This window comes from Enterobacter cloacae complex sp. P14RS, assembly GCF_014895895.1.
Taxonomy (GTDB): Bacteria; Pseudomonadota; Gammaproteobacteria; order Enterobacterales; family Enterobacteriaceae; genus Enterobacter; species Enterobacter bugandensis.
Genome location: NZ_JADBQM010000026.1, coordinates 1 through 111,004 on the forward strand (window position 1 = coordinate 1; position 111,004 = coordinate 111,004).

The 111,004-nt window shown below is 54.9% G+C and carries 116 protein-coding genes and 2 pseudogenes; 33 read left to right on the plus strand and 85 right to left on the minus strand.

All coding sequences use genetic code 11. From position 1 onward, the window contains the following. A partial coding sequence (locus IM295_RS23140; RefSeq protein WP_226859531.1) for a hypothetical protein occupies window positions 1-331 on the plus strand: 331 nt, incomplete at its 5' end. A gap of 87 nt (window positions 332-418) precedes the next feature. Here IM295_RS23140 and IM295_RS20455 read toward each other — a convergent pair. The 6 genes from IM295_RS20455 to IM295_RS20480 all read right to left on the minus strand — a co-directional run bounded on the left by IM295_RS20455 (window position 419) and on the right by IM295_RS20480 (window position 4,068). Further along, entirely contained in the window at window positions 419-1,090 is a 672-nt protein-coding gene (locus tag IM295_RS20455) for a bacteriophage antitermination protein Q (RefSeq protein WP_193067260.1), read from the minus strand. Next, window positions 1,087-1,386, minus strand: a complete 300-nt coding sequence (locus tag IM295_RS20460; protein WP_193067261.1) for a DUF1364 domain-containing protein — start codon at window positions 1,384-1,386, stop codon at window positions 1,087-1,089. The genes IM295_RS20455 and IM295_RS20460 overlap by 4 nt, the downstream gene beginning before the upstream one ends. Further along, on the minus strand, window positions 1,383-1,979 hold the full coding sequence (locus IM295_RS20465) for a DUF1367 family protein (RefSeq protein WP_193067262.1): 597 nt from the start codon (window positions 1,977-1,979) through the stop codon (window positions 1,383-1,385). Before IM295_RS20465 ends, IM295_RS20460 begins: the two co-directional genes overlap by 4 nt. Before the next feature lie 71 nt (window positions 1,980-2,050). Next, window positions 2,051-2,242: a hypothetical protein gene (locus tag IM295_RS20470; RefSeq protein ID WP_041909743.1), complete on the minus strand. Its 192-nt coding sequence runs from the start codon at window positions 2,240-2,242 to the stop codon at window positions 2,051-2,053. A gap of 555 nt (window positions 2,243-2,797) precedes the next feature. Next, window positions 2,798-3,130: a hypothetical protein gene (locus IM295_RS20475; protein ID WP_131637079.1), complete on the minus strand. Its 333-nt coding sequence runs from the start codon at window positions 3,128-3,130 to the stop codon at window positions 2,798-2,800. A 218-nt stretch (window positions 3,131-3,348) separates the two neighbouring features. Next, complete coding sequence (locus IM295_RS20480; RefSeq protein WP_193067263.1) at window positions 3,349-4,068, minus strand: ATP-binding protein; 720 nt, start codon at window positions 4,066-4,068, stop codon at window positions 3,349-3,351. A gap of 98 nt (window positions 4,069-4,166) precedes the next feature. Here IM295_RS20480 and IM295_RS20485 point away from each other — a divergent pair. Next, window positions 4,167-4,643, plus strand: a pseudogene (locus IM295_RS20485) (tyrosine-type recombinase/integrase); the annotation flags it as partial. A 331-nt stretch (window positions 4,644-4,974) separates the two neighbouring features. Here IM295_RS20485 and IM295_RS20490 read toward each other — a convergent pair. Genes IM295_RS20490 through yobA form a run of 3 tightly spaced genes read right to left on the minus strand, consistent with a single transcriptional unit; the run spans window position 4,975 to window position 6,572 of the window. Next, window positions 4,975-5,313: a YebY family protein gene (locus tag IM295_RS20490; protein ID WP_028013604.1), complete on the minus strand. Its 339-nt coding sequence runs from the start codon at window positions 5,311-5,313 to the stop codon at window positions 4,975-4,977. A 16-nt stretch (window positions 5,314-5,329) separates the two neighbouring features. Beyond that, the gene (gene copD / locus IM295_RS20495) at window positions 5,330-6,199 is read right to left on the minus strand and encodes a copper homeostasis membrane protein CopD (RefSeq protein WP_059358183.1); all 870 of its coding nucleotides are present in this window, start codon (window positions 6,197-6,199) and stop codon (window positions 5,330-5,332) included. A 1-nt stretch (window position 6,200) separates the two neighbouring features. Further along, on the minus strand, window positions 6,201-6,572 hold the full coding sequence (yobA, locus tag IM295_RS20500) for a CopC domain-containing protein YobA (protein WP_069733025.1): 372 nt from the start codon (window positions 6,570-6,572) through the stop codon (window positions 6,201-6,203). A gap of 136 nt (window positions 6,573-6,708) precedes the next feature. Between yobA and IM295_RS20505 the strand changes: the two genes are divergently transcribed. The 3 genes from IM295_RS20505 to exoX all read left to right on the plus strand — a co-directional run bounded on the left by IM295_RS20505 (window position 6,709) and on the right by exoX (window position 8,387). Continuing rightward, complete coding sequence (locus tag IM295_RS20505) at window positions 6,709-6,939, plus strand: DNA polymerase III subunit theta (RefSeq protein ID WP_008500465.1); 231 nt, start codon at window positions 6,709-6,711, stop codon at window positions 6,937-6,939. Window positions 6,940-7,049: 110 nt separating this feature from the next. Beyond that, entirely contained in the window at window positions 7,050-7,700 is a 651-nt protein-coding gene (locus IM295_RS20510) for a nitrilase-related carbon-nitrogen hydrolase (RefSeq protein WP_045260312.1), read from the plus strand. 24 nt (window positions 7,701-7,724) lie between these two features. Further along, window positions 7,725-8,387: an exodeoxyribonuclease X gene (exoX, locus tag IM295_RS20515; RefSeq protein ID WP_025756911.1), complete on the plus strand. Its 663-nt coding sequence runs from the start codon at window positions 7,725-7,727 to the stop codon at window positions 8,385-8,387. On the opposite strand, the gene ptrB is transcribed toward exoX, so the two are convergent. Both ptrB and IM295_RS20525 read right to left on the minus strand, forming a co-directional pair. Continuing rightward, entirely contained in the window at window positions 8,384-10,444 is a 2,061-nt protein-coding gene (gene ptrB, locus IM295_RS20520; RefSeq protein WP_045260313.1) for an oligopeptidase B, read from the minus strand. The two genes, exoX and ptrB, sit on opposite strands and share 4 nt — an antisense overlap. Window positions 10,445-10,529: 85 nt before the next feature. Next, on the minus strand, window positions 10,530-11,180 hold the full coding sequence (locus IM295_RS20525; RefSeq protein WP_045260314.1) for a tellurite resistance TerB family protein: 651 nt from the start codon (window positions 11,178-11,180) through the stop codon (window positions 10,530-10,532). Window positions 11,181-11,350: 170 nt separating this feature from the next. On the opposite strand from IM295_RS20525, the gene purT reads away from it, so the two are divergent. Further along, window positions 11,351-12,529 (plus strand): formate-dependent phosphoribosylglycinamide formyltransferase, encoded by a 1,179-nt coding sequence (gene purT / locus IM295_RS20530; RefSeq protein ID WP_193067265.1) that lies wholly within the window; start codon window positions 11,351-11,353, stop codon window positions 12,527-12,529. A gap of 42 nt (window positions 12,530-12,571) precedes the next feature. Here purT and kdgA read toward each other — a convergent pair whose 3' ends face one another. The 3 genes from kdgA to zwf form a co-directional block, all read right to left on the minus strand. Beyond that, complete coding sequence (gene kdgA / locus IM295_RS20535) at window positions 12,572-13,213, minus strand: bifunctional 4-hydroxy-2-oxoglutarate aldolase/2-dehydro-3-deoxy-phosphogluconate aldolase (protein ID WP_193067266.1); 642 nt, start codon at window positions 13,211-13,213, stop codon at window positions 12,572-12,574. 39 nt (window positions 13,214-13,252) lie between these two features. Further along, window positions 13,253-15,064, minus strand: coding sequence for a phosphogluconate dehydratase (edd, locus tag IM295_RS20540; protein WP_041909456.1), 1,812 nt, complete (start codon window positions 15,062-15,064; stop codon window positions 13,253-13,255). Between the two features lie 234 nt (window positions 15,065-15,298). After that, window positions 15,299-16,774, minus strand: a complete 1,476-nt coding sequence (gene zwf / locus IM295_RS20545) for a glucose-6-phosphate dehydrogenase (protein WP_028013613.1) — start codon at window positions 16,772-16,774, stop codon at window positions 15,299-15,301. A gap of 358 nt (window positions 16,775-17,132) precedes the next feature. On the opposite strand from zwf, the gene IM295_RS20550 reads away from it, so the two are divergent. Then, on the plus strand, window positions 17,133-18,002 hold the full coding sequence (locus IM295_RS20550) for a MurR/RpiR family transcriptional regulator (RefSeq protein ID WP_028013615.1): 870 nt from the start codon (window positions 17,133-17,135) through the stop codon (window positions 18,000-18,002). A gap of 139 nt (window positions 18,003-18,141) precedes the next feature. Beyond that, window positions 18,142-19,584: a pyruvate kinase gene (gene pyk, locus IM295_RS20555; protein WP_028013616.1), complete on the plus strand. Its 1,443-nt coding sequence runs from the start codon at window positions 18,142-18,144 to the stop codon at window positions 19,582-19,584. Window positions 19,585-19,632: 48 nt separating this feature from the next. Here the strand turns inward: pyk and lpxM are convergent, their stop codons facing one another. The 3 genes from lpxM to znuA form a co-directional block, all read right to left on the minus strand. Then, window positions 19,633-20,604: a lauroyl-Kdo(2)-lipid IV(A) myristoyltransferase gene (lpxM, locus tag IM295_RS20560; protein ID WP_193067267.1), complete on the minus strand. Its 972-nt coding sequence runs from the start codon at window positions 20,602-20,604 to the stop codon at window positions 19,633-19,635. A 120-nt stretch (window positions 20,605-20,724) separates the two neighbouring features. Beyond that, window positions 20,725-22,044, minus strand: coding sequence for a murein DD-endopeptidase MepM (gene mepM / locus IM295_RS20565; RefSeq protein WP_028013619.1), 1,320 nt, complete (start codon window positions 22,042-22,044; stop codon window positions 20,725-20,727). Between the two features lie 15 nt (window positions 22,045-22,059). Next, complete coding sequence (gene znuA, locus IM295_RS20570) at window positions 22,060-23,004, minus strand: zinc ABC transporter substrate-binding protein ZnuA (RefSeq protein ID WP_059358255.1); 945 nt, start codon at window positions 23,002-23,004, stop codon at window positions 22,060-22,062. Window positions 23,005-23,081: 77 nt separating this feature from the next. Between znuA and znuC the strand changes: the two genes are divergently transcribed. Both znuC and znuB read left to right on the plus strand, forming a co-directional pair. After that, a complete protein-coding gene (gene znuC, locus IM295_RS20575) occupies window positions 23,082-23,837 on the plus strand; it encodes a zinc ABC transporter ATP-binding protein ZnuC (protein ID WP_193067268.1) in 756 nt (251 codons plus the stop codon). Beyond that, window positions 23,834-24,619: a zinc ABC transporter permease subunit ZnuB gene (gene znuB / locus IM295_RS20580; RefSeq protein WP_193067269.1), complete on the plus strand. Its 786-nt coding sequence runs from the start codon at window positions 23,834-23,836 to the stop codon at window positions 24,617-24,619. Before znuC ends, znuB begins: the two co-directional genes overlap by 4 nt. Window positions 24,620-24,671: 52 nt before the next feature. On the opposite strand, the gene ruvB is transcribed toward znuB, so the two are convergent. The 6 genes from ruvB to aspS form a co-directional block, all read right to left on the minus strand. After that, on the minus strand, window positions 24,672-25,682 hold the full coding sequence (gene ruvB / locus IM295_RS20585; RefSeq protein ID WP_028013623.1) for a Holliday junction branch migration DNA helicase RuvB: 1,011 nt from the start codon (window positions 25,680-25,682) through the stop codon (window positions 24,672-24,674). Between the two features lie 8 nt (window positions 25,683-25,690). Next, complete coding sequence (gene ruvA, locus IM295_RS20590; protein ID WP_028013624.1) at window positions 25,691-26,305, minus strand: Holliday junction branch migration protein RuvA; 615 nt, start codon at window positions 26,303-26,305, stop codon at window positions 25,691-25,693. An 80-nt stretch (window positions 26,306-26,385) separates the two neighbouring features. Then, entirely contained in the window at window positions 26,386-26,907 is a 522-nt protein-coding gene (gene ruvC, locus IM295_RS20595) for a crossover junction endodeoxyribonuclease RuvC (RefSeq protein ID WP_003859749.1), read from the minus strand. 34 nt (window positions 26,908-26,941) lie between these two features. Beyond that, window positions 26,942-27,682, minus strand: a complete 741-nt coding sequence (locus IM295_RS20600) for a YebC/PmpR family DNA-binding transcriptional regulator (RefSeq protein ID WP_003859747.1) — start codon at window positions 27,680-27,682, stop codon at window positions 26,942-26,944. A 27-nt stretch (window positions 27,683-27,709) separates the two neighbouring features. Further along, complete coding sequence (nudB, locus tag IM295_RS20605) at window positions 27,710-28,153, minus strand: dihydroneopterin triphosphate diphosphatase (protein ID WP_059353978.1); 444 nt, start codon at window positions 28,151-28,153, stop codon at window positions 27,710-27,712. A gap of 1 nt (window position 28,154) precedes the next feature. Next, window positions 28,155-29,927 carry an aspartate--tRNA ligase gene (aspS, locus tag IM295_RS20610; protein WP_028013627.1) on the minus strand — a complete coding sequence of 591 codons (1,773 nt, stop codon included), beginning with the start codon at window positions 29,925-29,927 and terminating at the stop codon, window positions 28,155-28,157. Between the two features lie 264 nt (window positions 29,928-30,191). On the opposite strand from aspS, the gene IM295_RS20615 reads away from it, so the two are divergent. Genes IM295_RS20615 through cmoB form a run of 5 tightly spaced genes read left to right on the plus strand, consistent with a single transcriptional unit; the run spans window position 30,192 to window position 33,773 of the window. Further along, window positions 30,192-30,758 carry a hydrolase gene (locus tag IM295_RS20615; RefSeq protein WP_047367817.1) on the plus strand — a complete coding sequence of 189 codons (567 nt, stop codon included), beginning with the start codon at window positions 30,192-30,194 and terminating at the stop codon, window positions 30,756-30,758. Beyond that, window positions 30,755-31,573: a DUF72 domain-containing protein gene (locus tag IM295_RS20620; RefSeq protein ID WP_045260317.1), complete on the plus strand. Its 819-nt coding sequence runs from the start codon at window positions 30,755-30,757 to the stop codon at window positions 31,571-31,573. The genes IM295_RS20615 and IM295_RS20620 overlap by 4 nt, the downstream gene beginning before the upstream one ends. A gap of 52 nt (window positions 31,574-31,625) precedes the next feature. Beyond that, window positions 31,626-32,021: an MAPEG family protein gene (locus IM295_RS20625; RefSeq protein WP_028013630.1), complete on the plus strand. Its 396-nt coding sequence runs from the start codon at window positions 31,626-31,628 to the stop codon at window positions 32,019-32,021. 40 nt (window positions 32,022-32,061) lie between these two features. Further along, complete coding sequence (gene cmoA / locus IM295_RS20630; RefSeq protein ID WP_045260318.1) at window positions 32,062-32,805, plus strand: carboxy-S-adenosyl-L-methionine synthase CmoA; 744 nt, start codon at window positions 32,062-32,064, stop codon at window positions 32,803-32,805. Then, window positions 32,802-33,773, plus strand: a complete 972-nt coding sequence (gene cmoB / locus IM295_RS20635) for a tRNA 5-methoxyuridine(34)/uridine 5-oxyacetic acid(34) synthase CmoB (RefSeq protein WP_028013632.1) — start codon at window positions 32,802-32,804, stop codon at window positions 33,771-33,773. The genes cmoA and cmoB overlap by 4 nt, the downstream gene beginning before the upstream one ends. Before the next feature lie 120 nt (window positions 33,774-33,893). Here the strand turns inward: cmoB and cutC are convergent, their stop codons facing one another. Both cutC and IM295_RS20645 read right to left on the minus strand, forming a co-directional pair. Further along, window positions 33,894-34,637, minus strand: coding sequence for a copper homeostasis protein CutC (gene cutC, locus IM295_RS20640; protein WP_048960032.1), 744 nt, complete (start codon window positions 34,635-34,637; stop codon window positions 33,894-33,896). Between the two features lie 78 nt (window positions 34,638-34,715). After that, window positions 34,716-35,276: a VOC family protein gene (locus IM295_RS20645; protein WP_045631220.1), complete on the minus strand. Its 561-nt coding sequence runs from the start codon at window positions 35,274-35,276 to the stop codon at window positions 34,716-34,718. A 239-nt stretch (window positions 35,277-35,515) separates the two neighbouring features. Between IM295_RS20645 and argS the strand changes: the two genes are divergently transcribed. After that, window positions 35,516-37,249, plus strand: a complete 1,734-nt coding sequence (gene argS, locus IM295_RS20650; RefSeq protein WP_028013635.1) for an arginine--tRNA ligase — start codon at window positions 35,516-35,518, stop codon at window positions 37,247-37,249. 34 nt (window positions 37,250-37,283) lie between these two features. On the opposite strand, the gene IM295_RS20655 is transcribed toward argS, so the two are convergent. The 16 genes from IM295_RS20655 to IM295_RS20730 all read right to left on the minus strand — a co-directional run bounded on the left by IM295_RS20655 (window position 37,284) and on the right by IM295_RS20730 (window position 55,651). Further along, window positions 37,284-38,423 carry a glycoside hydrolase family 105 protein gene (locus IM295_RS20655; RefSeq protein ID WP_193067282.1) on the minus strand — a complete coding sequence of 380 codons (1,140 nt, stop codon included), beginning with the start codon at window positions 38,421-38,423 and terminating at the stop codon, window positions 37,284-37,286. 4 nt (window positions 38,424-38,427) lie between these two features. Then, window positions 38,428-40,011 (minus strand): MFS transporter, encoded by a 1,584-nt coding sequence (locus IM295_RS20660; protein WP_193067270.1) that lies wholly within the window; start codon window positions 40,009-40,011, stop codon window positions 38,428-38,430. Between the two features lie 263 nt (window positions 40,012-40,274). Further along, the gene (locus IM295_RS20665; protein ID WP_028013640.1) at window positions 40,275-40,667 is read right to left on the minus strand and encodes a flagellar protein FlhE; all 393 of its coding nucleotides are present in this window, start codon (window positions 40,665-40,667) and stop codon (window positions 40,275-40,277) included. Then, window positions 40,664-42,742 (minus strand): flagellar biosynthesis protein FlhA, encoded by a 2,079-nt coding sequence (gene flhA / locus IM295_RS20670; RefSeq protein ID WP_028013641.1) that lies wholly within the window; start codon window positions 42,740-42,742, stop codon window positions 40,664-40,666. The genes IM295_RS20665 and flhA overlap by 4 nt, the downstream gene beginning before the upstream one ends. After that, a complete protein-coding gene (flhB, locus tag IM295_RS20675) occupies window positions 42,735-43,883 on the minus strand; it encodes a flagellar biosynthesis protein FlhB (RefSeq protein ID WP_041909432.1) in 1,149 nt (382 codons plus the stop codon). The genes flhA and flhB overlap by 8 nt, the downstream gene beginning before the upstream one ends. Before the next feature lie 148 nt (window positions 43,884-44,031). Beyond that, window positions 44,032-44,676 (minus strand): protein phosphatase CheZ, encoded by a 645-nt coding sequence (cheZ, locus tag IM295_RS20680; RefSeq protein ID WP_028013643.1) that lies wholly within the window; start codon window positions 44,674-44,676, stop codon window positions 44,032-44,034. 10 nt (window positions 44,677-44,686) lie between these two features. Further along, window positions 44,687-45,076 (minus strand): chemotaxis response regulator CheY, encoded by a 390-nt coding sequence (cheY, locus tag IM295_RS20685; RefSeq protein ID WP_008500431.1) that lies wholly within the window; start codon window positions 45,074-45,076, stop codon window positions 44,687-44,689. Window positions 45,077-45,093: 17 nt separating this feature from the next. Then, the gene (locus IM295_RS20690) at window positions 45,094-46,143 is read right to left on the minus strand and encodes a chemotaxis response regulator protein-glutamate methylesterase (protein WP_014884341.1); all 1,050 of its coding nucleotides are present in this window, start codon (window positions 46,141-46,143) and stop codon (window positions 45,094-45,096) included. Continuing rightward, entirely contained in the window at window positions 46,140-47,006 is an 867-nt protein-coding gene (cheR, locus tag IM295_RS20695; protein WP_193067271.1) for a protein-glutamate O-methyltransferase CheR, read from the minus strand. The genes IM295_RS20690 and cheR overlap by 4 nt, the downstream gene beginning before the upstream one ends. A 19-nt stretch (window positions 47,007-47,025) precedes the next feature. Further along, window positions 47,026-48,627 (minus strand): methyl-accepting chemotaxis protein IV, encoded by a 1,602-nt coding sequence (gene tap / locus IM295_RS20700; RefSeq protein WP_193067272.1) that lies wholly within the window; start codon window positions 48,625-48,627, stop codon window positions 47,026-47,028. Window positions 48,628-48,671: 44 nt separating this feature from the next. Further along, entirely contained in the window at window positions 48,672-50,339 is a 1,668-nt protein-coding gene (gene tar, locus IM295_RS20705; RefSeq protein ID WP_193067273.1) for a methyl-accepting chemotaxis protein II, read from the minus strand. 84 nt (window positions 50,340-50,423) lie between these two features. Then, window positions 50,424-51,386 carry a spore coat U domain-containing protein gene (locus tag IM295_RS20710; RefSeq protein ID WP_045631224.1) on the minus strand — a complete coding sequence of 321 codons (963 nt, stop codon included), beginning with the start codon at window positions 51,384-51,386 and terminating at the stop codon, window positions 50,424-50,426. Then, window positions 51,383-53,767, minus strand: coding sequence for a fimbria/pilus outer membrane usher protein (locus IM295_RS20715; protein ID WP_193067274.1), 2,385 nt, complete (start codon window positions 53,765-53,767; stop codon window positions 51,383-51,385). The genes IM295_RS20710 and IM295_RS20715 overlap by 4 nt, the downstream gene beginning before the upstream one ends. Further along, window positions 53,743-54,504, minus strand: coding sequence for a molecular chaperone (locus IM295_RS20720; protein WP_045260435.1), 762 nt, complete (start codon window positions 54,502-54,504; stop codon window positions 53,743-53,745). Before IM295_RS20720 ends, IM295_RS20715 begins: the two co-directional genes overlap by 25 nt. 17 nt (window positions 54,505-54,521) lie before the next feature. Further along, entirely contained in the window at window positions 54,522-55,070 is a 549-nt protein-coding gene (locus IM295_RS20725) for a spore coat U domain-containing protein (RefSeq protein ID WP_028013649.1), read from the minus strand. 8 nt (window positions 55,071-55,078) lie between these two features. Beyond that, the gene (locus IM295_RS20730) at window positions 55,079-55,651 is read right to left on the minus strand and encodes a spore coat protein U domain-containing protein (RefSeq protein ID WP_028013650.1); all 573 of its coding nucleotides are present in this window, start codon (window positions 55,649-55,651) and stop codon (window positions 55,079-55,081) included. 431 nt (window positions 55,652-56,082) lie between these two features. Between IM295_RS20730 and IM295_RS20735 the strand changes: the two genes are divergently transcribed. Next, complete coding sequence (locus IM295_RS20735; protein ID WP_126327016.1) at window positions 56,083-57,342, plus strand: dicarboxylate/amino acid:cation symporter; 1,260 nt, start codon at window positions 56,083-56,085, stop codon at window positions 57,340-57,342. Window positions 57,343-57,386: 44 nt separating this feature from the next. On the opposite strand, the gene cheW is transcribed toward IM295_RS20735, so the two are convergent. The 6 genes from cheW to flhD all read right to left on the minus strand — a co-directional run bounded on the left by cheW (window position 57,387) and on the right by flhD (window position 62,819). Continuing rightward, window positions 57,387-57,890 (minus strand): chemotaxis protein CheW, encoded by a 504-nt coding sequence (gene cheW / locus IM295_RS20740; RefSeq protein ID WP_014884351.1) that lies wholly within the window; start codon window positions 57,888-57,890, stop codon window positions 57,387-57,389. Window positions 57,891-57,909: 19 nt separating this feature from the next. After that, window positions 57,910-59,946, minus strand: coding sequence for a chemotaxis protein CheA (cheA, locus tag IM295_RS20745; protein WP_193067275.1), 2,037 nt, complete (start codon window positions 59,944-59,946; stop codon window positions 57,910-57,912). Between the two features lie 4 nt (window positions 59,947-59,950). Then, complete coding sequence (gene motB, locus IM295_RS20750; protein ID WP_028013653.1) at window positions 59,951-60,880, minus strand: flagellar motor protein MotB; 930 nt, start codon at window positions 60,878-60,880, stop codon at window positions 59,951-59,953. Then, a complete protein-coding gene (gene motA / locus IM295_RS20755; RefSeq protein ID WP_008500417.1) occupies window positions 60,877-61,764 on the minus strand; it encodes a flagellar motor stator protein MotA in 888 nt (295 codons plus the stop codon). Before motA ends, motB begins: the two co-directional genes overlap by 4 nt. 123 nt (window positions 61,765-61,887) lie before the next feature. Next, window positions 61,888-62,466 (minus strand): flagellar transcriptional regulator FlhC, encoded by a 579-nt coding sequence (gene flhC, locus IM295_RS20760; protein WP_013096051.1) that lies wholly within the window; start codon window positions 62,464-62,466, stop codon window positions 61,888-61,890. Between the two features lie 2 nt (window positions 62,467-62,468). Beyond that, a complete protein-coding gene (gene flhD, locus IM295_RS20765) occupies window positions 62,469-62,819 on the minus strand; it encodes a flagellar transcriptional regulator FlhD (RefSeq protein WP_028013654.1) in 351 nt (116 codons plus the stop codon). A 795-nt stretch (window positions 62,820-63,614) separates the two neighbouring features. On the opposite strand from flhD, the gene uspC reads away from it, so the two are divergent. Next, on the plus strand, window positions 63,615-64,043 hold the full coding sequence (gene uspC / locus IM295_RS20770) for a universal stress protein UspC (protein ID WP_047362802.1): 429 nt from the start codon (window positions 63,615-63,617) through the stop codon (window positions 64,041-64,043). Window positions 64,044-64,059: 16 nt separating this feature from the next. On the opposite strand, the gene otsA is transcribed toward uspC, so the two are convergent. The 5 genes from otsA to araF form a co-directional block, all read right to left on the minus strand. After that, window positions 64,060-65,484 (minus strand): alpha,alpha-trehalose-phosphate synthase, encoded by a 1,425-nt coding sequence (gene otsA / locus IM295_RS20775; protein ID WP_028013656.1) that lies wholly within the window; start codon window positions 65,482-65,484, stop codon window positions 64,060-64,062. Next, window positions 65,459-66,262, minus strand: a complete 804-nt coding sequence (otsB, locus tag IM295_RS20780; protein WP_028013657.1) for a trehalose-phosphatase — start codon at window positions 66,260-66,262, stop codon at window positions 65,459-65,461. Before otsB ends, otsA begins: the two co-directional genes overlap by 26 nt. A gap of 176 nt (window positions 66,263-66,438) precedes the next feature. Beyond that, window positions 66,439-67,419 carry an arabinose ABC transporter permease AraH gene (araH, locus tag IM295_RS20785; protein WP_032644894.1) on the minus strand — a complete coding sequence of 327 codons (981 nt, stop codon included), beginning with the start codon at window positions 67,417-67,419 and terminating at the stop codon, window positions 66,439-66,441. Between the two features lie 14 nt (window positions 67,420-67,433). Beyond that, on the minus strand, window positions 67,434-68,948 hold the full coding sequence (araG, locus tag IM295_RS20790; RefSeq protein ID WP_028013659.1) for an L-arabinose ABC transporter ATP-binding protein AraG: 1,515 nt from the start codon (window positions 68,946-68,948) through the stop codon (window positions 67,434-67,436). 71 nt (window positions 68,949-69,019) lie between these two features. Further along, window positions 69,020-70,009 (minus strand): arabinose ABC transporter substrate-binding protein AraF, encoded by a 990-nt coding sequence (gene araF / locus IM295_RS20795; protein WP_008500409.1) that lies wholly within the window; start codon window positions 70,007-70,009, stop codon window positions 69,020-69,022. A 787-nt stretch (window positions 70,010-70,796) separates the two neighbouring features. Here araF and IM295_RS20800 point away from each other — a divergent pair. Then, window positions 70,797-71,300, plus strand: a complete 504-nt coding sequence (locus tag IM295_RS20800; RefSeq protein ID WP_028013660.1) for a non-heme ferritin-like protein — start codon at window positions 70,797-70,799, stop codon at window positions 71,298-71,300. A gap of 163 nt (window positions 71,301-71,463) precedes the next feature. Continuing rightward, the gene (locus tag IM295_RS20805) at window positions 71,464-72,807 is read left to right on the plus strand and encodes an anaerobic C4-dicarboxylate transporter (protein WP_193067276.1); all 1,344 of its coding nucleotides are present in this window, start codon (window positions 71,464-71,466) and stop codon (window positions 72,805-72,807) included. 40 nt (window positions 72,808-72,847) lie between these two features. Here IM295_RS20805 and IM295_RS20810 read toward each other — a convergent pair whose 3' ends face one another. The 3 genes from IM295_RS20810 to IM295_RS20820 all read right to left on the minus strand — a co-directional run bounded on the left by IM295_RS20810 (window position 72,848) and on the right by IM295_RS20820 (window position 74,049). Continuing rightward, entirely contained in the window at window positions 72,848-73,099 is a 252-nt protein-coding gene (locus tag IM295_RS20810) for a DUF2766 family protein (RefSeq protein ID WP_008500405.1), read from the minus strand. Between the two features lie 109 nt (window positions 73,100-73,208). Continuing rightward, window positions 73,209-73,292 carry a stress response protein AzuC gene (gene azuC, locus IM295_RS20815; RefSeq protein ID WP_014884364.1) on the minus strand — a complete coding sequence of 28 codons (84 nt, stop codon included), beginning with the start codon at window positions 73,290-73,292 and terminating at the stop codon, window positions 73,209-73,211. 118 nt (window positions 73,293-73,410) lie between these two features. Continuing rightward, on the minus strand, window positions 73,411-74,049 hold the full coding sequence (locus IM295_RS20820) for an RpiB/LacA/LacB family sugar-phosphate isomerase (RefSeq protein ID WP_028013662.1): 639 nt from the start codon (window positions 74,047-74,049) through the stop codon (window positions 73,411-73,413). A 254-nt stretch (window positions 74,050-74,303) separates the two neighbouring features. Between IM295_RS20820 and yecR the strand changes: the two genes are divergently transcribed. The 3 genes from yecR to tyrP all read left to right on the plus strand — a co-directional run bounded on the left by yecR (window position 74,304) and on the right by tyrP (window position 76,799). Next, window positions 74,304-74,642 (plus strand): YecR family lipoprotein, encoded by a 339-nt coding sequence (gene yecR / locus IM295_RS20825; protein ID WP_041909409.1) that lies wholly within the window; start codon window positions 74,304-74,306, stop codon window positions 74,640-74,642. A gap of 202 nt (window positions 74,643-74,844) precedes the next feature. After that, window positions 74,845-75,342, plus strand: coding sequence for a non-heme ferritin (ftnA, locus tag IM295_RS20830; RefSeq protein WP_028013664.1), 498 nt, complete (start codon window positions 74,845-74,847; stop codon window positions 75,340-75,342). 245 nt (window positions 75,343-75,587) lie between these two features. After that, the gene (tyrP, locus tag IM295_RS20835) at window positions 75,588-76,799 is read left to right on the plus strand and encodes a tyrosine transporter TyrP (RefSeq protein WP_193067277.1); all 1,212 of its coding nucleotides are present in this window, start codon (window positions 75,588-75,590) and stop codon (window positions 76,797-76,799) included. A 34-nt stretch (window positions 76,800-76,833) separates the two neighbouring features. On the opposite strand, the gene IM295_RS20840 is transcribed toward tyrP, so the two are convergent. Next, the gene (locus IM295_RS20840; RefSeq protein ID WP_049001195.1) at window positions 76,834-77,502 is read right to left on the minus strand and encodes a YecA family protein; all 669 of its coding nucleotides are present in this window, start codon (window positions 77,500-77,502) and stop codon (window positions 76,834-76,836) included. Between the two features lie 415 nt (window positions 77,503-77,917). Here IM295_RS20840 and IM295_RS20845 point away from each other — a divergent pair, with 415 nt between their 5' ends. From IM295_RS20845 to IM295_RS20880, 8 genes are all read left to right on the plus strand, one after another. Further along, window positions 77,918-79,039 (plus strand): branched-chain amino acid ABC transporter substrate-binding protein, encoded by a 1,122-nt coding sequence (locus IM295_RS20845; RefSeq protein WP_028013667.1) that lies wholly within the window; start codon window positions 77,918-77,920, stop codon window positions 79,037-79,039. Window positions 79,040-79,139: 100 nt separating this feature from the next. Continuing rightward, a complete protein-coding gene (locus IM295_RS20850; protein WP_193067278.1) occupies window positions 79,140-80,054 on the plus strand; it encodes a branched-chain amino acid ABC transporter permease LivH in 915 nt (304 codons plus the stop codon). Between the two features lie 11 nt (window positions 80,055-80,065). Next, window positions 80,066-81,340 (plus strand): high-affinity branched-chain amino acid ABC transporter permease LivM, encoded by a 1,275-nt coding sequence (gene livM / locus IM295_RS20855; protein ID WP_048959821.1) that lies wholly within the window; start codon window positions 80,066-80,068, stop codon window positions 81,338-81,340. Beyond that, window positions 81,337-82,212 carry an ATP-binding cassette domain-containing protein gene (locus tag IM295_RS20860; protein ID WP_193067279.1) on the plus strand — a complete coding sequence of 292 codons (876 nt, stop codon included), beginning with the start codon at window positions 81,337-81,339 and terminating at the stop codon, window positions 82,210-82,212. The genes livM and IM295_RS20860 overlap by 4 nt, the downstream gene beginning before the upstream one ends. Further along, the gene (locus tag IM295_RS20865; RefSeq protein ID WP_048956505.1) at window positions 82,209-82,925 is read left to right on the plus strand and encodes an ABC transporter ATP-binding protein; all 717 of its coding nucleotides are present in this window, start codon (window positions 82,209-82,211) and stop codon (window positions 82,923-82,925) included. Before IM295_RS20860 ends, IM295_RS20865 begins: the two co-directional genes overlap by 4 nt. A 161-nt stretch (window positions 82,926-83,086) precedes the next feature. Further along, entirely contained in the window at window positions 83,087-83,446 is a 360-nt protein-coding gene (locus tag IM295_RS20870; RefSeq protein ID WP_100170076.1) for a CHAP domain-containing protein, read from the plus strand. Window position 83,447: 1 nt separating this feature from the next. Continuing rightward, on the plus strand, window positions 83,448-83,900 hold the full coding sequence (locus tag IM295_RS20875) for a DUF3828 domain-containing protein (RefSeq protein WP_028013673.1): 453 nt from the start codon (window positions 83,448-83,450) through the stop codon (window positions 83,898-83,900). Window positions 83,901-84,396: 496 nt separating this feature from the next. Beyond that, the gene (locus IM295_RS20880) at window positions 84,397-85,092 is read left to right on the plus strand and encodes a DUF4145 domain-containing protein (RefSeq protein ID WP_226849380.1); all 696 of its coding nucleotides are present in this window, start codon (window positions 84,397-84,399) and stop codon (window positions 85,090-85,092) included. Between the two features lie 148 nt (window positions 85,093-85,240). Here IM295_RS20880 and IM295_RS20885 read toward each other — a convergent pair whose 3' ends face one another. Together IM295_RS20885 and IM295_RS23145 are read right to left on the minus strand one after the other, a co-directional pair. Beyond that, the gene (locus IM295_RS20885) at window positions 85,241-85,561 is read right to left on the minus strand and encodes a hypothetical protein (RefSeq protein WP_193034360.1); all 321 of its coding nucleotides are present in this window, start codon (window positions 85,559-85,561) and stop codon (window positions 85,241-85,243) included. Beyond that, window positions 85,561-85,800 carry a hypothetical protein gene (locus IM295_RS23145; protein ID WP_047362811.1) on the minus strand — a complete coding sequence of 80 codons (240 nt, stop codon included), beginning with the start codon at window positions 85,798-85,800 and terminating at the stop codon, window positions 85,561-85,563. The genes IM295_RS20885 and IM295_RS23145 overlap by 1 nt, the downstream gene beginning before the upstream one ends. 86 nt (window positions 85,801-85,886) lie before the next feature. Here IM295_RS23145 and IM295_RS20890 point away from each other — a divergent pair, with 86 nt between their 5' ends. Then, the gene (locus IM295_RS20890) at window positions 85,887-86,153 is read left to right on the plus strand and encodes a DinI family protein (protein WP_100170073.1); all 267 of its coding nucleotides are present in this window, start codon (window positions 85,887-85,889) and stop codon (window positions 86,151-86,153) included. Between the two features lie 118 nt (window positions 86,154-86,271). On the opposite strand, the gene IM295_RS20895 is transcribed toward IM295_RS20890, so the two are convergent. The 25 genes and pseudogenes from IM295_RS20895 to IM295_RS21010 form a co-directional block, all read right to left on the minus strand. Then, window positions 86,272-87,591 carry a tail fiber domain-containing protein gene (locus tag IM295_RS20895; RefSeq protein ID WP_193034359.1) on the minus strand — a complete coding sequence of 440 codons (1,320 nt, stop codon included), beginning with the start codon at window positions 87,589-87,591 and terminating at the stop codon, window positions 86,272-86,274. A gap of 58 nt (window positions 87,592-87,649) precedes the next feature. Continuing rightward, a pseudogene (locus IM295_RS23150) lies at window positions 87,650-87,882 on the minus strand (cor protein). 111 nt (window positions 87,883-87,993) lie between these two features. Further along, on the minus strand, window positions 87,994-88,671 hold the full coding sequence (locus tag IM295_RS20900; RefSeq protein ID WP_193034358.1) for a hypothetical protein: 678 nt from the start codon (window positions 88,669-88,671) through the stop codon (window positions 87,994-87,996). Continuing rightward, window positions 88,671-88,973 (minus strand): hypothetical protein, encoded by a 303-nt coding sequence (locus IM295_RS20905; protein WP_193034357.1) that lies wholly within the window; start codon window positions 88,971-88,973, stop codon window positions 88,671-88,673. The genes IM295_RS20900 and IM295_RS20905 overlap by 1 nt, the downstream gene beginning before the upstream one ends. After that, entirely contained in the window at window positions 88,973-92,422 is a 3,450-nt protein-coding gene (locus IM295_RS20910; protein ID WP_193034356.1) for a host specificity protein J, read from the minus strand. The genes IM295_RS20905 and IM295_RS20910 overlap by 1 nt, the downstream gene beginning before the upstream one ends. Before the next feature lie 54 nt (window positions 92,423-92,476). Beyond that, the gene (locus IM295_RS20915) at window positions 92,477-92,743 is read right to left on the minus strand and encodes a hypothetical protein (RefSeq protein WP_193034355.1); all 267 of its coding nucleotides are present in this window, start codon (window positions 92,741-92,743) and stop codon (window positions 92,477-92,479) included. Next, window positions 92,740-93,330, minus strand: a complete 591-nt coding sequence (locus IM295_RS20920; protein WP_047174733.1) for a tail assembly protein — start codon at window positions 93,328-93,330, stop codon at window positions 92,740-92,742. Before IM295_RS20920 ends, IM295_RS20915 begins: the two co-directional genes overlap by 4 nt. Before the next feature lie 58 nt (window positions 93,331-93,388). Continuing rightward, window positions 93,389-93,802, minus strand: coding sequence for a hypothetical protein (locus tag IM295_RS20925; RefSeq protein ID WP_193034354.1), 414 nt, complete (start codon window positions 93,800-93,802; stop codon window positions 93,389-93,391). 29 nt (window positions 93,803-93,831) lie between these two features. Further along, a complete protein-coding gene (locus tag IM295_RS20930) occupies window positions 93,832-94,542 on the minus strand; it encodes a C40 family peptidase (RefSeq protein ID WP_193034353.1) in 711 nt (236 codons plus the stop codon). Window position 94,543: 1 nt separating this feature from the next. Next, the gene (locus IM295_RS20935) at window positions 94,544-95,302 is read right to left on the minus strand and encodes a phage minor tail protein L (protein WP_047345256.1); all 759 of its coding nucleotides are present in this window, start codon (window positions 95,300-95,302) and stop codon (window positions 94,544-94,546) included. Then, complete coding sequence (locus tag IM295_RS20940; protein ID WP_000963855.1) at window positions 95,299-95,637, minus strand: phage tail protein; 339 nt, start codon at window positions 95,635-95,637, stop codon at window positions 95,299-95,301. The genes IM295_RS20935 and IM295_RS20940 overlap by 4 nt, the downstream gene beginning before the upstream one ends. 2 nt (window positions 95,638-95,639) lie before the next feature. Then, window positions 95,640-98,921 carry a phage tail tape measure protein gene (locus IM295_RS20945; protein ID WP_193034352.1) on the minus strand — a complete coding sequence of 1,094 codons (3,282 nt, stop codon included), beginning with the start codon at window positions 98,919-98,921 and terminating at the stop codon, window positions 95,640-95,642. 34 nt (window positions 98,922-98,955) lie between these two features. After that, window positions 98,956-99,219 (minus strand): DUF4035 domain-containing protein, encoded by a 264-nt coding sequence (locus IM295_RS20950; protein WP_000050396.1) that lies wholly within the window; start codon window positions 99,217-99,219, stop codon window positions 98,956-98,958. Between the two features lie 23 nt (window positions 99,220-99,242). Next, window positions 99,243-99,644 carry a phage tail assembly chaperone gene (locus tag IM295_RS20955; RefSeq protein WP_059290925.1) on the minus strand — a complete coding sequence of 134 codons (402 nt, stop codon included), beginning with the start codon at window positions 99,642-99,644 and terminating at the stop codon, window positions 99,243-99,245. Window positions 99,645-99,698: 54 nt separating this feature from the next. Continuing rightward, entirely contained in the window at window positions 99,699-100,169 is a 471-nt protein-coding gene (locus IM295_RS20960) for a phage tail tube protein (protein ID WP_193034351.1), read from the minus strand. Window positions 100,170-100,222: 53 nt separating this feature from the next. Further along, window positions 100,223-100,570 carry a DUF3168 domain-containing protein gene (locus IM295_RS20965; protein ID WP_046887301.1) on the minus strand — a complete coding sequence of 116 codons (348 nt, stop codon included), beginning with the start codon at window positions 100,568-100,570 and terminating at the stop codon, window positions 100,223-100,225. Beyond that, window positions 100,567-101,016: an HK97-gp10 family putative phage morphogenesis protein gene (locus IM295_RS20970; protein WP_016063565.1), complete on the minus strand. Its 450-nt coding sequence runs from the start codon at window positions 101,014-101,016 to the stop codon at window positions 100,567-100,569. Before IM295_RS20970 ends, IM295_RS20965 begins: the two co-directional genes overlap by 4 nt. Then, entirely contained in the window at window positions 101,013-101,351 is a 339-nt protein-coding gene (locus tag IM295_RS20975; protein ID WP_100170059.1) for a phage head closure protein, read from the minus strand. Before IM295_RS20975 ends, IM295_RS20970 begins: the two co-directional genes overlap by 4 nt. Before the next feature lie 9 nt (window positions 101,352-101,360). After that, window positions 101,361-101,687 carry a head-tail connector protein gene (locus IM295_RS20980; protein WP_046091696.1) on the minus strand — a complete coding sequence of 109 codons (327 nt, stop codon included), beginning with the start codon at window positions 101,685-101,687 and terminating at the stop codon, window positions 101,361-101,363. Between the two features lie 42 nt (window positions 101,688-101,729). After that, on the minus strand, window positions 101,730-102,941 hold the full coding sequence (locus tag IM295_RS20985; RefSeq protein ID WP_045326826.1) for a phage major capsid protein: 1,212 nt from the start codon (window positions 102,939-102,941) through the stop codon (window positions 101,730-101,732). A gap of 9 nt (window positions 102,942-102,950) precedes the next feature. Then, window positions 102,951-103,799, minus strand: a complete 849-nt coding sequence (locus IM295_RS20990) for a head maturation protease, ClpP-related (protein WP_193034350.1) — start codon at window positions 103,797-103,799, stop codon at window positions 102,951-102,953. Between the two features lie 13 nt (window positions 103,800-103,812). Continuing rightward, window positions 103,813-105,117 (minus strand): phage portal protein, encoded by a 1,305-nt coding sequence (locus IM295_RS20995; RefSeq protein ID WP_193034349.1) that lies wholly within the window; start codon window positions 105,115-105,117, stop codon window positions 103,813-103,815. Continuing rightward, window positions 105,117-106,853 (minus strand): terminase large subunit, encoded by a 1,737-nt coding sequence (locus tag IM295_RS21000; RefSeq protein ID WP_193034348.1) that lies wholly within the window; start codon window positions 106,851-106,853, stop codon window positions 105,117-105,119. Before IM295_RS21000 ends, IM295_RS20995 begins: the two co-directional genes overlap by 1 nt. Then, on the minus strand, window positions 106,853-107,350 hold the full coding sequence (locus IM295_RS21005; RefSeq protein WP_080327451.1) for a phage terminase small subunit P27 family: 498 nt from the start codon (window positions 107,348-107,350) through the stop codon (window positions 106,853-106,855). Before IM295_RS21005 ends, IM295_RS21000 begins: the two co-directional genes overlap by 1 nt. Before the next feature lie 157 nt (window positions 107,351-107,507). Further along, the gene (locus IM295_RS21010) at window positions 107,508-107,858 is read right to left on the minus strand and encodes an HNH endonuclease (RefSeq protein WP_126349045.1); all 351 of its coding nucleotides are present in this window, start codon (window positions 107,856-107,858) and stop codon (window positions 107,508-107,510) included. Between the two features lie 101 nt (window positions 107,859-107,959). Here IM295_RS21010 and IM295_RS23155 point away from each other — a divergent pair, with 101 nt between their 5' ends. Further along, complete coding sequence (locus IM295_RS23155) at window positions 107,960-108,139, plus strand: hypothetical protein (RefSeq protein ID WP_072031907.1); 180 nt, start codon at window positions 107,960-107,962, stop codon at window positions 108,137-108,139. A gap of 31 nt (window positions 108,140-108,170) precedes the next feature. Here IM295_RS23155 and IM295_RS21015 read toward each other — a convergent pair whose 3' ends face one another. Together IM295_RS21015 and IM295_RS21020 are read right to left on the minus strand one after the other, a co-directional pair. Beyond that, the gene (locus IM295_RS21015; RefSeq protein WP_126349046.1) at window positions 108,171-108,761 is read right to left on the minus strand and encodes a hypothetical protein; all 591 of its coding nucleotides are present in this window, start codon (window positions 108,759-108,761) and stop codon (window positions 108,171-108,173) included. Next, window positions 108,743-110,200, minus strand: coding sequence for a glycosyltransferase family 2 protein (locus IM295_RS21020; protein WP_126349047.1), 1,458 nt, complete (start codon window positions 110,198-110,200; stop codon window positions 108,743-108,745). Before IM295_RS21020 ends, IM295_RS21015 begins: the two co-directional genes overlap by 19 nt. Between the last annotated feature and the right edge of the window lie 804 nt (window positions 110,201-111,004).

Sequence of the window (111,004 nt, forward strand, 5' to 3'; positions counted from 1 at the left end):
GCCATATATAATGTTATACAGTGAGACAACAGATATTGCTCCTTCTTGCAAGACTATTCTAGAGTCGACAACAAGAACGTTTTCTATTGAAACTAACGATGATGATTACTTAAACCTGAAGGATTGGACAACCATAACTGAAACCATCGAAACAACAGATGATAGCTTTATTACCAACAACTCATGTCAGATTAGCTCTGCATTTGCAGAATACACAAGCACTATAATCACACGCTCGTTGGAAAACGATGACACTGATTATTTATACTTATCAACAATAAGAACAAACACAATAGAGTCAAGTGACGATGACTACATTGTTTTGAATTAACCCCGCAATATTCGCCCCAAATACGGGGCGAATATTGCTTTATTAACCTTTATAGCGCGCCGATAGGTTTCTTCATCGTTGTAAATCTCAAGACATTAGTAAACAATATTGTTGGATACTGCTCAAGCAATTAGAATCCAATAAGGTGCATAAGCGTTTAAATTCACTCCACGGTTCCGCATAAGTTTCATACCAGGTATCACGATGCATTGACAAAAAACCAGCTAATGTTGTCGCTGCATAGTCTCTGTAAGTTTCATTTGTATTGCGGACAGCAATTTCCTGAACGGCCAGCCACACAAGCTGAATCAAACGTTTTTCCACACGTTTCTGTAATTTAAGCCCCCCCTGTTGCTTCATATAATTTATCCAGACAAAGCGACAAATCTCCCGTTGATACCTGAAGTTAAGATCAAACCCATAGCAGTATTTGATCCAGGCCTGTTGGCTAACATCGAGTTTTAGAACGGCTCTACGCCACGCACACGAAGAGAAAGCCTTATCTTTTATCGGAGGCATAGGACGGCGGCGACTGCGCGTCTCCAGGACGTAGAGAGCACTATTTTCAGCTTTAACGCGACGAACACCGCCGCGCCCGTTATCAAGTTCCACAACGTGTAGTTGCTGGCGCGGGTTCCTGTTTTTATCAGCTGGTGGATGCTCTGCGAACGCCTCCAGTTGGCCTTTGGTGCCGCCTGAGTCATCGACCAGCGCAGCGCGTAGTTGAATGCGTACATATTCCAGTTGCTGCGCGTTCATCTTAACCCCTCATCTCGCCAGATTTTTTGTGTGCGAAGAATACCTTCAGCGTGCATAAGCCGAAGTTCTTCATAGGTGTATTCTTTGGTTTTAACGCGACCGTCAATCACGTCATGACAGGCGTTGCAGGAAATAGCGCCTTGTTCATCATCAGGTTTGCATCCGGTGCCACACGTACCCGCAAGTCGGTAATGTGCAAGGCATGAGGTTTCTGGATCGTGGTTGCAGATGCCAGGAATGCGAATTGTGCATTCGCGCCCACGTGCAGCTTTGCGTAGGTCGGGTTTTTTCTTCATGCTGCGAACTCCAGCAGCTGCATGGCTACGTTGTCGGCTTCCTGATAGTTGCGGAATTTTTTAAAGAGAATGGTGTTCCACAGGACGTTAAAAACTGCTTTGTAGACCTGGAAAAATTTGGCCTCCGTCATGTTGGAAAACGAGATCGATTTTGCCTCTCGGCGAATGGTGTTATCAGGGAGGATGAAGGTATCGAAGAAACCAGCCTCAACAACGGCCCACTTTCTGAAGGCTTCGAACGATTTGGTGATTGCCGCTTCTTTCGTTCGCCACTGCCCGTGGGTTTCGTTGTAAACCTTCTCAGTTTCTAAAAGGAGATCGTCATTGCCTGCCATCGAGATCAGGTAACGCACGTAACCGTGAAGGTATTCTTTTTCCGCAGGGGTAATCGCCCCTCCGGTGGGTGTCCAGTATTCGAACCCAAGATTGAGCAGAGCGAAGAAGCGCTTATGGAAGAGGTAGTTTCGGGCTTGCTTAACGTCGCAGTTAAGCCACACGCCGATTTTGATACGTTGCAAAAAATCGCTGGCCTCGGGCGTAGCCGTGGTCAGGGTGGTGGGTGAAGATTTAAAGAGTTGTATAATCTGTGCCATCGTTCTCTCCGGTGGCACAGTGTTTCAGCAGGGTTGTTCAGACCCGATAACTATTATAAATCATAAGTGTATCAGTCGTCATCTCCTTGACGCTCTTCGGGGGCTACAAGTTTTCGTGCCTCATCGATCAGCGCCAGGCTGGCAACAAATTCGTCAGGACGCATTACAAACCCATCTTTGAAGGAACCATCTCGATTTCTGCGAATAACCAGCGACCTGTCGCTGTCGTGTATACCCAATATAAGATGATCTGGAATGTACACCCGCTTCTCCTGTTCTCTCAGAGGTAGTCTCTTTGTCTTCCTCGCGCGTCCTGACTTGTGATTTTCTGTAAGCACTGACTAATAAGCCGGTTCTCTATACGGCTCTTAACTCACGAGATAAAAAATACTGTATACGCATACAGTAGTCATTTCCACCCATTTACACAGACTTTTGACCGGTGATAACTAATTCATTTAATTGATTAATTTACGACCACCATAATTGGAAAGTAACTAACATCTTTCAGAAATCTATATTATTCATAGCGTTACCATAACTTTGGGAGTCCCTACTTTTTTGGGTAGGTGATAAATAATCCAAACAATATTAATAGGCTGCTATGTATCTAAAGCGCGTGCAGTATGATTGATGCTCAGAGAGGCAAATCAAGCTTCAACGGCATGATGGCAGGGTCTTAAGGTCATTAGTTGCTAAGGTGTATATTTATATACATTTGGTGGAAGTGCCCACAAAGCTTATCGCGATCTCATGAGGACGGCCTGGTGGGCGCTGATTTGTCACATCAACTGGACATTACTGGTATCAACGAAAATTCATTTGGGTTGATTTTTGGGTTCCCAATATTCGTCTTGTACATTAGCCCAGCAATCACCACCGCGATCTCTGTCTCGATAGGCATATGCTTTTGCTACACGTTTAGCTGAAGACGCAACGTAGGTCTTATTGCTCTTAGTAGCTAATTTAATCCTTGCTTCCGCTTTGCTTACAAGTTCTGGGCTAGGAGCTTCTTCATCGAAGTAACCACATAATAACCCTGCATAGACGTTTTCAAGTTTTGGTAATGGTTTTGAACTGGCGGGTTCCTTTGCAATCGCTGGTACTGAACAGATTGCTGCTAAAAAAATAGCTAATGCTTTAATTCTCACTTTGATCTCCATTCAAATCGAAATTTTTTACGAGTCCAACAATATAAATACATACTCAAATGCAACTTCAAGCTCATGAACATACTCAAGGTTCTAAGATAGTTTAGACTCTTACTAGCCTTTTCTTAAAGAATTTATTGACTAAAATATCGTTTTTGCCGAGGGGTAAAAAATTACATCATTACGTTCGTTATATGATTTTACTTTGGGAAAAATTATCAGCGACAGCCACGATAGCTTGGCCAATCGAAATTCACCCACATCCCACCACCCATTCGAAGACGATCAAGCGCCCTCTCCCCTATAGTCTGCGTTAACTCTACCTCCTTAAGATTGGTCAGCACCCCAACGGGTTTAAGCATTGCCGTTCGTCGATCAATGACCTGATGCAAAATGACCTTTTCGTATTGTGAGTACATCTGAACGCCAACTTCATCTAGAACAAGCAAATCGACGCGCGACATCTGCTCCATCAGCTCGGCCTCTGATTTTCCACTACTGAACCCCGCTTTGAACTCGATCATGAGGTCAGCAACGGTAATAATCAGAACGCTTTTGTGCTGAGCCAGGAGAGCATTTCCTATCGCTGCTGCAAGATGGTTTTTACCCGTCCCAGGGCTGCCACTGAAAACGAAACATGCGCAGCCAGATCCGAAATTATTCAGCCAGGATTTTGCCAAAGACAACGCTTTGCGCTGGCCATCATTCACTACCGAATAATTTTTCAACGTGCAATTTTGATAACGTTCACGAATGCCCGAGCGACCGAATGTCTTTTCTAACCTGGTACGGCTGTTCTCCTGGTTCAGCTTTTCTGAGTGCTTGCGCGCCTCTTCCTGTTGCCATGCCATAAGCTCCTCAGCACTGGAGAACTTGGGCTGTACTCCGGCAGGGACAATTTTCTGAAGCCGTTTTATCACGTCAGCCATATCGCGCATGTTCACCCCGTAAAGCCGTCAGGAATTGAGCTATCTGGTTTTGAAACGCTGGTAATGTCAGGTCGGCTCGTCTGAGCCATGTTGAAATTGCTTGGCGGGTACCACTGGCAATGGATCTTGCGTTGGTAACCGCGCAACGCCGCGAGGATATAGCGAACATGCGGTTCACTAATGTTTATGATGACCGTTTACACGTAACCCAGATAAAAACGGGGGCAATGATTGCCATACCGTTATCCCTGTCACTGAACGGAATACGTCTGAGCGCAATCATTGATCGCTGTCGTTTGCTGAGTACAACTGATTTTCTGATAAGTGCCGGCAAGCGTAAAAACAGTCCTGACGGAGCTATTCATCTGGACAGTTTGACGAAAGGTTTTGTGAAGGCGAGGAAATTGTCGGGGCTGGAGTTTTCTGAACATCCCCCCTCTTTCCATGAGATCAGAAGCTTGTCTGGTCGCACGTATGAAGCTAGTCGGGGAAAAGATTTTGTGCAGAAACTGTTCGGTCATACATCCAAAAAAATGACCGAAAAATACTTGGATGTGAGGGAGAAAGTGTTTACATTGTTGTAACAGGCACAAAAGACCGGATATGTGATTTCGTGCATTTTTCGTGTAATTTCGTGTCGCGCCTTGTAACACCCTGATTTATAAGGCAGATAAAAAGAGACCGAATACGATTCCTGTATTCGGTCCAGGGAAATGGCTCTTGGGAGAGAGCCGTGCGCTAAAAGTTGGCATTAATGCAGGCTAAGTCGCCTTGCCTTTTAAGAATAGATGACGACGCCAGGTTTTCCAGTCCACAGCAAAAGTGGCCTGAAAAAAAGCGTCAGAGCATCATTAAAAGTGAAAAACCGCAGTGCTTTGGCGAGCATCTGCGGTTTTTTTATTGGAAACCTGAACGTCAGCAGAGCTTGTCAGCGCGCTCGATAAACGGTGCCAGGCTCATCTTCTGCCCCGGGTTGGCCGGGTCATCAATCTGAATCACGCTGACTGGCTGACCGCTGCTCTTGCCGCTGGCGACCTGCTGCTCAGCGGTATCGTTGAGCGGGTACTGGACCAACGTGCTCGGGTTGATCGCATACAGCGCATGGCCCGGACGGCAGGTCAGCATCACCTCTTCGCGATTAAAGGCCCATTTGTCTTTGCCCACTTCAAAGCGGCTTACGGTGATTACCTGCGGTGCCGCCAGAGCGCTTCCCGCGCAGGCCAGCAGTAAGAGAGAAAGTACTGTCTTTTTCATTTAATAGTTAACCTTGTCAGAAGGGTTCCCAGGTAGCAAACAGACTGACCGTTGCCAGAACCAGCGCGCCCAGCACCACCTCTGCCTGTGTCATCCTGATAAACATCTGTTGTGCGCGCCCGGAATCCGGACGGAACCGTGGCACCAGAAAATACCGATTTGCCAGCGCAATTGCCACCATCAACGCCACGAGAGCACATTTGAACAACAAAAACTGCACGTAGCCAGCCTGCCAGGGAATATGAATGCCCAGAATCAACAGCGCATTCACTACGCCGGTGAGCAGCACGCCTGCGACGGCATAATGCCCCACGCGCGAGAAACGCATCATGGTATAGATGGCCGCGTTCTGCCAGCGTCCTTTCGCCAGACGCATGCAAAACAGCAGCGGCAGCAATCCACCCACCCAGGTTGCGGCACACAGCAGGTGAACAGCATGATTGAGTCGCTGTATCGCCCCCATCGGGCCGTCGCTCATCGCCGCGTGCCCTACCCCTGCCAGCAGGATAAGCTGGCCCATGGCGAGCAGCAGCAGGCGCGAGCCTTTCAGCGGCGCGAGCCACGCGACGACAACGGTGATGGCAGCGAGGATAATTTGCCACAACCAGACGCCACCAAACTGCGTTCCCAGCACGCTGTTCCAGATTTGCGGGTTAAACACATCGCCCCAGCCGTTGCCCATTAAGCCGCCCTGAAGCATAAACATCAGGATCGCAGCGGTCAGGCTGACGATGGACGCCACTCTCTGCTGGAGCTGGAAACGTCGGGCCATCAGGCGGTGCAGCCCGGAAGGCGCAAACCAGACGCTGTAAAGCGCGTTGCCAAAAACGAGCATTAGCGCCGCAAAATGGATAAAGCGCAATCCTACGTATAACAGTCCCAGCATGCTATTTCACGCTGAAGCGATAGCTGCCTTTGGTTTTATGGCCGTCGACGGAAACCACGTGCCAGTCCACCCGGTAAGCCCCCGGCGCCAGCGTCTGTTCCAGCGGAACGGTCAGCTGTGCTTTGTTCTTTTCGTCTCGCGTGGCGGTACCGGTTTTGATCACCTGCTTTTGCGCATCCGTCACCACGACGCCGCTAAATCCGGGCTCGATACCTTCGGAGAAATTCAGCGTCAGCACCTGCGGTGACGCCACCTGGCTGTCCGCTGCCGGGCTCTGCTGCTTAAGATGCGCATGCGCCAGCACGGAGGGTGAGATTACCGTTGAGGCCAAAAAAACCAGTGCGCATACCGCGCGGGAAGCGGATAAACCCATCACAATCATTCCTTTTTGTTATGTCTGTATGCTAAAGAATAACGCTGTATAATAAACGAGTCGAGGATCATCCCGCTCTGCTTGTCATCGTCGCGCAATCGCGGTAACGTTGCCGTCGCAAAATAAGGAGAAGGTAATGAAGATCAATCTGGCCGCCCTTCCTCAGGACGAGATGGATAAAGTGAATGTCGATCTCGCTGCCGCTGGCGTCGCCTTTAAAGAGCGTTACAACATGCCCGTCGTGGCTGAAGTGGTGGAGCGAGAACAGCCCGCCCATCTGCGTGACTGGTTTCGCGAAAGGTTAATTGCCCACCGTCTCGCCTCGGTCAACCTCTCCCGCTTGCCGTACGAGCCGAAAGTTAAATAAGCTTAACGACTCGTTACACTTCCTTACGCGGAATCTGGCAGGATAAGAAAACCCTGATTAAATTAGGTGTACTCTTTAATACCTGCGACTCTGTGTATAAGGAAGTCACGATGTCACATTGGAATATTGCGGCAGCCCAGTATGGCGGGCAGCATCACAGCGTAGATGACCATATTGCGCACCATCTCCACTTTATTGCCGAAGCAGCACAGCATCAGTGCGATTTGCTGGTTTTCCCGGAACTCTCATTAACCGGCCCGGGCGCGACGGCATTACCGCTTCCGCCCGAAGACGATCGACTACAGCCGTTGCTTGATGCCGCGCATTTTTACCGCATTACCCTCATTGCAGGGCTTCCCGTTGAACGAAACGGTCAGCGCCAGAAAGGCCTTGCGCTGTTTATCCCCTCCCGCGATCGTATTCTGCGTTACCCTCAGGGGAGCGGCGCCAGCCTGGTGCCGGGTGATAAACAACTCACGATTATCGATGGGCAAAGCGATTCACCGAATCTTGATCCGCAGGCAACACTCTTCACCAGCTGCCAGTCGGTGAGGGATTACCGCTGGCGACAGTCCATCAATACCCTGCAGCGCTTTGCACACAGGTATGCCATCGCGGTGTTAATGGCAAATGCCGGCGCGGGCAGCGCGTTATGGGATGAAAAAGGCCAGCTGATCGTTCGGGCAGATAAGGGTGAGCTCCTGTTGACCGGCACGCGCAACGGACAGGGTTGGCAAGGCGATATCATTCCTTTAGGCTAAGCGTTTTAAGCTCAGGAGATTTTCATGCTGCGCGTCATTGATACCGAAACTTGCGATCTTCAGGGCGGAATTGTGGAAGTGGCCTCGGTCGACGTGGTTGATGGAAAAATCGTCAACCCGATGAGCCATCTGGTGCGTCCCGATCGTCCTATTAGCCCACAGGCCATGGCTATCCATCGCATTACAGAATCAATGGTGGCGGATAAACCCTGGATAGAAGACGTTATCCCGCACTACTACGGCAGCCCATGGTACGTTGCCCACAACGCCAGCTTTGACCGTAGGGTACTCCCCGAAATGCCCGGGGAGTGGATTTGTACCATGAAGCTGGCGCGTCGCCTCTGGCCAGGGATCAAGTACAGCAATATGGCGCTGTATAAATCCCGCAAGCTCAGCGTCAGAACCCCTGAAGGGCTGCACCATCACCGCGCCCTGTATGACTGCTATATCACCGCTGCGCTGCTCATAGATATTATGAACACATCGGGCTGGACGCCGGATGATATGGCAACGATCACCGGACGCCCTGCGCTGCTGACGACGTTCACCTTCGGCAAATACCGCGGGAGAGCGGTATCGGATATTGCGGATAAAGATCCGGGCTATCTGCGCTGGCTGTATAACAACCTCGACAAAATGAGCCCGGAGCTGCGCTTAACCCTGAAACACTATCTGGGCGAAGCTTAACGCTGCACACGGCCTGGCAACGTATCCTGGGCCAGGCCTATCAAAAAGGCATACTCAAGGGCCACCCCTTCGTAGGATTTGAATCGACCCGATTTCCCCCCGTGCCCGGAGTCCATATCGGTACAGAGCAGCAGCAGGTTGTCATCGGTTTTCAGCTCCCGCAGCTTTGCTACCCATTTTGCCGGTTCCCAGTATTGCACCTGTGAATCGTGCAAACCGGTCGTCACCAGCATGTGCGGGTACGCTTTCGCTTCCACGTTGTCATACGGGCTGTACTCTTTCATATAGCGATAATAGGTTTCATCCTGCGGGTTGCCCCACTCCTCAAACTCCCCGGTCGTCAAAGGGATGGACTCATCGAGCATAGTGGTAACCACATCGACAAACGGGACCTGCGCAACAATGCCCTTAAAGCGATCGGGGCGCTGATTTATGACCGCCCCCATCAGCATCCCCCCCGCGCTGCCGCCCATGCCGAAGCAAAGCTGAGGATCGCCATAGCCTTGCTCAATCAGCGCATCGCAGACGTCGAGATAGTCGTTGAAGGTGTTTTTCTTTTTCAGGAATTTCCCGTCTTCATACCAGTGCTGCCCCAGCTCGCCGCCGCCGCGAATATGGGCAATGGCGAAAACAAAGCCGCGGTCGAGCAGGCTTAATCTGCTGCTGCTGAAGTCGGCATCCATGCTGGAGCCATAGGAGCCGTAGCCGTAGACCAGGATCGGATTTTTACCCTTCTGGAAATGCGCCTTGTGATAAACGAGCGAAACCGGCACCTCCACGCCATCGCGCGCGGTGACCCACAGGTGTTCGCTGCGGTAATTGTCGGAATCAAAGCCCTTCACTTCGGTTTGCTTAAGTACCTGGCGCTGTCCGGTATCCATATCCAGCTCAAAGAGCGTATCCGGCGTAGTCATCGACGAGTAGCCGTAGCGCAGCCGGGACGATTCAGGTTCCGGGTTAAAGCCGATCCACGTGACGTAGGCCGGATCGTCGAACGCAATCCCTATCACCTCGCGCGTTTTACGGTTGATCTGCCGGATACTGGTCAGCCCCCGCTGGCGCTCCTCCACCACCAGCCAGTCGGTAAACAGCGTGAACCCTTCCAGCATCACCTGATCCCGCGCGGGAATGAGCACCTCCCACTTGCGCTCGTCGCGCACCTTGGTTTTGTACAGACCAAAGTTCTTGCCTTCACGATTCGAACGCAGATAAAAGCTGTGCTGGAAGTGATCCAGGCTGTACTCGTGATCCTTGCGGCGCGGCAGGAAACAGAGCGGCTGGGCATCAGGCAGTTCGGCATCCAGGAGCAGCACTTCCGAGGTGGTGGCGCTCGCGAGGAAGATAATCACATAGTGGCGCGAGGAGGTTTTATGCAGGCTGACATAAAACGTTTCGTCTTTCTCTTCATAGACCAGCTCGTCATCGGCTGAGTCCGTGCCTACGGTATGGCGCCACACCTGATAAGGCAGCAGCGTGGAGGCGTGCTTTTTAACGTAGTAGACCGTCTCGGAATCGTTCGCCCAGACAAAATCCGGGGAGACGTTTTCCAGCATTTCCGGATACCAGTTGCCGGTTTCCAGATTGCGAAAACGCAGGCCGTACTGGCGCCGGGAGAGATAATCCTCCGCAAGCGCCATGATGGTGTTGTCCGGGGAGATGGACATACCACCCAGGGTATAAAACTCGCTGTGGGCGGCGCGCTGGTTCGCATCCAGTAAAATGTCCCATTCATCCCACTCGGCGCTTAATACCGACTGTCGTTGATAGATGGGATACTCGTTGCCCGGCTCATAGATATGGCGATAGCGATAGCCGTTTTTGGTCCAGGGCGCGGAGATGTCGCGCTGGGGAATACGCTGCACCATTTCGTTCAGCAGCTGGTCCTGCAGCGCCTGCTGGCTGGCCATGACCCTGCGGCCATAGTCGTTTTCCTCGTGCAGGTAGTCGAGCACCTCTGGCCGGGAACGCGAATCGTCCCGCAGCCAGTAGTAGTTGTCTATGCGCGTATCGCCATGCGTGACGATCGCATAAGGAGTACGTCGGGCTTTCGGTGGCATGTCATCATTCTTTTAAGTTTTACACCCTATAAGGTTGGCAAAACCCGCGCATGATGCAAGCGAAACATGACCCCGGGGACGCGAGTTAGCCCTGTAGCGCCTGTTTTTGTTCCCCGATATCTTTTTCTATCCCCTCGCGCACGTCCTGAGGGATCTTCAGCGCGTCGCCGAGGGCGTTAAGGTAGCTACGCTCCATAAAGTGATCGATATCTATGGCGGCACAGCTGAGAAAATAGAGTTCCAGCGCCTCTTCCTCATTTTTCACGCTCAGTGCCAGACGCTGCGGATCGAGCGGCTGTTCAATGGCCTGCGCCACAAGCGTTCTGCCCTGTTCTTCAACACCCGCCTCGCGCAGCTGCTGTTCGATAGCCGCTCTTTCATTATCATCAATATGCCCGTCGCTTTTGGCGGCAAACACCAGCGCCAGGATGAGCCGCTCCGTGCGCAGATCCAGCGGAGAAGTATGCTCCCCATAGTGAGGTTCATCGCGGTGCGCCGCTCGCACCCTGTCCTTATATTTGTTCCACAGCACGGTGCCGGCGATAGCGCCGCCCCCGGCCAGCAGCGCGCCGGTACCGTACTTCGCCAGTAGCTTGCGTGAGGATTTATTGGCAACCAGCAGCCCTGCCAGCCCACCGAGCGCCCCCGGTACCAGCAGTTTGCTAAGCCCCTGTTCGCCGGAACCAGACGTTTTCTGCCCTAACATGGATTGCAGTTGATTTAACCAGCCTGACATGGTTTCCCTCGCTTAACGGTTAACATGTTCTCCAGCGTAAGCGAGCAGGCGTCAGGAAATGTCCATCAAGCCTAAAGAAGCGCAAATTTCTGGTCTGCCCTTTTGCCGTGCGCAAGACAGACGCAAACGTTTTCGTTTATACTGCGCGCATCTTTTTCAGGGGGAATGTTATGACTCGTTTAGGAACCGCGCTGCGACCTGCGGCGACGCGCGTAATGCTGTTGGGATCGGGCGAACTGGGTAAAGAAGTCGCCATTGAGTGTCAGCGTTTAGGGGTGGAGGTGATTGCCGTAGACCGCTACGCCGACGCGCCCGCCATGCACGTCGCCCATCGTTCTTATGTGATTAACATGCTGGACGGTGATGCTCTGCGTACGCTCATTGCACGGGAGAAACCGGATTTTGTCGTGCCGGAAATTGAAGCTATCGCAACCGATACGCTGATCGCCCTTGAGCAGGAAGGCCAGCGCGTGGTGCCCTGCGCCAAAGCGGCAAAGCTGACCATGAACCGTGAAGGCATTCGCCGCCTGGCGGCGGAGGAGCTGGGGCTACCTACTTCAAGCTACCGTTTTGCGGGTGACAAAGCCGCATTCCTGCAGGCCGTTGAAGAGATTGGCTACCCGTCCATCATTAAGCCGGTGATGAGCTCTTCCGGGAAAGGTCAGAGCTTTATTCGCGACAGCAGCGCGCTGGACAGCGCGTGGGATTATGCGCAACAGGGTGGCCGTGCCGGTGCCGGTCGCGTGATCGTCGAAGGCGTGGTGAAGTTTGATTTCGAAATCACTCTGCTCACCGTCAGTGCCGTGGACGGCGTCCATTTCTGCGACCCGATTGGCCACCGCCAGGAAGATGGCGATTATCGTGAATCCTGGCAGCCGCAGCAGATGAGCGACCTGGCGCTGGAGCGTGCCCGGGAGATTGCCCGTAAGACCGTTCTGGCCCTGGGCGGTTATGGCCTGTTCGGCGTGGAGCTGTTCGTCTGCGGTGACGAAGTGATCTTCAGCGAAGTCTCCCCTCGCCCGCACGACACCGGTATGGTCACGCTCATTTCGCAGGATCTCTCGGAGTTCGCCCTGCACGTGCGCGCATTCCTCGGCCTGCCGGTTGGCGGCATCCGCCAGTACGGCCCGGCGGCGTCGGCGGTGATCCTTCCGCAGCTGACCAGCCAGAATGTGACGTTTGATAACGTCGAAGGCGCGGTGGGCGCAGGCCTGCAGGTCCGTCTGTTCGGCAAGCCGGAGATCGACGGTACGCGTCGTCTGGGCGTGGCGTTAGCCACCGGGGGTAACGTTGACGAGGCCGTAGCAAGAGCAAAAGCGGCGGCTGCGAACGTTCAGGTAGCAGGATAAAAAAAACGGGCCGAAAGGCCCGTTTTTCATGCTGCATATGGCTTACTGCTTCGCGCCTTCAACCGCTTCACAAGCCAGTTTCGTGATGCGATCCCAGTCGCCCGCTTCCAGCGCATCCGCCGGAACCAGCCATGAGCCGCCGATGCACAGCACGCTTTTCAGCGCCAGGTAGTCGCGGTAGTTAGCCGGGGAGATACCGCCCGTCGGGCAGAAACGTACCTGAGAGAAGGGACCCGCAATCGCCTGCAGCGCTTTGGTGCCGCCGTTCGCTTCCGCCGGGAAGAATTTGAACTCTTTCAGACCGTAGTCCATGCCCAGCATCAGTTCAGAAACGGTGCTGATGCCCGGGATCAAGGGAATGGTGCCTTCGGTCGCGGCCTTCAGCAGCGGCTCGGTCAGGCCCGGGCTGATGGCAAACTGTGCGCCGGCTTCGGTCACTTCCGCCAGCTGCTGCGCGTTGAGAACGGTACCCGCACCGATGATGGCGTCCGGCACTTCTTTAGCGATGGCGCGGATGGCATCCATCGCGCAGGCGGTACGTAGGGTCACTTCCAGAACGCGAACGCCGCCCGCAACCAGCGCTTTCGCCATTGGCACAGCGTGCTCCAGCTTGTTTACCACGATAACCGGCACGACAGGGCCAGTGGTCAGGATTGCTTCTGCACTTGTTTTCCAGTTTTTCATCAGAGTTCTCTCTCGCCAGATCGTTAAAATCAAGTCGTCTTAAAACGTAATACAGGTTGCGCCCTGCTCCGCACCGGAGAGCTTCTCACGCAGCGCGCTGAACATTTCGCGTCCGGTCCCCACGCGCGATGCGCTCAGGTCAGGAATATGAGGCTGACGTGCCGCCAGCTCCGCGTCATCCACCAGCAGGGTTAACTCGCCAGTCTGGCCGTTCACGCGGATCATGTCGCCGTCGCGCACTTTCGCCAGCAAGCCGCCGTCGTAGGCTTCAGGCGTGACGTGGATGGCGGAAGGCACTTTGCCGGATGCGCCTGACAGGCGGCCATCGGTCACTAACGCAATTTTGAAACGGCGGTCCAATAATACACCAAGTGGTGGCATAAGTTTATGTAATTCTGGCATGCCGTTCGCTTTTGGCCCCTGATGACGCACGACCACCACGCAGTCTTTATCCAGCAGACCGGCGTCGAAGGCAGGCAACACGTCGTGCTGGCTTTCAAACACTACCGCCGGGGCCTCGATAACCTGGTTCTCTTCCGGCACGGCAGAGGTTTTCATCACCGCGCGGCCAAGGTTGCCGCTCAGCACTTTGGTACCGCCGTGGTGGGAGAACGGTTTGTCGATAGTGGCAATCACCTGCGGATCAAGAGACGCGGTTGCCCCGTCGCGCCAGTCCAGCTCGCCGTTGTTCAGCCACGGCTCCTGGGTGTAGCGCTGCAGACCAAATCCGGCTACGGTGTTCACGTCTTCATGCAGCAGACCGCCTTTCAGCAGCTCGCGCATCAGCAGCGGCACGCCGCCCGCAGCCTGGAAGTGGTTGATGTCCGCCGGCCCGTTCGGGTACAGACGCGCCATCAGCGGTACCACGGAGGAGATGTCGGAGAAGTCATCCCAGTTAATCAGGATACCCGCCGCGCGCGCCATGGCCACCAGGTGCATGGTGTGGTTAGTTGACCCGCCGGTCGCCAGCAGGGCGACGATACCGTTGACGATCACTTTTTCGTCGACCATTTTGCCCATCGGCATCCATTCATTGCCGTTTCCTGTCAGGCGCGTCACCTGACGGGCCGCGGCCTCGGTCAGCGCCTGGCGCAGCGGCGCGTCCGGCTGGATGAAGGACGAGCCCGGAAGCTGCATCCCCATAAACTCCACCACCATCTGGTTGGTGTTGGCCGTGCCGTAGAACGTACAGGTGCCCGGCGCATGGTAGGAGGCGGCTTCGGCTTCCAGCAGCGCCTGACGATCGGCTTTGCCTTCCGCATACAGCTGGCGGATACGCACTTTTTCTTTATTCGGCAGACCGCTGGCCATCGGGCCGGACGGCACGAAAATCGCAGGCAGATGACCAAACGACAGCGCTGCCATCACCAGTCCCGGGACGATTTTGTCGCACACGCCGAGATACAGCGCGCCATCAAACATGTTGTGTGACAGGCCCACAGCCGCAGACATCGCAATCACTTCGCGGCTCAGCAGCGACAGCTCCATACCATCCTGCCCCTGCGTCACGCCGTCGCACATGGCCGGGACGCCCCCAGCCACCTGCCCGACCGCGTTCACGCTGTGCAGCGCTTTACGAATGATGTTGGGATAGACCTCATACGGCTGATGCGCGGAGAGCATATCGTTATAGGACGTGATAATAGCGATATTGTTACGCAACATGCTTTTCAGGGAGGCTTTGTCATCGGGCTGGCAGGCGGCGAAGCCGTGGGCCAGGTTACCGCAGGCCAGCTGGGAGCGGTGAACGGTGTTGCTTTTCGCCTGTTCAATGCGGGCGAGGTAGGCCGAACGGGTCTCTTTCGAGCGCTCGATAATGCGTTGTGTTACGCGTAACAATACAGGATTCATAAAAGCTCCTTTAATTTATCTGTCCGGGCTCGGGAGTTTACAAAGTCGCTGGCGGTTGTTAACAACGCTGAAACGCTTGCTGTCCGGAGCTCAGGGGCAAAATCACTTCCGGCAGTGTAATAAAAAAAGCCCCGCGGGTGAATCCACGCGGAGCTTAAAAGTATAAAAATTGTGCCACTAGCTGTGTTAGATCATGTTACCGGTAAAATAACACTTTCGGGCTAGCGGAATATCCTACTCAAACTCGTTCCAGGAGCGGCCATCGCGGGTGATCATCGCCACCGACGCCACAGGCCCCCAGGTACCCGCCTGATACGGTTTTGGCGCATCCTGATCGGCAGCCCAGGCTTCAGTGATGGAATCGACCCATTTCCACGCCTCTTCCACTTCGTCGCGACGCACGAACAGCGCCTGGATACCGCGCATGGTTTCCAGCAGCAGACGCTCGTAAGCATCCGCAAGGTGCGTCTGGTTGAAGGTTTCGGAGTAGCTCAGATCCAGCTTGGTGGTCTGCAGGTTGTGCTTATGATCCAGGCCCGGCACTTTGTTGAGGATCTGGATATCCACCCCTTCGTCCGGCTGCAGACGGATGGTCAGCTTGTTCTGCGGCAGCTCCTGCCAGGACTCTTTGAACAGGTTCAGTTCCGGGTTCTTAAAGTAGACAACCACTTCGGAACACTTCGTCGGCAGACGCTTACCGGTACGCAGGTAGAACGGCACGCCCGCCCAGCGCCAGTCGTCGATATCCACGCGGATGGCCACAAACGTCTCGGTGTTGCTGGACTTGTTCGCGCCCTCTTCTTCCAGGTAGCCTGGCACTTTTTTACCTTGCGCAAACCCGGCAGTGTACTGGCCGCGAACGGTTTTCTCGCGCACGTTGGAGCGGTCGATGCGGCGCAGCGACTTCAGCACTTTCACTTTGGCATCGCGGATGCTGTCAGCCGTCAGGTCAGACGGCGGAGACATGGCAATCATGCACAGAATTTGCAGCAGGTGGTTCTGGATCATGTCGCGCATCTGGCCGGCCTGGTCAAAATAACCCCAGCGACCTTCAATCCCCACCTCTTCCGCCACGGTAATTTCCACGTGGTCAATGGTACGGTTGTCCCAGTTATTCACAAACAGGGAGTTAGCGAAACGCAGCGCCAGCAGGTTCAGTACCGTCTCTTTACCGAGATAGTGGTCGATACGGTAGACCTGGCACTCTTCAAAGAACTCGCCCACCTGGTCGTTAATTTCACGCGAGGTAGCCAGCGACGTTCCCAGCGGCTTTTCCATCACCACGCGCGCCGGCTTGGCGTTCAGTTTGGCTTCGCCCAAACCTTTGCAGATGGCACCAAAGGTGCTTGGCGGCATGGCGAAATAGTTAATGGTGACACGGTTTTTCTGATCCAGCATGGCACCCAGACGGGAAAACGCGCTAACGTCATTAACGTCCAGGTTGCAGAAATCGAGACGACCGCTGAGGGTATCCCACAAACTTTCATCAATTTTTTCCTTCATGAAAGTTTCGAGCGCCTCGCGGACGACTTTGGTATAAGCGTCCTTGTCCCAGTCGGCGCGCCCAACCCCCAGGATACGCGTATCCGGATGAATTTGGCCCGCTTTCTCCAGTTGATACAGGGAAGGCAGCAATTTCCGGCGTGCAAGATCGCCTTTCGCGCCGAAAATGACCAGGTCACATGCCTGGGCTGTTTGCGTTACCGCCATGTCATTCTCCTCAGTTGGATCACCTGGTGCTTCTGCCAGGTATCGTTGTAATTTTATTACAATGCACTGTACTGCTTTTACGTCATTCCCGAAACCATTAGCGCTTATCGTCTCGTGCGATACGGCGATTTTTCGCCATTCAGCCGATTATGGCGACGTAATGACGCAACAGCCGTCGATAATTTGCGCAACAGGGTCATAGCAAAACCCGACATCGATCAAGTAATGAAAAAAAACAACAACATTATCTTGTCGACTGTTACCCTTTAGGGAAGCCACAGGGGTAATATCGGCTAATCGAATCAAGATTTCATCAATGAGTGAAATCGTTTCCACCCCCATGAGCGCCTTGTTAACAATGAACATGCTTGAAAAAATCCAGTATCAACTGGAACACCTTAGCAAATCCGAGCGAAAAGTGGCTGAAGTCATTCTGGCCGCGCCCGCTCAGGCGATTCATTCAAGCATCGCCGCTCTGGCTCAGGAAGCGGGCGTCAGTGAACCGACGGTCAACCGCTTCTGCCGCAGCCTGGAAACGCGCGGCTTTCCTGATTTTAAACTGCATCTGGCACAAAGTCTGGCAAACGGCACCCCCTATGTTAATCGTAATGTGGATGAAGACGACAGCGTAGATGCCTATACGGCAAAAATATTTGAGTCGGCCATGGCCACGCTCGATCACGTTCGTCAAAGTCTGGATATGAGTTCAGTAAACCGCGCGGTGGATTTACTCACCCAGGCCAAACGCATTGCGTTCTTCGGTCTTGGCTCGTCAGCCGCCGTGGCGCACGACGCCATGAATAAATTCTTCCGCTTTAACGTGCCGGTTATTTATTCCGATGACATTGTGCTGCAACGCATGAGCTGTATGAATTGCAGTGAGGATGACGTCGTGGTACTGATTTCGCACACTGGCCGCACCAAAAGCCAGGTTGAGCTGGCGCAGCTGGCCCGTGAAAACGATGCCATGGTAATCGCCCTCACCACCGCCGGCACGCCATTGGCGCGGGAGGCGACTCTCGCCATTACCCTGGACGTGCCTGAGGATACCGACATGTATATGCCAATGGTGTCCCGTCTGGCGCAACTCACGGTAATCGACGTGCTGGCGACCGGATTTACCTTACGCCGGGGCGCAAAATTCCGAGATAACTTGAAGCGAGTCAAGGAAGCGCTGAAGGAATCGCGTTTTGATAAAGAATTGCTTATAAAGAGCGATGTTCCCTGAAAGTAGATAACGAAGACGTAACCCATAATTAGATGTAACGATTTTCGGCATTCGGCCCCCTCTTTGCTGCCTTGCGGTAGATGAAGGTCGATTCAATGTTCACGCAACACCAAAGTTGTTTCAGTCAACGGAGTATTACATGTCCAGAAGGCTTCGCAGAACCAAGATCGTCACCACCTTAGGCCCGGCCACCGATCGCGATAATAACCTCGAAAAGATTATCGCCGCTGGCGCCAACGTGGTGCGTATGAACTTCTCTCACGGTACGCCAGAAGACCATAAATTGCGTGCCGATAAAGTGCGTGAGATCGCCGCTAAGCTGGGCCGCCACGTCGCTATCCTCGGCGACCTGCAGGGTCCAAAAATTCGTGTATCAACCTTCAAAGAAGGTAAAGTTTTCCTCAATATCGGCGACAAATTCCTGCTGGATGCCAACCTCGGCAAAGGCGAAGGCGATAAAGAGAAAGTCGGGATCGACTATAAAGGCCTGCCGGCTGATGTGGTACCTGGCGATATCCTGCTGCTCGACGACGGTCGCGTCCAGCTGAAGGTGCTGGAAGTTCAGGGGATGAAGGTGTTCACTGAAGTCACCGTCGGCGGTCCGCTCTCCAACAATAAAGGCATCAACAAACTGGGCGGCGGCCTCTCTGCGGAAGCCCTGACCGACAAAGACAAAGCGGATATCGTAACGGCGGCCCAGATCGGCGTTGACTACCTGGCGGTCTCCTTCCCACGCTGTGGCGAAGATCTGAACTATGCGCGCCGTCTGGCCCGTGACGCAGGCTGTGATGCCAAAATCGTCGCTAAGGTTGAACGCGCGGAAGCCGTGTGCGATCAGGATGCGATGGACGATGTGATCCTCGCCTCTGACGTGGTGATGGTTGCCCGTGGCGATCTGGGCGTGGAAATCGGCGATCCTGAACTGGTCGGTATCCAGAAAGCGCTGATTCGTCGCGCACGTCAGCTGAACCGCGCGGTGATCACCGCCACCCAGATGATGGAATCCATGATCACCAACCCAATGCCAACCCGTGCGGAAGTCATGGACGTCGCTAACGCCGTGCTGGACGGTACCGATGCGGTGATGCTGTCAGCGGAAACCGCGGCAGGCCAGTATCCGGCAGAAACCGTGGCCGCAATGGCGCGCGTCTGCCTGGGCGCGGAGAAGATCCCAAGCATTAACGTCTCCAAGCACCGCCTGGATATCCAGTTCGACAATGTGGAAGAAGCGATTGCGATGTCCGCCATGTATGCGGCCAACCATCTGAAAGGCGTTACGGCGATCATCACCATGACCGAATCTGGCCGCACCGCGCTGATGACCTCTCGCATCAGCTCCGGCCTGCCGATTTTCGCCATGTCACGCCACGAGCGTACGCTGAACCTGACGGCGCTGTACCGCGGTGTTACCCCGGTACACTTCGACAGCACCAATGACGGCGTAGCCGCGGCGCACGATGCCGTAAACCTGCTGCGCGATAAAGGTTACCTGGTGTCTGGTGATATCGTCATCGTGACGCAGGGTGACGTGATGAGCACCATCGGCTCAACCAATACCACGCGCGTACTGACTGTAGAGTAAGATCCGATCCCCTCTCCCCTAAGGGGAGAGGGGCAAGGTAAAGGTTTTCTATTTCCTCGGGTAAAGCTCTTTACGCTTATAGGGCTCCGTCTCTCCCGGCTTCCGCGTTTTCAGCAGCTTCAGTATCCACGTGTACTGTTCGGTATGCGGCCCCACCAGCAGCTCCACCTCTTCGTTCATGCGGCGCGCGATGGTGCGATCGTCCGCGGTCAGCAGGTCGTCCATCGGCGGACGGACTTCAATGCTCAGACGATGCGTTTTACCGTCGTAAACCGGAAAGAGCGGGATCACGCGGGCGCGGCAAACCTTCATCAGGCGCCCAATCGCGGGGAGCGTGGCTTTGTAGGTCGCAAAGAAGTCGACAAACTCGCTGTGCTCAGGTCCGTGGTCCTGGTCCGGCAGATAGTAGCCCCAGTACCCCTGACGTACCGACTGAATAAACGGCTTGATGCCGTCGTTTCGCGCATGCAAACGTCCGCCAAAACGACGACGTACCGTATTCCAGACAAAATCGTAGATTTTATTGCCCTGGTTATGGAACATCGCCGCCATTTTCTGCCCCTGGGAAGCCATCAGCATTGCCGGGATATCCACGCCCCAGCCGTGCGGCACGAGGAAAATGACCTTCTCATCATTGCGCCGCATTTCGTCGATGATTTCCAGCCCTTTCCAGTCAACGCGGTCGATGATTTTTTCCGGTCCTTTCAGCGCCAGCTCCGCCATCATCGCCATGGCCTGCGGTGCGGTGGTATACATCGCGTCGATGATGGCCTCGCGCTCGGCATCGCTTTTTTCAGGAAAACAGTAATAGAGGTTGATCTGCGCACGACGACGCGCGCTTTTACCTAAGCGTCCGGCCAGACGGCCAATTTTTCCCAGTACGGGATCGCGCAGCGTGGCAGGCAGCATAGCGATGCCCGCAAAGGTGTAAACTCCCAGCCAGGCGCCCCAGTTGCGCGGGTGTCGAAAGGATTTTTCAAACTCAGGAATGTATTCAATATTATTTTTTTTTGTTTCCATGCTGGTTCCAGGGTCTGGTGACGCGAAAAATTATTCAGATAGTGTAGCGAGGCAGTCGCCCACGCACAAAAGAAAAAGCCGGCGCATGCTGACACCGGCTTTTTTCACAAAACAGAGAGCTTAGTTTAAGCTCAGCTGCGGTATCACCTCTCTCGCCTGCGCCAGGTAATCGGAACGATCTTTACCTGTCAGGCCTTCGGTGCGCGGCAGTTTGGCCGTCAGTGGGTTCACGGCCTGCTGGTTGATCCACACTTCATAGTGCAGATGCGGGCCAGTAGAGCGTCCGGTGTTGCCGGAGAGCGCGATACGGTCGCCGCGTTTCACTTTCTGCCCCGGTTTGACCAGCAGCTTACGCAGGTGCATATAGCGGGTGGTATAGGTACGACCGTGACGGATAGCCACGTAATAGCCTGCTGCACCGCTGCGTTTTGCCATCACCACTTCGCCATCGCCAACGGACAGCACCGGCGTGCCCTGCGGCATCGCGAAGTCTACCCCGCGGTGAGGCGCAACGCGCCCGGTAACCGGGTTCAGACGACGCGGGTTAAAGTTAGAGGAGACGCGGAACTGTTTCGCCGTCGGGAAACGCAGGAAGCCTTTCGCAAGGCCCGTACCGCTGCGGTCATAGAACTTGCCGTCTTCAGCGCGAATGGCGTAGTAATCTTTTCCCTCGGAGCGCAGACGCACCCCCAGCAGCTGGCTCTGCTCGCGCTTGCCGTCCAGCATTTCGCGGGACATCAGGACGGAAAACTCATCGCCTTTCTTCAGCTTACGGAAATCCATCTGCCACTGCATGGCTTTGATCACCGCGCTGATTTCACCGCTGGTCAGGCCCGCATCACGGGCGCTGGAAACAAAGCTTCCGCCCACGGTACCTTTCATCACGCTGTTAACCCAGTCGCCTTTCTGCATTTCACTGGTCATTTTGAAACCGTTTGCAGTGCGGTCATAGGTGCGGGTTTCGCGGCGGGACATTTCCCAGGTCAAACGCTGAAGATCGCCATCCGCCGTTAATGTCCAGGAGAGCTGTTGCCCGATTTTCAGGTTACGCAGGTCTTTATCCGCAGCGGCCAGCTGGCTGATATTGCCCATGTCGATACCGTACTGGTTGAGCACGCTGCTCAGCGTGTCACCGGTAGAGACAACGTATTCGTGGATCCCCGCTTCGTTCTCGGTTTTATCGTCCAGTTCATCCTGAGGGATAGCTTCATCTTCCTGAGCGGCCTGGTCGATAGGCTCGCTGGCTTCAGGCAGCAAAGAGCGGATCTCGCTCTTTTCAAGCTCGATGGTTTTAATGATAGGGGCAGAACTCGGGTGGTAAACATAGGGCCGCCAGACGGCGACCGCTAAGGTGAGAACTGTAAGCGACCCCAGCATAACGCGGTGGGGTCGAGGCAGATTGTTAAATGCCAGGGCGACAGAGCGGGCTATCTGTTGCACGTATTCACTTCCTCGTTAATCTCCTTTCAGGCAGCTCGCATACTGGTTCGCCAGTTGGCTGAGGAACTGCGAATAGCTCGCTTTGCTCAACTGGATATTCGTACCTAGCGGGTCAAGGGTTCCCATGCGCACGGATGTTCCCCTGGCCACGGCTTCTACGACCGCTGGCCTGAACTGTGGCTCAGCAAAAACGCATGTCGCTTTCTGCTCAACCAACTGTGTTCTGATTTCATGTAAACGCTGCGCACCAGGTTGAATTTCAGGGTTGACGGTAAAGTGCCCAAGCGGGGTCAGGCCGTAGTGTTTTTCGTAGTAGCCGTAGGCGTCATGAAAAACGAAATACCCTTTTCCTTTCAACGGTGCGAGCTCATTACCTACCTGCTTATCGGTTGCGGCTAATTGTGCCTCAAAATCCTTCAGGTTGGCGTCTAGTTTGGCTCGACTTTGCGGCATAAGTTCCACTAATTTGTCATGGATTGCAACCGCTGAAAGCCGCGCTATCTCCGGGGATAGCCAGAGATGCATGTTGTACTCGCCGTGATGGTGATCTCCATCACCTTTTTCACCCTCTGCAGCGTGATGGTCATGTTCGTCACCGTCATCATCCGCCCCTTTCATGAGCAACGGTTTCACGCCGGAAAGCCCGGCAATCGCGACCTGTTTTTTATCAGCAATCTGTTTGGCTGATTTCTGCATGAATGCTTCCATCTCCGGACCAATCCAGACAACTAAGTCTGCGTTTTGTAAGCGTTTTACATCAGACGGACGCAGAGAATAGTCATGCTCTGAAGCCCCGTCAGGGAGCAGAACCTGGGTTTCCGTTACCCCATCGGTAATGGCCGACGCGATGAATCCAAGCGGTTTAAGCGAAGCAACAACGGCAGCGTTAACATCTTGTGCGGTTGTTCCCCAAAGGGCAGCGGATAATGCTGCGAAAAGAAGCGTATTTTTATGTAACATAATGCGACTAATCATCGTAGTGAATGCGTGGAATGTGATATTATAACATTCGTTGACTTCTTCAAGCTTAAATTGACATGACGACTCTGGTTTCTCTCGACAATATTTCGGTCTCCTTTGGCCAGCGCCGCGTCCTCTCTGACGTGTCGCTCGTTCTGAAGCCCGGCAAAATTTTGACGCTGCTCGGCCCCAATGGCGCAGGTAAATCCACTCTGGTGCGCGTGGTGCTGGGTCTGGTTACACCGGATGAAGGTGTAATCACGCGCGAGGAAAAATTGCGGATCGGCTATGTGCCGCAAAAATTACATCTGGACGCCACCCTGCCGCTGACGGTAAATCGTTTTCTGCGTCTGCGTCCCGGCACGCGAAAAGCCGATATTCTCCCGGCGCTGAAGCGCGTGCAGGCGGGCCACCTTATCGATGCGCCGTTGCAGAAGCTGTCCGGCGGTGAGACGCAGCGCGTTTTGCTGGCCCGTGCGCTGCTGAGCAGCCCGCAGCTGCTGGTGCTGGATGAGCCAACCCAGGGCGTGGACGTCAATGGTCAGGTCGCGCTTTATGATTTGATCGACCAGCTGCGCCGCGAACTGAACTGCGCCGTGCTGATGGTCTCCCATGACCTGCATCTGGTGATGGCGAAAACCGACGAAGTGCTGTGTCTCAACCATCACATTTGCTGTTCCGGCACGCCTGAAGTGGTCTCAATGCACCCGGAATTTATCTCCATGTTCGGCCCTCGCGGCGCTGAACAGCTTGGCATTTATCGCCATCATCATAATCACCGCCATGATTTGCAGGGACGAATCGTTCTGCGTCGGGGAAATGGACACTCATGATTGAACTGTTACTGCCCGGCTGGCTGGCCGGGGTTATGCTTGCCTGCGCCGCAGGCCCACTCGGCTCGTTTGTGGTGTGGCGCAGAATGTCTTACTTCGGTGATACCCTGGCGCATGCGTCGCTGCTGGGCGTTGCCTTTGGTTTGCTGCTGGATGTGAATCCCTTTTACGCGGTGATTGTGGTCACGCTGCTGCTGGCGGCCGGTCTGGTCTGGCTGGAGAAGCGCCCTCACCTCGCGGTTGATACGCTGCTTGGCATCATGGCGCACAGCGCGCTGTCGCTGGGTCTGGTCGTTGTTAGCCTGATGTCAAATATCCGCGTTGACCTGATGGCCTACCTGTTTGGCGATCTGCTGGCCGTGACGCCTGACGATCTCATCGCGATCGCCATTGGCGTGGTGGTGGTACTGGGTATTCTGCTGTGGCAGTGGCGGAATTTACTGGCAATGACCGTCAGCCCGGATCTGGCGTTTGTCGACGGCGTGAAGCTGCAGCGCGTGAAGCTGCTGCTGATGCTGGTGACGGCGTTAACGATTGGTGTCGCAATGAAGTTTGTCGGGGCACTGATCATCACATCGCTGCTGATCATCCCTGCCGCCACGGCGCGCCGTTTTGCACGTACGCCAGAGCAAATGGCCGGTATCGCGGTGGTTATCGGGATGATCGCCGTCACGGGCGGGTTAACCTTTTCGGCGTTTTATGACACGCCGGCCGGACCGTCGGTGGTCTTGAGCGCGGCGGTGTTGTTTGTTTTCAGTATGATGAAAAAGACCGCGCAGTAGTGAGCATGTCCCCGGTGGCGCTTCGCTTACCGGGGCTACCATTTATCGCTACTTACGGCATCGCGGGCGGCGTTATCCCGAAATGATTCCACGCTCGCACCGTCGCCATACGACCACGTGGGGTACGCTGTAAGAAGCCCTGCTGGATCAGATACGGCTCCAGCACATCTTCAATCGTCTCACGCTCTTCGCCAATTGCCGCCGCCAGGTTATCCAGCCCGACCGGCCCGCCAAAGAACTTGTCCAGCACCGCCAGCAGCAGTTTGCGGTCCATATAGTCAAAGCCTTCAGCATCGACGTTCAGCATATCCAGCGCCTGGGCGGCGATCTCGGCGGAAATCGAACCATCGTGCTTCACTTCAGCAAAGTCACGCACGCGGCGCAGCAGGCGGTTGGCAATACGCGGCGTACCGCGGGAACGCTTCGCCACTTCATATGCCCCCTCTTCGCTCATATCCAGCCCCATGTAGCGCGCGCTGCGCCCCACGATATGCTGAAGATCGGGCACCTGATAAAACTCCAGACGCTGAACGATGCCAAAGCGGTCGCGCAGCGGAGAGGTCAACGACCCGGCGCGCGTCGTGGCGCCAATCAGGGTAAACGGCGGCAGATCGATTTTGATGGAGCGCGCGGCCGGGCCTTCGCCGATCATGATATCCAGCTGGTAATCTTCCATCGCCGGATAGAGCACTTCCTCCACCACCGGTGACAGGCGGTGGATCTCATCGATAAACAGCACGTCATGCGGTTCAAGGTTGGTCAGCATCGCCGCCAGATCGCCCGCTTTCTCCAGCACCGGGCCGGAGGTGGTGCGCAGGTTGACGCCCATTTCATTGGCGACGATATTCGCCAGCGTGGTTTTACCTAACCCCGGCGGGCCAAAAATCAGCAGGTGATCGAGCGCATCGCCGCGCAGCTTTGCCGCCTGGATGAAAATCTCCATCTGGGAACGTACCTGCGGCTGGCCGATGTACTCATCAAGCAGCTTCGGGCGGATCGCACGATCCACCACGTCTTCTGCCTGAAGGGTGCCTGCCGATACCAGGCGGTCTGCTTCAATCATCCTTTACCTCACAATGCAGCGCGCAGCGCTTCACGAATCAGAGTTTCACTGCTGGCGTCCGGTTTGGCAATTTTGCTCACCATCCGGCTGGCCTCCTGAGGTTTATAGCCCAGCGCCACCAGCGCGGCAACCGCTTCCTGCTCGGCGTCATCATCAGAGGCAGGCGCGCCCGGAGCAGTCAGAACCAAATCGGCAGCCGGAGTGAACAGATCGCCGTGCAGACCTTTAAAGCGGTCTTTCATCTCAACAATCAGACGCTCTGCGGTTTTCTTACCAATGCCCGGAAGCTTAACCAGCGCCGCGGGATCTTCGCGCTCAACGGCATTCACAAACTGCGGAGCGGACATGCCGGACAAAATCGCCAGCGCCAGCTTAGGCCCCACACCGTTGGTTTTAATCAGCTCGCGGAACAGGGTACGTTCCTGCTTGTTGTTAAAGCCGTACAGCAGCTGGGCATCTTCACGCACCACAAACTGGGTAAAGACAATCGCCTCTTTGCCCGCGTCCGGCAGCTCGTAGAAGCAGGTCATCGGCATATGGACTTCATAGCCCACGCCACCCACTTCCAGCAGCACTAACGGGGGTTGTTTTTCAATGATGATGCCTCTGAGTCTGCCTATCACGTGACGCTCCTGCGTTCTGGGAGAAATTAACTGCCGACATAATAAAAAAAGGCTGGATGTTTATCCAGCCTGATTTCTGATTATCGTAACCTGCCTCGCGCCAGATTGAGCCGCGACTCGCTCATTTGCATCGCGTTCTGGCTGACGTGGCAGTGGGTAATTGCAATCGCCAGCGCATCGGCGGCGTCGGCCTGCGGGTTCGCGGGAAGCTTCAGCAGGGTGCGCACCATGTGCTGCACCTGGCTCTTCTCCGCGCTACCGATGCCCACCACCGTCTGCTTAACCTGCCTTGCCGCGTATTCGAATACCGGCAAATCCTGGTTCACCGCAGCCACGATGGCCACCCCACGCGCCTGACCGAGCTTCAGCGCCGAATCCGCGTTCTTCGCCATAAAGACCTGCTCAATGGCGAAATAGTCTGGCTGAAACTGGGTGATGATCTCCGATACGCCCGCATAAATAAGCTTGAGGCGCGACGGCAGATCGTCCACTTTGGTGCGAATGCATCCACTGCCGAGGTAGGTTAGCTGGCGTCCCACCTGACGGATAACGCCATACCCGGTGACGCGTGAGCCGGGGTCAATCCCGAGGATAATCGACATCACGCGTCTCCCGTAAACGGTTTACAGGCTCTCATCAGAGAGTCGCTGCAACCTCATCAGAGATTTCACCGTTGTGGTACACTTCCTGCACGTCGTCGCAGTCTTCGAGCATGTCGATCAGACGCAGCAGTTTCGGTGCGGTTTCTGCATCCATATCCGCTTTGGTGGACGGAATCATGGAGACTTCAGCGTTGTCCGCTTTCAGGCCCGCAGCTTCCAGCGCATCGCGCACGGCACCCATCTCTTCCCACGCGGTGTAGACGTCAATGGCACCATCATCGTAGGTCACCACGTCTTCCGCACCCGCTTCCAGCGCCGCTTCCATGATCGCATCTTCGTCGCCTTTCTCGAAAGAGATGACGCCTTTTTTGCTGAACAGGTAAGCTACGGAGCCGTCAGTGCCCAGGTTGCCGCCGGTTTTGGTGAACGCGTGGCGCACTTCCGCAACGGTACGGTTACGGTTGTCAGACAGGCATTCAACCATCACCGCAGTACCGCCAGGGCCGTAACCTTCATAAATGATGGTTTCCATGTTCGCGTCTTCATCACCGCCCACGCCGCGTGCGATAGCACGGTTCAGGGTGTCACGCGTCATGTTGTTAGACAGCGCTTTATCTACCGCCGCGCGCAGGCGTGGGTTAGAAGCCGGGTCGCCGCCGCCCAGACGCGCTGCTGTCACCAGCTCGCGAATGATTTTGGTAAAGATCTTACCGCGCTTGGCATCCTGTGCCGCTTTACGGTGTTTGGTGTTGGCCCACTTACTATGACCTGCCATAAAAAGTTCTCCAAAAATCGCGCCTTCTCAGGCCGCGTTAATTACAAATTCTTCAATCGCCTGCCGGTTGCTCCACGACTTGGTCAGTGCGGCGGCATCCGCCGCGTTCACCCAGCGGTAGTTCAGGTGTTCGGTAAACACGATCTCCCGCTCATGGGGGAGCGCGAGACAGAACCACGACTCTGTGTTGCGCTCAATGCCCGGCGCATAGCGATGACGTAAATGGCTAAAAATTTCAAACTCCACCGTGCGCTGACAGTCCTTCAGGGTCAGTTGCTCATGAGCAACGTCAATGGTGACCTCTTCCTTTACTTCACGCGCGGCGGCCTGCGGCGCGGTCTCCCCCTCTTCCAGACTGCCGGTAACCGACTGCCAGAAATCAGGATCGTCGCGCCGCTGCAACATCAGCACCCGCTTCGTGTCTTCTGCATAAATGACCACCAGGACAGAAACGGGAAGCTTATATGCCATATCAGTTTTTCTCTTCCTTCTTCACCACTTCAATGCCCAGCTCGGCCAGCGCTGCCGGGTTGGCAAAGCTTGGCGCTTCGGTCATCAGACACGCTGCGGCAGTGGTTTTCGGGAAGGCGATAACGTCACGAATGTTATCGGTGCCGGTCAGCAGCATGGTCAGACGGTCGAGACCGAAGGCCAGACCCGCGTGCGGAGGCGTGCCGTACTTCAGGGCGTCCAGCAGGAAGCCAAACTTCTCGCGCTGTTCCTGCTCGTTAATACCCAGAATGCCGAACACGGTCTGCTGCATTTCACCGCTGTGAATACGTACGGAGCCGCCGCCCACTTCATAGCCGTTGATAACCATGTCATAAGCGTTTGCCACTGCCTCTTCCGGCGCCGCTTTCAGCTCTGCCGCCGTCATCTCTTTTGGCGAGGTGAACGGGTGGTGCATCGCGGTCAGGCCGCCTTCACCGTCGTCTTCAAACATCGGGAAGTCGATAACCCACAGCGGCGCCCATTTGCTTTCGTCGGTCAGGTTCAGGTCTTTGCCGAGCTTCAGACGCAGCGCGCCCATTGCATCAGCAACAACTTTCTTGTTGTCTGCGCCGAAGAAGATCATGTCGCCGTCCTGCGCACCGGTGCGCTCAAGGATCGCTTCCACGATGTCCGCGTTCAGGAACTTCGCCACCGGGCTGGTGATCCCTTCCAGACCTTTCGCACGCTCGGTCACTTTAATATAGGCCAGACCTTTCGCGCCGTAGATCTTAATAAAGTTGCCGTAGTCATCAATCTGCTTACGGCTCAGCGCCGCGCCGCCCGGTACGCGCAGGGCAGCCACGCGGCCTTTCGGATCGTTAGCCGGTCCCGCGAATACCGCGAACTCAACGGATTTCACCAGGTCTGCTACGTCCACCAGCTCCATCGGGTTACGCAGGTCTGGTTTGTCGGAGCCGTAGCGACGTTCCGCTTCGGCGAAGGTCATGATCGGGAAATCGCCCAGCTCAACGCCCTTCACGTCGTTCCACAGGCTACGCACCAGCGCTTCCATCACTTCACGCACCTGTTCGGCGGTCATGAAGGAAGTTTCCACATCGATCTGGGTAAATTCTGGCTGACGATCAGCGCGCAGGTCTTCGTCGCGGAAGCACTTAACGATTTGATAATAGCGGTCGAAGCCGGACATCATCAGCAGCTGTTTGAACAGCTGCGGTGACTGCGGCAGCGCGTAGAATTTGCCTTTATGAACGCGGGATGGCACCAGGTAATCGCGCGCGCCTTCCGGCGTCGCTTTGGTCAGCATCGGGGTTTCAATATCGAGGAAACCGTGGTCATCCATAAAGCGACGCACCAGGCTGGTGATTTTCGCACGGGTTTTCAGGCGCTGAGCCATTTCCGGACGACGCAGATCCAGGTAGCGGTATTTCAGACGCGCTTCTTCAGTGTTGACGTGGTTGGAGTCCAGCGGCAGCGCTTCGGCACGGTTGATGATAACCAGATCGGACGCCAGCACTTCGATAGCGCCCGTCGCCATGTCTGCGTTAACGTTTTTCTCGTCACGCGCACGCACGGTGCCGGTGACCTGAATGCAGAACTCATTACGCAGCTCAGAGGCCAGCTTCAGCGCATCTGCGCGATCCGGGTCGAAGAACACCTGAACGATACCTTCACGGTCGCGCATATCGATGAAGATAAGGCTACCAAGATCACGACGACGGTTGACCCAACCACACAGGGTGACCTGCTGTCCGACGTGGGACTGACGCAGCTGCCCGCAATATTCTGTACGCATGAGATATCCCTTAATTAGCCGCAGGCTAAATGTCGCCTGGTATGCAGGCTACTATGTCGCAGCTTTCTGTATGTCACAACTGGATGAAAAAAGGCGGCTATTATACTGGAAATTCCGCCGGACGATAAGAGCGAACCACCGCCAGACGGTCGTTTGCTGCACTCTTATTGCGCATTCTCACAAAAATTAACAAAATTATCCGACCGATAACAGGTCATCACGTCGTAAGGTGTTACGGAAGTGATTAATTTACCTGGAGTGACGATGTTAACACTTGATGCCCGCAAAACCGCGCTTGTTGTGATTGATTTACAGGAAGGGATCCTGCCCTTCGCCGGTGGCCCACACGCAGCGGATGAAGTCGTCAGCCGCGCCGCTCGCCTGGCCGAGAAGTGCCGCGCCAGCGGTGCCCCTGTGGTCATGGTGCGCGTCGGCTGGTCCGCTGATTTCGCCGAGGCGTTAAAACAGCCCGTTGATGCCCAGGCGCCCGCACATGCCCTGCCGGAAAACTGGTGGACGTACCCGGTGTCGCTGGGCAAACGCGACAGCGATATCGAAGTCACTAAACGCCAGTGGGGCGCGTTCTACGGGACCGACCTTGAGCTGCAGCTTCGCCGCCGCGGTATCGACACCATTATTCTGTGCGGCATTTCCACCAATATCGGCGTCGAATCGACAGCCCGTAACGCCTGGGAGCTGGGCTTTAATCTGGTGATTGCTGAAGATGCCTGCAGCGCGGCTTCCGCGGAGCAGCATCAGGGCAGCATGACCCATATCTTCCCGCGCATCGGACGCGTGCGCAGCACGGATGAGATTTTAAGCGCGCTATGATGTACGTGGGCCTGCCCCAGTGGTCGCACCCGAAATGGGTGCGCCTGGGCATTACCAGCCTTGAAGAGTATGCCCGACACTTTAACTGCGTCGAGGGTAACACCACGCTGTATGCGCTGCCCAAAGCCGAGATAGTCGAACGCTGGCGGGAGCAAACAACGGACGATTTCCGTTTCTGCTTTAAGTTTCCGGCGACCATTTCCCACCAGGCCGCGCTGCGCAACTGCGGGGACTTAACGGAAGAATTTTTCACGCGCATGTCGCCGCTGGCGAACCGAATTGGACAATACTGGCTCCAGCTTCCCGCCACGTTTGGCCCGCGCGATCTGCCCGCCCTGTGGCAGTTCCTGGATGCCCTGCCCCGCGAATTCACCTACGGCGTGGAAGTCCGACATCAGGACTTCTTTGCGAAAGGCGAAGCCGAAAAAGCGCTCAACCGGGGCCTGCTGGATCGTTCCGTTAACCGGGTGATCCTCGACAGTCGTCCGGTGCACAACGCAGTACCGCATAACGAGGCCATCGTTGATGCTCAGCGTAAAAAACCGAAAGTGCCGGTCCACGCCATCGTGACCGCACAGAACCCGATGGTCAGGTTCATCGGCAGCGACAATATGCAGCAAAATCAGGCGATGTTCGCCGTCTGGCTGCAAAAACTCGCGAGCTGGGAGCACACCACCACGCCGTACCTCTTTTTGCACACGCCGGATATTGCTCAGGCGCCCGAACTGGTCGATGCTCTGTGGCAGGCCTTGCAAGCCGCGGTGCCGTCCGTGGGCAGCGTCCCTTCCATCCCACAACAATCTTCTCTTTTCTGATATCACCCCCTATCATAGTGAAGTGCCATCTGCCAAAAAACAGGGAGTTAGTATGGTCAGCGCGCTGTATGCGGTGTTAGGTGCATTACTGCTGATTAAATTTTCGTTTGATGTTGTGCGCCTCAGGATGCAGTACCGCGTCTCTTATGGCGACGGCGGTTTCTCCGAACTGCAAAGCGCTATTCGTATTCACGGTAATGCGGTGGAATACATTCCCGTTGCTCTCATCCTGCTGCTGTTTATGGAGATGAATGGCGCGGAAACCTGGATGGTGCATATTTGTGGCCTGATGCTTATTGCTGGCCGGTTAATGCATTATTACGGCTTTCACCACCGTTTATTCCGCTGGCGTCGTTCCGGCATGAGCGCGACCTGGTGTTCGCTTTTGCTGATGGTGCTGGCTAACCTGTGGTATATGCCGTGGGAGTTGGTTTTCTCCCTCCATTAGCGCACAATACGCCACTTTATTTTTCCCGGATTTTTACGTTATGTCAGATCGCGACACGCTTTTTTCCGCGCCTATCGCCAGCCTGGGCGACTGGACCTTCGATGAACGGGTAGCCGAAGTCTTCCCGGATATGATCCAGCGCTCTGTTCCCGGTTATTCCAATATTATCTCTATGATCGGTATGCTGGCTGAGCGCTTCGTTCAACCCGGTACGCAGGTCTATGACCTGGGCTGCTCGCTCGGCGCGGCAACGCTGTCGGTACGTCGTAACATTCATCACGATGGCTGCCGAATCATTGCCGTCGATAACTCCCCGGCCATGGTGGAACGCTGCCGTCGCCATATTGACGCGTACAAAGCCCCCGTTCCGGTGGACGTGGTGGAAGGCGATATCCGCGAGATCGAGATTAACAACGCCTCGATGGTAGTGCTGAATTTTACCCTGCAGTTCCTGGTGCCTGAAGACCGCCAGCTGCTGCTGGACAAAATTTACCAGGGGCTGAATCCCGGCGGCGCGCTGGTGCTTTCTGAAAAATTCAGCTTTGAGGATGCCAAAGTAGGCGAGCTGCTGTTCAACATGCACCACGATTTCAAACGGGCGAACGGCTACAGCGAGCTGGAGATCAGCCAGAAGCGCAGCATGCTGGAAAACGTGATGCTGACGGACTCCGTGGAAACCCATAAAGCGCGCCTGCACAAAGCCGGTTTTGAGCACAGCGAACTGTGGTTCCAGTGCTTTAACTTTGGCTCTCTGGTGGCGCTAAAAGCCGGGGATGCCGCATGATTGAATTCAGCAACTTTTATCAGCTGATTGCTAAAAACCATCTTTCCCACTGGCTGGAGACCCTGCCGGCGCAGATTGCCGCCTGGCAGCGCGATCAGCAGCACGGCCTGTTAAAGCAGTGGTCAAATGCCGTGGAGTATCTGCCGGAGCTGACGCCGCATCGTCTGGATTTACTGCACAGCGTGACGGCGGAAAGCGCAGAGCCGCTCCCTGCCGGGCAGATCAACCGCATCGAAACGCTGATGCGTAATTTAATGCCGTGGCGCAAAGGGCCGTTCTCGCTGTACGGCGTGAACATCAATACCGAGTGGCGCTCAGACTGGAAGTGGGATCGCGTACTGCCGCACCTTTCCGACCTGACCGGGCGCACCATTCTGGACGTAGGCTGCGGCAGCGGTTACCACATGTGGCGCATGATTGGCGCGGGAGCCCATCTGGCGGTCGGCATCGACCCGATGCAGCTCTTCCTGTGCCAGTTTGAGGCGGTGCGAAAACTGCTCGGCAACGACCAGCGTGCTCACCTGCTGCCGCTGGGCATAGAGCAGCTCCCTGCCCTGAAAGCGTTCGATACCGTCTTCTCGATGGGCGTGCTGTATCATCGTCGTTCCCCGCTTGAACACCTGTGGCAGCTCAAAGATCAGCTGGTCAGCGGCGGCGAGCTGGTGCTGGAAACGCTGGTGATCGAAGGCGATGAGCATGCGGTTCTGGTGCCGGGCGATCGCTACGCGCAGATGCGCAACGTTTACTTCATCCCGTCCGCGCTGGCGCTGAAAAACTGGCTGGAGAAGTGCGGATTTGTGGATGTTCGCATTGCCGATGTTTGCGTAACGTCTATCGAAGAGCAGCGTCGCACCGACTGGATGATCACCGAATCGCTGGAGCAGTTCCTCGACCCGGCCGACCACAGCAAAACCGTTGAAGGCTATCCTGCACCGATGCGTGCGGTGTTGATTGCGACCAAGCCGTAGTTTTTCCCTCTCCTCTGTGGGGTGAGGGGATAAAAAAAGGCCCCTGTTGAAATTGCAGGGGCCTGGTACAAGCAAGCATCATATTGGGCGACATGATGCGCGGTAAAAATCGGTACGTTGCTACACGTGATGACGCTCAATCAGCGACTTCATTTCCGCAACCGACTCTCCCTCTACGCCGTAGCGAGAATATTCATCCGCTTCAGCATCCGTCGACATTGACAGCCCTGTATTGCGATAACGCATGGGTGAAGGTATCCATTTCCCCGCAGAGCTGTGAAGCTCTTCCACCCCGGCGTTTAAAAACCGTTCCAGATTGCTGGCACGGACTCCCGCACCCGCCATTATTATTGGAACACCGGAATGTGCTTTTAGTTCCGTAATTAATTGCAGACCTTTTTCCGCCGAAGACTGCTGTCCCGATGTCAGGACGCGCGCCACGCCAAGTTCGGCAAGCGTATCAAATGCTTGCAGGGGATCTTTGCACATATCAAACGCACGATGAAAGGTGACGGCCATTCCTTTCGCGGCGTCCATTACCTTACGCATCCGCGCCAGATCGACGTGACCATCTTCATCAAGCAGGCCGGTAACCAGCCCCGGGAAGCCCAGGTCACGAACCAGCGCGATATCTTCAAGCATGGCACTGAACTCGCCCGCCGTGTAACAAAAATCGCCGCCGCGAGGCCGAATAATCGGGTGGACCGGGATGGTGACGGCCTGGCGGGCAGACTTCAACACGCCGTATGAAGGCGTTAACCCCCCTTCTTTCGGGGCGGCGCATAGCTCAATACGGTCAGCTCCCATCTGTTGCGCCGTTACGGCACACGCCACGCTGTAACAACAAATCTCCAGCAGCGCCATCTGCTTCTCCTTAAAATCAGCTTAACGCGCCATCATGGCACGCCTCTCGTTTCGTGTCTCAGCGACGAATCACAACTCTCAGGCTTCGCTGGCAACGATCTGCTCAATGGTCCAGGGATGAAATTTCACGGTCACCTGCCCGTCCGTCACGGCCAGCGTCGGGTTAGGCAGACGCTCGCGCTCGCCTTTGGGTGAACTCGTCTTCACAAAAATCCCCGGCTTGCTTAACCCGTCATCTGACAGCAGGGCCAGGGCGCGCGCGTTCAACGTTTCCGGCTCACCCGGCAGGACGATTTCGATATGCTCCCAGCCTTCGTGCGGATAGCGTTTCTCGCCCGGCCACGGCAGTTCAACCACGGTGAACTGCCAGTGCGCCACGTTCACCGGCTCATGCAGTTTGAACAGACAAATGGGGCGTCCATTGATGATGTTCTCAGAGAGCAACTCGCCGCACTGTTCAAACCCGCGACGCCAGCGCTCGGCGGTGGCATTCTGGTGGCAGCGCAAGGAAATGTGATCCGCCGCAAGCGGCACGATATCCAAACCAAGACGGGTGGCAAGTTCTGTGAACGCCTTTGTGAAGCGCGGTAAATCTGCGGAAATATCATGCAGTTCGTCAATGGATTGCCAGTTCGCCATAAGTCAGTCTCTTATCGTGTCGCAAAGCCGCTAATTTACTCCGTTGCCCCGTTTTGACCAACCGCAGAATCCGGCTTTTTATGACTGCATGGTTATGCACGCTTTCTTAGCCTGGATTCTGAGCAATCTTCGGGCCCCGCAATGCTGACGCCAGAAGGCATTTGCAGTATACTCCCGCCCTAAATTCTTTAACTGGCGCGGGCGGTTGTAAGCCCGCATCAAAAACGTAAGGTATCCAGGTGAATATTCAGGCTCTTCTCTCCGAAAAAGTCAGTCAGGCACTGATTGCCGCAGGCGCACCTGCGGATTGCGAACCGCAGGTTCGTCAGTCAGCAAAAGTACAGTTTGGCGACTATCAGGCTAATGGCGTGATGGCAGTGGCTAAAAAACTGGGCATGCCGCCGCGACAGCTCGCTGAGCAGGTACTGACGCATCTGGATCTCTCCGGCATTGCCAGCAAAACCGAAATTGCTGGTCCGGGCTTTATCAATATTTTCCTTGAGCCTGCGTTCCTGGCGAGCCACGTTGACGCGGCGCTGAAGTCTGACCGTCTGGGCGTTTCCCAGCCGGAAGCGCAGACCGTGGTGGTCGACTACTCTGCCCCGAACGTGGCGAAGGAGATGCACGTAGGCCACCTGCGCTCCACCATCATCGGTGACGCCGCGGTACGCACCCTTGAATTCCTCGGTCACAAGGTGATCCGCGCGAACCACGTGGGCGACTGGGGCACCCAGTTCGGCATGCTGATTGCTTACCTGGAAAAACAGCAGCAGGAAAACGCGGGTGAAATGGCGCTGGCGGACCTGGAAGGGTTCTACCGCGAAGCCAAAAAGCACTATGACGAAGACGAAGCCTTTGCCGAGCGCGCACGCAGCTACGTGGTGAAGCTGCAGGGCGGGGATCAATACTTCCTCGAGATGTGGCGCAAGCTGGTTGACATCACCATGTCCCAGAACCAGCTTACCTATAACCGTCTGAACGTGACCCTGACTCGCGACGACGTGATGGGTGAAAGCCTGTACAACCCGATGCTGCCAGGCATTGTGGCGGACCTGAAGGCCAAAAACCTGGCGGTGGAGAGCGAAGGCGCAACGGTAGTGTTCCTTGATGAGTACAAAAACAAGGAAGGCGAACCGATGGGCGTGATTATCCAGAAAAAGGATGGCGGCTATCTCTACACCACCACGGACATCGCGTGTGCGAAATACCGTTACGAAACCCTGCACGCCGACCGCGTGCTGTACTACATCGACTCCCGTCAGCACCAGCACCTGATGCAGGCGTGGACTATCGTGCGTAAAGCCGGTTACGTGCCGGACTGCGTGCCGCTGGAACACCACATGTTCGGTATGATGCTGGGTAAAGACGGCAAGCCGTTCAAAACCCGCGCGGGCGGTACCGTGAAGCTTTCCGATCTGCTGGACGAAGCGCTGGAGCGCGCCCGTCGCCTGGTGGCAGAGAAGAACCCGGACATGCCTGCTGACGAACTGGAAAAACTGGCCAACGCCGTCGGTATCGGCGCGGTGAAATACGCGGATCTTTCCAAGAACCGCACCACCGACTACATCTTCGACTGGGATAACATGCTGGCGTTTGAAGGCAACACGGCGCCGTACATGCAGTACGCCTATACCCGCGTGCTCTCCGTGTTCCGCAAGGCGAACATTGATGAAAGCGTGCTGGCGAATGCGACAGTGACCATCACGGAAGATCGTGAAGCACAGCTGGCGGCGCGTCTGCTGCAGTTCGAAGAGACGCTGACGGTTGTCGCGCGTGACGGCACGCCGCACGTGATGTGTGCTTACCTGTACGATCTGGCGGGTCTGTTCTCCGGCTTCTACGAGCACTGCCCTATTCTGTCTGCAGAAAATGAATCGGTGCGTAACAGCCGCCTGAAGCTGGCTCAGCTGACGGCGAAGACCCTGAAGCTGGGTCTGGATACCCTGGGTATCGAAACCGTAGAACGTATGTAAAAAAGAAACCCGGCAAACGCCGGGTTTTTTATTATCAGAAGTATTTCCGCAAATACTCTGTCAGACAGAGAATCGCCATCGCCTGTCCATACGGCATCGACGTCAGCGGGATCTGGCGATAAAACTCAAGATCGCTGCCCATGCCCGTACCGAACGATGTTTGCAGCAACTCCCCTTCCGGCGAGATATTTTTCACGATGCCGCGAATCGCTTTTTCAGCAACGTTAGCATATTCAGGCTCAACATAGCGCTTCCGCACCGCTTTCAGGATCCCGTAAGCAAACCCTGCCGTGGCGGATGCCTCCAGGTACGAGTTCGGATCGTCCAGCAGCGTATGCCACAACCCGCTTTCGTCCTGACATTTTGCCAGCGCGGCAACCTGCGCCTTCAGCACCTGCACCAGATAACGGCGCACGGCGTTGTTTTCAGGCAGATCCACCAGTTCGAGGAAGTCGGGGATCACGATGGTGAGCCAGCTGTTGCCGCGCGCCCAGCGGGCCCGGGCAAAGTTATGATTGCCGTCGTAGCTCCAGCCGTGGAACCACAGCCCCGTCTCCCGGTCCATCAGGTTCTGCACGTGCAGCAGGAACTGATAGATCGCCTCCTCTACGTACTCCGGCTTATTCAGCAGCCTGCCGATTTTCGCCAGCGGCAGCACCGTCATCATCAGCGTGTCGTCCCACATCTGCTGATGATTCTCTTCCGCCAGCGTGATGTGCTGCATGCCGCCGTGTTCGGTGCGTGGCATTTCAGTCATCGCCCACTCCGCCCAGCTTTCCAGCCACGGCAGCCAGGCCGGTTTTTTGCTCTCTTCGTAGCGATAGGCCAGCGTCAGGAACGGCGACATCGTATTGACGTTTTTGGTGGTGGCGCCTTCCGCAAAGCGGTCGGCAAACCAGCTGTCGATAATGTTGCGCATCCCTTCGTCACCGGTCTGGCAGTAGTACTGCCAGATGCCATACAGGCCGACGCCGTGCGTCCACTCCCATCCGGCCCAGCCTTTGGTGTCGATCACACGCCCGTCGTCCAGCCGCAGCAAAAATTCACCCGTTTTATCGTGGATATTGACCAGATTGTGCGTCACTTTTTGAATCAGCGATTTCAGCTCGTCCCGGGCGATAAAGCGCTCTGGCTGACGCAATAGCGGGCTATGTTTGACAGGCCAAACTTTCATCATCTTAACCTCTGTTGTATGTCGAATTGAGTACCGCGCGATCCTTCAGCGAAGATGCAGCTGGCTTATTGCGATTCAGATAACCGATGTTGTTATTGCCCCAAAGTGACTCATAAGGCATACCGGCCAGCATCTCGACGGTGGCGCGGGCGTGTGGCGTCGCTGACTCCGGCATCGCATGACCACACTCACGCATTTTCGCGGTCTCCTCGCGCAGCGTGCGGTGGGTCTGCAAATTAAGCCTGAAGCGCAGGGAAACGAGGAAACCGCAGAACAGCACCAGGATGGTGCCCACGCTCAGGATCAGCAGAATGGTGTGGCTCACTTCCGCAGGCTGTACCTTCTGACCGCTGACAAAGCCGGACATTTGCATCACGATGCCTACCAGCATCACCGCACCGGCCTGTGACGCCTTACGGGTCAGGGTCATGATGCCAGCGAAAATCCCTTCCCGGCGCTGGCCGGTGATCGCTTCATCCACGTCAGCAATGTAGGTATAGGTATTCCATGGCACGTAGTTAATACCGCCGCGACCCAGCCCAGCCACCGCAGAGATCAGCAACAGCAGAGCGTAGACGTCGCTCAGACCGGCGTAATAGAGCATGGCGTAAGAGAGAGACGCCAGGCCAAACAGCACCACCACCATGCGGTAGGACGGCGCAGGTCCGAAGCGAATACACAGCGGGATCATCCCGATCACGGCGAGGAACTGGAAGATAGCCATCGTGCCCAGCAGGTTGGACGCCATTGACGCTTCCTGCATCAGCACAAACACCACGTAGTAGGTGAAGACTGCGTTAAATACGTCCTGTGCGATGTAGCCGCCGAGGTACATGCCGAGATGCTGGCGGAAAATCTTGATGCGGAGCGTAGAGCTTAATTCGACAAACAGACGATTGATGCTTTGCCCCAGCGTCAGTTTCTTCTTCTCTTCTTCGGCACGCAGCGCCGCTTCAGACCACTCCTCACGCGGGCGCTCCCAGGTAAAGAACCAGACAAAGGTCAGCATCAGGGCGCACAGCACGGAGAAAACCAGGCTTGCGTAAAAGAATGAGATGGCGTTGTCTTTACCGAAGTGGGTGAGCAGGATCCCCGGCAGGAAGGAGGCCAGAATCGCTGACATCTGCGCCATAGAAATACGCGCCCCGGAGAACTTGGTTTTCTGTTTGAAGTCGTCGGTCATTTCCGGCACCAGCGTCTCGTAAGGCACCAGAATCATGGTGTAGACAATATCAAACACCAGATAGGTCAGCAGGTAGTACCAGAAATTCATGTCCCCTACCCACATCAACGAGTAGCTGAACACGCACGGAATACCTAGCAGGATAAAGAACTTACGCCGACCAAAGCGCTTTCCAGGCCAGGTCGTACCGAAGTTATCCGTCAAAAAGCCCATTAACGGGCTGACAACAGCATCCAGCACCCTCGCAGCGGCAAAGATGAAGGTTGCTTCAATCGGTGTGAGTCCACAGAAGGTGGTATAAAAATACAAAAGCCAGGCCGCCGTCAGGGCGGTCGTACCGGCCCCGAGAAAATCGCCTGCCCCGTAAGCAAGATAATTTGCGAGTCCAATTTTACGTGTTTTCATTGCCGTCAACCCTAAGCAAATTTGGGAGACTCCCTGCAAGTAAGGCTCATCGGGGAGTTTTTACACGGCTACAGTAAATGCAACGACGTCCTGATACCTTTCTGTTTCTGCCATCACGGGCAGGGTAAATGGCAAAAATGCAAAGAGTCGCGTCACGCGTGTCACTAATTTATAAAACAGCGTTTCTGTTGCATCAAAAGGCGAGGTCAATTTTGCGAGGCAGCCATCAGAATTGACTGATGGCTGGTGAAAAAGGCAGGCAGCTAGCGGTAGTTAACGATGACAGAATTACTCTGCACCTTTAGCGCCGGGATCAAACGTCCTCCGCCCGGCACTTCCCAGATAAAACGTAAAGGTTCAATGGCCGGCACGCCGTTGAACGCCTGCGTTGTGCCATTTTCGCCGTCGATTTCCGTGCAGCGGGTCTGTGAGCAGAGGCGCACCCGCAGTCCGGCTGGCGTTGGGCCAATCAGCCTGTAGTTCCACACCACCATCCCCATCTGACCAGAAACCGTTTCAGAGGGCGACAGCGGATTAGAAGACATGGCGACACCCCGGTTGCTGAGGGTCACGCCCATGCTGCTTGCCTGCCAGGTCCCTTCCCCGGCGGCCTGAGCCGCCAGTGGGAAGAGCAAAATCCATAGCCATTTCATTATTTTCCTCCAATCGTTGCCGTCATGCGGATATGGCGGTTATCCGACAGCTCCAGATTCGACAGCACAACAAGCTGATTCAGGCTGCGGCGCAGGAAGCGCGACAGCAGCGGACGCAGCGCGTGGTTGACCAGCAGCACCGGCGGCGCGCCCAGCATCTCCTGACGCGCCAGCGCCTCCTGAGTTTGCTCCAGCAGGCGATCCGCCAGGCCAGGCTCGAGGCCGCCGCCGCCCTGCAGGGCCTGCAGCAGCAGGCGTTCAAGCGGCGTATCGAGGCCAATCACCTGGACTTCACCGGTTCCCGGGAACCACTGCTGGGTGATCGCACGCCCCAGCGCCACGCGTACCACCGCCGTCAGCTCGTGCGGATCGCTCTGCAGCGGCGCATGCTCGGCAAGGGTTTCCAGGATGGTACGCATATCGCGGATCGGCACTTTTTCCTCAAGCAGGTTTTGCAGCACCTTGTGCAGCGTGGTTAACGTCAGCACGCCCGGCACCAGGTCTTCCGTCAGCTTCGGCATCTCCTGCGTCACGCGATCGAGAAGCTGCTGCGCTTCCTGACGGCCAAACAGCTCGGCCGAGAATTGCCCAATCAGATGATTAAGGTGGGTTGCCACCACGGTACTGGCTTCGACAACCGTATACCCCTGAATTTGCGCCTGCTCTTTCAGCGCGCTTTCAATCCAGATTGCCGCCAGGCCAAAGGCCGGATCGACGGTCTGCTCGCCCGGCAGCGTGCCTGCTGCAGTGCCAGGGTTAATCGCCAGCCAGCGTCCCGGGTAAGCATCGCCGCTGCCAATTTCAACACCCTTCATCAGAATACGATAGCGCGCAGGCGGCAGGTCCATATTGTCCTTGATATGCACCACCGGCGGCAGGAAGCCCATGTCCTGGGCGAATTTTTTACGGATGCTGCGGATGCGGCCGAGCAGCTCGCCATCCTGCTGGAAATCCACCATCGGGATCAGGCGATACCCCACTTCCATTCCCAGGGAGTCTTCCAGTTGAACGTCGTTCCAGGTCGCTTCTACGGCCTGGGTGTTCTCCGGCATTTTCACCGGAACCGGATCCGCAGCCGGCCTGGTCTCACGACCACGCATCCACCAGGCCAGCCCCAGCAGCCCCGCCGTAAACAGCAGGAACACGAGGTTTGGCATCCCCGGCACCAGGCCGAGCAGCCCGAGCACCGCAGCCGCCAGCAGCATCACGCGCGGGTTACTGAAGAGCTGGCCCACCATCTGCTCGCCAACGTCCTGATCGGTACTGACGCGGGTCACGATAACGCCTGCCGCAGTGGAGATAACAAGCGCCGGGATCTGTGCGACCAGACCGTCACCAATGGTCAGCAGCGTATAGCTTTCCGCCGCGTGGCCCATGTCCATCCCGTGCTGCAGTACCCCCACCAGCAGGCCGCCGACCACGTTAATCACCATGATCAGGATGCCCGCGATGGCATCCCCGCGCACAAACTTACTCGCACCGTCCATGGAGCCGTAGAAGTCCGCTTCCTGGGTCACTTCCGCACGGCGCTTTTTCGCTTCATCTTCGGCGATAAGCCCGGCGTTCAGATCGGCGTCGATCGCCATCTGCTTGCCCGGCATCCCGTCCAGCACAAAGCGCGCGCCCACTTCCGCGATACGCCCGGCACCCTTGGTGATAACCATAAAGTTGATGATCACGAGGATAACGAACACCACGATACCGATAGCGAAGTTCCCGCCCACCAGGAAGTGGCCGAAGGCCTCGACCACCTTACCCGCCGCTGCCGCGCCGGTGTGGCCCTCCATCAGGATGATACGCGTGGAGGCCACGTTCAGCGCCAGCCGCAGCAAGGTGGTAAACAGCAGAATGGTCGGGAACGCGGCGAACTCCAGCGTGCGCTGGGTGAACATCGCCACCAGCAGCACCATAATGGACAGCGCAATATTGAAGGTGAAAAGCAGATCGAGGATGAACGCCGGGAGCGGCAGTACCATCATCGACAGAATTAACAGGATGAGGATCGGCCCGGCAAGGATCTGCCATTGGGTCGATTTCAGGTTGCCGGGCAGGCGCAACATTGCCACCAGATTAGCCATCAGTGTCCTTCTCGTTCATAAAATCCAGCGCGGCAGGCACCGGAAGGTTCTCAGGTTTGACAGGCCGTTGACCGCCGGCCAGACGCCAGCGCTTCAACTGCCATACCCAGGCCAGCACTTCCGCCACCGCGGCGTAGAGTTGACCAGGGATCTGTTGTCCGATATCCGCGTGGCGGTAAAGGGCTCGCGCCAGCGGAGGCGCTTCCAGGATCGGCACGCGGTTTTCGGTACCAATTTCCCTGATGCGCAATGCAATCAGCCCCGCCCCTTTTGCCACCACTTTCGGCGCGCTCATTTTGTTTTCGTCATAGCGCAGCGCCACGGAATAGTGCGTCGGGTTGGTAACGATGACGTCCGCCTTCGGCACATCTTCCATCATGCGGCGACGGGCGGCGGCACGCTGCATCTGCCGGATGCGCCCCTTCACGTGCGGGTCACCTTCCATCTGCTTATATTCGTCGCGGATGTCCTGACGTGACATTCGCAGTTTCTTGAAGTGGGAATAGAGCTGGAAGATAACGTCAAAACCCACCATCGGAATAATGCTGAGCACCACCAGCAGCGCGCAAAGCCCAACCAGGTTCAGCGCATTGCTCATCGCGGTGAGGGGCGACTCGCTGATAAGGCGCATCATTTCGGGCCAGTGGTACCAGAGGAAAAACCCTGCAGAACTGCCCATCAGCACCGATTTGAGAATAGCCTTTAGCAGCTCGGCCCCGGTCTGCGCCGAGAACATTTTCGCAATGCCCGGCAGCGGGTTCAGTTTTGAAAATTTAGGTTGCAGCGATTTTCCGCTAAAGACCAGCCCGCCCAGCATCACCGGGGAGACCAGCGCCACCAGCACCACGCCGGTAATCAGGGGCAGCAGCGCAACCATGGCCCCTTTTATCAGCTGAATAATCTGGCTGAGGATCAGATTCGGGTCGTTGACCATGCTGTGGTCAAAACGTAAGCCGGTGGAGAGCATCCCCGCCAGCTTGCGGGCGAGCGACTCCCCACCCCACCAGATAATGCACACGCCTACGATCAGGATCAGCAGGGAGGTCAATTCTCGGGATCGGGGGATCTGCCCTTCCTCACGCGCCTTTTCTAGTCGGTGGGGTGTGGGGGCTTCCGTTTTGTCGTCGTTCTCTTCTGCCACAGTGCATGCTCAGCCCATTACGTCACGGGTATCATGCCAGCGCAGCGGAAATCCAATGGCGGGAAAAGCCCGTTTATTCGGGCTCTTTTCGGTGATTTTGTCGTAAACCGCCTCAGGCGGCGTAACCACCCTGAGGCGGAATGGACAATCAGAAGCCGAGGCTGTCCAGCAGGTCGTCCACCTGATCCTGGCTTGCCACGACGCCCGCCTTGCTGGCGTCGAGCTGTGGGCCATTGAGCAGGCTTTCGTTCTCGCGTTTTGGACGGGCAGCCGGTTCCGGGATGTTCTCCAGCAGCACCATCAGCAGCTGGCGCTCAATCTCCTGAATCACATCCATCATGCGCTTGATGACCTGACCGGTCAGATCCTGGAAATCCTGCGCCATCATGATGTCCAGCAGTTGGGCGTTGGTGAAGCTGGTGTGGCCCGGCACATCCCCCAGGAACTGACGGGTGTCGGTCACCAGTTCGCGGGCATCCGCCAGCTCGATGGGGTTCTCAAACCACTCATCCCAGCGTTGGGTCAGGGCTTTCGCGCCCTTTTCCATCGCATCCTGATGCGGCTGTGAGGCTTCAACGCTGTTCAGCGCACGCTCAGCTGCCTGAGCGGTCATCTGCACAACGTAGTCCAGACGGTCGCGGGCGTCCGGGATCGCTTCCGCCGCTTCGGCAATGGCCTGATCCAGCCCCAGTTCACGCAGGCTGTCACGCAGCATGCGCGTCAGGCTGCCGATGCGGACGATGATGTCGCTCGGCGAGTGTTCTTCAACGGGTTTCATTGCAGGTTGCATCATCACCAACACCTCACATGCCGAGTTTCTCGAAGATCTTACCGAGCTTCTCTTCCAGGGTCGCTGCGGTGAATGGCTTCACCACGTAGCCGCTTGCGCCCGCCTGTGCAGCGGCAATGATGTTCTCTTTTTTCGCTTCTGCCGTGACCATCAGCACCGGCATGGACGCCATGCCCGCGTCCGCACGAATGGTTTTCAGTAGCTCCAGACCGTCCATATTCGGCATGTTCCAGTCGGAGATGACAAAACCAAACCCGCCAGCCTGCAGTTTGTTCAGCGCATCCACGCCGTCTTCTGCTTCTTCAACGTTGTTGAAGCCCAGCTCTTTCAGCAGGTTGCGCACAATGCGACGCATGGTGGAAAAGTCATCCACAACCAAAAACTTAAGCTCTTTATCCGCCATAAAATAATACTCCTGAGTCAAATACGTATTGCCTGTCCGGCACTGATTTTCGCCAGCATCTGCTGGCTTACCTGGCTAAGATCGACCACTTCGCTCACGCCACCCATATTGATGGCCTCGCGCGGCATGCCGAACACCACACAACTTGCTTCATTCTGCGCAATCGTCCAGGCGCCAGCCTGGTGCATTGCAAGCATTCCGGCGGCACCGTCGTTGCCCATCCCCGTCAGGATCACCCCAACGGCGTTGCGCCCCGCATGTTTCGCCACCGAATGAAACAGCACATCCACCGACGGACGGTGCCGGTTAACCGGCGGTCCGTCATGAATTTTGATTTGATAGTTAGCGCCGCTGCGCGCCAGCTCCATATGCTTGTCCCCCGGCGCGATATACGCATGTCCCGGCAGCACGCGCTCGCCGTCTTCCGCCTCTTTCACGCTGATCTGGCACAGCTTGTTCAGGCGTTCGGCGAAGGAGCGGGTAAAGCCAGGCGGCATATGCTGAGTGATCAGAATACCCGGACTTGAAAGCGGCAATGGCTGGAGTACATGGCGAATTGCCTCTGTTCCTCCGGTTGACGCACCAATAACCAGCAGTTTTTCCGAGCTGAGTAACGGTCCGGCCTTCAGGGTTGCCGGCGCGGCCATCGGCTTGTGGGCCGCGAGCTTCGCGCGCGAGGCGGTGCGAATTTTCTCGGCGATCATCTCGCTGTACGCCAGCATCCCCTCGCGAATGCCGAGCTGCGGTTTGGTGACAAAATCCACCGCCCCCAGCTCCAGCGCGCGCAGGGTGATTTCCGATCCTTTCCCGGTCAGGGAGGAGACCATCACCACCGGCATGGGACGCAGGCGCATCAATTTCTCAAGGAAATCTATGCCATCCATGCGCGGCATCTCGACATCCAGCGTTAGCACGTCGGGGTTATATTTTTTAATTAAATCCCGCGCTACCAGCGGATCCGGCGCAGTGGCCACCATCTCCATGTCGCTGTGGCTATTGATGATTTCAGTCATGATCTGACGCATCAGCGCTGAATCATCGACAGACAATACCCTGATTTTACTCATGCTTTTTCCTTACTCAGCGCGTATACCGTTTGCCCACGCAGGCTAAACTCACGCGCGAGGTTGCTGAAGTTTTCCGAGTGCCCGGCAAACAGTAAACCGTCAGGCTTGAGCAACGGAACAAACCGACGCAGAATGTCCTGTTGCGTCGTTTTATCAAAATAGATCATGACGTTACGGCAAAAAATGGCGTCGAAAGGCCCCGGCACGTTGTACTGCTTATCGAGCAGGTTAACGGGCGCGAATTCGACGCAGTTCGCCAGCTCCTGGCGTACGCGAACCAGGCCTTCATGCGGCCCCGTACCGCGCATGAAGTAACGCTGCAGCTGCTGCGGCGACAGCGTTTTCAGCTCGTCCTGGCGATACACGCCGTTACGCGCCTTCTCCAGCACCTCGGTGTCGATATCGCTGGCGTAGACCTTCCAGCGTCCCGGCGCCATCCCCAGCGTGTCTGCAAGGGTGATCGCCAGCGAGTACGGCTCTTCGCCCGTCGAGGCGGCCGCACTCCATACGCGATATTCCCCGGTGCGACGGCGCGCATGCTCGGCCAGAACCGGAAAGTGGTGAGCTTCGCGGAAAAAGGCCGTCAGGTTGGTCGTGAGTGAGTTAATAAAAGCCTGCCACTCCGCGCTGTTCTGGTTCGCTTCGAGCATGCTCAGATAGCGGCCAAAATCATCCAGCCCCAGCATACGCAAGCGCCGCACCAGTCGGTTGTAGACCATGTCCCGCTTATGATCCGCAAGCACGATCCCCGCACGCTGGTAGATTAACTGACATATCCGACGAAAATGCGCGTCGGACAGCGCGAGGCGCTGTGTCATCTGCAACAATAATGACGTTTGCCCAGGGGGCATTGGTGATGTCATAGCGCCTTCTTAATTACATTCAGGATACAACTGGCACGGCCTGCGACCGCCCGACTTCTGTTACTGCTTCAACGTGCTCTTTCACATTAAATACCGCGACCAGCCCGGTGAGACGATCCGCCTGGCTGGCCAGCTGATCGGTTGCCGCTGCCGCTTCCTCAACTAACGAGGCATTCTGTTGCGTCACCTGATCCATCTGGCTGACGGCCTGAGCCACCTGCTCTATCCCGCGACGCTGTTCGTCCGACGCCGAGGCAATTTCGCCCATGATGTCGTTAACCCGCGTCACGGAGGTGACGATCTCGTGCATGGTATGCGCCGCCGTATCCACCAGGGCAGACCCCTGCTGGACGCGAGAGACCGACTCTTCAATGAGGGACTTAATCTCTTTCGCGGCGTTGGCGCTGCGGCTCGCCAGGTTTCGCACTTCACCTGCCACCACCGCAAACCCACGTCCCTGCTCGCCCGCGCGCGCCGCTTCCACGGCGGCGTTCAGCGCCAGGATATTGGTCTGAAACGCAATACCGTCAATCACGCTGATGATGTCGCCGATCTTCTGCGAGCTGGCGGCAATCTCCTGCATGGTGCTGGCCACGTGAGAGGCCTGATCGCCCCCTCTCTTCGCCGTCAGCGCCGCCTGTTTTGACAGGTCAGACGCCTGGCGCGCGTTATCGGCGTTCTGGCTTACCGTCGCGGTCAGCTGTTCCATACTGGCCGCCGTCTGCGCCAGCGACGCCGCCTGCTGCTCGGTGCGGGACGAGAGATCGTTATTCCCCGCCGCAATCTCTGAGATCCCGGTGTGCATGGCGTAACTGCCCTGACGCACGTCGGATACCGTTTCCCGCAGCGACCCCTGCATCGCCTTCAGGCTGGCAAAGATCGCCGAAATTTCGTTTTTGCCAAACACCGCCACCGGACGCGCCAGATCCCCCTTCGCAATACTGTCGAAGTGGCTGCTGATAATCGCCAGCGGCTGCACAATCATTCTGCGCGTCCAGAGCAGCGCCCCGCCGGTCAGCAGCCCCGCCAGAATCACAACGACGGCAAAGATAACGCCGGACATGTGATAGCTGGTGCGGCTTGCTTCACCGGCGCGCAGAACAGACTGATTGATATCCTGCTGCCATGCGTCAAAGCTGCCGTCAAACGCCGCCTGAGACGCCTGGACCGGAGCGGTCATGAAGTCCGAAAGCTGGTTGTTCTCAAGCCAGGTCGCCTGGTGGTCCAGATCGCTGTACCACTGCTCAAAGTTCTTTTTCATGGCCGCCTTCAGCGCTTTCTCTTTCTCGCCGTCGGCCGCCTGCGCCGTGAAGGCCTTAAACTGTGCGTCTGCCTGCTTCAGGCTGTCGCGCGCCGTTGCCATCAGCGCCTTAATGTCATCCGGCGGATAGCTGAGCGCGGTTAAGGTTCCTGCCTTGTTCAGCGCAGTGCTTGCCTGCAACAGCACGGCACGCGTTTGTGCCAGTGCGGAGCGCTGCTGATTACTCGCCTCAACGTCCTGCAAATTCTGATAGCCATCGCGAAACGCCCAAAAAGACAACCCGTTACTGCCAACCTGCAACACACCGCAAAGGATCAGAATCAAAAACAGTGTGGTCGAGATACGAATACGATTTAACATCCACGCTCCCATCAAGCGGCAAGCAGCCGCGGTTTAATTGTCAGTCAAAATGTTTCCCAGTTTTCATCTTGTCCGGTCGTTGCAGCACGCGTGCGGGTGACCGCCGTGTCGGCGGCTGGCGCGCGGTACGTAGCTTGCGCAGTGACCGTATTTCCAGCGAGTGAAGCGAGACGAAACGCCGAGACGGCCATCTTCAGACGGCTCGCCTGGTCTTCCAGCGCAGCGGCCGCCGCAGCGGACTCCTGCACCAGGGCGGCGTTTTGCTGTGTCACGCGGTCCATTTCCGATACCGCCAGGGCAACCTGGTCGATACCACGACTCTGCTCATCGGACGCAGAGGCGATTTCACCCATGATGTCCGTAACGCGGGTAACGGCATTCACGATGTCATTCATGGTCTCCCCGGCACTCTCCACCAGCACGGAGCCGGTATCCACGCGGGAGACGGAGTCTTCAATCAGGGATTTAATCTCTTTTGCCGCGTTGGCGCTGCGGCTGGCAAGGTTGCGCACTTCCCCGGCCACCACCGCAAAACCGCGCCCCTGCTCACCCGCGCGTGCCGCTTCCACGGCGGCGTTGAGCGCGAGGATGTTGGTCTGGAAGGCAATGCCGTCGATGACGCTGATGATGTCGGCGATTTTCTTCGAGCTGTCGGCGATTTCGTGCATGGTTTTCACCACGCCATCCACCACGCGACCGCCGCGCTGCGCGGTTTCGGAGGCGCTTTCCGCCAGCTGAGACGCCTGGCGGGCGTTATCGGCGTTCTGCTTCACGGTTGCGGTGAGCTGCTCCATGCTGGCGGCCGTCTCTTCCAGCGCCGACGCCTGCTGCTCGGTACGAGATGAGAGATCGTTATTCCCCATCGCGATTTCGCTGGTGCCGGTATAGATCGCCTCGGATCCGTTACGCACGTTGGCGACGGTCTCGATCAATGAACGCTGCATGTGGTCGACGCTGTTGGCCAGCTCGGTGATCTCGTTACGTCCGGAAACGGTCAGCGTTTTGGTCAGATCGCCAGAGGCAATCTCGCGAATATGGGCAATCACGCGGACGAGAGGGTTCAGCAGGATGTGGCGAATGCCGTACCACACAGCAAACAGCACAATGACCAGCGCCAGGGCCAACACCGCCATCTGCCATTTCGCAAAGCGGTAGTCATTCTGGCTTTCAGTAAAGGCCGAGTGATACAGATCGCCACTGGCCTTCGCGTATTCCCCCAGCGCCGCGCCGAGTGCGTTTTGCATCCCCTGCGTCGGCTGTGCGAAGTAGGCGTCCATATTGCCGCTCTCGAGGAACTGGATCAGCTCCGTCAGCCCGGCATAGTAGGCGCTGTATTTTTCATCAATGTTCTGGCTCACCTGCGCCATAGCAGGCTGCGGTGCGATTTGCCTGAAGGCGGCGTAGTGTTTAGCCGCGTCGGCCAGCGTAGCCCGGGCATTTTTTAGCAGATCGGTTTTCGCGCTGCTCTGCTGATTGTTCGGATCCATCATCATGCGCGCGGACGAGCGGCTCAGGTTGATGCGCGTTTGCAGCATCAGATCCCACGTCGACGTGAGCTCACTCTGCTGCAGGCGGAGATCGTTCGAGGCGGCGAAGCTGTCCTGGTTCTGTTTTAACGACGAGAAAAAAAGCCCGCCGGAGATAAGCTGAAGTAGTGCGAAAATGACCAGCACCATCATTAGCATTGTGACAACGCGGATACGGTTCAACATACAACACCTTCTCATAGATTTATTAACGGTGTTATCGGCACAGGCCACAGGAACTTTACATTTGCGAAAGGGAAAAGCGCGGGGTTAAAACGCGACGTCAACAATCAGCGTATCGGTGTAGGTGCCGGCGGGCGGCGTGGCCTGACTGGTCAGAACTTTGGCGGTGTAGTTATAGGTACGCAGCAGGCCGTCGGCGCTGACCAGCGAGGAGGTCGCGCTGGTCCAGCGTTCGCTGCCGCTGCTGCCCCAGCGGTTAGTCGTGGCTTCTTTATAGATGTCATAACTCAGGTAGTTACTGCCGCTCACCATCCGGCGCACGTTATTCAGCGCGTTGGCACCATTGTTAATCCCGATGGTATAGGTACTGCCTTTGGTACAGGTGACGGCAATCGCCTGCGAGACCGTGGGGAAATTTTGCACCAGCGGCGCACTGCTAAAGTTGACGTCCGGCGTGGTCATGGCGCTGCAGTCGTTGGTGACGGTCAGGTTAAGCAGAATACTGGTCGTCGCGGTTCCCGTTTGATTGATGGTGCAAATACCGAGCGCCCCCACGGAACAGACGCTGTAGTTAACGCTGAAGGTTAACTGCACCTGATACGGCCCGGCAGAGACGTTTTGTCCGGCGACGGTGCGGAAATAGAGCGGAATGTTGTACTGCTTTGACCCGAGCAATCCCAGCAAGGTATTTCCGCTCCAGGTATACGATTTACTTATCTGTACCTCACTGCTGCTCGCGCAACCCGAAAGTCCACACAGCCGGGTGGGGATCACGTCCGTGATGGCGGCATTATCGGTGCGTTTCAGGGTCGCACGACTGTTGGCCGATATCGTTGCTGCGGTGTAGTTCAGCGTCACCGAGTCGTTCGTCAGCAGGTTGAGTATCGCATCACACGCCACCACCAGCGTGCCGGTGGTCTCCACCTCCCCGGAGCCGCTCAGCGCAAACGACGTGACGCTGCCGAACGACGCATTGACCGTGCTGACGGTACAGGCCGCCCAGCTGCCGCCGGAGAGCAGCAGCAGGAGCAACATCACCCAGCGCTTCATGGCCCCTCCCGGCAGACCAGCGGGCCGTAGGTTTGCAGCCTGTGGTCCGGGTTCGCGCCGATGGTCAGCGTTGCCCTGCAGCGTTTGCCTGTCGGCGTCGTGACGTCGAGCAGATTGACGTCGCTGAGGTTTTCCAGCCAGGCAATCCCGTCATATCCCACCACCGCATTGCTGCGCGAGGCGCGTCGAACCTGGCTTCCCACCGGAATGGCCTCCCCCTGCGCGTCGTGCAGGATGACGCTCGCTACCCGCTCCTGTTCCATCGGGAAATCCACCAGATAACCGCTGTGGCGGCGGATCGCCACCCGCCGCTCGGTCTCTTTCAGCCGGGTGTCGGCAGGCAGGTTCAGGGTATTAATACTGTAGCTTGCCGGGTAATAGGCCGAGACGCCGCTCACCAGCAGATACCCGTTGCGGTTGGTTTTACCAACCGGCTGGTTTTCATAGCTGACGGGGACATCCGGCTGGCCATCGGTGCTGATGACCACAAACGCATCGTTGATTTTGTTTGCCGCAAACAGTTCGCCGTCCATCAGCACCAGGGAGCCCATCGCTTCGCTCCACCAGGTCATCATGCCCTTCTCGCCGTACCCGCCCCCCTGCAGCTCGATATTGTTATTGCGCCAGCCCACCGTTCCCTGCTGGTAGTTATTCGATCGCGACTGGTTCGCCCACGCCATATTCCAGCTGAAGCCGCCGTCGGAGGGCATCGAGTGGTTGTAGTTGATGCGCTGCGTGCTGCCTGCATCCGGGGTATTTTCCACGGTGAGCGCCGCGCTGTCGCGTTCGCCCAGCGGCACCTGGAATGACATCGCGACCGTCCAGTCGCCCCGCTGCTGGTCCCGGCTGGCGGCGAGGTAAATGCTGCTGGAGCCCCACAGATTTCGGCTCCAGGAGAGGTTAAGCAGCTCGGTTTTCTGGCTGTCAAAGCTCTCCACGCCGATCCAGGCCGCCCCGATGTTGCCGTATTCCCCCAGGTTGAAGGTCAGGGAATATTGATCGGTATTGCGGCTAAAGCTGGCGATGGGGCGGTCATTTTCGTCGTACACCGTCGGCTGGTCATACAGGGCCAGGTTACCAAAGCCGCGATCGCGGCGGGTATGCTGGGTGGCGAGGCTGAACTCGCTGGTGCTGTACTGGTAGCCCCAGTTGATTTGCCCGCCGTCATCTCCGCGCATCCGGCTCTGGCTGTACGAGGTATTCACCACGCCAAAACGCCCCAGCTTGACCACCGTCCCCGCACCGGCGAGCGCCAGTTCCTCCGCGCCTTCGGCGTGCCCCTCCAGCGTCAGCCAGTCCGTCAGGCCGTAGCGATACGATCCGCTCCCCGCCGCCGGGCCGTAGTCAAAATTCTTAATGCCGTAGTTGCGCCGCAGGCTCCCCAGGGTAACGGCCCCATCGCTCAGCCCTTCTTTCAGCAGATCGCTGGTGACGTAAAACGGCAGAGTAGTACTCACCTGGCGCCCCAGCGCATCGGTGGTGACCAGCACCGCATCCCCGGCGCCGTTAATGTAGGGCAGGTTCGTCAGGGTGAACGGTCCGGGCTGCAGCTGCGTGGACCCGGAGCGGTAGCCGTTGATGAAGAGGTCGACCGAGGTCGGCACCGCCGCTTCACCTGAAAATTCCGGCAGCGGCCAGGTCACCAGGTCCGGACGCAGGGAGAAATCACGCCCATAGCTGATCCCGCCCATGCGGACGCTGCTGCTCCAGCTCAGGGCATCGCTGATGACATCCCCGGCGGTCCAGGTGGTGGCGTCCTCCTCGTTGGTCACCAGAAGGGTGGTGTCATAGCGGACATAGCCCTCCTGCTGACCGTCGTTGCCGGTGAAATTTTCGCGGGCGTAGCCGGTGGAGGAGAATGAACCGTTTTCATTGAAGTAGCGGAATTCATGCCAGAGCGAGGCCTGCCCGCCGACGTGCTCGGTATGGTTGGTATAAAAATCGTAATTGAGCAGCGCGCCTCTGCCATAGTGAGGCTTACTCTGCGTCGGCTGGCCGCCAAACGGGGTGACGCGGGAGGTTATCCACTCACGGGGCACGGTCAGCAGCAGACGCTGCGCGGGACTGTCATACTCCACCCGCACCGCCGGAAGCGTGCTGAGATTGACGTCGCCGTTGGGCACATGTTCAGGCGGAAGCCCGGCGCGCAGCAAATCGGCGCTGGAGATATAGTAAGCGCCGTCGCGTTGCGTCACGGGAACCACCAGCCCGGTGTCGTAGTGGTTCAGTACCAGGGCGAGCTGGAAAACCGCCTCCCCGTTTATCGCCTGCGCTTGCGGCGGCGGCGGTAAGCTGTCATCACCCGGTTCGGCCCAGGTACTGGTACTCACGCAAAGCAGGATCACCATTGCGGGCTTCAGTTGACGGGCGTCGACTGCCATTGTGCATCCCTGGCATTAATCTGCGCGCTGATCTGGCTGGGCTGGCGGATCCCGGCCGGAATCGGCCAGCTGCGGGTGCTGCCCGGCAGCACATAGCCCAGCAGGCCATCCGCAATCATGCGCTTTTGTCCCCCCTGCTCCAGCGCCACCTGGCTGAGCCTGACGTGAACATCGCCCTGATTGCGGACTTCAATGGCAGGCTGGCCCGCCACCTGCGTGACGCGCCAGCTCAGGTTACGGGTATCCACGAGGGCATGATGCGCCCCCTCTTTTATTGTCGGGATCCCCTGTCCGTAAACGAACAGCGGTATGGAATAGCGCATCTGCAGTTTAAGGCCGATGGCGGGGTCGGCCTTCGCGTCCGGCTGGGGAATTTCATCCACGATAATGCGATAGGCTTGTTCAACGCCCATCGGAACCGTACCCTGTTTGATCAGGCGGATCAGCTGTTTACTGCCTTTGCCGATGGTGACGATGGGCGGGCTGGCGACCACGTCCTGCTGGGCGGTATAGCGCTCAAAGCCCCCCTCCTGCTTCCAGCGCACAATGCGCACCTGCATCGTTGTGGCACTGTTTCCCTGATTCTGGATCCACAATTCAGTCGCTTTGCTGTCGGCCGACAGCCACGGATCGATGGGCCATAACAGAATGGTCGCCGCCGCCTGCGCCTGTCCTGCCGCCATGGCGGTCACGCCCAACATACTCACCAGGTACCAATGCCTGAATAGTGGCTTCATCGAATGTTCTCCCTTTTTCACCATGACAAGGTCACGGTGAGCTGATCGGAATAGGTGCCTGCCGGGCTAAATCCGGTCAGCAGCGCTACGCCAAAAAGTGGTAGTGCAATATTGTTGCTGTTGGTGTAGGTCACCGGGATGGCCTGGTTGACCCCAATCTCACTGTTCGCCGCCAGTGAACTGCTGCTGTAAAGCCGGTAGCCCACCACGTCGGTGCCGCCTGAACGCGTCATGCGGCGCACCGAGGCGTAGTTTTGCCCGCCGTTGATGCTCATGCTCAGCGCCACGCCCGGCGTGCAGGCGATGGACAGCGCCCCGTTGGGCACAAAGCTGGTGCTTACCGGGGCACTCTCCACGCCGGTATGGGTTCCAAAATCCAGCGTCCCGAAGATCCCGCCGGTCCCCGTCGTGACAGAACATCCCGGCACGACGGTCGCGCTCACCTTAAACGACTGCGACGTCACCGCGCCGGCCCCGGAAACCAGGGTCAGCCCCAGCGCCAGCGCAAAAAAAGGCTGCACGATCCCCTCTGCGCAAGCGCGCAGACTTAAAAAGGAGGCCTTCATGGCTGGAGCTAGTAGGTGACGCTGACGTTGATCGTGTCGGTATAAGTGCCCGGCACCACCGTGACGCTGTTACCGCCGCCGGTGATGCGCCCGTAAAGGGTGTAGCTGTTGACCCCGCCCGCCGTCGACGCGACCGGCAGCGCCGCGTTGTTGGCGATGACGTTGTTAAATCCGCTGTCGCTGTACAGACTGTAAGCCACGCCCTGCGCCGCATTGGCGGTATTGATCAGATAGCGCGCAGGCGTGCCCGGCGTGCCGACCACGGTACCGGGTGCGGTGGAGTTCGTGTTGCCGGTGATCGCCACCGTATAGCTGGCGGTGGTGCACTGAATGGTGAACGTATTCCCGCCGCTGGCGCCGGTGAGCTGGGTGGTCAGCGTGGAAAACGTGGCGGGATGGGTACCAAAATCGAGTGTCCCGAAGTTAATACCGTTTTGCGTGGGCGATCCGTTAATCAGACACCCGTTTGTGAGGGTCAGCGTCGCACCGATGGTGCCGCTGCTGGTCACGGCCAGCGCAGGATGTACCGTTGTCGCCGCCAGTAACGCGCCAGCGCAGATTAAAAGGCGTTTTCTTTTCATTTTCCACCCTCCGGAAGTCAAACGCGTTCCCTTGCCACATTTTATTTATGCTGTTCAAGATGTTAGCCCCGCTTAAGGTTCCTCTGAGAGGGGTTAATGAGAATTTAGTTTACGGATATCGCTTCCACCACCCGCCCCAAAACGCATAATCCTTGTGTCCTATTGACTTAATATTCTTATAAATAACAATGAATTAAAATTATTTTGGCCGCATTTTTATTTTTTCAGAAGAGAATATATCCCTTATAGTGTGATCACCATCACAATATATCGTTATGCCACCAACAACAAAATCAATAAAACTTAAAAACTTGTTGTAACCCCCTACGCTTTGCGTCAATTTATGTGCCGAATATTTTCCCGTGCAGTAATTAAAAATTTATATGTATCGGCGCGGGCGACATCTGATAGCGCATAGAGGGTCTTTTTTCGTGGCAAGTGCAAACAAACTTACACTCTTCATCGTGATATTCATGCTGGCGGGTATTCTTTCAGGGGCGGCAATTCACGAGTACGCATCTGCGGATGCCATCAAAGCCTGGTCGGATAATATTACCCTTCTGACCGATATTTTCCTCCGTCTGATCAAAATGGTTATTGCGCCGCTGGTCTTCAGCACGCTGACCGTAGGCATTATGAAGCTGGGAGAAACCTCCACCATAGGCCGGGTGGGCGGCAAAGCGATGGTATGGTTCATAAGTTCATCCGTGCTTTCTATTCTGGTCGGACTGTTTATCGTTACGCTGGAGCGTCCGGGAAGCGGCCTGAACCTGACTATTCCAACCGAGGCGGTGGATACCGGTCTGGCCGTGGGCGGGATGACGCTGAAAGCGTTCCTGTCTCACACCATTCCCACCAGCATCGCGGGGGCGATGTCGAACAATGAGATCCTGCAGATTGTGGTGTTCTCGATGTTCTTCGGCATCGGCGGCGCGTCGCTGGGGCAGAAATTCAACGCGCCGCTGGTGGCCGCACTGGATGTGGTTTCCCATATCATGCTGAAGGTAACGGGTTATGTGATGTATGTTGCGCCGCTGGCCATCTTCGCGGCGATCTCCTCCGTCATTGCCACGCAGGGTCTGGGCATCCTGTTGAACTACGCCTCCTTTATTGGCGGCTACTACGTTGCCATTCTTCTCACCTGCATGGTGCTGCTGGCCGTGGGTTACATGGTGCTGAAAAAAGAGGTGTTCCGCCTGGTCAGCATGCTGAAAGATCCGGTGCTGGTCGCGTTCACCACCAGCAGCTCTGAAGCGGCCTACCCTAAAACGCTGGAGCAGCTGGAGCACTTTGGCTGCTCGCGCAACATCGCCTCTTTCGTTCTGCCGATTGGCTACTCCTTCAACCTGGTGGGGTCGATGGTGTACTGCTCGTTTGCCTCGATGTTTATTGCGCAGGCGTACAACATCCATCTGAGCTTCTCTGAAGTGACGGTTCTGATGCTGACCCTGATGCTTGCGTCAAAAGGCATTGCGGGCGTGCCGCGCTCCTCGCTGGTGGTGCTGGCCGCGACGATCCCAAGCTTTAACATTCCGGTCGCCGGTATTCTGCTGCTGATGGGGATCGACCACTTCCTGGATATGGGGCGTTCCGCGATTAACGTGCTGGGGAACGGGATTGCGACGGCGATGCTCTCGCAGAATGAAGGTGCGCGGGAAGCTGAAGCTGAGCTGGTAAAGCAGGAAGCATAATGGCATGAAAAAGCCGGGTGGCGTCAGCGTCACCCGGCTTTGTTTTACGCTACGTGATTCGCCGCGATATCCAGCAGCGCCATCTCTTCGCTGTTCAGCAGCTTTTCGATGTTCACCAGAATCAGCATACGCTCGCCGAGCGCCCCCAGGCCGGTCAGGTATTCGGTCGACAGCGTGACCGCAAACTCCGGCGCAGGACGAATCTGGTCAGAGGTCAGGGAAAGCACGTCAGATACGCCATCCACCACGATACCCACCACGCGCTGTCCCAGGTTCAGGACGATCACGACGGTATTGTCGTTGTAGTCAACGTCACCCTGGCTGAACTTCACGCGCAAATCCACGATTGGCACAATCACGCCGCGCAGGTTGGTGACACCTTTAATAAACGCTGGCGTGTTAGCGATGCGGGTAACCTGGTCGTAACCACGAATTTCCTGCACTTTCAGGATATCGATGCCGTACTCCTCATCGCCCAAAGTGAATACCAGGAACTCCTGCCCTGATGGCTCGCCCGCCAGTTTCGTTACATTACTCATACCGGTCATGTTATTACCTTCTACTTAATCAGGCGGCTGTGTACGCCACACGTTGTTCACGATTTAATCCCTGAAGCGCCGACACGTCGACGATCAGCGCTACGCTACCATCCCCCAGAATGGTGGCAGCAGAAATACCCGGCACCTTGCGGTAGTTGCTTTCGAGGTTCTTCACCACCACCTGGTGCTGACCAATCAGCTGATCGACCAGCAGCGCGTAGCGACGGCCCGCGCTTTGCAGGATCACCACGATACCCTGCGTGGCCTCGGTCTTCGCCCCGTCCACTTCAAACACTTTCCACAGCTCGACCAGCGGCAGGTACTCACCGCGCACTTCGAGGACGCGCTCGCCGCCCGCCAGCGGATGCAGATCTTCTTCACGCGGCTGGAGGGATTCCATCACCGCGTTCAGCGGCAGAATGAAGACTTCGTCCGCGACTTTGACCGACATGCCGTCGAGGATCGCCAGCGTCAGCGGGAGCAGGATGCGGATGGTGGTGCCGGAGCCCTGTTTAGACTGGATCTCAACGTGGCCGCCCATCTCCTGAATGTTACGTTTCACCACGTCCATGCCGACGCCGCGTCCGGAAACGTCCGTCACCTGCTCGGCGGTCGAGAAGCCCGGCGCGAAGATCAGCATGCCCACTTCTTCGTCGGTCATGTTTTCATTCACCGCCATGCCCTGTGAAATGGCTTTCGCCAGGATGCGCTCGCGGTTAAGGCCCGCGCCGTCGTCGGTCACTTCGATGCAGATGTTCCCGCCCTGATGTTCCGCAGAGAGGATCAGATTCCCTACCGGGGATTTCCCGGCGGCAATGCGGTTTTCAGGCAGTTCAATACCGTGGTCGAGGCTGTTACGCACCAGGTGCGTTAACGGGTCGATGATGCGCTCGATCAGGCTCTTATCCAGCTCCGTTGAGCTGCCCATCAGGGTCAGTTCAATCTGCTTATTTAGCTTGCTGGCAAGGTCGCGCACCAGGCGCGGGAAGCGGCTGAAGACATATTCCATCGGCATCATGCGGATGGACATGACCGATTCCTGCAGGTCGCGGGCATTACGCTGAAGCTGGCCCATGCTGGTGATCAGATCGCCGTGCGTGACCGGGTCGAGTTCGTTAGAACGCTGCGCCAGCATGGACTGGGTGATCACCAGTTCGCCAACCAGGTTAATCAGCTGGTCAACCTTCTCAACGGCGACACGGATGCTGGTGGACTCACTGGAGCGCGCGGCCGGTTTTTCACCACGGCCAGGCACCGCGGCCTCTTTTGGCACCGCCTTCAGCACCGGGGCCGCTGGGGCCACAGCCGGTGCGGCGGCCTGGGCAACGGCAGCAACCTCTTCTTCTGCAGCCGGAGCTGCTACCGCGGCGGCTTCCGTTTCGAAGGCGATCTGGTCGGCTTCAATGACAAAGCACAGCACCGCCACGATATCGTCCTGACTGATACCGTCATCGAGGGTCGCTGCGAGGCTGTCTTTGCCTTTCACTACGTTACTTAATTTCGCCAGGTTACCCAGCTCTTCTTCCAGCAGGTTAACTTCGCTCTCTTTCAGGCGTGACAGCACAACGCGCAGCTTGCCCGCTTGCGCAGCGGCTGGCGCGGCCTCTTCAGCAGCAACCGCATCGACAACGCTCAGCTTTGCCGCAGGGACAACGGCTGCAGCGACCTCACCTTTTGCTTCCAGGGCGAGCTGGCGCAGCGCATTGCAGATGTATTCAAAGCTGGCGGCATCAGGCTCTGCCGAACTTTTATAGGCGTCGAGCTGTTCCTGCATAATATCTTTGGTTTCCAAAAACAGGTTGATAATGTCGGTATTGAGCTGCATCTCACCGCGTCGTGCTTCATCAAGCAGGTTTTCCATTAAATGGGTCGTTTCCTGCAGGATGGTAAATCCAAACGTTCCGGCTCCGCCTTTAATAGAATGCGCCGCGCGGAAGATGGCATTGAGCTGCTCGGAGTCCGGTGCTTCGGGCACCAGATCGAGCAAATGTTGCTCCATATCCGCCAACAGTTCGTCGGCTTCATCAAAGAATGTCTGGTAAAAATCGCTAATATCCATGCTCACGCTATCACCTCGGATTGGCTGGTGGCGATGTTGGAACGGCAGCCGCAGGGACGGCCCCAGGCTGTTTTAAATCGTCCAGTGACTCATTCTGACTTTCGGCGTTTTCGTGCAGGATGGCCTGCTCCGCCTGCTGGTTCAGCACTAAAAGACTGATACGACGGTTGATGGCGTCATCCGGCCCGCGGTCGGAGACCCGCATGGTTGCTGCCATGCCGACCACGCGCAGTACCTTGCCATCATCAAGCCCACCTGCCACCAGCTCGCGACGCGAGGCGTTGGCACGATCGGCAGAAAGCTCCCAGTTGCTGTATCCCTTCTCTCCACTGGCGTACGGGAAGTCATCCGTGTGGCCCGAAAGGCTGATGCGGTTAGGAATGCCGTTCAGCACCGGCGCAATGGCGCGTAAAATATCGCGCATGTACGGCTCAACTTCCGCACTCCCGGTTTTAAACATCGGGCGGTTCTGGCTGTCGATAATCTGAATACGCAGCCCTTCCTGGACCAGATCGATTTTCAGGTGCGGCCGCAGCGCGCGCAGTTTAGGATCCGCTTCAATCAGCTGGTCGAGATCGCCACGCAGTTTTTTCAGACGCGCCTGCTCCATCTTGCGTTTCAGCTCGTCGATGTTCGGCTCTTTTTTCACCTCACCCTTCTGCTGGGTGTAATCATCGCCGCCGCCGGGGATCGGGCTTTCGCTGTTAGAGATACGCGGCCCACCGGTCACCGCCGTCGCCAGCGGGGTACGGAAATATTCGGCAATCTGGATAAGCTCCTTCGGGCTGGAGATGGAGATCAGCCACATCACCAGAAAGAACGCCATCATTGCGGTCATAAAGTCGGCGTACGCGATTTTCCAGGAGCCGTGGGAACCGTGCCCGCCGCCCTTGTGCTTGCGTTTTTTAACGATGACGATCGGATGGGACTGGTTTTTCATGCGTCCTCAGTTGTCGTCTGTTGGTTTGGGTTTTTCACCGCGCGCACGTGTTCTTCAAGCTCGATAAACGACGGACGCTCGCTGGAGTAAAGCGTTTTACGGCCAAATTCAACCGCGATCGGTGGCGCGTAACCGTTGAGGTTAGAGAGCAGCGTGATCTTCACGCACTGCATCATTTTGGTGGTTTCCGCGCTTTTCTGGCGCAGCACGCTTGCCAGCGGAGAGATAAAACCATAAGCCAGCAAAATACCGAGGAAGGTGCCCACCATCGCATGGGCAATCAGCGCGCCCAGTTCAGCCGCCGGACGGTCCGCCGAGGCCAGGGCGTGTACCACCCCCATGACCGCCGCCACGATACCAAACGCCGGAAGGGAGTCGCCCACCAGCGCCAGGCTGTTGGCCGGCACTTCAGATTCGCTTTCGTGGGTTTCGATCTCTTCGTCCATCAGCGCTTCGATTTCGAAGGTATTCATATTGCCGCTGATGATGAGACGCAGGTAATCGACGATGAAATCCAGCATCATGGCGTCCGCCAGAATGCGCGGATAGCTGGCAAAAATTTCGCTCTCTTTCGGGTTTTCAATATCCCGTTCAAGCGAGAACATCCCCTGCTGACGCGACTTCGCCATCAGGCGATAGAGCAGCGCCAGCAGATCCATATACATGCTTTTGGTGTATTTCGAGCGACGGAACAGCAATGGAATTGCCTTCAACGTGCCCTTGATCGATTTACCGTTGTTGCCAACGATAAAAGCCCCTACCCCTGCGCCGCCGATGATAATAAGTTCAGCCGGTTGATAGAGTGCTCCAAGGTGCCCGCCGGTCATCATGTAACCGCCGAAAACTGTACCGAGAACTACCAGGTAACCTAATAAGATAAGCACGACATCATCCTTCCGCTAGTGACTATGGCAAGGACGTCCAGCTCGCAGCGTTTACCGTTTGCGGGGTAAAAAAAAGCAGCGGTAATGACTTACCGCTGCTGGAATCTTGCCCACACGTTCGGGTTAAACAGCTTGTTCGATCTGTTCATCCAGCAGTTGTGGAATAATATCGGCAGCATCCCGGGAAAGTTTACGTCTTTTTACTGCGCGGGACGGCGGCTGACATAAACTACAGGCGAAGCTGCCTGCAGGCTGATGAGCATGGGTAATAAAATTGCCGTCGCAGCAATTGCAGCGCGACAGTTCAAGCATTCCGCTCTCAACAAAACGCACCAGCGTCCATGCGCGGGTCAGCGCCAGCAGAGGGCCTTCTTCCTGCTGTGGGCATTGTTCAAGGTAAAGTTTGTACGCTTTGATCACGGCGTCTACGCCGCTACACAAACCGGTTTTGAGAAGATACTGCCAGGCATTACAGAACATGGAAGCGTGGATGTTCTGCTCCCAGGTCATAAACCAGTCCGTAGAAAACGGCAGCATGCCTTTCGGCGGGGGACTACCGCGTAACTCTTTATACAGTTTGATGAGGCGACCACGGCTCAACTGAGTCTCGCTTTCCAGCATTTGTAAACGAGCACCCAGCGTAATCAGCTCCATGGCCAGCTGTATGTCACGCGCTTCCTGAACAATGCTTTTTTCGCTCATTGCTAGGCCCTTTTCTTACGGGCTGCGTCATCAGGTTGACTGATGTCGCTAAGCAAGCGAGTGGAGAGCAGGATACCGGTATGGATCTGTTGCAGATCGTCCACGCGGGATTCCTGCGTCAGACGCGTTATCGTCTGCGGATTATCAAAACGGAACTGGCACACCAGTTGATTCGTTTCCGCCAGTTTTACCATCTGCGGGAGGGTTAATCCACCCAGCATGGTTGCCATTTCTTCGTTAATACCCAGACGAAACATCGCGGACGCTTTGTCCTGACTAATTAAACGCTGCGCGAGCAGTAAATATGACAAATTGATGTCATAAATATGTTTTAGCAACTCGGATGTATGCATTGTTCCCATCCCGAATAACCAACTATTATTTTTATGCGGAAAGACCGCACCCCGTGATGTCGCCGGGAAATCACCCGGTATAAAAAAGAAAAGGCTAAATGCATAGTTGAATCTAGGTTTGTATTCATCCAAACGCGTAAGGAATGCAACGCGGTTACATCTCTTACAGGTTTTATCATTTCTTACAAATAACTAAGATTTTTCCTAATTCGACGCAAACTCTACTCGCCAGATTTGACACATACAATGCAGCCACCCTCAAATTTAAAAAAAATGTGATCCACGTCACACAATTTAAGTGAATGTTACCCATAAATCCATCAGTATGACTTCTAATTTGCTCATTTTTTAAGCAATCAGCACTGTTTTGTATTCTTAATCGACGAATACTCATGCATACGCGTGAGAATAAGTGGCACGCAATGTGCTTTTACCCGTGCGTGCGGTATCAGCAATCGTTTACATCGCGTATGCGTCAGGGACACATTTTGATTACTTTGATAAAACATACAGTTATGCATTTCTGGCAAAAAAATTGTTTCATTGCGTGATCATTCGAAATGCGTTTATAACTTGTTAGAACGATTTAATAGTGAAAGCGAGGATTTGTGTGACTTACGTTAAGTTGTTAATTTTTTTCATTTAGGCGCATTTATCAGTTATTCTTCTTATAAGAATAATTAATGAATAATTATGATAAGCTTCACACTAATGTCGTATTCAAGTCTTGCGAAACCAGGAAATTCGCGGTAATGGTGATGAAACGCTGTCTGTTAGGCATCTAAGGAGTGCGCCATGAGTTACTCCCATCTTCTTGTTTCTGTTGCCGTTTCCCCCGAAAGCCACCAGCTTGTCGCCCGGGCCGTATCCATCGCCCGGCCGCATAATGCGCGCATCAGCCTCATTACCCTCGCGGCCGAGCCCGAGATGTACAATCAACTGGCGGCCCCGATGCTGGAAGATATTCGTGAGGTTTTGCAGGAGGAAACGCAGCAGTTTCTGCGAGAGCTTGTCGAAAAAGCAGAGTACCCCATTGATGAAACCGTTATTGCGACGGGGGAACTGAATGCCCATATTCTTGATATGTGCCGCAAGCAGAATATTGATTTAGTGATTTGCGGGAACCATAACCACAGCTTTATATCGAGGGCTACCTGCGCGGCAAAATCTATTATCGCCTCAAGCCAGGTTGACGTGCTGTTAGTGCCGCTTGGGGGGGCTTAACCCCCCCAGAGGAATATCAGGCGAGTTTAGGGAAGGTCGCGATCTTTTTTTGCAGATCGCCTTCGTGACTTTGCGGGGCTATTTCGCGTAGATCCTGAATAAAACGCGCCTGCCAGTGATTTATATCGTTATTCCGGATCGTCTCCATCATTTCGGCATGGCGGGAAATTCGCTCCGTCAGCGGCATGGTCAGCGCGCGGTTGAGGGCATTTGCCACATCATCCCGATCGTAAGGGTTAACGAGCAGCGCTGAGGTCAGTTCGTTCGCTGCCCCTGCAAACTGGGAAAGTACCAGCACGCCCGGATCCGCCGGGTCCTGAGCCGCCACGTACTCTTTTGCCACCAGGTTCATCCCGTCGCGCAGCGGCGTAACCAGGCCAACGTCGGCGTAGCGGAAGACCTTCATCAGGATCTTACGGTCAAAATGCTGATTCAGATAAAAGAGCGGCGTCCAGCCCAGCTGGCCGTAGCGCCCGTTGATGCGCCCCGCTTCGGTCTCCAGCTGATGACGAATATCCTGATAGGCCTGCACTTCCCCGCGCGACGTTGGCGCGATCTGGGTATAGCGGATTTTACCGTGGTGCTGAGGGTATTTATCCAGCAGCGTTTCATACGCCAGGAAGCGTTCCGGCAACCCTTTGGAATAATCCAGACGCTCTACCGAGAAGATATTCTTCACATGCTTGAGTTCATTCTTAAGCTGGGCCAGCTTCGGCGGCAGCGGGCCCGAGGCCTGTTCCGCAATTTCGTCGGGTTCAATACCAATCGGATAGACCTCGGTGTGGAAGGTTTTGCCCCACGCCGTATGGGTTTTGCCGCCGTTAGTTACCAGGCGCGTTTTGCCTGACACGGAGTCTAGGAACGCGAGACGGTCATTTTCGGTCTGGAAGCCCAGCAGGTCATAATCACACAGCGCCTCCAGCAGTTCTTCATGCGGCGGCAGCGCGGTGAAAATTTCCGGCGTCGGGAACGGAATGTGCAGGAAGAAGCCAATTCGGTTATTGACTCCCCTTTTACGCAGCTCTCTGGCGAAGGGGAGCAGATGATAATCGTGGATCCATAAAATATCGTCTTCCTCAATTAAAGGCAGCAGTTTATCCGCCAGCAGCGCATTCACCCGCGAGTAGCCCTCGAAGGATTCACGCTGGAATTTCACCAGGTCAAGACGATAGTGAAACGCAGGCCACAGGACCGCGTTGGAGAACTGCGAGTAATACTCGTCATAGTCTTTCTCTTTGAGCGCAAATGATGCCCACGTAATGTTCCCGCGCGTTACCTTTTTAAGCGGTTTCTCTTGTTCATTGATTTCACCGCTCCAGCCAAACCACAGCCCGCCAGCAGCTTTTAAGGCACCTAATACCCCTACCGCCAGGCCACCTGCACTGGCTTTTTTATCATCAGGCGGTGCAATTCGGTTAGAGACGACGACTAAGCGACCCATAATGGTTTCCCCCTTTGTTTTGCGCTATTTGTTGTTGTTGCTGGTTAGCGATATCAGAAATCCACTGCCAGACGGCCTCGACATTCGCCAGACGCCACTCTGCGACAGTGTCACCAGGCCCTACCTTGACGGCGATCCCTCCGGCCTGTTTCACCACGCGAAAACCGGCCTCATCGGTCAGGTCATCGCCAAAAAATACCGGTGTACGTCCCTTAAATGGCGGTTCCGCCATAAACGCCGCAATAGCGGCTCCCTTATTGATGCCCTCAGGTTTTATCTCAACGACGCACTTCCCCGGCTGCAGCGCGAGCTGCGGATGTGCATCGGCCACGCTGCGGGCAATCGCAAAGATCGCCGCTTCGTGATGCGGAGCCTGCCGATAGTGCAAGGCGAACGCCATGCCTTTCGCTTCCAGTTCCGTGCCCGGGAGCGACGCCAGCGCCGAGGAGAGTTCAGTATGTAACGCCTGAATTAAGGTATCGGGGAGTGATACAACATGCAGTTGATCATGGATATCGCGGCGCTCCGCTCCGTGTACACCGGCCAGCGGAAAGTGGTAAGGACTGGCGAGCACGTCCAGCTCGGCCATTGAGCGCCCTGAAATCAATGCCAATGCGCCCTCGTTCAATCGAGAGAGCTGCTGCAAATTCTCTAGCACCGTATCCGGTACGACCACGTCGTCAGGATGCGGCTGGATCCCGGCGAGCGTCCCGTCGAGGTCAAAAAAGAAAGCATATTTTCCGGGCAGTACAGGCGGTGCGGTTAACAAGTCAGCCACCCTAATCCTCCTTACGGTTTACGAGAGGTAAACGCCTTTACCTCTTTCATAGCCATGTAAGTATAGACAGTGTGATGGGCCTCGCCATTTGACAACCGCCCCGCCAGCAAAACTGGCGAGGCGGTTCAGGGGTCAACTATGGTTATTAGTTGAGCAATAAAAAGTCAGCGCTGGGGTTACACGGTACGCTTCGCTTTTTGCTTGTAACGGTCGAAAATCACGGCTGCCAGCAGGATCAGGCCGCGCACGACGTACTGAGAGAACGGCGAAATATTCAACAGGTTCATGGCGTTTTCCACCGTGCCCAAAATCAGGATACCGGCCACCACATATGAGATTTTTCCGATGCCTCCCTTGAGGGAAACGCCCCCTAAAACGCACGCCGAGATGACGATCAGCTCATAACCGATAGACGTCATTGGCTGGCCGCTGGTCATACGCGACGCCAGAATAATCCCCGCCGCGGCGGAGACCAGCCCGGAGAGCACGAAGATAATAATCTTGGTGCGTACAACCGGCACCCCTGCCAGACGGGCCGCTTCTTCATTGCCGCCGATCGCCAGCGTGTTACGACCAAAGGTGGTGCGGTTCAGCAGGAAGCCGAACAGGATCAGGCAGGCCACGGTGAGCCAGATAGGCGCAGGCAGGCCCAGCCAGTTGGCGTAGCCCAGCGTAAAGAAGCGCTCGTCTTCAATCCCTACCGCTTTACCGTCGGAGATGATATAGGCCAGACCGCGGACTATCTGCATCGTTGCAAGCGTGGTAATCAGGGCATTAATCTTCAGGCGTGCGATAACAAAACCGTTCACCAGACCGCTGATCACGCCAAGCAACAGACCGGCAAAAACGCCAATCCACAGGCTTTCCGTCATGTTGATCACCACCGCCGTGGTGACGCCCGCGCAGGCGATAACCGAGGCCACCGACAGGTCGAAATCACCGGAGGCCAGACAGAAGAGCATGCCGCAGGCCACCATGCCGGACATGGAAATCGCCAGTCCCAGCCCTTTCATATTAATGAAGGTGGCAAAATTAGGGACGAAGATTGCACAGGCGATGAAGAGTGCGGCAAAGACCACCAGCATGCCGTACTGATCCCAGATGCGTCCAAAACTAAAAGCCGACTTCGGCGCTCCGGATGTAGTAACAGAGGACATCATTAACTCCTTACTCAGGCGACAGCCTGGCTGACTTTAGGCATGGCGAGGTTCAACGCCTGTTGTTCATTCGCCTGTTCATGAAGTAATTCACCGGCGATTTCGCCTTCGCGCATCACTACAATGCGGTCAGCAACGCCAAGCACCTCAGGCAGATCGCTGGAGGCGAACAGCACCGCCACGCCGCGTTTTGCCAGTTCATATATCACGTTGTAAATCTCGTGTTTTGCGCCCACATCGATACCGCGCGTCGGCTCGTCCAGCAAAATGACCTTCATATCCTCCGACAGCCAGCGGCCTAAAATGGCCTTCTGCTGGTTTCCTCCTGACAGATTCATAATCAGCTGTTCCGGTCCCGGCGTTTTGATATTCAGCGAGCGAATATGATGGTCGGCGTTGCTCGACTCCCAGCCGTCGTTAATCAGGCAACCCGCGCGGATAAATTTACGCCGGGCGGAAATGTTGATGTTGTCGCGCACCGAATGCACCGGAATGATCCCCTCCGCCTTGCGGTCTTCCGGGCAGAGCATCATCCCGGCCCTGATTGCGTGGGCGGGTTTCTGGATATCCACCTGCTCGCCGTCAATGGAGACCTGCCCTGCGGTAATGCGTGTACCGCCGAACAGCCCTTTCATCAGCTCGCTGCGCCCCGCCCCTACAAGGCCAAACAGACCGACGATCTCACCGCTGCGTACGGATAACGAAACCGGCGTCCGCACGCCCGGCGCTTTGACGTTGTCCAGACGCAGGCGCTCGGGGCCGTACTCGCGCGGTTTCCAGTGATAGATATCGCCCAGATCGCGCCCGACCATCGCCTGAACAAGCTGGTCATGGTTAACCTGCTGCATATCGGTAAAGGTGCGCACATAGCGCCCATCCTTAAATACGGTGATGGCATCGCTCAGGGCAAATATCTCCTCCATGCGGTGCGAGACGTACAAAATGGTGCGGCCTTCCTGGCGCAGCTCGCGGATCACGCGGAACAGGTTTTCGATTTCACGCGCGGAGAGCGAACTGGTGGGTTCATCAAAGGCAATAACCCTGGCGTTACGCGCCAGCGCCTTGGCAATTTCAACCATCTGCCACTGGCCGATGGAGAGGTATTTCAGCGGGGTCTGGGGATCGACGTCCAGACCAAGATGCTTAAGCTGCAGCCCCGCTTCATAATTAAGTAGCGAACGATTTACCACGCCGCTTTTGTGCGGAAGCTGGCCTAAATAGATGTTTTCGGCCACGGTCATCTCAGGGATGAGGTGCAGTTCCTGATAGATAATGGCGACGCCGGCGTTGAGCGCCGCCGTGGTATCGGCAAAGGCCACCTCTTCACCGCGAATGGCCAGCGTGCCGGTTGTTGGCGCGTAGTTGCCGCTGAGGATTTTTAGCAGCGTGGATTTCCCCGCTCCGTTTTCCCCCATCAGGGCATGAACCTGGCCGGCATAGCAGTCGAAGCTGATATCGGTCAGCGCGTTAACACCGGGAAACGTTTTCCCGATGCCGCGAAAAGAGAGATACGGATTAGACTGTTGCATAACGACTCCGTGATTCCTGTAGTGTGTACGTCTGGCCCCTTACGGCGAGTAAGGGGCACAATCACAGCGTATTACTTACCGCCCAGTCCCTTTTTCGCCAGTTCCTCTTTGAAGTTGTCGCGGGTAATCAGCACCACGTCGGTCACTTCGGTAAATTTCGGCGGTTCAGCCCCTTTGGTGACCCAGTTGTAGAGCATTTCGCTGGATTTGTAGCCGTGAACGTCCGGGCTTGGCAGCAGAGAGCCGTAGAAGCCGGTGGCCTGCGCTTTGGAAAGCTCGCTCACCGCATCCACGCCGTTGATGCCGATCCCGATAACGTCAGGCGCCTTGAAGCCCTGACCTTCCGTCGCGCGCACGCCGCCCAGCACGGTGTTGTCGTTCATGCCGACCACCAGCCAGTGCTTCACTTCCGGGTGCTGGACCAGCATAGAGTTCGCCGCGTCAAAGGCGCCCGGGATGTCGTTAGATTTGGTTGGCACTTTATAGATCTGTTTTTCAGGGAAGCCGGCCGCTTTCAGCGCGTCCATTGATCCGGTCGTACGACGACGCGCCGTGTCCAGCTCGTCTGCGGTGATGGCCATGACGGCGGTCTCTTTCACATCCCAGCCGCGTTTCTGCATCTCTTTATAAAGCTCCTGCCCCTGACGTTCACCGATTTTGGTCGCCGCCATCATGACCAGCGGAACGCTGTCCATCGGTTTGCCTTTGGCGTTAACGAACTGATCGTCAACCGCAATAACCTTCATGTCGTAACCGCGGGCTTTCGCCGCAATTGCCGATCCGAGTTTTGGATCCGGCGTGCAGATAACAAAGCCTTTCGCGCCGCTGGCCGCCAGGCTGTCGATGGCGTTCAGGGTTTTTTCACCGTCCGGCACGGCGATTTTAATCACTTCAAAACCTAAATCTTTTCCGGCTTTATCAGCGAATTTCCATTCGGTCTGGAACCAGGGTTCTTCCGGCTGTTTTACCAAAAAACCGAGTTTTAAATTCTCAGCGATAGCGGATTGTGACATAACGGCAGCCAGACCGATGGCTGCCAGCGCTTTAGTAAATTTGTGCATGGTAAACTCCAGCTTTAGCATTCTTTTCTGTAGGGAAGATTTGCGTGCTTCTTATTTAATCGGACTTAAAACAAGGCATTAGCGCTTACCTCGTCATAAGCGTTATTGCTGGTGATAGTTTTAGCGGGAAATTAATCATCCATAAGAGAGCCCCATCACACCGCAGAATTACAGTAATTGCGTACATAAATTCAGCGAAAAATGACATAAAAAAGGCAGGAATTGTCTGACAAATGAAAGCAGGATAAGCAGAATTATCCATAAGATTAGCTAAGAAATCCCTGATGCCTTACGGCGGATGTCGCTGCGGCTCTCCCCTGACGGGGATCCATGCTTTTCATCAAAAAAACGAAAGCATCATGAAAAGGCGTTATTCCGTTAAAATTGACTTAGCGCAAATTCAGCAACGCATCATATATTTGAAATGAATAATCTGTATTTATTTTTCTTACAGAGCATTATTCCGGCTAAATGTTCACGAAAGTAAATCAGTATCCCCCTAAAGACACTTAGCCTTTAATATCAACAGCTTAATAAAATTTCATTTGGTGGCTATATATTTGTATTTTTGTACTATATTAAACTTTGTAATGTATGGTAAACACAGCCTAATTAAGAGTTTTCTTAATCCTGAGACAAAGGTATGCTTATTTATATCGAACACAGGAAGTGAATTTTCGATCGATTTTAGTCACTGCAAAAATTGCAATTCTGTTTTTCTTCCTATTTGCCTGGCTGTCAGGTTAAGCAGCGGACATCACGTCCCACAGTCTATAAGGATATGAGTATGGCTACCCAAACGATGATGCAAAAACTTAACGCGCAGATGAACCTTGAGTTCTACGCCTCGAACCTGCACCTTCACCTAAGTGCATGGTGTTCTGAAAAAAGTCTCACGGGCTCTGCCACGTTCTTTCGTTCACAGGCACAAAGCAACGTCACCCATATGATGCGCGTCTTTAACTTCCTGAAGGCCGCGGGGGCTAACCCGGTTGTTAAAGCCCTTGATGGGATCAACGAAAATTACTCTTCTCTGGAAGAACTGTTCCAGAAAACGCTGGAAGAGCATGAGCAGCGCTGTACGACGCTCAACAAGCTGGCCGATGAAGCCAGAGCACAGCATGACATCATCACTCTTAAATTTTTACGCGATATGGATAAAGAACAGCAGCAGGACGGTATGCTGCTGAAAACGCTGGCGGATGAGATCCACAATGCGCGCCAGGCCGGTTTACGCCCGGAGCAAGCCGACCGCCACCTGCTCGATCTTGTGACGGTGCAGCACCACTAAGCGTTTAACCTGCCTTAGCCCTGGTTCAGGGAGGCAGGTTCCTTCTGATCTCCCCAACCCTCTGCTTTTGCTGAAATTTAACAAATCAGATCTCGCTCTCAATGATTAACCTTGCAAAATGTAATGATTTATTTAATTACATAATCATTGACGAGGGAAAAGCATGATCACCATTGAGTTTGTTGTCATTCTCCTCTGCCTGCTGACGGGAACACGTTTCGGCGGCATGGGGCTTGGGTTAATCAGCGGTATTGGCCTTTTTATTTTGTGTTTTGTCTTTGGGCTCCAGCCCGGCAAGCCTCCGGTTGACGTCATGTTAACCATTCTCGCGGTGATAGGCTGTGCCGCTACCCTGCAGACCGCGGGTGGCCTCAACGTCATGATGCAGTTTGCTGAACGCCTGCTGCGCAAACACCCGCAGCACATCACGCTTCTCGCCCCTTTTACCACCTGGATGCTGACCTTTCTGTGCGGCACCGGGCACGTGGTCTACACCATGTTCCCCATCATTGCGGATATCGCCCTGAAAAAAGGGATCCGCCCGGAACGCCCAATGGCGGTGGCATCGGTGGCATCCCAGATGGCGATCACCGCGTCTCCGGTTTCCGTCGCCGTTGTGTCGCTGGTCTCCATCCTGGCCGCACAGCATGGGATTGGGCAGGCGTGGGGGATCCTGGAAATCCTCGCCGTATCGGTTCCCGCTTCGCTTTTCGGCGTCGCGATCGCGGCCCTGTGGAGTTTACGTCGGGGGAAAGATTTAGCTGACGACGAGGAGTTTCAGGAGAAACTGAAAGATCCCAAACAGCGCGAGTTTATCTATGGCGGCACGGAGACGTTAATGAACCAGCGTTTTCCGAAGCAGGCCTACTGGTCGACATGGATTTTCTTTGCCGGTATTGCGGTGGTAGTCCTGCTCGGGGCTTTCCCCGAACTGCGCCCGGCCTTCGAGCTGAAGGGTAAAATGACGGCCCTGTCGATGAACCTCGTCATTCAGATGATGATGCTCATTGCCGGTGCCGTGATGCTGATGGCCTGCAAGGTCAATGCCTCAGCCATCTCAAACGGTGCGGTATTCAAGGCCGGTATGGTGGCGATCTTCTCGGTGTTCGGGGTGGCGTGGATGAGCGATACCTTTTTCCAGGCGCATCTCGATGAGTTAAAGCTGGCGCTGGAAGGGGTGGTGAAAAGCCATCCGTGGACGTATGCCATCGTGCTTTTCCTGGTGTCGAAGCTGGTAAACAGCCAGGCGGCGGCCCTGACAGCCGTGGCGCCGATGGGATTGATGTTGGGCATCGATCCAAAAATGCTGATCGCCTTCTTCCCGGCGTCCTACGGCTATTTTGTTCTGCCGACCTACCCGAGTGATTTAGCCTGCATCGGCTTTGACCGCTCGGGAACAACCCGCATCGGCAAATTCATCATTAACCACAGCTTTATTCTGCCGGGGCTAATTGGCGTGAGCTGCGCCTGCGCGGCGAGCTACCTGCTGGTCCAGACCTTCTTTTAACGTTTTCAACGGGCGACACGCGCGGTCGCCCGTTCGCGTTTTAATGAGACTCGCCCTGCGGCGTAAAGCGCAGTTCAATCAGCGCGATGGCTTTCTGGATCGCGCGAAGCGTCACCGGGTCGGCAGCCGCGGGATGGCTGGCAAAATCGATGTTTTTCAGCTGCGTGGACATCTTCTCGCGCACTTCAACCGGTGCAATAACGTCCAGAACATCAAGAATTTGCTTGATAACCAGCTGACAGGCGACAACGTCAGAGACCAGTTCCTGATCGGCGCTCAGGTTTTGTGACATGGGGGTTTCTCCTTATTCAAAGGCCGCCATAGTATCAAAACGTGGCCCGTGACATCTGCCCTTCATTGCCGCAGGATACAAAAAAACCCGCCGAAGCAGGTTTTTTTTATCAGAACATGGCGCCAGGCGGCACGTCTTTAAAAGTGCGGCAGTAATTGGCCCACATACTTTTCAGGATTTTGCGCAGTTTCATTGTGATGCTCCATTAACTTGTTATACAACTTTATTGTCAATGTGCCTATAATATGACCATCGTCACAAAAATCAATATTTTTGTGACGCATATCACAATTTAAACTGCGCAGTGCGCATTAACCCACGATACTGCGAACAAAATCCTCGATCGCCTTATCCTGGCAATTTTCAAAGAAGCACTGCTGGAAACGCGGGCCGGAAACAGCGGTCTTCACCAGCTCAGGATCGATGGCGCGCAGCGAGTCAAGATAGTTATCTTTTACCACGGCCGCTTTTACCTGGTTCAGAATACCGGCGTTACGCACCTGCGGCTCTTTACGCTCTGGAGGATATCCCTCCCCTTTTCGGCCGGTAAACGCCTTTTCAAAGATAAAGCGAACGTTTAGCTCCGCTCCCCAGCCAAACCCTTTGGCAAAAGGCAGAGAGAGCGCATTGCCGTTATTGATTTGCGCGAAGAGAAACGCGTCTGCGGGATCGATGCAGTAGCCGCATATCACGCCAGGGTGGATGTTTAACGACATCAGCGCCCCCTGCCCGGTGCCGCAGCCGGTGACCACGAAATCCACCGCTTTCGCATTCAGCAAAATGCTCGCCATAATGCCCAGGTGGATGTAGGTCAGGTGATGATCGTTTTCGTCGCTCATACCCACGTTGTAAACCGGGAACCCTTTTTCATCGGCTACCGTTTTCAGCTCTTTTAATATGACTGGGTTTTTAGCCGCCTGGCTGTTTTCCATCATCAGTGCAATTTTCATCGTGTCTCTCCAGAATGCGCTGCGGGCGCTCCCCGCCATGGATACCTGTTCCCGTTCATTCTGGCATCAAATAAACAGACTTTCAAAGTAAATGAAATGGAGTTTTAAAAATCCAATGCACGCTCACAATTTTGTGAAGGGGAGGATCTACGCCGTCCGTTGCAAAGAGTGAGGGTAGATCGTCCGGCTATTCCTGGCATTGCAGCGGGCATCTGCGGGTACGATAACGTATTTCCATCCACTCAGAGCGAACCATGAAAAGAGCCATCGTAGCCGCTACAGTCCTGCTGCTCGCGGGATGCAGCGTTAAACGCCAGGCGGAAATCAGCAGCCTCGACGCGCCGAACGGCATTGTCCGCCTCGACTATGGCCAGGCCGTGCTGCAAAACGCCTGGTCCGATGAATATGTTAATAACGGTACCGCGGTAAAAGCCTGTCAGAACATGGGCTATGCCACCGCCTCTGCCTACGGGCAACCGGTCAAAACCTGTACCCTGACAAGCGGCTCTTTATGCCTGAACGAGAGCGTTACTATCCAGTATAAGTGCATGGGGTATGCCGTTAACCCTAAGGCAAATAATCCCTGGTATTAATCAAAGCTGCCAGCGTTTGCTGGCGCTTTATTTAACTAAGAACAAAAATAATTCGCATTAATAAAATAAATATCGCCAATGCGTTTTATTCCCATTCGTATTTTAAACGAACAAATATTTAATTTTACGTTTTGCAAATAATTAAATAACAAATTATAGTGTCGCTCATTATGAACCCGTAATAATAATCCGGAGCGCCACCATGCTGAAAACTGAAATGATCGACAAGCTCAATGCACAAATGAACCTTGAGCTCTATTCATCCCTTCTCTACCAGCAGATGAGCGCCTGGTGCAGCTATCACAGCTTTGAAGGTGCGGCCGCGTTTCTGCGCCGTCACGCCCAGGAAGAGATGACCCACATGCAGCGCCTGTTTGATTATCTGACCGATACGGGCAGCCTGCCGCGCATTGAGAACGTGGCATCGCCTTTTGCTGAATATAATTCTCTCGACGAACTGTTCCGCGCCACCTACGAGCACGAACAGCTGATCACCCAGAAAATTAACGAACTGGTTCATGCGGCAATGATCGGCCAGGATTATCCAACCTTTAATTTCCTGCAGTGGTACGTTGCGGAACAACACGAAGAAGAGAAGCTGTTTAAATCCGTGCTGGATAAATTATCCCTGGTGGGTAAATCCGGCGAAGGACTTTACTTTATTGATAAAGAACTGTCGACTCTCGATACGCAGAATTAATATCAGCGCGGTGCCGGTTTCCGGCGCCGCGTTAATTTACCTTTCCCTGCATTAAAACACGCATTTTATTCCCCATACGCCCTATTTACGTCACGCCTGACCGTCGCCCCCACTCAGGATGGGCAGTAGCGCAATACGTAAACCTTTCATTACACGCCTTGTAACGGTGGTTTGACGAATTACCGCTTTTGCCTTACTCTGCGCCGCAGATTTTGTTGCGGTTAAGCGTCGTTGTAGAGGAAAGCGTGAAGAACAGAACCCTGGGAAGTATTTTTATCGTCGCCGGAACGACGATTGGCGCAGGAATGCTGGCAATGCCTCTGGCTGCCGCGGGAGTGGGATTTGGGATGACCCTGCTGCTGCTTTGCACGCTCTGGGCATTAATGTGCTATACCGCACTGCTGCTGCTTGAGGTTTACCAGCATGTGCCCGCCGATACCGGGCTGGGTTCGCTGGCGGCGCGCTACCTGGGACGCTACGGCCAGTGGATCACCGGCTTTAGCATGATGTTCCTAATGTACGCCCTCACGGCCGCGTATATCAGCGGTGCCGGGGAGCTAATCGCCTCCAGCGTCAACGACTGGTTTGGCTCTGACATTACCCCTGCAACGGGGGCTATCTTCTTTGCGCTTATTGGCGGCGGCGTGGTCTGCGTGGGCACATCGCTGGTCGATCTCTTTAACCGTTTTCTGTTCAGCGCCAAAATTCTGTTTCTGGTTGTCATGCTGGCGCTGCTGGCACCGCACGTGCACAAGGTGAACCTGCTGACGCTGCCGCTGGAGCAAGGGCTGGCGCTTTCCGCCATCCCGGTCATTTTCACCTCGTTTGGCTTCCACGGCAGCGTGCCGAGCATCGTCAGCTATATGGACGGCGATGTCCGCAAGCTGCGTCGTGTGTTTGTTATCGGCAGCGCCATTCCGCTGATCGCCTACATTTTCTGGCAGCTGGTGACGCTGGGTAGCATTGACTCTTCAACCTTCGTCGGGCTGATGGCGCAGCACGCTGGCCTGAACGGTTTTCTGTTGTCTCTGCGCGAGGTGGTCACCTCGCCGCACGTGGAGCTGGCGGTTCACCTGTTTGCCGACCTGGCGCTCGCGACCTCGTTCCTGGGCGTAGCGCTCGGCCTGTTCGATTACCTGGCCGACCTGTTCCAGCGTCGCAATACTGCCGCCGGGCGGTTACAGACCGGAGCCATTACCTTCCTACCGCCGCTGGCGTTTGCGCTGTTTTACCCTCGCGGGTTTGTGATGGCGCTGGGCTACGCGGGGGTGGCGCTCTCTGTCCTGGCCCTGCTGCTCCCTTCCCTGCTGGCGTGGAAAAGCCGTCAGCAGCATCCTCAGCAAGGATATCGCGTCGCGGGAGGAAAACCGCTGCTGTGCGTTGTGTTTGGCTGCGGGGTAATGATTATTCTGGTGCAGGTGTTGATTGCCGCCGGGATGCTGCCGGAAGTGGGTTAAAGATAAAAGGGGCTATCATCAGCCCCTTTTTTTATCAGTGCAGGCAGCAGCTCTTAAACTTCTTCCCGCTGCCGCAAGGACACGGATCGTTACGCCCCACTTTCGTGCCGTTCACGACAGGCTTCTTCGCTTCCGGCTGCTGCGGGTTCTCCACCCAGTAGTTGTATAAGCGCAGGGCCGCAGGCTGGATGCTCTCGATGCTGGCGATATACTCCTCTTCGGACAGTTCATCCAGCTTCTCGCTGTTCTCTTCCGTTCCGTGCAGGGCAATCACGTCGAGATCGGCCTTCAGGGTTTCCGGCAAGGCTGACCAGTCCGTCAGCGCCACGCCGCGCATGTAGCCATAGCACCACTCTTCGACCACGGTGTAACTCTCACCGTCAACGTCGTTATAGCCGAACAGCGGCTCAAACTGATCCGGATATTCACTCAGGCGCTCGGCAATGTCGTTCATATGCTTAAAGCAGAGATCGATAAAACGGTTCATCTCGCGATCGTTTTTCCAGCGAGGGATGTACTTCTCCCCGCCCCATACCGCCACCAGCCAGGCATCTGGCTCAACGACAACAGGGCCGGAAAGCACTGCAGTAAGCATGCCGTCCAGTTCGGACACGTCAATCACGGACGCATCGTCATGACCGTAAGACATTAATGTCTCTTCCAGCCACGCCATTTCGCTTTCATTTAATGGACCTTCCGTCATCGCGGACACTCCTGATAAAAAAGGAAAGGATCCTACCACAGATCGCACGCCTGCCCTGGCTGAAGTTTAGGTCTTTATTGCTGCAAAAGTGTGCAAATCGTGACCATTGCACAACTTATGGGCTTTATTGTTAACGATGTGTGATCTCCGCTGTAAATTCTTCTCCTGGCGCAGGGCGGGATAACGCGGCGCTCTATACTCAAACATGTCATAACCCCGTCAAGGGGTTAACCATTCTGGCAACGTTTTTGCTTGCTGTTCTTCGCGCGACGCTGCGCATGGAAACCTCGCCGTATCACGCAGGATGCCGTTCGTTTAGTGCATTTTGTTCTTGCTCGTGTTTTTGGATTGGCTGCGCCCTGGGCGTTCAGGCTTACGCCGTGGTGCAAAAACCTCTTTGCTAAGGAACATAATAATGTCGCTGAAATTTATCAAAACGCCTGTTTCTCTTGTGCTGGCCGGTTGTCTGGTAACGGCATTTTCCGCCCGGGCAGATATCGTGATCGGTGTCGCCGGACCGTTCACGGGCCCTAATGCCACCTACGGCGATCAGTACTGGCACGGCGCAACGCAGGCCGCCGAAGACATTAACGCCGCAGGCGGTATTAACGGTGAGAAGATCAAACTGGTTCAGGGGGATGACGCCTGCGAGCCTAAGCAGGCGGTGGCCGTCGCCAACCGCTTAGTCGACCAGGATAAGGTCAACGCCGTAGTCGGCCACTTCTGCTCCTCTTCCACCATGCCCGCCTCCGAAGTGTATAGCGACGCGGGCATCATCGCGATAACTCCCGGCTCAACTAACCCGCAGATCACCGAACGCGGCATGAGCGACATGTTCCGCATGTGCGGCCGCGACGACCAGCAGGGTCAGGTCGCCAGCGACTTCATTATCGACAAGCTGAAAGCCAAACGCGTGGTCATCATTCACGATAAAGACACCTATGGACAGGGGCTGGCAGACGCCACCAAAGCGGCGCTGGCGAAGCGCGGGGTAAAGGATGTGATGTATGAAGGTTTATCCCGCGGTGAAAAAGACTTTAACGCGCTGGTGACGAAGATCGGCGCGCAAAAACCGGACGTGGTGTTCTTCGGCGGCTGTCACCCGGAAGCTGGCCCGCTGGTTCGCCAGATGCGTGAACAGGGGGTGCAGGCGAAATTCTTCTCCGGCGACTGCATTGTCAACGAAGAGATGGTGACGGCAGCGGGCGGCCCGCAATATACCAACGGCATTTACATGACCTTTGGTAAAGATCCGCGCCTGATCCCGGATGGTAAAGCGGTTATCGACAAATTCCGCGCCGGTAAATTCGAGCCGGAAGGTTATACCCTCTACTCCTATGCCTCCGTACAGGCTATTGCCGCAGCCTTCAAGGCCACCGGCGGCAAGGATTCCGCGAAAGCCAGCGAGTGGCTGAAAGCCAATTCCGTCGACACGGTGATGGGCAAAAAAGCCTGGGACAGCAAAGGCGACCTGAAAGTGTCTGACTACGTGGTTTACCAGTGGGACGACAAGGGAAAATATAAGGAAGTGCAGTAACGGGACGGAATCACGCTCAACGTCGGCGGGCTTGCCCCGCCGGCGCGTAATAAACATCAGGCTGCGCGCCTCGCGCAGCCTATAAAACGAGCGCGCTAAGATGAGTACATTCTTCCTGCAGCAGTTAGTCAATGGCTTAACGCTGGGCTCCGTCTACGGCCTGATCGCCATCGGCTACACCATGGTGTACGGCATTATCGGGATGATCAATTACGCCCACGGTGAAGTGTATATGATTTCCGCCTATCTCTGCGCCATTGGTCTGGCGCTGCTCTCTTTCTTCGGGCTTGAGTCCTTCCCCCTGCTGATTCTGGGTACGCTGGTATTCACCATCGCGGTAACTGGCATGTACGGCTGGACTATCGAGCGTATCGCCTACAGGCCGCTGCGCAACTCCACGCGCCTGGCGCCACTTATCTCCGCCATCGGGATGTCGCTTATCCTGCAAAACTACGCCCAGCTGAGCCAGGGTCCGCGCCAGCAAGGGGTGCCGACCATGCTCGACGGCGTGATTCGACTGCATCTTGGCGACGGATTCGTGCAGATAACCTACACCAAAGTGTTTATTCTGCTCGCCTCGTTTGCCGGCATGCTGGTGCTTACGTGGATAATCAACCATACCCGGCTGGGGCGGATGTGCCGCGCGGTACAGCAGGATCGCAAAATGGCCTCTATCCTGGGGATCAACACCGACCGGATTATCTCCCTGGTCTTTGTTATCGGCGCGGCGATGGCCGGCCTGGCGGGCGTGCTCAGCACCATGAATTACGGCACCTTTGATTTCTACGTCGGGTTTGTGATTGGCATTAAGGCCTTTACGGCGGCAGTGCTCGGCGGTATCGGTTCCCTGCCCGGCGCTATGCTCGGTGGCCTTATCCTGGGCGTCGCGGAAGCCCAGTTCTCGGGCATGGTGAACTCGGACTATAAAGATGTCTTCTCGTTTGGCCTGCTGGTCATGATCCTGATTTTCCGGCCCCAGGGTCTGCTCGGGCGTCCGGTTGTGGCCAAAGTGTGAGGAAGAGAATGATGACATCGCACGGTTTTTCTCTAAAGCGCTGCGTTCTGGACGCGATTTTTTCCGGGCTGATTGCGCTGATTATCTTCGGTCCGATTGCTGGCGTGGTGCTGGACGGGTACAGCTTTAACTTTGCCGGACAACGGCTGGCCTGGATGGTCGGCATTGTAATGCTGGGGCGTTTTCTCTTGAGCGCTTTTTTGGGTACCGCCGCGGGCGCTCGTTTCCAGGCGCGCTTCGAAGCCGATAACGCGGGCGTCTATGTTAGGCCACCGGACTACAAAAGCCGCATGCGCTGGATTATTCCTCTGGTGATTGCGCTTGCGGTTTGCTTCCCGTTTGTCGCCACCAAGTATGTACTGACCGTCGCCATTCTCGGGCTGATCTACGTGCTTCTCGGTCTGGGGCTGAACATCGTCGTGGGGCTGGCCGGCCTGCTGGACCTGGGGTACGTCGCATTCTACGCGATTGGCGCGTACGGTCTGGCGCTGGGGTATCAGTATCTGGGGTTAGGCTTCTGGAGCATGCTGCCGCTGGCGGCAATCATGGCCGCCGCCGCCGGTGCCCTGCTCGGTTTCCCGGTACTGCGCATGCACGGCGACTATCTGGCGATCGTCACCCTCGGGTTCGGGGAGATCATTCGCCTGATCCTGAACAACTGGCTGACCTTCACGGGGGGGCCAAACGGCGTGTCAGCCCCTCCCCCCACCTTTTTCGGTCTGGAATTTGGACGACGCGCGAAAGAAGGCGGCGTGCCTTTTCACGAGTTTTTCCACCTGACCTACAACCCGAACATGAAGTTTATCTTTATCTATACCGTACTGTTTCTGGTGGTGATGCTGGTGCTCTACATCAAGCACCGCCTGACGCGGATGCCGATTGGCCGGGCGTGGGAAGCCCTGCGAGAAGACGAAATTGCCTGCCGCTCGATGGGGTTGAATCACGTCCTGGTGAAGCTCTCCGCCTTTACGCTGGGCGCGTCGACCGCGGGGATTGCCGGGGTGTTCTTCGCAACCTATCAGGGGTTTGTGAATCCGACCTCCTTTACCTTCTTTGAATCCGCGCTGATCCTCGCCATCGTGGTGCTGGGCGGCATGGGCTCTACCCTTGGCGTGGTGCTTGCCGCCTTCGTGCTTACGGTAACGCCGGAGCTGCTGCGCAGTTTTGCGGAGTACCGCGTCCTGCTGTTTGGCATGCTGATGGTGGTGATGATGATCTGGCGTCCACGCGGCTTGATCCGCATTAACCGCAGCGGGTTTGCCGTGCGTAAGGGCGTGGCGCCATGAACGGAACGATATTGCGCGTGGAACATCTGATGATGCACTTCGGTGGGATTAAAGCGCTTAACGACGTTAATCTGGACGTGCAGCGCGGCTCCATTACCGCCCTTATCGGGCCAAACGGAGCGGGAAAAACAACCGTGTTTAACTGCCTGACGGGTTTCTATAAGGCCTCCGGCGGCAATATTTTATTTTCTACCCGCACTAAAACGACCAACGTTATTCAGGTCCTCGGACAAAAATTCCAGCCGGGCGACTGGATTAACCCCGCGCAGTTCGGGCAGCGCCTGTTCTACAAAATGTTTGGCGGAACGCACCTGGTGAACCGCGCCGGGCTGGCGCGCACCTTTCAGAACATCCGCCTTTTTCGCGAGATGTCTGTCGTGGAAAACCTGCTGGTCGCGCAGCATATGCGCGTTAACCGCAATCTGCTCGCCGGGATCTTAAACACGCCAGCATATCGGCGGGCGGAAAGCGATGCCCTGGACAGGGCCTTCTACTGGCTGGAGGTGGTGGACCTTGTGGAGTGCGCCAATCGCCTGGCGGGAGAGATGTCGTACGGGCAGCAGCGGCGTCTGGAGATCGCGCGGGCAATGTGTAGCGGGCCCGAGATGATCTGTCTGGATGAGCCTGCCGCCGGGCTTAACCCGGTCGAAACGCATAAGCTGAGCAGCATTATTCGTTTCCTGCGCGATCGTCATGACATCACGGTCTTACTGATTGAACATGATATGGGGATGGTGATGGAGATTTCGGACGACATTATCGTGCTCGACCACGGCGATGTCATTGCCAGAGGGAAACCCGAACAGATTCAGCATGATGAAAAGGTGATTGCTGCCTACCTGGGTACGGACGAAAGCGAGGTGACCTTATGACCGAACCGCTGCTGGCATTTCGCGAGGTGGATGTGTTCTACGGCGCCATTCAGGCGCTGAAGCAGGTCTCCCTGGAGGTCAATAAAGGTGAGACCGTGGCGCTGATTGGCGCGAACGGCGCGGGTAAATCCACATTGCTGATGTCTATCTTTGGCCAGCCGCGCATCCGGAGCGGGCAGATTCTGTTCAGTGGTGACGACATCAGCCATCAATCCACCCACTACGTCGCCTCCGGCGGCATTGCGCAGGCGCCTGAAGGCCGGCGTGTCTTCCCGGATATGACCGTCGAAGAGAACCTGCTGATGGGAACCATCCCCATCGGCAACCGGTTTGCGGCTGAAGATATGCAAACCATGTTCGACCTGTTCCCTCGCCTCAAGGAGAGGCGCAAGCAGCGCGCGATGACCATGTCCGGCGGGGAACAGCAGATGCTGGCGATCGCCCGGGCGCTGATGAGCCGTCCCAGGCTGCTGTTGCTGGATGAACCGAGCCTGGGCTTAGCGCCGATAGTTGTGAAACAGATCTTCCAGACGCTGCGCGAGCTGGCCCGCAACGGCATGACCATTTTTCTGGTGGAGCAGAATGCGCACCATGCGTTGAAGCTTTCCGACCGCGGATATGTGATGGTTAACGGGCAGATCCGGTTGAGCGGCAGCGGCGAGGAGCTGCTGGGAAATCAGGAGGTGAGGAAGGCGTATTTGGGTGGATATTAAAACGCCCGCGATAGCGGGCATAAAGATGCCGTATGGATTAACCAAACACCATTATCCAAACAGATAGTGGTTTAATTCCGATCACCCTTATTTACAAAAAACTGCAACTTACAGGCGTAATGTTTCCCTAGTTAACCATTAAGTCTATAAGGGATTAAATTATGTGGAGTGCCCATAAAGCCGCAGTTTATGCCCGCCAGCATGCGGGCGAGCATAGCCAGAAAAGATGTGCAGAATTTGTTTCAAAAGCCATTCGCGCTGGCGGTGCTAATCTGCAGAACACACATTATGCTAAGGATATGAAAAGCAATTTGATTTTGGCTGGCTTCCATCAGATTTACGGCGAGCCTGTTGAGGGTGACGTGGCAGTGATCCAGCCTACAGCCCATCACCCCTATGGCCATGCATGCATCTATGGCGGGAACGGCGTCTGGTACTCTGATTTTGTTCAGCGAACAATGTATCCGGGAAAAGAATACCGGGAAGTACAGCCAGCGTATGCAATATACAGGCATGACTAACATGAAAAAAATAATTCTTGCTGCCCTGCTTCTGCCCACTCTCGTATCAGCTGCACAGAAGCTACCCCCTGAGGCATCCGCCGCCCTTCAGTTTAATAAGTGGTACATCTCGCAGATTCTTAGCGGGAAAGAGCCAATAAAAAACTATGAAGCGCTGAGCCGATACGTTACCCGCGAAACAATCAGCAAACTCAAAGCCATGGATAAGCTGGATCCGGATGAATATGACGTGCCTGACGTCGATATGTTCATAAAGGCCCAGGGATATGATGATGACTGGGGCATCGTCAGTGCGCGGGCATTAGATTACGATGCCGCATGCATGCAGGTGTATATATCATTCGGCAAAAAGCGGGATCACACCGTGATTGACTGCATGGTCAAAGAAAATGGCGCATGGAAAGTTCAGTCCGTGGCAAGCGTGAATATTTCTGACAACCTGAGCGCAGAATGATATCGGCGATATGACAGGGGTACTGATGCAATGCATCTTCGCGAATCCCTGTCGTATCGCCGACAAATACACCTTCGCTCTGGATAACTGAATAACTGAATAACTGAATAACTGAATAACTGAATAACTGAATAACTGAATAATAACAATGATGCAAGAAAGTGGATTTCAGGCACAAAAAAACCACCTTTCGGTGGTTTCACGACACTGCTTATTGCTTTGATTATTCTTTGTTTCCCATGGTACCCGGAGTGGGACTTGAACCCACACAGCGCGAACGCCGAGGGATTTTAAATCATGCGTGTTATCTATAACAATCAAATACATACATTTATTTTTCGCCATTAAATCTTAATTTTTAGATCATATGAATCAACAACTTACGCGTATCAAAAAGCCATAATGGCGAAGGAAGTTAAAGAAAAAATCATACGGCTGAACAATTTTCCTTGTATCATTTTTGGCAAATAATCATACATCTTTAATGGGGTGATTTTTGAGCAGTGAAGTTACTATGATAAAAGGACTTTGTCCGACATGTGGCGGGCAACGAAATTGCACTGTGCATGGACATCTCTTAGTTGCATGGGAAGATGATGTTCATCCTGTATACGGAACATATGATCATCACTTACTTCAATGTAACGGATGCTCTACCGTATTTTACCATTTGAATGAACACTTTAGTGAACATACTACTCATGACTACATAAATGGTGAATTCAAAGAGACGCCTATAGACATGATCACTACCTACCCAGCTTTTGATCACATACCAACTCCTTCATGGGTGCCAAAACTCGAATCAGTAGATTTTCAGCTATTTCAGATTTTCAACGAAATGTATTCTTCTTATAAGTCTGGTCATCTAATACTTGCCTCTATCGGACTTAGGACAATTTTTGACCGGACGACAGAAATCCTTCAAATTCATCCTGGTTTGTACCTTGACGAAAAAATAAAACAACTTAAGGATGAAGGTTTTATTGGGGATACTGAAGCCAGTATTTTGTCGACTGTAGTTGATGCAGGTAATGCCGCGGCTCATCGAGGTTGGAGCCCTACGAAAAGGGAATTCGATGAATTGCTAAACTCGATCGAACAGTTTGTTCAACGAACAGTCTTAAGTGTTAAAACAACTACGCATATCGTTGAGAGGATACCTCCTCGCGTGAAAAGACCAAAAAAATAACGCTCCGTCATGGGGTGTCGGGGGTCGGAGGTTCAAATCCTCTCGTGCCGACCAAAAAAACATTGAAAACCAGCCTCTTACGGCTGGTTTTTTGTTTTCGTAAAATTATGATGGCGAAACGATGGTGAAATGATGGTTGAACCCTGCTTTAAATTGTCGGGCAATCATCGTTACCAACCCGGTTAAGACTATGCGTTAGCACACCATATACAGTTACATCATCCAGCGCATCGCCTTCTATCGCTTCACCATCTTCAGTTATCAATGCCGCCCCGTATAGCTTTGCAAACTCTTTCCTGTTATCCATTCTTACCAGTAGCGTATCTCCCTGCTCTGGCCTCAGAGCAATGTTAATCACTGCCCAACCACAGGATGTTTCTATTACCCTGCAGTTTCCGTCAATTCCGCATAGCAGATCTATGGTTAACCGCTGTTCCTGGTAATCCATAGCCGGTGAAGGAAAGCCCATCAGAAAACCCTCCCCATATTACGCAAGATCCAGTAACGGTTATCGCTTCCATCCGTCGTCTTATCAGCAAAGTCTGGTTGGTATCTCTTAATCCATGCATTGGCATCTGCCTGGCTGAAATGCCAATTCCTAACGCGCAATTCAGTGATGAATTTGTCAGTGTTCAAACAAAGATATCCCTTTGGATTCTGTTGTATGGCCGCTAAAAAGGCTGCACGTATATCAGGTTGACGAGGCATAAGAGCACCCTCTATGGACTATTGACTGTATGCATATACAGTAGTATTTTTGTGATTACAGATCAAGTTAGCCAAGAGGGATCGTAATGTTTGTTGAACTGGTATATGACAAGCGTAATGTTGTGGGGCTTGCTGGGGCAAAAGAAATAATACTGGCTGAGCTGACGAAGCGAGTGCATCAGATTTTCCCTGATGCCGAAGTGAAGGTGAAGCCGATGCAGGCGAACGGCTTGAATAGCGATGCAAGTAAAAGCGATCGGGAAAAGCTTAACCGCATGCTGGAAGAAATGTTTGAAGAGTCCGATATGTGGCTGGTTTCTGAGTCCCCGACCGTGCGACAGGTTGGCCTGTAAATATTGGTCGGTTAATATTCCCGATGTTTGCTCGGGCATGAATACTGAGCAATCAGCCGCCGCCCATTCTTGCATACGATGGGAGGCGGCTTACTCACCTGGTGCCTGCGTAAATTATTTACGAACCTGACTGGCTAAGCTCAGAGGCAGCTTTCACCGCTTTAATAACATCACGAGCCTTGTCCGGATCGTTAAGCGCCAGTTCCACCAGGTTAAATAGTTCTTTGATTGCTTCAGTATGGTACGCGGCAGCTACGCCTGATGTATCGAGAAACTTAAAATTCTCGATCACCTTTCCATCGCTGAATTTACGGTCTCCGTATGTCTTAACTGCATCAGGACACCACTTTTCTACATCCTGAGCAATTAGGCCAACGCCCCGACCACCATCCTGAACATCATACGTTACGCCACGCAAAGAGAGTACGGCGGCAAGAGGTTGCGCTACCGGCTCAATATTCGACTTGTGACGCTCGTCAGAACCATTAACCCAGGCGCCCTGAGAAGTGGCGGAACCATCATAATTGAAGCTCCATCGTTTATCACCGGTGCCGTAAGAGGCGCCATTATAGTAAATCGAATACGTCAGCGTGTTTGTTCCTGAACCACGAGTAATCCCGGTAATCCATCCATCGGTATACCAGTTATATTGGAATGCACCTACATATCCTGTCGCGCCTGTATCACCATCTCCAGATACCACCAGTATATTATTGTTTTTGCCCGCCCCCTGCTGCACTCTTCCTCTTAACGCTAGTCCTTTTGCTAAATCAACATCAAGACCACCATTTGCAACAATAACCGAGTTACCGTCTGCCACAAGCGGTGCACTTACCAAATCCAGTTGTCCTGTAAGTTTCCCGCCAGTTTTTTGAAGGGCACCAGTGATGCGAGAATCATCGCCAGCAGCTACGGTACCAGTTACCGTCCCAACACTCCTGGTGGCGCTGTTTCCCAAACCGAGGTTTGTGCGAGCGTCTGCATCATTCGTTGCGCCGGTTCCGCCGTCTGCGACAGCAAGCGCACCGTTGCTCCCTTTCTGTGCCAGTTTACCGATGCCAGGGATGGTTACAGAGGTGCCGTTGATGGTTACGGTGATGCTCTGATTGGCTGAGGTTGTGGCGAACGTCTCCCACGCGCCAATATTCTCGTCAAACTCTTTGATGAGCTGCGACATGGCCTGTGCCAGTCCGTCTACAGAGATATTGTCGGACACCAGGATTCCATACTTCTGGCCACTAAGTGTCGGAGCGGCGGCAGGCGTAACCGTCATTGACGTGGCGCTATTCACGGATGAAATCTGGAACAGTTGCACCGGGTTAGACATCACGATTATCGTCTGGCCAGCGCGAATCTGGCTGGCCGGTGCCGTCCAGTTCGTGCCCGTGCCGGTGGCGGTGTTTCCGTTAATGGCGATGGTGCCAGTGTTATAAAGCATATTTTCTCCAGGCAATAAAAAACCCCGCCGAGGCGAGGTTTGCATTCAAAGTCGTGAGTTATTTACATGTCGTGCTTGTGAATGTGTTCGCACTTACCCAACGCCAGTTGAAGGGATATCCGGCCCGGTATTGAGTCTGGTTGTTTTGTTTTCGAACGCCGTAAATCATAACGCTATTCTCATGGTCACCCTATATGCCGTGCCGCTGCAAATAGGTTCCTGTTTCTCAAGTACACCAGCACAACCAGACAGCATTAAAGCGATCGCCATGCTGATAATTAGCCTTTTCATTTTGAAAGTATCCAGAGGAATTCAGTAGGTTCGAAGATATCAATACAAAATCGATGGGTATAATTGATTATGTAGATCAATTATTTGTTATTGATCGCTCAAAACGATCAATCAGTCATAGGCTGCGGTGTTGATGGCCGTCAATGCTATTCCTGTGGTTGTCCCTCCCGCTGCAGAACCAGTAGCTGTTGTCGAAGGCGCGGCATTTATCCTGGTCGACGAACCGTTAAAGCGGCAGCCTGCATAGGCTGTTATATTCACGATTGTTGGAGGCCTGGTATTGTTGTTCTGTACGATTTGTGAGCCCAGAATTGCAGGTGCTACCGCATAACTACCCTGCAACGTAACATCAATGTTAATCCCTCCCGTTGAGGCTCCTGGTGTTCCGACAGTAACGAGGTCAGTAAGCACGCGGCTTTCGTTTGTCAGTACCAGCTTTCCGGCTTCATCCCAGACAGCAAATCCCCAGTCGGGCAACGTTTGTGGAAAGATGGCAAAGATGTACGCCGTCAGAGTGTGTGACTGACCATAAGCGTTGCTTGAACCAACAAGAATGTTTCCTCCTGACCGGGTTGCCCCGACTGTAGTGGGCTGGGCTGTATCACTCGTTTTGCAAAAAACCATCGCCGGATAAGAAGTATCCAGAGCTACCGTCGCAGAAGCACCGTGGTATGCCCCATTTGCCACTGAGTTAACCACTACCTTTCTGTACAGACAAAACGGCGTTGACTGAGGAGTAATAAACGGATTTCCACTTTCCAGCGCAATCAGTGCGCCATAATCTGCCATTATGCATTCTCCACGAAAACCACCAACTCACATTCCGAAGCGGGATAATTTCCAATGCCAACTTCGCTGGCAGTGCTGAGAGTGATGGTGTTCCCGTTAGCGATAATGCGTCGGCCCACCGAGACCGCGCCTTTATCAAGGGACACCGCAAATCCGACCTTCATCCCCGCCGGAATGGTAAAGGACCAGTTGCCCGAGGTTTGCCCCTCGGAAAGCTGAATACGCCCTACCACTGATACGGGTTTGATACCGTAGTTGTTCGGGTTGCCGTTGGCGTCCCAGGTCTGAATACCCCAGGCCATTAAAATACTCCTGTAAGTTTGCCTATCTGAACACGGAGCCTGTTAGCATCCCGAATGCTGATGGTGACGTTAGTCTGCTTCATGCCTCCGGAACTGTCGCTTCCGTAGTTCTGCATCGTTCCGTCTTTACCCCAGCGCCAGCCAGCGCTTCCGGCAACATAATTATTAGACTGCAGAGAATCCGTAATTTTGCCGAACTGGATACTCGCATCACGGAAGAACGCATCATTGATGAATGTCTGCCCGTTCTGGATAACAAACGGCAGCGACACGCTGTTACCTGCGGCTGAGGTGACAGCGAACCGGTCAGCCAGGAAGATTACCTGCGACTGCATCCCTGATGGCGTATTCTCCACCCCGATCCCCATGCCTGCGGCGTAATACTGGCCATTACTCGTTACCCCAACTTTGATGTTGTACATCGCGCTGAGCTGGCCGTTTACGTTCGCAATTGCCTGGGCGTTCGTTGTTATCGCCGCCGTATTTCCGTTTATGGTCGCAGTGATGGCGTTTATCTGCGTCGCCGTGGTCTGCTGGTAATTCGAAACCGTCTGGCTCAGACTGTTGATGGATGCCGTATTACCGTTGACGTTCGTCTGCAGGCTCAGCAATGCGCGCGCCGTTGCCTCTCTGTCGTTGACAATCACCTCGTCAATGCGGTCCAGATTCGCGCTGTTACCGGCAACCGAAGCAGACAGGGTTTTACGCGTGGCGACCTGAGCAAGATTTGCCTGGATTATTGCAATTGCCGAGTTCTTCACGCCTCCTGTCATGCCGTCCATCGACACAGAAATCTCGTCGATCTTCACTTCGGCCTGCGCCAGCCCGTCAGCGTTCTCCTGGATGTCTTTCGCCTGCTGTTCGAGTTCGTCGGCATGGTTTTTGATTTCGTCAGCCATGCCAGCAATTTTTTCGTTGCTGTCCACCGCGTTCTCGATCAGGTCTTTGAAGGTATCAGAGTCTTTAATTTCCTCCAGGATCACATCAGTGATATCGGAAACATCGATGCTGGCCTGTCCTCGCACCCATTCTGTGTACCCTGACTCGTTGCCGCTGCGGTCCACCAGCTGCGCGCGGTACCAGAAAATCTGCCCAGCCTTAAGGCCCATCTGCTGATAATTGCGCTGCGGGTAAGGCACGTCGGCCAGCAGCAACGCATCATCTTCGGTGCCGGTCAGGCTGTACTGAATTTCCGTCTTCAGCGTGTCGTCGGTATTCGCCGGGAATCCCCAATTTAGCTCGATACCGAATACCACGTTTTCAGAAGCGATGAAGCCAACCGGCTTCGGTGGGTTGCCCACTTTACCCGTCAGCGTTTTCTCTTCTGAATAGCCCCATCCGGATGAAATTTCTGCGGCATTGATTGCGCGCACGCGCACCAGGTAGCGCCCGGCATAAATTCCGGGGACGTCGAATGACGTGGTGGAGCTGCGCGGCACGTTAACCCAGTTCCCGTCGTTGCGGCGCCACTGCGCTTCATAGGCAATAGCGTTCTGCGCCTGGTCCCAGCTCACGCGCATCGTTTCGACGCTGATATTCTGCTGAACCACGGAAAACGAGCTGATCACGATGTTCGCAGGCGGCGACTGGTTGCCCGGCGGGATCACGCTCACCGGCCGCTGGTCAATGATGGCTCCGGTATCAATACGGGCATATTTATCCGGGTCGTGCCATGCGCCGGTAATCGAGAAAGTGCCATCACCGTTATCGGAAACGCTGACAACACGATACTGCTGCGCGTATAGCTCGTCAGATTCAACCACCCAAACAGCTTCGGCCTGTGGCGTCTCACTGTATGCCGTGGTGACTGTGACTGATTCACCGTTCACGGCCTGAATGGTCCTGCTCTGCGATGCTCCGGAAGGTAGGTTGAGAATAAGGCGATCACCTGCAGCTGCATCTGCCACGCGGTCTAGTTTGATAACGCGACCGTTAACGGCGCTGATGCGGCCGCCCATAACCTTTCCGGAAAGCAGCTCGTCTGCCACGGCGATGATGTAGCCCGGCTGCGGAATGTTACCGTCCAGCCCGACATCAAACGAAACAACGCGATCCTTGTTGTTGGTGAGAATACCCCAGCGTCCCTTTCGGTTCGCTTCTGACTGCCTGGTGCAGCCGATGGCGGTCATTTCCAGCTGATTGAAGCCGTACCGCGCCACCAGCGCCTGCTCAAATACCGGCTCCATCGCGTCGGCATAAGCATTACCCGGGTCTGACCATGAAACCAGCGCTGTGGTGTAGCGGCTTTTCGTGGTGCTGCTCGAATAGGTGAAGCGACCGCCAACAACGTTAGCGCGCGTGTAGCTGTAATCAACATCGCGCGGCATATCAGCCAGGGCCACAATCTGATCCCCGCCCCAGTAGGTCATGCCACGGAAGATAGCAGCAAAATCACGCAGGACTGTGTAGGCGTCGTTCCGGTCCTGAATGTACACGTTGCAGGTATAACGTGGTTCAGTACCGTTGCCCCCTTTACCATCAGGTACCATCTGATCGCAACACTGGGCAACCTGATACAGCGTCCATTTATCAATATTCGCAGCGGTCAAACGGTGCCCGAGGCCGAACCGGTCAGAAACAACCAGGTCGTAAAAAATCCACGCAGGGTTATCCGTCCATGCCCACTTAAACGCACCGGTCCACGTACCGCTATAAGTGCGTGTTTCAGGGTCGTAGGTATCTGGCACGCGGATAACGCGGCCGCGGGGCTCGCAGGAGATCTGAGGGATAGAGCCGTTAAACTGGCTGGAATCGAATTCGATGTAGAGTAACGCTGTGTTTGGATATCGTAACTTGGCGTCAATCACCTCAGTGAAGCTCTGCAGCGTCATCGTGTCGCCGATCTTCGCGCTGTTGGCATCAGAGGTAATCTTACGCAGACGTATTGTCCAGGTGCTGCCAGCCTGCGGTAAATCGATACGGTGGCTGCGCTCATAACCAGACGTCGTTTTGCCGGTCACGCTGGTATTGAGTACCGTCTGCCATGTGCCGCCGTCCGTCTGCAGGTCAATCGCATAATTGACCGAGTAACCCACCAGATCACCGTCGTCCTCCTGTTTGAAAAGCGAGGGCCATTTCAGACGCAGGCGAACTGCTGAAAGCTGCGTATTGGTAAAGGTGCGCGTCCATGCTGTAGCGCTTGATACCTCAGTTCCTACGCTGATTTCGTTTTCGGTACCGGGAATACCCTGAATATATTTTTGGGCCTGCGTTCCTGCGCGAAACTCCCACGTTACACCGCTGAAGTTTTGGGAGCCGTCAGCATTCTCCAGGGCCGTTCCGTCCAGGTAGATATCTTTGCCGGTTAGCTGCCCTGCAAACTCCCCTTCCCCAAGCGCAACGAGGATTTTTGCCTTCGCTACAGATTGCAGATCATCAGGCTGTTCGGTAGGGGTTCGGGAACTTGAGCTGCCGCCCTTGCGGCCTTTTATAGCGATTGCATTTGCCATATTGCGCCCATAAAAAAAGCCACCCGAAGGTGGCTTATTTCTGAAGAAAAATAGTTAGATGTTTGTTTCGCTAAATGGGTTTACAAAGTCAGCTTCAGCTTTGAAAAACGGACAATCGCTTGAAGTCGTTACTGATAAAGGAAGACCGTTATCTTCAACGTCATATAGCTTGGAATATTTATCAGAAACCTTTCCTGAAAAATTCTCGCGGCAAATAACATCTTCGCCACGTGTTACTGTCACTTTCGAACTCCCACCGATTAAAATGCCTTCATCGACTCGCTGTAGGCCTGAAATAGTGATTCTCAAGTATTTTTTCATTGTTGATCCTCCACATAAATTCCGGCTGAGATAATTGCTCCGCCTATCCGCCGGCGACCATAAAGGAGCGGTACCGGGTAGCCTTGCGCCGCGGTGTTTGTTACACCACCGAATGCGTATGATGCACGGTTATCTGCGCTTTGTTTACTGGCTAATCCGGTTGGCTGAGGAGATAGCATCTGGACAACACCACCCGCCATCATAGCTCCACCAGCCATCATTACATTTACACCCCAAGCCTGGGCAAAACCAAATGTAGCAATGGCACCTACTGCAACAATAACAGCACCCAATATTGTCTGAAGTACACCAGCCTTTTTGCTTCCGATGATAACCGGTACAATCCTGACCACTTCACCAGTTACCGGAAACCCTAGGTCATCAACTCCTATGTTTTTCTTTCCTTTAAAAATGGCAAAGGTTAGTCCGCGACGCTTGCTGTTTACCATATAACTTTCAAACCCGGAGATTGTTTTTGCGAGTGCAACACCTGCTTCAGAAACTTTACTGATAAGTCGCCAATGAGTTTTACCAAATATTTTCCCGGGTTCGCCGCCAAGTTCAATTCGAGTCATTACTTCAGACATATAAACCTCTTAAAAATAAAAAACCCCGCCTGAGCGAGGTTATACATAATTGCTGCATTCAAAATGCTGTAGGGTAGATACCAAAATCACCGTTGGTTCCGTAACCAACTCTAAACATCAATACCCCAGTTTCTGTCACCTTACCCGACTGTTCGCTCATGCCTCCGCCACACATACCTTTGGGCCAAGCGCTAAAGATATGATCTCCAATTTTGGGATAGACCGTTACCTTTTGAGCTGTGTCTAAGTCTGCGACCTCCTTGCCATCAACATAAACTCGGGTCATGCAGGCGCTGCCCATAAAACCAGAGTCGCGTTTGATTATTACCTTACCAGTCCCTTCTTTTTTAACTAGCAGTGTATTGTTGATAACCTGTTTTGCAGGAACATCCTGTGCTTGTTCATTTGTCACCGGCTTTGTTGCACAACCAGCAACCATTAAGATGGAGGTAAAAACTAAAATTCTTTTCATATCCCTATCCCCTTTGGTTTTGCAAAAGGTTAGCACAGAGATTTGTAACGTAGAATCTTCATCGTCCTTTCCTGCCAGTAGCCACCATACGGCACGCGCTGGCTCAGATGTCCGTACAGGTGGTGCAGCAGCATATTTCCCTCCAGCAGAATTCCCGCGTGATTCCACTTATCGGCCTGGACCTGCATGATCACCATATCGCCGGGTTTCGGTGGCCCGTCGAATTCACAGAATCCGCACTCATACCAGCAATCCTGATAGAAATTGTCCTGATAGTCGTTTTCCCACCAGGGATAATCCACCCGGTAATCGTGGAGCTCGATACCATGCGTTTGCCGGAAATAGCTCATTACCAGCCCCCAGCAGTCGAAGTGTCCAAGCACAAACGGACGCTCCAGCAGCGGCAGTTCTCCGCGCGGCTGGATGGTGCGTAAATCCCCCTCCGGCCAGCTCACAATATGCCAGGGTAAAAGCGTTGCGTCGCATTGCGCTTTATCCAGTTCGCTCGGTTGCGTTGTGGCGTCAGGGTGACTGTGAACGATGGCGATCACCGTTCCCCAGTCCTCAGCAACTGCGTAGTCTTCGGGGCAAAGGACAAAATTGTCCTCCGGCGCCGCGGCAAGATTTCGGCACGGGAAATAACGTTCAACGCGGCTTTTCTGCGCCACCACGCCGCAACACTCATGAGGATATTCAGCTGCAGCATGCGCCATAATCGCATCGATGGTTTTCTGACGCATATCAACTCCTGATCAAAGACGTGCCCGGGAAGCCACCAAACGAGAGTTCGTTATTTTCGCCGAATCGGAGTTTGCAGGCCGTCAGCGTGCCGTTGCATTCATCCAGCGACGGATCGCTTACCGGGTTGTTGTTTTTGTCGAAATAGCGGGTGCCGGCATAGTCACAGCCGTCGCCGGTACGATATTTATTCCGGATGCACCAGGTACACAGGGAATGAAGCTGTCGCGTCGGGATCATTTGCCCCTGCAGGTCCATCGGGCTGGACAGAACAAATTCAACGGTTTCACCGGCAAGCTCGCCAGTTTTCCCGTCGATATACCAGACCTGCAGCTTTTCCTGAGTCGGGTCTGCTGTGGGGTTGCCGTCTGCGAAATTCCTGGCATCGAGATATTTCTCTTTTGTGTCGTGAATAGTGACTTTCGCCTGCAGCAGATCGTCATACGCAAGGCACAGGGCAGAAATGGAGCTTTCGATGTTCGCAACCGTCAGTGATGGCGTTGCGTTGCTCCCACTGGTTGATTTCTCCAGACCTTCCAACTGATACGGCCAGGCGGCGTATTCATTTCCCTGCCACCAGATTGGTTTCGCCGGAAGCTTGGACTCATCCCCACCAGCGGCGATGATTTCCGCTTCTGTGTGGGGAATGTTGTAATTGTGAAAGCGGAGAACGTCCGTTAGCCCAAAGGAAGAACCGTCCACCTCAATCAGACGAACATCGTTTCCGGATTCCAGCTTCTGATAATCTGCGTTTAAGCTCATGGTTTAAAAGCCTGGATGAATGTTGCTTCAAGGTTGAATTTCCCCGCGCCGAGCCCGGTGGGTTTATACGTTTCGCAACGATACAAACCCAAAGGTTCGAGCGGTGGCTTCCACTGAAAGGCTTTCGTTCCTTCATGCCTGTCGAGAAAAGATTTAATCGCTGAAATGTAGGTTTCGTTGCCAGTAAAATTGAGCGTCCATTGCTGGGTTCTGGTATTCAATCCATCCCCTGAAACCTGCTCATATCCATCGCCAAACTGGGCTTTCCTGACGCGGAAACTTGTATCTGCCTCCGCGTTAATCCGTGGGCACCAGGTGAAAGTTTCAATGGCCATAATTATCGGGTTCCTTTCATTGCGTTCCAGATGTCGCCGCCGGGACGAATATCACGCATCACATTCTGCTTATATCGTCGATCAACAAATTCCCCGACTTCGGCACCAAATTGCTCAAGGCCTGGTGAGGTCTGAGTTTGAGTGTTGCCGTTGCCATCGATGGTGATATAAACCTGTGGCGCCGAAGATACAGACTGACCGCCACCACCTCCGACCGCACGAACGCCGAGAGAACCATCCGGCGCGCGGGTAAGCGGCATGATCGCCTCCGGCCCAGCCTCGCCCATGATTCCGGCCCCGCCTTTTGCGAAAGCGAACATGGTGGGGTTTCTGACGATCCCATTACTGAAAGCGCTCAGAGAGGGGGAGTCATAAACGCCGCCTTTGGCGTTAAACTGGAAGTTCGATCCGTAACTGGAAACCGCCGTACCGGTGCTGGCTGATGCTCCCGCCCCGCCCCCGAAGAAGCTGCCTACACTGCCGATGAGAGAGCCAAAGATGCCAGAACCGGAAGAGGCCCCACCCATCGCGCTAACCACCGCCATCTGCAGAGCCACTTTTTCGATAATCTGTAAAACAGAGATACCCCAGGATTTCCAGCTGACCTTATTGCCTTCGAGCATTGAGGTGACATTACTAAACGCGTTGTCGAGTGTGGTTTTCACCCCGTCAGAAACCGTGCCGGAAACATTGCTGATTTCATCAAACCAGTTTGCATAGCCGCGTGATACTCCGGACATCCAATCCGCTTCAGCTGCTGCAATAGCCTTGTATTTCTTATCCAGAGCATCGAGGGCTGCGGCGCGCTGCGCGATGGCCTCGGTACCGCCGTCCGTTTTAGCAAAAACACGGTCGATCTGTTGCGTCTCGTCGAAACGGCTACGCTGGCGATCGCTCATGCCTGCGGTTTCGGTTGTCAGCGTCGCCTCATCCCTGAACTTTCGGGCCGCTTCAGTTAAATCTTTCAGGGCATCAGCTTGTTCGCGCTGCTTGCGCACGTTCTCGTCGGCTTTTTGCGTCCATTTTGCCAGCTCTGCTGATGATGCCTGGATCGCCCTGCGCTGCTCGTCGGTCCATTTAGTGCCTGCCTGGTGCGATGCCGCGTAAAGCTCGGAGGCTTTTTCGCCTTCCGTCGCCCTGACGCGTTGCACGTCGATAGCCACACTCAGATCGGCCATTTTCCGGGAATACTGTTCGGCGGTGCTGGCCGCTTCGCGCTCGGCTTTACTCTGTGCTTTCGAGGCGGCGGTAGAGGTTTTTTTTGCCTCCGCAGCCGCTGCATCTTTTTTGGCTGCCTGATCCTTGTTGTAGATGTACTGGGTGTAAAGTGCTCCCGTCAGCTTCAGGTCTTCTGCTTCATACACGTGCTGCTGATGGAGTTTCTCTAAACCGCTTAGGCTGGCCAGCTCGTTATCTCGGCGCGAGCGCTCCAGTGCGGTTTGCTGTTGAGGCGTTGCGTTTGCCAGTGAAACGACGGGCCCGGCATATTGCGGCGGCTTGGCGCCAGCGGTCGCTGACATTGAGCGGTTAAGCAGGTCATACGCACCTTTCAGGATAGAGACGGCGCCAGCCTGTTCGATAGCCTTTTGCGTGGCCAGATCGCTGGCCTGGTTTACCAGCTTCTGCGTTTGCTCGACTTTTGAGGCTGCCTGTTCGCGCTGGTACTCCAGCTGGTTCAGCTTATCGGTCAGCTCGATATTTTTGGCCGTGATGTCGGCCTGGTCCATGAAAGTGTTAATCAGGGTCAGCGTCGGATGGCGGTTATAGTCCTGCTGGATTTGGTCAACCGCCTTAAGGCTATCTTTCACCTTCGCGATCTGAGAGTCGAGGTCGGCCAGGTCCTGTTTTTGCGCCTGTAAAGATGTACGGGCATCAGCCGCGGTCGAACGCAGGCCAAGCACCGACATCTGCTGGAGCTTGGTGTTGATCTCGTCGAGGTTGTTGGCAAAACCTACCGCCTCACGGTGCACCTGCTGGGTATGCTGATACAGGCCATACATCGCAGCGCCGGCACCGATAATCACTCCAGGCCAGCCACCGAGAATACCAAGAACGCCACTACCCAGGCGGGACATCACCGAGGCTGTATTGGTGAGGTTATTAACGGCCGAAGTCCTGCCAGCAAGCGCCGTATTCAGTGATGCCTGAGCAGCAGCAAGATTACGCTCAGCTACAATCTGAGCCTCAATACTCGTCGCCGCTGCACGCGCCTGTTGAGCGCGGTAAACAGCCTGGCGACCAGCAGCAACGCTAACCTGAGCTCCACGGACCTGAGCCTGCGCCAGCGCGACCTCGGCGGCCGTATTAGCGAGGACTGCCCGGGTTGACTGAGCAACGCTGCCGACCATGTTGCCAAAATAACGAGCGAGGCCAACACCAACCAGAAGACCGGCTGTATTTGCCACATCATCGATGTTATTCGCCAGACCATCCAGCACGCCAGAAAGCGTGGATGATGCGCCGACAGCATCATTCGCCCCGCCAACCCATGCGAGAAAGGCGTTTTGCACTTTCTGTGCAGATCCGCTGATGGATGCAGGAAGGGTGTCGAATTCTTTACGGAGGATCTCAACGTTGGTCAGCAGCGGGACGATCTTGTTGGTCGTCAGCTCGCCGTTGTTGGCCATATTTCGCAGGCCACCAACAGTGGTACCCAGCCCATCAGCCAGCAGTTTCGCCAGGCGGCCACCGTTCTCCATGATGGAGTTAAATTCTTCACCTCGCAAAACGCCTGAGCCAAGTGCCTGGCTAAGCTGGGTGATAACAGAACTTGCCTCTTCGGTACTGGCGCCAGACAGCTTCAGTGAGGTTGCTACGGTTTCCGTAACTTTTGCGACGTCAGCAGAAGCGTAACCGGCATCTCGCAGGGACTGCGCAATTCTGCTGTACAGGTTGCTGTTTGCCTCGAGGGATGTTCCGGTGCGCTGGCTAATCTCCATCAGCACGCGCTGGGATTGCACGTAATCCTCACTGGAAGAGGACGCAAGGCGAAGACGCCCATTCAACTGGTTCCACGTGTCGGCAAACTGAATCAGCTGATGCGTGGCAAATGCACCAGCCCACGCACCGGCAAGCCCGGCAGCAGAGGATCGCACGGTTGCAAGCTGAGAATTCAGGTCAGCCAAAGACCGCTGAGTTTCACGCGTGGCCGCTGCAGCTTTTTTCCCGCCCTGTTCCATAGTGCGGTAGTAATCGGTTCCCATGCGGGACGCTCTGGCGATCTCTGACTGGAAAGAAGAAGAGTTCGCCGAAATTTTGATGATTAGCTCGCGCAGCGTTGCCATATTTCACCCATAAAAAAGCCCGCAGCCGCGGGCATCAAAGACTGGACATCCATTCTTCAAGTTCAGAGACTTCAGCGCCTTCTTCCTGCTCACCCCATTTCAGCATCACGTCAGGAATGGTGAATTTCCCGCCCTGAGAGTTCAGCATTGCAACGGAGATCTGCGCCGCCTGAGCATCGGCGCGCCAGTCACCAATCGGACTGATGCGGTCGAACTCGATCCACATTTTGAGCTCGCTGGCGGTCATGGTCTGGCGCAGTTCGTGGAGAGTGCGCCCCAACCGGAGCGCCAGCGACATCAGGAAGAAGGTCAGCGGCTGCTTTACGGCTTTCCCGCTTCTTCTTGGCTCATGCCGAGGTTGAGGGCCTGAGCCAGCAGGCGGGAGTGCACAGGACCATAAATTTTAGATACCTGCTCCTGATCCTCATCGCTGAATACTCGCTCGCCGTTTTCATCAAGCAGAACGTCAATAAACAGAACCACATCAGCCTCTTTGTTACGCAGAAACTTTTCCGCCTCCGTCAGCGTCGGTGCCTCTTCGCCCTCGGCGAGCTGGGGATTAACGATCTCCCGGAATTTCACCCAGGCATCGCCAGAGGGTTCACGCAGCGTTACCTTTGCGCCATCCCATTCAGGGACCGTGATACCTTCTTTGGTGCGATAGGCTTTCGATGCTGTAAGCGCCACGTTGCGTAATGAATTCTGTGATGTTTTTTGCTGCATTTCATTTTTCTCTTGTTACATGATCGGAGGGATAAAAAAAGCGGCCGAAGCCGCTCAGGAACCAGACGCGTGGATGCGTTTAGGTTTGCCGCGTACACGCAGAGAATAGGTTGCGCCAACAACGGAAGAGGTTGCAGCAGACCATGAGCTCTGGCGTACCTCCACCAGTACGTAGAAACCGTTGCCAGACGGGAATACCACGCGCAGCGCGCGCAGTTCGTCATTTTCGTAAGCGGTCTGCAGTGCCTCCTGTGCTGCTTCATCGCCAACCCAGTTACGGGTAATGCTCATTTCAGCAGGCGCGGCAAGGCCATTGGTTTGCTCCTGTTCGGTTGAACAAAGCGTGGTGACGTCGATATCCCCTTTCTGGCCGCCGGTGAAGGTGATCTCCTTCGTTGCACAGGCCGCTTCCAGCCAGGTAATGCCAGCCCCCGGGAAAGTTGGTGAATTAAAATCATCAGCGGTTACGGGTGCGTCGGAGACGGCAAAGGTCATCCCCTTCGTGACTTCATACTTACTGGTCATGGTTTCTCCAGTTAAAAAAAGACCGCCGAAGCGGTCTGTTATGGTGGGTAAGGTTAAACGGTTACCTGAAATTCAAGTGTCGCCCGGTGATAGCGCAGATCAGGCTCATAGCCCGGCGTTTTCACAATGCTTTCCGGCTTCAGCACCTGCAGAGCATCAAGCGCCATATTCCTGATCGTGCGCGCTTCAGCGATGGTGCTGGAATAGACATCAACCTGCACAGAAACGGCAGATTCAGCCTGACCGCAAAGAACGTCTGCGGCCACGTCGGTAATAATTGAGAAAATTACCCAGGGCGGCGAGACTGAAGGCTTCCCGTCACTGCCGAGTGGGGCAACATAGGGATAGACCTGCCCTCCGGCCAGCGACTCAAGCAGAGGATAGAGATCGTCTTCCGTCATTTGCTTAATGCCTCGTCAATGGCCTGGTTCATGCGCCTGATCGCGACCTCCGTCGCCTGCTCCTGGCGTACATCGAACGCGGGACGAATGAAAGGGTGCGGCGGCATGTTAACGGTACCCATTTCGACGAATCGCCAGTAAAAGGCGTTTCTCGGGTTATTCGCCTTCATCGTGTTATCGCTGTTCCCGGTGCGCGGGTTAACACCACGAATGTGGACACCGGAAGAAATTTCCCCGCGGCGTCGGCTTTTTTGGGTCACCACCACCACGTTTTTTTTCAGTTTCCCGGTACGCACAGGAGCTCGGGCGATCACTTCTTCCTTAAGCACTTCGGCACCGGCTCGCGTGGCATCACGCAGAACCTTGTTGTTTTCAGCGCGGCTAAGCGCTTCCAGATCCTTTGCGATGTCATTCAGCCCGGAAAAATCAAGGCTCGTCTCAATCATTTTTCGGTACCCTGTTTGCAAAGAATTTCGAGCTGAATACCGCGAGAGTCAGGGATTGGCGGACCAATGATATTCAAAATGGCCCCCTTGAACGCGCCAGTCATAACCCTGAGTCTGGACGCAGCAGTTATATCGCTACGAAATCGTGTCCATACCCTGATAGTGGCGACTGCGGTTTCAGCACCAGCGGCTACCAACTCGCGCCCACTAATGCCCTTTACTTCTGCCCAGGTTTCTGCGCCGTCATGCCATGTTTCAACAGGCTGGCCAGAAGGATCTCTGGATGTTGTTATGTTCTGAACCAGCACCCTGTCTCTCAGTCTTCCGGCCTGCATAAAGTCCTCCTATACCCCGTAAATTCGGTATGGCTGCAGTAGAGCTTCTACGGCGAAAGGTACCGCTGATGTAATATTTCCGATGTTTACAGCCTCTCGGTTTGCATACCAGTGACCAATCAACAGTAGCATTGCCGCCTTAACATCATCATTCAGTAGAATCGGGTCCGGGTCGTCTGCGTAGCCAGGGGAGCTTTGATTTTCATAGAGCGTTCGCCTTGTCCATGTCTGGACGTAACGCGCCGCCGCACCTGTGTAAATCTCCAGCAGAGCATCATCACCCGTAAAGTCGGTATCAATGCGGCAATGCTGTTTCACCACATTCTGATCAAGCATTTGTTTGCCCCAAAAAAAGCGGCCCGAAGGCCGCAATATTTATCAGCTCCCCGCGCCGGTGCTGAATGAACCGTACACGAACGCCTCAGGGCGTTTCACAGCCAGCGCCAGACGTTCTTCGCAACGGATGGTGATCATGTTTTTCTCGAAGTCGTCGGCGTTCTCCGTGGAGATCACCACGTTCGCATCTTCGCGGTCGAAGATTTGCGCGCCAGCGTTGAATGCACCGGTCAGGAATTTACCCTGGAAGGCTGCCGCTTCCGTTGCAACAACCGGCAGACCCCACAGAGTAGGACCAGTCAGCGCTGCAGGGTTAGCCAGGATGTAACGGCCAAGACTGTCTTTTGTCAGCTCGATCCGCGCCCAATCAATGAAGTGAAGAACGTGACCGGATGCAGGGAAGCGCGCCAGCTGCGCCTGCAACATTGCCAGACGCAGATCATCAATCCCGCTCTGCTGTTCGACAGTGAACGCCGGATTAAAAGCGGATGCCTGAGGAACGATGCCATGCAGATGAACGCCGGTACCATCACCGAAAAGAATTTCCTGCTCTTCTGCATACTTCAGCCCGTAGCGCATTTCGGCATCAACGGTGGACTGCAACTGTGCGAAGTCATCCAGAATCTGCTTTGAGGCTTTGAACAAGTGGGCGATAGTGCTGACACCAGTGATTTTCGGCGTGAACTCAATTTCGCTGTATGGTTTCTGCGTATTTTCAGGAACCACTTTCGCGTTATTGGTAAAGCCTGTCTGCTGCACCCAGAAAATAGCTGAGGAGGATGTACGTCCTGGAGCAATCAGATCGCGAATGAACAGGCGCTGTTTCGGTGCCGTATCAATACCCGGCAGGCGCTGTGGCTCCACAACACCATCAGGCACATCCACCGAAGTCAGGGCGGCCTTAACCGGGATGCTGATGCGTTTACCGCCTTCCACGCTGGACGCAAAGGTTTTGAGGGCTTCAGCGGAAATCACCTGGTGGCCAACGGATTCGACAACCTGTTTCGCGTTTGCCAGCGGCATCTGGGCAACATGTTGCTCCAGTTCGCCCATAGCGGCCTTCAGCGTTTTTTCAGCTTCACGAAGCGCATTGAACTCAGAAGCCATTTTATCAACGGCAGCCTTTGTTTCTTCTGACAGCCTGCCTGACTTCTGCGCCTCTTTGAGTGCGTCTTCTGCTTTCGCGTTGAACTTGCCGGTTGCCTCTTCAATGCTGGCAGTGACTTTTTTCAGAATATCGTTTACTTCAGACATAAAGGGTCCTTATTTGACTAGCGCCGCCAGGGCGTTTTCAAGTGAATTGATGGTTTCAGGTTTGATGTCTTCGGCAGCGCCCGGCGTACCGTCGTTGGTGGTGACAGCGCCAGGCATGCCACCGGATAAGGCTTTAATGAGTTTTCTGCGCTCAGAGCGCGGGGTGTTGGTCTTGGCCAGCAATGCATCAAGTTTGCGAAGCGCGGCTGCAGGCGATTCGTCGCCGTCGCTGACCGCATCTGCAGAAAGCAAGCTGTCTGCCAGTCCCTTCGCCACAGCATCACTGCCACCGATATAGCTTTCCGCGTCCATCAGCTTCTGCACAGCGGCCATATCAAGGCCGGAGCGCGCCGCGTAGATGTCAGCCATAGCGGTATCGAAGGGTTCCAGTGACTGTGTCAGTTCTGCAAAATCATGACGGTTTCCCATCGCGTAGACCCAGCAGTTGTGGATCATCAGGAAGGCACCGCGGCCAATCTGAATATCATCCCCGGCCATCGCAATTATCGAGGCGGCGCTGGCGGCAATGCCCAGCACCTTCACCGTTACTCGGCCTTCGTATTCGCGGAGCAGGTTATAAATAGCCAGACCTTCGAACATGTCCCCGCCAGGTGAGTTGATATTCACCGTGACGTCGGTGCCGTTCATCGCCCGAAGCGCACCGGCAATACGTTTAGCTGTTACCCCTTCGCCCCAGTAGTCCTGCCCGATAACATCAAAAACAGAAATGCTGTTATCGTCGGTGGCAGCCGCTTTGATCCCGCCGTCCCAGCGGTCCAGTGCGGACGGTAATGTTTCACAGGTAACGCGCGCGCAGGGGCGACCCGCCGGTGCTACCGGAAGTTGTTTTTTGCTCATCAGGAAAGTGCTCCTAAGCGGCCTGTTTCAGCGGAGATTGTTCAAAGGAAATATCGGGGAATACTTGGTTATGCAGCTCTCGCAGGGCCAGTGCCTGAACAGCAGGGTTGCTGCTTTCGAGGTTTTTCAGTTGCGTCAGGTTGAGCTGAACGGTGTAAATATCGCCACCTTCAATTGGCGGCATGTTCTCAAGACGACGAACGTCATTACGGGACATCCAGCCATTTTGAAGCGCGCTGGTATAGTATGCCGCGCGACCTGCACTATCGGCTCGCAGTAGACCTTCAACAGAGAATTCTGCAAACACTTCGTCATCGCTGTCGAGTAAGCACCGGCCAATTTCCTGCTCAATATTCACCAGCAGCGGTCGAAGTGTATGAGTCAGAAACTGCAGGTTCATACCTTCCAGGCTTGATGCCCAGCTGCTTTGTTTCGTGGTATGACCGACCATGAAAGGAGGCACGCGAAACCAGCGACAAATTTCCTCAATACTGAAAGAACGGCTTTCCAGCATCTGGGCATCTTCAGGGTTCATGGTGACGCCCTGATACTTTAACCCGCCTTCAAGTACCATTATCTTTCCGGCATTTTTAGAGCCGGTAAATGCAGCCATGTAGCTGCGAAGCCTTTCACGTTGTTCATCACTGAGAGCATTTTCAGCGGAGAGAAAACCTGAACTCTGAAGCCCCTGTTCAAATATCTTTGCCGCAGATTCTTCAACAGCCATCGCGGCACCGATCACATCCCGGCCCGTTTTCATCGGCATCATGCCGCAAACGCCATCCAGACCGAATCCGCGAATGTGCATGATGTTTTTGACGGGAATGACGCGCTCGTTACCGTTTTCAGTGTATTTGTATTCCAGCGCTCCGGTAGTAAGACGTTTAACCACCATGTTCTGCGGCAGCAAAGGCACCAGCGAAACCAGGCGATTCGCGATGAATTTCTTCTCAATGAAGGCGTTCCCGCGCAGGCAAATACTGGCTACCACCATCAACATAAAGCGTGATGGAGTCATTTCTGAATTGGGACGACGACACAGTACAGAATAAGCCGGGTGGTCGGTTGCCGCTTTACGCGAACCGTCAGGCTGTCTAACGTATATTTTCAGCGGAAGGGTTGAAATAGACTCGCTTAACAGCCTTACGCATGCCCATACAGCCGATAGCTGGATGGCTTTATCGGCCGTGACCACCTTTCCGCTGCTGCTGGTGCCAAACCATTCCTCCCAGAACGTGCCGGTAGTCAGGCTGATAGGCACACCAAGCCAGTTAAGCAGAGCGCTTTTCACCCTGCCTGGCTGTTTGTTTTTTTTCATCAGAAACCTACCATGATGGGATTATTGAAGAATCCGGAGAGATCCTGCTGGTCGTTGCCACCGTTAACCAGAACGCGGCTCATTGCTGTGAACAATGCCGCCGGGCCATCAATCTTGGCCTCTGGTGTGGACTTGTTCGGGAAAATGTTCTCGTTCCGGTCAGGTTTGACGGTTACGTTGGACATCATCCAGTTCATTACCGGGTGATCGCTGTGATGGAAGCGGCCACCGTATACCAGTGCTTCGACCTCTTTCATCGCCTCAGAGAAATTGCGAACCGTCTGAGGTACTTCCACCAGTGGCAGCCCTTCTTCTGCCAGCGCAAGGCTGAACTGCGTCGCACTCCAAGGATCGAAGCCAATTTCTTTCAGACTCTCGCCAGCAACCCACACCTGCAGCTCTTCCTTAATCTGAGCATGGTCGATTACATCCCCGTCGGTAAGGATCAGCTTGTCCATCTCGGCCCACTTACGATAGAGCTCTGCCATCTGGCGTGAACATTTCTCAAGGCGCCCTTCCGGAAGCCAGAATTTAAAATCCGCATGAACGTGGCCACCTGGCGCGCGCCAGACTTTAGCGGCTGCACAGATATCAATTTTGTTTGAAAGGTCAACGCCCACCCAGGAGGGATAGGTTTTAAGTTCGTGCTGCGGGGCGATAAACTCGCATTTTTCCCATTTCATCATGTCCATCCAGGCAGACTCAGCGGTAACCCAGATATTCATGTGTTTGGTGAAAAAGTTAATCCTAGCCGAAACCTGCTCTTTCGCCTTTTTAGCCAGGCGGCGCAGGTCATCCCAGCGCTTACAGATACCCAGCCCCGGATTCGCCTTCTGCCAGACTTTTTCATCAAAGGGATCGTCACCTTCATCTAAGGTGTAGATGATTGCAAAAAACGTATCGTCTTTTACCAGTCCACGCAGCACCTTGATGGCGTAATCACGCAGTTCGTAGCAGATACCCTCTTTGTTGAAGCCCGCTGTGGTAATGCCGAAAAGCAACGACTGCAGGCGCGCGCCGGTTGCCGTCTCCAGAACGTCCCATACATCACGGGTTTTATGCGCATGCAGCTCGTCGACTATGGCGCAGTGGATGTTCAGGCCGTCGAGGTTGTTCGCATCTGATGATAATGGCTCGAATTTGGAGGCCGTCTGCTCCTGGTAGATGGCGAGTTTGTTGAATTCGAAGAGCCGCCCAAGAGTGGCTTTCGCCTTCTTGACCATATTCTTCGCATCTTCAAAAACAATTCTCGCCTGGTCACGGGTGGTAGCGGCGGAATAAACCTCCGCACCGCCCTCGCCGTCTGCCCCAGCCATATACAGCCCAACGCCAGAGCAAAGAGTTGATTTGGCATTTTTACGGGCCACCTCAACATCTGCAGTACGGAAGCGCCGAACCATCACCGGCCGACCGCTGCCGTCGTTACGCAGGACGGTTTCTCCCGTTTCTTCGTTAACCAGCGGGATAACAAAACCAAAAATATTAATCAGGATGAAAACATGCCAGTCCATCAGCTCAATAGGCTGGCCTGCCAGCGCGCCCTTTACGTGAGGCACAAACTTATAGAAATTCAGGATGTGCTGCGCGCGGGGCTCACTAAAAAAAATTCCGCGCTCTTCGCCGTGTGCCAGATCGTCAAGAAAACGCTGACAGGCAAGACGCACAAACTCACAGGCAATAATTTCCCCCGCCACCACCCTCTCGGCGTAGCGGATGCCTTCTGCAACCTTAGCCATTAATCCCTCGCTTTCATAAACTCGGCCAGCGGATCAACCGCATCAGGACCTTTTGCATTCACTTTAGAGCGGCTGGCTGGCGTCATGCCGAACTCACCGAGCATGGCGCGCAGACGTTTCCAGGCATCAGCTTTCATAATGGCGGCCGGGTGAGCCTTGATCATGCGAATCTCTCGCTCTTTGCCTTCGTCTGGCTCTTCGTCGCTATAAACGGCGTAGGTGTAGCCTTCTCTCTCCAGCGTATCGCAGTGATGCCGGTACTCGGTGTAAACCTCAACCAGAAGCTCAAGCGCTCTCGCGTCCAGCTGCGACATGACGCCAAGCGCATCGAGCTCTTCAGCCATACGCCTGAACCAGTATTTCCCCTGCTTGTCGAAATGCTTCGGCGTTGGGGGTACCCCTGGAGTTGGCTTTGGTTCGTTTTCATTAATCGGGCGTTTTGATGGGTTACCCCTCACCAAACGTAGATGGGTCGGGGTTTTCGGTGGTCCAGACATAATCGAAAACTCCTATTAATCATCGAGTGGGGGACCCCATAAAAAAGTTTTCTAACCTGCGGCGATGTGAAAAGAGGTTAGGCGGCGGTCCTTTGGCGCGTCATTCCTGAACTTTCAACCCGCCCTCCCCCTTGGTAGATTCAAATGAGAACCCTTGTCATTTAAATCTTTCAACCGCTGTCTTCGCCCTGTGGCAGGGCTTGCAGAGGCTTTCGAGGTTGGACAGGTCATCGGTACCCCCATTTGCTTTGGCGGTGATGTGGTCTATCGTCTCAGCGGGTGTATACCTTCCATTTCGCAGGCATTCCTGACAAAGGTGCTTATCCCTGTCGAGAACGATTGGGCGCAGCCTGTCCCACTTGCTGCCATAACCTCTCTGATGTCTGCTCTGTCCTCGCTGATGCTGCTGCCAGCCTTCATTAAGGTGTTTGGGACAAAAACCTGAGCGGTCGGTGGTTGTGCCAGGGCAGCCACGCTTGCGGCATGCCCTTGGTATTTGTGATGGCATTAACACTCCTTAAAAATTGAGTCATCGCCACGTTGAAAACGGTGAATCTTCCTGCAAAGTGTATTTGCCACACTTTTGTGGCTTATATCGTGGAGGTATTTATGGGTTTGAAACCTGGCCAGTCTAGTGGACGCGATGGCGGCGTATATCGTGAACGCGGTCCGCGTGGCGGCCAAACCGATAACTACACAACCATTCCTGATAACCATACTGCACCACCAACTTCTAAACCTGGTGCAACATGGGTACCAGTTAAACGGACTCCAGACAGCAAAAGATAAAACTAATTAAACCGGCCAATTGGCCGGTTTTTCAGGCTATTCGCCACGCTCGGCGGCGTTCTATTCGTTGCGCTGAATCAGGGTGACGCTCAACAGGCACACCATCAGCATGATCCACCAGCGAGTAACACGGATAAACTACTGCGCCGCCATAAGCATCACCAACGGCATAATCAGCAGGCTTGCTGCTGTCCCATCGAGAAAGGACTCGTTCAATATGCTGAGGGGGTACGCTATAACAAACGCCGTGTATCAGCCGCGGCAGTGTGATGTAGTCAGCCTGAGTCTTATCCGCAACAATCAGCCGTTCAGCTATCTGCATTTGATACTGAGGTGGGCGGCCAGTTCCCAAGTAAAAACTCACCAGGGATTCCGGAAAACTATTAAGCCATTCGCCAACCCGTTCAGTAAAATCTGAAACAGGCAGCGCATCGTCTTCCAGCACCACTACCCGGCAAGATTGCTCAGCAGCCCATTCGATAGCGCGACGATGATTCCAGTTCGCGCCGTGGTGACCGTCATCAATAAACAGCTTAGCTTCCAGCAGCGCGGCAAGACGTTGCGCATGACCTATGCGAGAGTGATGGCCAACCACAACATACTTCACTTGTGTTTCCACCATGCGGCCTCCTTACCGATCCCATCAGTTTTGAAAACGGTGTGCACATGAGGTCCCGTAATCACCTTTCCTGCGAATGAATGAGCGATAATACCGAACGCCAGCATGTCACCCACCGCAGCGCCAGACTGCTCCTTCTTCCAGAAGCGATAACTCTCGATCCGGTAGTAAAGACGGATGATGCCGTGAGCGAACGCCATTACATCAGCGCGGCTGCCACCCAGCAGACCAGCGTTAAGCATCACATTATTGCGGTGCGCTTCAATGAACTCCTGATAGATACGCTCAGGATGATTCTGCTTTGCCCACGTGTCGGCGTAGGTCTTCGGTTCAGAACCGACGTAAACATTCCCAGCCTGCATTTCATCCCATGGCGCGCGAAGCATTTCGACATCGGTACCATCGGTACACCAGACGAACCGGTATTCAGGATGATCGCGCAGGTGCTGCCAGATATGCAGCCAGCGCCGGAAGTAGACATTCATCTTCACGTCAGGAACGCGATACACCTCAACGTCTGCCGGTGCCGTCTGAAGTTCATCCACCAGCGCGATACGGCCACAGTTCCGAAGCGAGGAAGCCCACCTGGTCAGCATGTCAGGTGCGGCCGCCATTTTCATACCGCGCTGTGGGTCTGGCTGGCTGGTAAGCAACGTTGTGATTACCACGTCGCGCTGAGATCTATATTCGGCATAGCCTGTATATCCTGAATCCCGGCGCTGCCCGTAAATCACAGCGTTCTTTTTATCGAGCGCTTCACGTTCTGGCCTCGGAATGCTGCGCGCGCCTTCTTCGTACTCGTCCATTGAGTGAATCAGCTTTTCAGAGCCAACTACATCAGCGAACGCCCACGACGTTAAACCAGCGTTGTGAATGCGAAGCGCCAGATCAGGATGCTCATACATGCCCCGGCCATACACCTCATCGAACCCGCCAACCTTCTCAATGGCGCTGCGGTGGTAGTAAAGCATCACGCCGCGCTGCCCGGTGTAGGCAACATGCTTATCATCACGGTACAGTTCCGCCATGTCGTTCAGCTTATTGCGCCCTGCCAGATCCAGAAACTGGTAAGCGAGGTGCGGTTCAGGTGATTCGATGTAAGGGAGGTGCCAGTTGTCAACGATAGGCCAGGCGTCATCATCCCATAAAAACAGATGCTCGCACCCGGCATCCATCAGGGCTGACAAGCTGGCGTTCTTCGAAGCAACAATACCGAGTGATGTTTCATGGCGAAGCAGATGCACGCCGTGGGGAACTACAGATGCAGGTTTCGAACCATCATCCACAACCACCACCAGCGCACCAGCTGGCAGGTGCTTCATGTGCTGTTCGATAGCTCTTTTCAGAACGTCGGCGCGCTGGTGTGTCGTTATTGCAATGCCAATCTGCGATGCAATTTCGCAGGCAGGTGCGTACGGGACACCATCAATAGTGACCTGCATTTGATTTTCCTTTTAGGCGTGAGCCTGTCGCACGGCAAAGCCGCCGAAAGTTAACGGTTTGCCCAAGCTCACAGCTGAAAGACTTTCTTCGATGTGCGCGTGCGATGCGCATTAAAAAGCCCCGCAGGTGCGAGGCCGATTTATACCGTGTAGGGGATAATGGTTGCCTTATCCGCTTGTGGGGATAACCATTATCAAGCCCACCAGCAGGTGGGCTTTGTAATGGCTGCCACTACCCGGAGTGGCCACGCTCATGCCCTTGAGTTGCTGTCGCTTCATCGCCGCTTATAACCGGTGCGCGTATGGCGTTCGTGCTGCTTTACCGGAGCATGTTCCCTTATTTACCCTCACATCGGTCTGCTATACCTGCTCGCCATTACGCGACTCGGGGCAGCATCATGACTGCTGCATTGCCTTTAGGCTGCGGTCAACCCGTTTTACTGCTTCATTGTCTCTAGTCACCAATTCACTGTATATATCTAAGGAAATTCTTAATTCCCCACGCTTACGCTTGTTATTATCTGCCTGGCTGCCAGGCTACACATGACTCTGATGCGGAGAATGCCAACTCCGGGGAACATCAATAAAAAAGAGCAACGAAACTGAGACTTCTATAGCCCTCCCTGAGAGGGCTTTTTTTCCAAAAAAAAGCCAGCTCGGACAGAACTGGCTGGGTCTTGCAGTAAGTAGGTATTACTTCACACTCAGTTCGATGTTTAACCTATTCCTTTAGTCAAGCATTCAGATGCCGGGTGCCTCCCGGTGGATTTGCTTAACCCTGCAAACCCGCAACGTTACGTCCAG

What these genes read in the sequence shown, in the direction of transcription:
- IM295_RS20550 (WP_028013615.1), top strand. Translation starts at nt 17,133, where the DNA reads ATGAACATGCTTGAAAAAATCCAGTATCAACTGGAACACCTTAGCAAA.
- IM295_RS21005 (WP_080327451.1), bottom strand. Translation starts at nt 107,350, where the DNA reads ATGTCTGGACCACCGAAAACCCCGACCCATCTACGTTTGGTGAGGGGT.
- copD (WP_059358183.1), bottom strand. Translation starts at nt 6,199, where the DNA reads ATGCTGGGACTGTTATACGTAGGATTGCGCTTTATCCATTTTGCGGCG.
- tar (WP_193067273.1), bottom strand. Translation starts at nt 50,339, where the DNA reads ATGTTGAACCGTATCCGCGTTGTCACAATGCTAATGATGGTGCTGGTC.
- IM295_RS20525 (WP_045260314.1), bottom strand. Translation starts at nt 11,180, where the DNA reads ATGTCAGGCTGGTTAAATCAACTGCAATCCATGTTAGGGCAGAAAACG.
- znuA (WP_059358255.1), bottom strand. Translation starts at nt 23,004, where the DNA reads ATGTTACATAAAAATACGCTTCTTTTCGCAGCATTATCCGCTGCCCTT.
- yobA (WP_069733025.1), bottom strand. Translation starts at nt 6,572, where the DNA reads ATGGGTTTATCCGCTTCCCGCGCGGTATGCGCACTGGTTTTTTTGGCC.
- IM295_RS20690 (WP_014884341.1), bottom strand. Translation starts at nt 46,143, where the DNA reads ATGAGTAAAATCAGGGTATTGTCTGTCGATGATTCAGCGCTGATGCGT.
- cmoB (WP_028013632.1), top strand. Translation starts at nt 32,802, where the DNA reads ATGATTGAATTCAGCAACTTTTATCAGCTGATTGCTAAAAACCATCTT.
- IM295_RS20965 (WP_046887301.1), bottom strand. Translation starts at nt 100,570, where the DNA reads ATGACGGAAGACGATCTCTATCCTCTGCTTGAGTCGCTGGCCGGAGGG.
- livM (WP_048959821.1), top strand. Translation starts at nt 80,066, where the DNA reads ATGACATCGCACGGTTTTTCTCTAAAGCGCTGCGTTCTGGACGCGATT.
- yecR (WP_041909409.1), top strand. Translation starts at nt 74,304, where the DNA reads ATGAAAAGAGCCATCGTAGCCGCTACAGTCCTGCTGCTCGCGGGATGC.
- IM295_RS21000 (WP_193034348.1), bottom strand. Translation starts at nt 106,853, where the DNA reads ATGGCTAAGGTTGCAGAAGGCATCCGCTACGCCGAGAGGGTGGTGGCG.
- IM295_RS20850 (WP_193067278.1), top strand. Translation starts at nt 79,140, where the DNA reads ATGAGTACATTCTTCCTGCAGCAGTTAGTCAATGGCTTAACGCTGGGC.
- IM295_RS21010 (WP_126349045.1), bottom strand. Translation starts at nt 107,858, where the DNA reads ATGCCATCACAAATACCAAGGGCATGCCGCAAGCGTGGCTGCCCTGGC.
- IM295_RS20915 (WP_193034355.1), bottom strand. Translation starts at nt 92,743, where the DNA reads ATGAAAAAATACTTGAGAATCACTATTTCAGGCCTACAGCGAGTCGAT.
- IM295_RS20900 (WP_193034358.1), bottom strand. Translation starts at nt 88,671, where the DNA reads ATGGCAGATTATGGCGCACTGATTGCGCTGGAAAGTGGAAATCCGTTT.
- IM295_RS20505 (WP_008500465.1), top strand. Translation starts at nt 6,709, where the DNA reads ATGAAGATCAATCTGGCCGCCCTTCCTCAGGACGAGATGGATAAAGTG.
- IM295_RS20870 (WP_100170076.1), top strand. Translation starts at nt 83,087, where the DNA reads ATGTGGAGTGCCCATAAAGCCGCAGTTTATGCCCGCCAGCATGCGGGC.
- IM295_RS20810 (WP_008500405.1), bottom strand. Translation starts at nt 73,099, where the DNA reads ATGTCACAAAACCTGAGCGCCGATCAGGAACTGGTCTCTGACGTTGTC.
- kdgA (WP_193067266.1), bottom strand. Translation starts at nt 13,213, where the DNA reads ATGAAAAACTGGAAAACAAGTGCAGAAGCAATCCTGACCACTGGCCCT.
- IM295_RS20710 (WP_045631224.1), bottom strand. Translation starts at nt 51,386, where the DNA reads ATGAAGCGCTGGGTGATGTTGCTCCTGCTGCTGCTCTCCGGCGGCAGC.
- IM295_RS20910 (WP_193034356.1), bottom strand. Translation starts at nt 92,422, where the DNA reads ATGGCAAATGCAATCGCTATAAAAGGCCGCAAGGGCGGCAGCTCAAGT.
- IM295_RS20805 (WP_193067276.1), top strand. Translation starts at nt 71,464, where the DNA reads ATGATCACCATTGAGTTTGTTGTCATTCTCCTCTGCCTGCTGACGGGA.
- flhC (WP_013096051.1), bottom strand. Translation starts at nt 62,466, where the DNA reads ATGAGCGAAAAAAGCATTGTTCAGGAAGCGCGTGACATACAGCTGGCC.
- znuB (WP_193067269.1), top strand. Translation starts at nt 23,834, where the DNA reads ATGATTGAACTGTTACTGCCCGGCTGGCTGGCCGGGGTTATGCTTGCC.
- IM295_RS21020 (WP_126349047.1), bottom strand. Translation starts at nt 110,200, where the DNA reads ATGCAGGTCACTATTGATGGTGTCCCGTACGCACCTGCCTGCGAAATT.
- IM295_RS20930 (WP_193034353.1), bottom strand. Translation starts at nt 94,542, where the DNA reads ATGCGTCAGAAAACCATCGATGCGATTATGGCGCATGCTGCAGCTGAA.
- nudB (WP_059353978.1), bottom strand. Translation starts at nt 28,153, where the DNA reads ATGGCATATAAGCTTCCCGTTTCTGTCCTGGTGGTCATTTATGCAGAA.
- ptrB (WP_045260313.1), bottom strand. Translation starts at nt 10,444, where the DNA reads ATGCCACCGAAAGCCCGACGTACTCCTTATGCGATCGTCACGCATGGC.
- IM295_RS20845 (WP_028013667.1), top strand. Translation starts at nt 77,918, where the DNA reads ATGTCGCTGAAATTTATCAAAACGCCTGTTTCTCTTGTGCTGGCCGGT.
- IM295_RS20970 (WP_016063565.1), bottom strand. Translation starts at nt 101,016, where the DNA reads ATGATTGAGACGAGCCTTGATTTTTCCGGGCTGAATGACATCGCAAAG.
- IM295_RS20465 (WP_193067262.1), bottom strand. Translation starts at nt 1,979, where the DNA reads ATGGCACAGATTATACAACTCTTTAAATCTTCACCCACCACCCTGACC.
- uspC (WP_047362802.1), top strand. Translation starts at nt 63,615, where the DNA reads ATGAGTTACTCCCATCTTCTTGTTTCTGTTGCCGTTTCCCCCGAAAGC.
- ftnA (WP_028013664.1), top strand. Translation starts at nt 74,845, where the DNA reads ATGCTGAAAACTGAAATGATCGACAAGCTCAATGCACAAATGAACCTT.
- IM295_RS20990 (WP_193034350.1), bottom strand. Translation starts at nt 103,799, where the DNA reads ATGAGCAAAAAACAACTTCCGGTAGCACCGGCGGGTCGCCCCTGCGCG.
- araH (WP_032644894.1), bottom strand. Translation starts at nt 67,419, where the DNA reads ATGTCCTCTGTTACTACATCCGGAGCGCCGAAGTCGGCTTTTAGTTTT.
- cutC (WP_048960032.1), bottom strand. Translation starts at nt 34,637, where the DNA reads ATGGCGCTGCTGGAGATTTGTTGTTACAGCGTGGCGTGTGCCGTAACG.
- IM295_RS20615 (WP_047367817.1), top strand. Translation starts at nt 30,192, where the DNA reads ATGTTAACACTTGATGCCCGCAAAACCGCGCTTGTTGTGATTGATTTA.
- IM295_RS20925 (WP_193034354.1), bottom strand. Translation starts at nt 93,802, where the DNA reads ATGAAAAGAATTTTAGTTTTTACCTCCATCTTAATGGTTGCTGGTTGT.
- edd (WP_041909456.1), bottom strand. Translation starts at nt 15,064, where the DNA reads ATGAATCCTGTATTGTTACGCGTAACACAACGCATTATCGAGCGCTCG.
- IM295_RS20820 (WP_028013662.1), bottom strand. Translation starts at nt 74,049, where the DNA reads ATGAAAATTGCACTGATGATGGAAAACAGCCAGGCGGCTAAAAACCCA.
- IM295_RS20655 (WP_193067282.1), bottom strand. Translation starts at nt 38,423, where the DNA reads ATGAAAGTTTGGCCTGTCAAACATAGCCCGCTATTGCGTCAGCCAGAG.
- IM295_RS20950 (WP_000050396.1), bottom strand. Translation starts at nt 99,219, where the DNA reads ATGTCGCTGGCGCTCCGGTTGGGGCGCACTCTCCACGAACTGCGCCAG.
- exoX (WP_025756911.1), top strand. Translation starts at nt 7,725, where the DNA reads ATGCTGCGCGTCATTGATACCGAAACTTGCGATCTTCAGGGCGGAATT.
- ruvB (WP_028013623.1), bottom strand. Translation starts at nt 25,682, where the DNA reads ATGATTGAAGCAGACCGCCTGGTATCGGCAGGCACCCTTCAGGCAGAA.
- cmoA (WP_045260318.1), top strand. Translation starts at nt 32,062, where the DNA reads ATGTCAGATCGCGACACGCTTTTTTCCGCGCCTATCGCCAGCCTGGGC.
- IM295_RS20985 (WP_045326826.1), bottom strand. Translation starts at nt 102,941, where the DNA reads ATGTCTGAAGTAAACGATATTCTGAAAAAAGTCACTGCCAGCATTGAA.
- IM295_RS21015 (WP_126349046.1), bottom strand. Translation starts at nt 108,761, where the DNA reads ATGGTGGAAACACAAGTGAAGTATGTTGTGGTTGGCCATCACTCTCGC.
- IM295_RS20510 (WP_045260312.1), top strand. Translation starts at nt 7,050, where the DNA reads ATGTCACATTGGAATATTGCGGCAGCCCAGTATGGCGGGCAGCATCAC.
- IM295_RS20625 (WP_028013630.1), top strand. Translation starts at nt 31,626, where the DNA reads ATGGTCAGCGCGCTGTATGCGGTGTTAGGTGCATTACTGCTGATTAAA.
- IM295_RS20730 (WP_028013650.1), bottom strand. Translation starts at nt 55,651, where the DNA reads ATGAAAAGAAAACGCCTTTTAATCTGCGCTGGCGCGTTACTGGCGGCG.
- araF (WP_008500409.1), bottom strand. Translation starts at nt 70,009, where the DNA reads ATGCACAAATTTACTAAAGCGCTGGCAGCCATCGGTCTGGCTGCCGTT.
- IM295_RS20725 (WP_028013649.1), bottom strand. Translation starts at nt 55,070, where the DNA reads ATGAAGGCCTCCTTTTTAAGTCTGCGCGCTTGCGCAGAGGGGATCGTG.
- IM295_RS20715 (WP_193067274.1), bottom strand. Translation starts at nt 53,767, where the DNA reads ATGGCAGTCGACGCCCGTCAACTGAAGCCCGCAATGGTGATCCTGCTT.
- cheR (WP_193067271.1), bottom strand. Translation starts at nt 47,006, where the DNA reads ATGACATCACCAATGCCCCCTGGGCAAACGTCATTATTGTTGCAGATG.
- IM295_RS20645 (WP_045631220.1), bottom strand. Translation starts at nt 35,276, where the DNA reads ATGGCGAACTGGCAATCCATTGACGAACTGCATGATATTTCCGCAGAT.
- motB (WP_028013653.1), bottom strand. Translation starts at nt 60,880, where the DNA reads ATGAAAAACCAGTCCCATCCGATCGTCATCGTTAAAAAACGCAAGCAC.
- IM295_RS20945 (WP_193034352.1), bottom strand. Translation starts at nt 98,921, where the DNA reads ATGGCAACGCTGCGCGAGCTAATCATCAAAATTTCGGCGAACTCTTCT.
- IM295_RS20720 (WP_045260435.1), bottom strand. Translation starts at nt 54,504, where the DNA reads ATGAAGCCACTATTCAGGCATTGGTACCTGGTGAGTATGTTGGGCGTG.
- IM295_RS20885 (WP_193034360.1), bottom strand. Translation starts at nt 85,561, where the DNA reads ATGGGCTTTCCTTCACCGGCTATGGATTACCAGGAACAGCGGTTAACC.
- IM295_RS20840 (WP_049001195.1), bottom strand. Translation starts at nt 77,502, where the DNA reads ATGACGGAAGGTCCATTAAATGAAAGCGAAATGGCGTGGCTGGAAGAG.
- IM295_RS20955 (WP_059290925.1), bottom strand. Translation starts at nt 99,644, where the DNA reads ATGCAGCAAAAAACATCACAGAATTCATTACGCAACGTGGCGCTTACA.
- IM295_RS20940 (WP_000963855.1), bottom strand. Translation starts at nt 95,637, where the DNA reads ATGGCCATTGAAACTTTCACCTGGTGCCCACGGATTAACGCGGAGGCA.
- otsA (WP_028013656.1), bottom strand. Translation starts at nt 65,484, where the DNA reads ATGGGTCGCTTAGTCGTCGTCTCTAACCGAATTGCACCGCCTGATGAT.
- pyk (WP_028013616.1), top strand. Translation starts at nt 18,142, where the DNA reads ATGTCCAGAAGGCTTCGCAGAACCAAGATCGTCACCACCTTAGGCCCG.
- IM295_RS23145 (WP_047362811.1), bottom strand. Translation starts at nt 85,800, where the DNA reads ATGCCTCGTCAACCTGATATACGTGCAGCCTTTTTAGCGGCCATACAA.
- ruvC (WP_003859749.1), bottom strand. Translation starts at nt 26,907, where the DNA reads ATGTCGATTATCCTCGGGATTGACCCCGGCTCACGCGTCACCGGGTAT.
- IM295_RS20980 (WP_046091696.1), bottom strand. Translation starts at nt 101,687, where the DNA reads ATGCTTGATCAGAATGTGGTGAAACAGCATTGCCGCATTGATACCGAC.
- IM295_RS20920 (WP_047174733.1), bottom strand. Translation starts at nt 93,330, where the DNA reads ATGTCTGAAGTAATGACTCGAATTGAACTTGGCGGCGAACCCGGGAAA.
- IM295_RS20890 (WP_100170073.1), top strand. Translation starts at nt 85,887, where the DNA reads ATGTTTGTTGAACTGGTATATGACAAGCGTAATGTTGTGGGGCTTGCT.
- IM295_RS20865 (WP_048956505.1), top strand. Translation starts at nt 82,209, where the DNA reads ATGACCGAACCGCTGCTGGCATTTCGCGAGGTGGATGTGTTCTACGGC.
- IM295_RS20490 (WP_028013604.1), bottom strand. Translation starts at nt 5,313, where the DNA reads ATGAAAAAGACAGTACTTTCTCTCTTACTGCTGGCCTGCGCGGGAAGC.
- IM295_RS20960 (WP_193034351.1), bottom strand. Translation starts at nt 100,169, where the DNA reads ATGACCAGTAAGTATGAAGTCACGAAGGGGATGACCTTTGCCGTCTCC.
- azuC (WP_014884364.1), bottom strand. Translation starts at nt 73,292, where the DNA reads ATGAAACTGCGCAAAATCCTGAAAAGTATGTGGGCCAATTACTGCCGC.
- IM295_RS20860 (WP_193067279.1), top strand. Translation starts at nt 81,337, where the DNA reads ATGAACGGAACGATATTGCGCGTGGAACATCTGATGATGCACTTCGGT.
- IM295_RS20895 (WP_193034359.1), bottom strand. Translation starts at nt 87,591, where the DNA reads ATGCTTTATAACACTGGCACCATCGCCATTAACGGAAACACCGCCACC.
- IM295_RS20875 (WP_028013673.1), top strand. Translation starts at nt 83,448, where the DNA reads ATGAAAAAAATAATTCTTGCTGCCCTGCTTCTGCCCACTCTCGTATCA.
- flhD (WP_028013654.1), bottom strand. Translation starts at nt 62,819, where the DNA reads ATGCATACATCCGAGTTGCTAAAACATATTTATGACATCAATTTGTCA.
- flhA (WP_028013641.1), bottom strand. Translation starts at nt 42,742, where the DNA reads ATGGCTAATCTGGTGGCAATGTTGCGCCTGCCCGGCAACCTGAAATCG.
- araG (WP_028013659.1), bottom strand. Translation starts at nt 68,948, where the DNA reads ATGCAACAGTCTAATCCGTATCTCTCTTTTCGCGGCATCGGGAAAACG.
- IM295_RS20660 (WP_193067270.1), bottom strand. Translation starts at nt 40,011, where the DNA reads ATGAAAACACGTAAAATTGGACTCGCAAATTATCTTGCTTACGGGGCA.
- lpxM (WP_193067267.1), bottom strand. Translation starts at nt 20,604, where the DNA reads ATGGAAACAAAAAAAAATAATATTGAATACATTCCTGAGTTTGAAAAA.
- IM295_RS20460 (WP_193067261.1), bottom strand. Translation starts at nt 1,386, where the DNA reads ATGAAGAAAAAACCCGACCTACGCAAAGCTGCACGTGGGCGCGAATGC.
- IM295_RS20800 (WP_028013660.1), top strand. Translation starts at nt 70,797, where the DNA reads ATGGCTACCCAAACGATGATGCAAAAACTTAACGCGCAGATGAACCTT.
- znuC (WP_193067268.1), top strand. Translation starts at nt 23,082, where the DNA reads ATGACGACTCTGGTTTCTCTCGACAATATTTCGGTCTCCTTTGGCCAG.
- IM295_RS20620 (WP_045260317.1), top strand. Translation starts at nt 30,755, where the DNA reads ATGATGTACGTGGGCCTGCCCCAGTGGTCGCACCCGAAATGGGTGCGC.
- IM295_RS20975 (WP_100170059.1), bottom strand. Translation starts at nt 101,351, where the DNA reads ATGCAGGCCGGAAGACTGAGAGACAGGGTGCTGGTTCAGAACATAACA.
- IM295_RS20600 (WP_003859747.1), bottom strand. Translation starts at nt 27,682, where the DNA reads ATGGCAGGTCATAGTAAGTGGGCCAACACCAAACACCGTAAAGCGGCA.
- IM295_RS20455 (WP_193067260.1), bottom strand. Translation starts at nt 1,090, where the DNA reads ATGAACGCGCAGCAACTGGAATATGTACGCATTCAACTACGCGCTGCG.
- IM295_RS20935 (WP_047345256.1), bottom strand. Translation starts at nt 95,302, where the DNA reads ATGAGCTTAAACGCAGATTATCAGAAGCTGGAATCCGGAAACGATGTT.
- aspS (WP_028013627.1), bottom strand. Translation starts at nt 29,927, where the DNA reads ATGCGTACAGAATATTGCGGGCAGCTGCGTCAGTCCCACGTCGGACAG.
- IM295_RS20905 (WP_193034357.1), bottom strand. Translation starts at nt 88,973, where the DNA reads ATGGCCTGGGGTATTCAGACCTGGGACGCCAACGGCAACCCGAACAAC.
- cheW (WP_014884351.1), bottom strand. Translation starts at nt 57,890, where the DNA reads ATGACCGGTATGAGTAATGTAACGAAACTGGCGGGCGAGCCATCAGGG.
- purT (WP_193067265.1), top strand. Translation starts at nt 11,351, where the DNA reads ATGACTCGTTTAGGAACCGCGCTGCGACCTGCGGCGACGCGCGTAATG.
- IM295_RS23155 (WP_072031907.1), top strand. Translation starts at nt 107,960, where the DNA reads ATGGGTTTGAAACCTGGCCAGTCTAGTGGACGCGATGGCGGCGTATAT.
- zwf (WP_028013613.1), bottom strand. Translation starts at nt 16,774, where the DNA reads ATGGCGGTAACGCAAACAGCCCAGGCATGTGACCTGGTCATTTTCGGC.
- tap (WP_193067272.1), bottom strand. Translation starts at nt 48,627, where the DNA reads ATGTTAAATCGTATTCGTATCTCGACCACACTGTTTTTGATTCTGATC.
- cheY (WP_008500431.1), bottom strand. Translation starts at nt 45,076, where the DNA reads ATGGCGGATAAAGAGCTTAAGTTTTTGGTTGTGGATGACTTTTCCACC.
- IM295_RS20995 (WP_193034349.1), bottom strand. Translation starts at nt 105,117, where the DNA reads ATGAAAAAAAACAAACAGCCAGGCAGGGTGAAAAGCGCTCTGCTTAAC.
- IM295_RS20480 (WP_193067263.1), bottom strand. Translation starts at nt 4,068, where the DNA reads ATGCGCGATATGGCTGACGTGATAAAACGGCTTCAGAAAATTGTCCCT.
- cheZ (WP_028013643.1), bottom strand. Translation starts at nt 44,676, where the DNA reads ATGATGCAACCTGCAATGAAACCCGTTGAAGAACACTCGCCGAGCGAC.